General features: G+C 44.4%; 98 protein-coding genes (1 of these 98 cut by a window edge). 59 read left to right on the top strand and 39 right to left on the bottom strand.

Features of this window, described 5'->3' with window-relative positions:
* Both EJ063_RS01425 and lldD read right to left on the bottom strand, forming a co-directional pair.
* Positions 1 to 2,752: the 5' portion of an FAD-binding and (Fe-S)-binding domain-containing protein gene (locus EJ063_RS01425; protein ID WP_439333263.1), read on the bottom strand. Its footprint begins 86 nt before the window's first position; 2,752 of the gene's 2,838 nt are visible here — the first part of the coding sequence; its start codon is at positions 2,750 to 2,752; its stop codon lies beyond the left edge, outside the window.
* Between the two features lie 121 nt (positions 2,753 to 2,873).
* On the bottom strand, positions 2,874 to 4,010 hold the full coding sequence (gene lldD / locus EJ063_RS01420; RefSeq protein ID WP_126572227.1) for an FMN-dependent L-lactate dehydrogenase LldD: 1,137 nt from the start codon (positions 4,008 to 4,010) through the stop codon (positions 2,874 to 2,876).
* A gap of 150 nt (positions 4,011 to 4,160) precedes the next feature.
* Between lldD and EJ063_RS01415 the strand changes: the two genes are divergently transcribed.
* Positions 4,161 to 5,060 (top strand): LysR family transcriptional regulator, encoded by a 900-nt coding sequence (locus EJ063_RS01415; RefSeq protein WP_126572226.1) that lies wholly within the window; start codon positions 4,161 to 4,163, stop codon positions 5,058 to 5,060.
* 27 nt (positions 5,061 to 5,087) lie between these two features.
* Here the strand turns inward: EJ063_RS01415 and EJ063_RS01410 are convergent, their stop codons facing one another.
* A complete protein-coding gene (locus tag EJ063_RS01410) occupies positions 5,088 to 6,032 on the bottom strand; it encodes an endonuclease/exonuclease/phosphatase family protein (protein WP_126572225.1) in 945 nt (314 codons plus the stop codon).
* Positions 6,033 to 6,213: 181 nt separating this feature from the next.
* Between EJ063_RS01410 and EJ063_RS01405 the strand changes: the two genes are divergently transcribed.
* Positions 6,214 to 7,047 (top strand): LysR family transcriptional regulator, encoded by an 834-nt coding sequence (locus EJ063_RS01405; RefSeq protein WP_126572224.1) that lies wholly within the window; start codon positions 6,214 to 6,216, stop codon positions 7,045 to 7,047.
* A 35-nt stretch (positions 7,048 to 7,082) separates the two neighbouring features.
* Here the strand turns inward: EJ063_RS01405 and EJ063_RS01400 are convergent, their stop codons facing one another.
* The gene (locus EJ063_RS01400; RefSeq protein WP_126572223.1) at positions 7,083 to 8,114 is read right to left on the bottom strand and encodes an HlyD family secretion protein; all 1,032 of its coding nucleotides are present in this window, start codon (positions 8,112 to 8,114) and stop codon (positions 7,083 to 7,085) included.
* 3 nt (positions 8,115 to 8,117) lie between these two features.
* Positions 8,118 to 8,624, bottom strand: a complete 507-nt coding sequence (locus EJ063_RS01395) for a magnesium transporter (protein ID WP_126572222.1) — start codon at positions 8,622 to 8,624, stop codon at positions 8,118 to 8,120.
* Between the two features lie 188 nt (positions 8,625 to 8,812).
* On the opposite strand from EJ063_RS01395, the gene EJ063_RS01390 reads away from it, so the two are divergent.
* Positions 8,813 to 11,659: an HD-GYP domain-containing protein gene (locus tag EJ063_RS01390; protein ID WP_126572221.1), complete on the top strand. Its 2,847-nt coding sequence runs from the start codon at positions 8,813 to 8,815 to the stop codon at positions 11,657 to 11,659.
* Positions 11,660 to 11,763: 104 nt separating this feature from the next.
* Here the strand turns inward: EJ063_RS01390 and EJ063_RS01385 are convergent, their stop codons facing one another.
* From EJ063_RS01385 to EJ063_RS01375, 3 genes are all read right to left on the bottom strand, one after another.
* Positions 11,764 to 13,149, bottom strand: coding sequence for a TRAP transporter large permease (locus EJ063_RS01385; protein WP_126572220.1), 1,386 nt, complete (start codon positions 13,147 to 13,149; stop codon positions 11,764 to 11,766).
* On the bottom strand, positions 13,139 to 13,693 hold the full coding sequence (locus EJ063_RS01380; RefSeq protein ID WP_126572219.1) for a TRAP transporter small permease subunit: 555 nt from the start codon (positions 13,691 to 13,693) through the stop codon (positions 13,139 to 13,141). The genes EJ063_RS01385 and EJ063_RS01380 overlap by 11 nt, the downstream gene beginning before the upstream one ends.
* A 63-nt stretch (positions 13,694 to 13,756) precedes the next feature.
* Positions 13,757 to 14,830, bottom strand: coding sequence for a TRAP transporter substrate-binding protein (locus tag EJ063_RS01375; protein WP_126572218.1), 1,074 nt, complete (start codon positions 14,828 to 14,830; stop codon positions 13,757 to 13,759).
* A gap of 212 nt (positions 14,831 to 15,042) precedes the next feature.
* Here EJ063_RS01375 and EJ063_RS01370 point away from each other — a divergent pair, with 212 nt between their 5' ends.
* The 6 genes from EJ063_RS01370 to EJ063_RS01345 all read left to right on the top strand — a co-directional run bounded on the left by EJ063_RS01370 (position 15,043) and on the right by EJ063_RS01345 (position 21,688).
* Positions 15,043 to 16,428 carry a cache domain-containing protein gene (locus EJ063_RS01370; protein WP_126572217.1) on the top strand — a complete coding sequence of 462 codons (1,386 nt, stop codon included), beginning with the start codon at positions 15,043 to 15,045 and terminating at the stop codon, positions 16,426 to 16,428.
* Positions 16,425 to 17,054 (top strand): response regulator, encoded by a 630-nt coding sequence (locus EJ063_RS01365; protein WP_126572216.1) that lies wholly within the window; start codon positions 16,425 to 16,427, stop codon positions 17,052 to 17,054. Before EJ063_RS01370 ends, EJ063_RS01365 begins: the two co-directional genes overlap by 4 nt.
* Positions 17,054 to 17,986, top strand: coding sequence for a LysR family transcriptional regulator (locus EJ063_RS01360; protein WP_126572215.1), 933 nt, complete (start codon positions 17,054 to 17,056; stop codon positions 17,984 to 17,986). Before EJ063_RS01365 ends, EJ063_RS01360 begins: the two co-directional genes overlap by 1 nt.
* Positions 17,987 to 18,103: 117 nt before the next feature.
* Positions 18,104 to 19,678: an acyl CoA:acetate/3-ketoacid CoA transferase gene (locus tag EJ063_RS01355; RefSeq protein ID WP_126572214.1), complete on the top strand. Its 1,575-nt coding sequence runs from the start codon at positions 18,104 to 18,106 to the stop codon at positions 19,676 to 19,678.
* A 65-nt stretch (positions 19,679 to 19,743) separates the two neighbouring features.
* Positions 19,744 to 20,478 (top strand): beta-ketoacyl-ACP reductase, encoded by a 735-nt coding sequence (locus EJ063_RS01350; RefSeq protein WP_126572213.1) that lies wholly within the window; start codon positions 19,744 to 19,746, stop codon positions 20,476 to 20,478.
* Position 20,479: 1 nt separating this feature from the next.
* Positions 20,480 to 21,688, top strand: coding sequence for an acetyl-CoA C-acetyltransferase (locus EJ063_RS01345; RefSeq protein ID WP_126572212.1), 1,209 nt, complete (start codon positions 20,480 to 20,482; stop codon positions 21,686 to 21,688).
* A 255-nt stretch (positions 21,689 to 21,943) separates the two neighbouring features.
* On the opposite strand, the gene tkt is transcribed toward EJ063_RS01345, so the two are convergent.
* Positions 21,944 to 23,935, bottom strand: a complete 1,992-nt coding sequence (gene tkt, locus EJ063_RS01340) for a transketolase (protein ID WP_126572211.1) — start codon at positions 23,933 to 23,935, stop codon at positions 21,944 to 21,946.
* A 79-nt stretch (positions 23,936 to 24,014) separates the two neighbouring features.
* A complete protein-coding gene (tal, locus tag EJ063_RS01335) occupies positions 24,015 to 24,965 on the bottom strand; it encodes a transaldolase (RefSeq protein ID WP_126572210.1) in 951 nt (316 codons plus the stop codon).
* Between the two features lie 439 nt (positions 24,966 to 25,404).
* Between tal and EJ063_RS01330 the strand changes: the two genes are divergently transcribed.
* Complete coding sequence (locus EJ063_RS01330) at positions 25,405 to 26,385, top strand: sugar-binding transcriptional regulator (protein WP_126572209.1); 981 nt, start codon at positions 25,405 to 25,407, stop codon at positions 26,383 to 26,385.
* A 32-nt stretch (positions 26,386 to 26,417) separates the two neighbouring features.
* On the opposite strand, the gene EJ063_RS01325 is transcribed toward EJ063_RS01330, so the two are convergent.
* From EJ063_RS01325 to moeA, 5 genes are all read right to left on the bottom strand, one after another.
* Positions 26,418 to 28,655 (bottom strand): bifunctional diguanylate cyclase/phosphodiesterase, encoded by a 2,238-nt coding sequence (locus tag EJ063_RS01325; protein WP_126572208.1) that lies wholly within the window; start codon positions 28,653 to 28,655, stop codon positions 26,418 to 26,420.
* A gap of 80 nt (positions 28,656 to 28,735) precedes the next feature.
* The gene (locus tag EJ063_RS01320; RefSeq protein ID WP_126572207.1) at positions 28,736 to 29,581 is read right to left on the bottom strand and encodes a sulfurtransferase; all 846 of its coding nucleotides are present in this window, start codon (positions 29,579 to 29,581) and stop codon (positions 28,736 to 28,738) included.
* Positions 29,582 to 29,597: 16 nt separating this feature from the next.
* Positions 29,598 to 29,915, bottom strand: a complete 318-nt coding sequence (locus EJ063_RS01315) for a hypothetical protein (RefSeq protein WP_126572206.1) — start codon at positions 29,913 to 29,915, stop codon at positions 29,598 to 29,600.
* 30 nt (positions 29,916 to 29,945) lie between these two features.
* On the bottom strand, positions 29,946 to 30,695 hold the full coding sequence (gene moeB / locus EJ063_RS01310) for a molybdopterin-synthase adenylyltransferase MoeB (RefSeq protein ID WP_126572205.1): 750 nt from the start codon (positions 30,693 to 30,695) through the stop codon (positions 29,946 to 29,948).
* A 9-nt stretch (positions 30,696 to 30,704) separates the two neighbouring features.
* Positions 30,705 to 31,940 (bottom strand): molybdopterin molybdotransferase MoeA, encoded by a 1,236-nt coding sequence (gene moeA, locus EJ063_RS01305; RefSeq protein WP_126572204.1) that lies wholly within the window; start codon positions 31,938 to 31,940, stop codon positions 30,705 to 30,707.
* A gap of 157 nt (positions 31,941 to 32,097) precedes the next feature.
* Between moeA and folE the strand changes: the two genes are divergently transcribed.
* Together folE and dbpA are read left to right on the top strand one after the other, a co-directional pair.
* A complete protein-coding gene (folE, locus tag EJ063_RS01300) occupies positions 32,098 to 32,751 on the top strand; it encodes a GTP cyclohydrolase I FolE (RefSeq protein ID WP_126572203.1) in 654 nt (217 codons plus the stop codon).
* 106 nt (positions 32,752 to 32,857) lie between these two features.
* Positions 32,858 to 34,234 carry an ATP-dependent RNA helicase DbpA gene (gene dbpA, locus EJ063_RS01295; protein WP_126572202.1) on the top strand — a complete coding sequence of 459 codons (1,377 nt, stop codon included), beginning with the start codon at positions 32,858 to 32,860 and terminating at the stop codon, positions 34,232 to 34,234.
* A 63-nt stretch (positions 34,235 to 34,297) separates the two neighbouring features.
* Here dbpA and EJ063_RS01290 read toward each other — a convergent pair whose 3' ends face one another.
* Together EJ063_RS01290 and EJ063_RS01285 are read right to left on the bottom strand one after the other, a co-directional pair.
* Entirely contained in the window at positions 34,298 to 35,221 is a 924-nt protein-coding gene (locus EJ063_RS01290) for a hypothetical protein (RefSeq protein ID WP_126572201.1), read from the bottom strand.
* A 142-nt stretch (positions 35,222 to 35,363) separates the two neighbouring features.
* Positions 35,364 to 35,807: an exoribonuclease R gene (locus tag EJ063_RS01285; RefSeq protein ID WP_126572200.1), complete on the bottom strand. Its 444-nt coding sequence runs from the start codon at positions 35,805 to 35,807 to the stop codon at positions 35,364 to 35,366.
* Between the two features lie 518 nt (positions 35,808 to 36,325).
* Here EJ063_RS01285 and EJ063_RS01280 point away from each other — a divergent pair.
* Positions 36,326 to 37,534 (top strand): NupC/NupG family nucleoside CNT transporter, encoded by a 1,209-nt coding sequence (locus tag EJ063_RS01280; protein ID WP_126572199.1) that lies wholly within the window; start codon positions 36,326 to 36,328, stop codon positions 37,532 to 37,534.
* 57 nt (positions 37,535 to 37,591) lie between these two features.
* Here the strand turns inward: EJ063_RS01280 and EJ063_RS01275 are convergent, their stop codons facing one another.
* Positions 37,592 to 38,503: a LysR family transcriptional regulator gene (locus EJ063_RS01275; RefSeq protein ID WP_126572198.1), complete on the bottom strand. Its 912-nt coding sequence runs from the start codon at positions 38,501 to 38,503 to the stop codon at positions 37,592 to 37,594.
* Positions 38,504 to 38,621: 118 nt separating this feature from the next.
* On the opposite strand from EJ063_RS01275, the gene EJ063_RS21305 reads away from it, so the two are divergent.
* The 3 genes from EJ063_RS21305 (at position 38,622) to tdh (ending at position 41,385) form a co-directional block, all read left to right on the top strand.
* Positions 38,622 to 38,747 (top strand): hypothetical protein, encoded by a 126-nt coding sequence (locus EJ063_RS21305; RefSeq protein ID WP_279630358.1) that lies wholly within the window; start codon positions 38,622 to 38,624, stop codon positions 38,745 to 38,747.
* A gap of 332 nt (positions 38,748 to 39,079) precedes the next feature.
* Complete coding sequence (locus EJ063_RS01270) at positions 39,080 to 40,273, top strand: glycine C-acetyltransferase (RefSeq protein ID WP_126572197.1); 1,194 nt, start codon at positions 39,080 to 39,082, stop codon at positions 40,271 to 40,273.
* An 80-nt stretch (positions 40,274 to 40,353) separates the two neighbouring features.
* Positions 40,354 to 41,385 (top strand): L-threonine 3-dehydrogenase, encoded by a 1,032-nt coding sequence (gene tdh / locus EJ063_RS01265; RefSeq protein WP_126572196.1) that lies wholly within the window; start codon positions 40,354 to 40,356, stop codon positions 41,383 to 41,385.
* A 109-nt stretch (positions 41,386 to 41,494) separates the two neighbouring features.
* Here tdh and EJ063_RS01260 read toward each other — a convergent pair whose 3' ends face one another.
* Together EJ063_RS01260 and EJ063_RS01255 are read right to left on the bottom strand one after the other, a co-directional pair.
* The gene (locus tag EJ063_RS01260; protein WP_126572195.1) at positions 41,495 to 42,880 is read right to left on the bottom strand and encodes a hypothetical protein; all 1,386 of its coding nucleotides are present in this window, start codon (positions 42,878 to 42,880) and stop codon (positions 41,495 to 41,497) included.
* A 51-nt stretch (positions 42,881 to 42,931) separates the two neighbouring features.
* On the bottom strand, positions 42,932 to 44,494 hold the full coding sequence (locus EJ063_RS01255) for a bifunctional metallophosphatase/5'-nucleotidase (RefSeq protein WP_126572194.1): 1,563 nt from the start codon (positions 44,492 to 44,494) through the stop codon (positions 42,932 to 42,934).
* A gap of 465 nt (positions 44,495 to 44,959) precedes the next feature.
* On the opposite strand from EJ063_RS01255, the gene EJ063_RS01250 reads away from it, so the two are divergent.
* The 19 genes from EJ063_RS01250 (at position 44,960) to EJ063_RS01160 (ending at position 63,984) form a co-directional block, all read left to right on the top strand.
* A complete protein-coding gene (locus EJ063_RS01250) occupies positions 44,960 to 45,313 on the top strand; it encodes a hypothetical protein (RefSeq protein ID WP_126572193.1) in 354 nt (117 codons plus the stop codon).
* Positions 45,314 to 45,526: 213 nt separating this feature from the next.
* Positions 45,527 to 46,144, top strand: a complete 618-nt coding sequence (locus EJ063_RS01245) for a LysE family translocator (RefSeq protein WP_126572192.1) — start codon at positions 45,527 to 45,529, stop codon at positions 46,142 to 46,144.
* 65 nt (positions 46,145 to 46,209) lie between these two features.
* On the top strand, positions 46,210 to 46,770 hold the full coding sequence (locus tag EJ063_RS01240) for a pyridoxamine 5'-phosphate oxidase family protein (protein WP_126572191.1): 561 nt from the start codon (positions 46,210 to 46,212) through the stop codon (positions 46,768 to 46,770).
* Positions 46,771 to 47,322: 552 nt separating this feature from the next.
* Entirely contained in the window at positions 47,323 to 48,738 is a 1,416-nt protein-coding gene (locus EJ063_RS01235; RefSeq protein ID WP_126572190.1) for an undecaprenyl-phosphate glucose phosphotransferase, read from the top strand.
* 9 nt (positions 48,739 to 48,747) lie between these two features.
* Positions 48,748 to 49,983 (top strand): outer membrane beta-barrel protein, encoded by a 1,236-nt coding sequence (locus EJ063_RS01230; RefSeq protein WP_126572189.1) that lies wholly within the window; start codon positions 48,748 to 48,750, stop codon positions 49,981 to 49,983.
* 14 nt (positions 49,984 to 49,997) lie between these two features.
* Positions 49,998 to 50,525, top strand: a complete 528-nt coding sequence (locus EJ063_RS01225) for a polysaccharide biosynthesis/export family protein (protein WP_126572188.1) — start codon at positions 49,998 to 50,000, stop codon at positions 50,523 to 50,525.
* A gap of 29 nt (positions 50,526 to 50,554) precedes the next feature.
* The gene (locus tag EJ063_RS01220; protein WP_126572187.1) at positions 50,555 to 52,756 is read left to right on the top strand and encodes a GumC family protein; all 2,202 of its coding nucleotides are present in this window, start codon (positions 50,555 to 50,557) and stop codon (positions 52,754 to 52,756) included.
* Positions 52,757 to 54,043: an oligosaccharide flippase family protein gene (locus EJ063_RS01215; protein ID WP_126572186.1), complete on the top strand. Its 1,287-nt coding sequence runs from the start codon at positions 52,757 to 52,759 to the stop codon at positions 54,041 to 54,043.
* Complete coding sequence (locus EJ063_RS01210) at positions 54,036 to 54,950, top strand: ATP-grasp fold amidoligase family protein (protein ID WP_126572185.1); 915 nt, start codon at positions 54,036 to 54,038, stop codon at positions 54,948 to 54,950. The genes EJ063_RS01215 and EJ063_RS01210 overlap by 8 nt, the downstream gene beginning before the upstream one ends.
* Entirely contained in the window at positions 54,940 to 55,809 is an 870-nt protein-coding gene (locus EJ063_RS01205; RefSeq protein ID WP_126572184.1) for a glycosyltransferase, read from the top strand. The genes EJ063_RS01210 and EJ063_RS01205 overlap by 11 nt, the downstream gene beginning before the upstream one ends.
* A 58-nt stretch (positions 55,810 to 55,867) precedes the next feature.
* Entirely contained in the window at positions 55,868 to 57,025 is a 1,158-nt protein-coding gene (locus EJ063_RS01200; protein ID WP_158675982.1) for an O-antigen ligase family protein, read from the top strand.
* On the top strand, positions 57,018 to 57,521 hold the full coding sequence (locus EJ063_RS01195) for a serine acetyltransferase (protein WP_126572182.1): 504 nt from the start codon (positions 57,018 to 57,020) through the stop codon (positions 57,519 to 57,521). Before EJ063_RS01200 ends, EJ063_RS01195 begins: the two co-directional genes overlap by 8 nt.
* Before the next feature lie 55 nt (positions 57,522 to 57,576).
* Positions 57,577 to 58,803, top strand: coding sequence for a glycosyltransferase family 4 protein (locus EJ063_RS01190; protein ID WP_208640331.1), 1,227 nt, complete (start codon positions 57,577 to 57,579; stop codon positions 58,801 to 58,803).
* On the top strand, positions 58,803 to 59,984 hold the full coding sequence (locus EJ063_RS01185) for a glycosyltransferase family 2 protein (protein ID WP_126572181.1): 1,182 nt from the start codon (positions 58,803 to 58,805) through the stop codon (positions 59,982 to 59,984). Before EJ063_RS01190 ends, EJ063_RS01185 begins: the two co-directional genes overlap by 1 nt.
* On the top strand, positions 59,981 to 60,700 hold the full coding sequence (locus EJ063_RS01180; protein ID WP_126572180.1) for a WecB/TagA/CpsF family glycosyltransferase: 720 nt from the start codon (positions 59,981 to 59,983) through the stop codon (positions 60,698 to 60,700). The genes EJ063_RS01185 and EJ063_RS01180 overlap by 4 nt, the downstream gene beginning before the upstream one ends.
* 91 nt (positions 60,701 to 60,791) lie before the next feature.
* The gene (locus EJ063_RS01175; RefSeq protein ID WP_126572179.1) at positions 60,792 to 61,445 is read left to right on the top strand and encodes a hypothetical protein; all 654 of its coding nucleotides are present in this window, start codon (positions 60,792 to 60,794) and stop codon (positions 61,443 to 61,445) included.
* A 153-nt stretch (positions 61,446 to 61,598) separates the two neighbouring features.
* Positions 61,599 to 62,060 (top strand): hypothetical protein, encoded by a 462-nt coding sequence (locus tag EJ063_RS01170; RefSeq protein ID WP_126572178.1) that lies wholly within the window; start codon positions 61,599 to 61,601, stop codon positions 62,058 to 62,060.
* Between the two features lie 51 nt (positions 62,061 to 62,111).
* On the top strand, positions 62,112 to 63,536 hold the full coding sequence (locus EJ063_RS01165) for an O-antigen ligase family protein (protein ID WP_126572177.1): 1,425 nt from the start codon (positions 62,112 to 62,114) through the stop codon (positions 63,534 to 63,536).
* Positions 63,529 to 63,984 carry a low molecular weight protein-tyrosine-phosphatase gene (locus EJ063_RS01160; RefSeq protein ID WP_126572176.1) on the top strand — a complete coding sequence of 152 codons (456 nt, stop codon included), beginning with the start codon at positions 63,529 to 63,531 and terminating at the stop codon, positions 63,982 to 63,984. The genes EJ063_RS01165 and EJ063_RS01160 overlap by 8 nt, the downstream gene beginning before the upstream one ends.
* Positions 63,985 to 64,057: 73 nt before the next feature.
* Here EJ063_RS01160 and msrB read toward each other — a convergent pair whose 3' ends face one another.
* Together msrB and EJ063_RS01150 are read right to left on the bottom strand one after the other, a co-directional pair.
* Positions 64,058 to 65,194, bottom strand: a complete 1,137-nt coding sequence (msrB, locus tag EJ063_RS01155) for a peptide-methionine (R)-S-oxide reductase MsrB (RefSeq protein WP_126572175.1) — start codon at positions 65,192 to 65,194, stop codon at positions 64,058 to 64,060.
* A gap of 153 nt (positions 65,195 to 65,347) precedes the next feature.
* Positions 65,348 to 66,550: an aromatic amino acid transport family protein gene (locus EJ063_RS01150; RefSeq protein WP_126572174.1), complete on the bottom strand. Its 1,203-nt coding sequence runs from the start codon at positions 66,548 to 66,550 to the stop codon at positions 65,348 to 65,350.
* Positions 66,551 to 67,121: 571 nt separating this feature from the next.
* Here EJ063_RS01150 and EJ063_RS01145 point away from each other — a divergent pair.
* Genes EJ063_RS01145 through EJ063_RS01135 form a run of 3 tightly spaced genes read left to right on the top strand, consistent with a single transcriptional unit; the run spans position 67,122 to position 69,546 of the window.
* Positions 67,122 to 67,697 carry an acyl carrier protein phosphodiesterase gene (locus tag EJ063_RS01145; protein ID WP_126572173.1) on the top strand — a complete coding sequence of 192 codons (576 nt, stop codon included), beginning with the start codon at positions 67,122 to 67,124 and terminating at the stop codon, positions 67,695 to 67,697.
* A 35-nt stretch (positions 67,698 to 67,732) separates the two neighbouring features.
* A complete protein-coding gene (locus tag EJ063_RS01140) occupies positions 67,733 to 68,998 on the top strand; it encodes a DEAD/DEAH box helicase (protein ID WP_126572172.1) in 1,266 nt (421 codons plus the stop codon).
* Positions 68,999 to 69,006: 8 nt separating this feature from the next.
* A complete protein-coding gene (locus tag EJ063_RS01135; RefSeq protein WP_126572171.1) occupies positions 69,007 to 69,546 on the top strand; it encodes a GNAT family N-acetyltransferase in 540 nt (179 codons plus the stop codon).
* 69 nt (positions 69,547 to 69,615) lie between these two features.
* Here the strand turns inward: EJ063_RS01135 and EJ063_RS01130 are convergent, their stop codons facing one another.
* A complete protein-coding gene (locus EJ063_RS01130; RefSeq protein ID WP_126572170.1) occupies positions 69,616 to 70,743 on the bottom strand; it encodes an acyl-CoA desaturase in 1,128 nt (375 codons plus the stop codon).
* A gap of 236 nt (positions 70,744 to 70,979) precedes the next feature.
* On the opposite strand from EJ063_RS01130, the gene EJ063_RS01125 reads away from it, so the two are divergent.
* The 3 genes from EJ063_RS01125 (at position 70,980) to EJ063_RS01115 (ending at position 75,919) form a co-directional block, all read left to right on the top strand.
* Complete coding sequence (locus EJ063_RS01125) at positions 70,980 to 71,540, top strand: GNAT family N-acetyltransferase (RefSeq protein ID WP_126572169.1); 561 nt, start codon at positions 70,980 to 70,982, stop codon at positions 71,538 to 71,540.
* Between the two features lie 99 nt (positions 71,541 to 71,639).
* On the top strand, positions 71,640 to 72,758 hold the full coding sequence (locus EJ063_RS01120; RefSeq protein ID WP_126572168.1) for an efflux RND transporter periplasmic adaptor subunit: 1,119 nt from the start codon (positions 71,640 to 71,642) through the stop codon (positions 72,756 to 72,758).
* An 8-nt stretch (positions 72,759 to 72,766) separates the two neighbouring features.
* On the top strand, positions 72,767 to 75,919 hold the full coding sequence (locus EJ063_RS01115; RefSeq protein ID WP_126572167.1) for an efflux RND transporter permease subunit: 3,153 nt from the start codon (positions 72,767 to 72,769) through the stop codon (positions 75,917 to 75,919).
* A gap of 83 nt (positions 75,920 to 76,002) precedes the next feature.
* On the opposite strand, the gene EJ063_RS01110 is transcribed toward EJ063_RS01115, so the two are convergent.
* Positions 76,003 to 77,763, bottom strand: coding sequence for a methyl-accepting chemotaxis protein (locus tag EJ063_RS01110; protein WP_126572166.1), 1,761 nt, complete (start codon positions 77,761 to 77,763; stop codon positions 76,003 to 76,005).
* Between the two features lie 131 nt (positions 77,764 to 77,894).
* On the opposite strand from EJ063_RS01110, the gene EJ063_RS01105 reads away from it, so the two are divergent.
* Complete coding sequence (locus EJ063_RS01105) at positions 77,895 to 78,497, top strand: beta-phosphoglucomutase family hydrolase (RefSeq protein ID WP_126572165.1); 603 nt, start codon at positions 77,895 to 77,897, stop codon at positions 78,495 to 78,497.
* A gap of 44 nt (positions 78,498 to 78,541) precedes the next feature.
* Here EJ063_RS01105 and EJ063_RS01100 read toward each other — a convergent pair whose 3' ends face one another.
* Both EJ063_RS01100 and EJ063_RS01095 read right to left on the bottom strand, forming a co-directional pair.
* The gene (locus tag EJ063_RS01100; RefSeq protein WP_126572164.1) at positions 78,542 to 79,846 is read right to left on the bottom strand and encodes an inosine/guanosine kinase; all 1,305 of its coding nucleotides are present in this window, start codon (positions 79,844 to 79,846) and stop codon (positions 78,542 to 78,544) included.
* Between the two features lie 112 nt (positions 79,847 to 79,958).
* Positions 79,959 to 80,429: a CreA family protein gene (locus EJ063_RS01095; protein WP_126572163.1), complete on the bottom strand. Its 471-nt coding sequence runs from the start codon at positions 80,427 to 80,429 to the stop codon at positions 79,959 to 79,961.
* Positions 80,430 to 80,595: 166 nt separating this feature from the next.
* On the opposite strand from EJ063_RS01095, the gene EJ063_RS01090 reads away from it, so the two are divergent.
* Together EJ063_RS01090 and EJ063_RS01085 are read left to right on the top strand one after the other, a co-directional pair.
* Entirely contained in the window at positions 80,596 to 81,093 is a 498-nt protein-coding gene (locus EJ063_RS01090; RefSeq protein WP_126572162.1) for a flavodoxin, read from the top strand.
* A gap of 132 nt (positions 81,094 to 81,225) precedes the next feature.
* Positions 81,226 to 81,873, top strand: a complete 648-nt coding sequence (locus EJ063_RS01085; protein ID WP_126572161.1) for an HAD-IA family hydrolase — start codon at positions 81,226 to 81,228, stop codon at positions 81,871 to 81,873.
* Between the two features lie 15 nt (positions 81,874 to 81,888).
* Here the strand turns inward: EJ063_RS01085 and EJ063_RS01080 are convergent, their stop codons facing one another.
* Positions 81,889 to 82,098, bottom strand: a complete 210-nt coding sequence (locus EJ063_RS01080) for a hypothetical protein (protein ID WP_126572160.1) — start codon at positions 82,096 to 82,098, stop codon at positions 81,889 to 81,891.
* Positions 82,099 to 82,395: 297 nt separating this feature from the next.
* On the opposite strand from EJ063_RS01080, the gene EJ063_RS01075 reads away from it, so the two are divergent.
* The gene (locus EJ063_RS01075; protein WP_126572159.1) at positions 82,396 to 83,436 is read left to right on the top strand and encodes an efflux RND transporter periplasmic adaptor subunit; all 1,041 of its coding nucleotides are present in this window, start codon (positions 82,396 to 82,398) and stop codon (positions 83,434 to 83,436) included.
* Between the two features lie 11 nt (positions 83,437 to 83,447).
* Positions 83,448 to 86,498 (top strand): efflux RND transporter permease subunit, encoded by a 3,051-nt coding sequence (locus EJ063_RS01070; protein WP_126572158.1) that lies wholly within the window; start codon positions 83,448 to 83,450, stop codon positions 86,496 to 86,498.
* Between the two features lie 50 nt (positions 86,499 to 86,548).
* Here EJ063_RS01070 and EJ063_RS01065 read toward each other — a convergent pair whose 3' ends face one another.
* Positions 86,549 to 86,866: a DUF496 family protein gene (locus EJ063_RS01065; RefSeq protein WP_126572157.1), complete on the bottom strand. Its 318-nt coding sequence runs from the start codon at positions 86,864 to 86,866 to the stop codon at positions 86,549 to 86,551.
* Between the two features lie 187 nt (positions 86,867 to 87,053).
* Between EJ063_RS01065 and EJ063_RS01060 the strand changes: the two genes are divergently transcribed.
* The 6 genes from EJ063_RS01060 to luxQ all read left to right on the top strand — a co-directional run bounded on the left by EJ063_RS01060 (position 87,054) and on the right by luxQ (position 93,287).
* Complete coding sequence (locus EJ063_RS01060) at positions 87,054 to 87,245, top strand: hypothetical protein (RefSeq protein ID WP_126572156.1); 192 nt, start codon at positions 87,054 to 87,056, stop codon at positions 87,243 to 87,245.
* A gap of 37 nt (positions 87,246 to 87,282) precedes the next feature.
* Complete coding sequence (locus tag EJ063_RS01055) at positions 87,283 to 87,936, top strand: YceH family protein (protein WP_126572155.1); 654 nt, start codon at positions 87,283 to 87,285, stop codon at positions 87,934 to 87,936.
* Entirely contained in the window at positions 87,936 to 88,247 is a 312-nt protein-coding gene (locus EJ063_RS01050; RefSeq protein ID WP_126572154.1) for a GIY-YIG nuclease family protein, read from the top strand. The genes EJ063_RS01055 and EJ063_RS01050 overlap by 1 nt, the downstream gene beginning before the upstream one ends.
* A 75-nt stretch (positions 88,248 to 88,322) precedes the next feature.
* Complete coding sequence (locus EJ063_RS01045; RefSeq protein WP_126572153.1) at positions 88,323 to 89,483, top strand: conjugal transfer protein TraF; 1,161 nt, start codon at positions 88,323 to 88,325, stop codon at positions 89,481 to 89,483.
* A 148-nt stretch (positions 89,484 to 89,631) separates the two neighbouring features.
* Positions 89,632 to 90,729 (top strand): autoinducer 2-binding periplasmic protein LuxP, encoded by a 1,098-nt coding sequence (locus EJ063_RS01040; RefSeq protein WP_126572152.1) that lies wholly within the window; start codon positions 89,632 to 89,634, stop codon positions 90,727 to 90,729.
* Positions 90,729 to 93,287 (top strand): quorum-sensing autoinducer 2 sensor kinase/phosphatase LuxQ, encoded by a 2,559-nt coding sequence (gene luxQ / locus EJ063_RS01035; RefSeq protein ID WP_126572151.1) that lies wholly within the window; start codon positions 90,729 to 90,731, stop codon positions 93,285 to 93,287. The genes EJ063_RS01040 and luxQ overlap by 1 nt, the downstream gene beginning before the upstream one ends.
* A 53-nt stretch (positions 93,288 to 93,340) precedes the next feature.
* Here luxQ and EJ063_RS01030 read toward each other — a convergent pair whose 3' ends face one another.
* The 4 genes from EJ063_RS01030 to yccS all read right to left on the bottom strand — a co-directional run bounded on the left by EJ063_RS01030 (position 93,341) and on the right by yccS (position 97,594).
* A complete protein-coding gene (locus EJ063_RS01030) occupies positions 93,341 to 94,603 on the bottom strand; it encodes a hydroxymethylglutaryl-CoA reductase (RefSeq protein WP_126572150.1) in 1,263 nt (420 codons plus the stop codon).
* A 107-nt stretch (positions 94,604 to 94,710) separates the two neighbouring features.
* On the bottom strand, positions 94,711 to 94,992 hold the full coding sequence (locus tag EJ063_RS01025; RefSeq protein ID WP_126572149.1) for a hypothetical protein: 282 nt from the start codon (positions 94,990 to 94,992) through the stop codon (positions 94,711 to 94,713).
* A gap of 56 nt (positions 94,993 to 95,048) precedes the next feature.
* A complete protein-coding gene (locus EJ063_RS20960; protein ID WP_167469854.1) occupies positions 95,049 to 95,210 on the bottom strand; it encodes a hypothetical protein in 162 nt (53 codons plus the stop codon).
* Positions 95,211 to 95,428: 218 nt separating this feature from the next.
* Entirely contained in the window at positions 95,429 to 97,594 is a 2,166-nt protein-coding gene (gene yccS / locus EJ063_RS01020; RefSeq protein ID WP_126572148.1) for a YccS family putative transporter, read from the bottom strand.
* A 294-nt stretch (positions 97,595 to 97,888) separates the two neighbouring features.
* Between yccS and helD the strand changes: the two genes are divergently transcribed.
* The 4 genes from helD to EJ063_RS01000 all read left to right on the top strand — a co-directional run bounded on the left by helD (position 97,889) and on the right by EJ063_RS01000 (position 102,038).
* Positions 97,889 to 99,955 (top strand): DNA helicase IV, encoded by a 2,067-nt coding sequence (gene helD / locus EJ063_RS01015; protein WP_126572147.1) that lies wholly within the window; start codon positions 97,889 to 97,891, stop codon positions 99,953 to 99,955.
* A 13-nt stretch (positions 99,956 to 99,968) separates the two neighbouring features.
* On the top strand, positions 99,969 to 100,289 hold the full coding sequence (cutA, locus tag EJ063_RS01010) for a divalent-cation tolerance protein CutA (RefSeq protein WP_126572146.1): 321 nt from the start codon (positions 99,969 to 99,971) through the stop codon (positions 100,287 to 100,289).
* A gap of 165 nt (positions 100,290 to 100,454) precedes the next feature.
* A complete protein-coding gene (locus EJ063_RS01005) occupies positions 100,455 to 101,294 on the top strand; it encodes an isopenicillin N synthase family dioxygenase (protein ID WP_126572145.1) in 840 nt (279 codons plus the stop codon).
* A 126-nt stretch (positions 101,295 to 101,420) separates the two neighbouring features.
* Entirely contained in the window at positions 101,421 to 102,038 is a 618-nt protein-coding gene (locus EJ063_RS01000) for a DNA-J related domain-containing protein (protein WP_126572144.1), read from the top strand.
* 86 nt (positions 102,039 to 102,124) lie between these two features.
* On the opposite strand, the gene EJ063_RS00995 is transcribed toward EJ063_RS01000, so the two are convergent.
* The 4 genes from EJ063_RS00995 to EJ063_RS00980 form a co-directional block, all read right to left on the bottom strand.
* On the bottom strand, positions 102,125 to 103,780 hold the full coding sequence (locus tag EJ063_RS00995) for an ABC-ATPase domain-containing protein (protein WP_126572143.1): 1,656 nt from the start codon (positions 103,778 to 103,780) through the stop codon (positions 102,125 to 102,127).
* An 85-nt stretch (positions 103,781 to 103,865) separates the two neighbouring features.
* Positions 103,866 to 105,776, bottom strand: coding sequence for a bifunctional diguanylate cyclase/phosphodiesterase (locus EJ063_RS00990; RefSeq protein WP_126572142.1), 1,911 nt, complete (start codon positions 105,774 to 105,776; stop codon positions 103,866 to 103,868).
* A gap of 222 nt (positions 105,777 to 105,998) precedes the next feature.
* Positions 105,999 to 107,183, bottom strand: coding sequence for an enoyl-ACP reductase FabV (gene fabV / locus EJ063_RS00985; protein ID WP_126572141.1), 1,185 nt, complete (start codon positions 107,181 to 107,183; stop codon positions 105,999 to 106,001).
* Between the two features lie 90 nt (positions 107,184 to 107,273).
* Positions 107,274 to 107,873, bottom strand: a complete 600-nt coding sequence (locus tag EJ063_RS00980) for a GDSL-type esterase/lipase family protein (RefSeq protein ID WP_126572140.1) — start codon at positions 107,871 to 107,873, stop codon at positions 107,274 to 107,276.
* On the opposite strand from EJ063_RS00980, the gene EJ063_RS00975 reads away from it, so the two are divergent.
* The 3 genes from EJ063_RS00975 to EJ063_RS00965 all read left to right on the top strand — a co-directional run bounded on the left by EJ063_RS00975 (position 107,872) and on the right by EJ063_RS00965 (position 112,713).
* On the top strand, positions 107,872 to 108,546 hold the full coding sequence (locus EJ063_RS00975) for an ABC transporter ATP-binding protein (RefSeq protein WP_126572139.1): 675 nt from the start codon (positions 107,872 to 107,874) through the stop codon (positions 108,544 to 108,546). The genes EJ063_RS00980 and EJ063_RS00975 overlap by 2 nt on opposite strands.
* A complete protein-coding gene (locus EJ063_RS00970; RefSeq protein ID WP_126572138.1) occupies positions 108,546 to 110,987 on the top strand; it encodes an ABC transporter permease in 2,442 nt (813 codons plus the stop codon). The genes EJ063_RS00975 and EJ063_RS00970 overlap by 1 nt, the downstream gene beginning before the upstream one ends.
* Positions 110,988 to 111,252: 265 nt before the next feature.
* Positions 111,253 to 112,713: an FAD-dependent oxidoreductase gene (locus EJ063_RS00965; RefSeq protein WP_439333248.1), complete on the top strand. Its 1,461-nt coding sequence runs from the start codon at positions 111,253 to 111,255 to the stop codon at positions 112,711 to 112,713.
* Between the two features lie 93 nt (positions 112,714 to 112,806).
* Here the strand turns inward: EJ063_RS00965 and EJ063_RS00960 are convergent, their stop codons facing one another.
* The 3 genes from EJ063_RS00960 to EJ063_RS00950 are packed head-to-tail and all read right to left on the bottom strand — an operon-like array spanning position 112,807 to position 115,189.
* The gene (locus tag EJ063_RS00960; RefSeq protein ID WP_439333262.1) at positions 112,807 to 113,733 is read right to left on the bottom strand and encodes a 5-oxoprolinase subunit C family protein; all 927 of its coding nucleotides are present in this window, start codon (positions 113,731 to 113,733) and stop codon (positions 112,807 to 112,809) included.
* A gap of 2 nt (positions 113,734 to 113,735) precedes the next feature.
* Complete coding sequence (locus EJ063_RS00955; protein ID WP_126572136.1) at positions 113,736 to 114,434, bottom strand: 5-oxoprolinase subunit B family protein; 699 nt, start codon at positions 114,432 to 114,434, stop codon at positions 113,736 to 113,738.
* The gene (locus EJ063_RS00950; RefSeq protein ID WP_126572135.1) at positions 114,431 to 115,189 is read right to left on the bottom strand and encodes a 5-oxoprolinase subunit PxpA; all 759 of its coding nucleotides are present in this window, start codon (positions 115,187 to 115,189) and stop codon (positions 114,431 to 114,433) included. Before EJ063_RS00950 ends, EJ063_RS00955 begins: the two co-directional genes overlap by 4 nt.
* Positions 115,190 to 115,343 lie beyond the last annotated feature (154 nt).

Here is a 115,343-nt window from a genome sequence, read left to right as displayed (position 1 = left end):
TTCGGCTGTTACTGAATCCACGCTTGCAGTCAGCAGGGACTTGTTCTTTAAGTGGGTGAACGGCCGCAGCGTTGAGTTCTGGGGTCGTGAAGCCCTTATCGCCAGCCCAGCCACAACAGGCGATATGCTCAGGGACGATCACATTACTCGCACATTGGTTAGCTAAATCTAACATGGTGTTTTCAAGTCCCATCTTGCGAGAGCTACAGGTCACATGCAGCATGACGGTTTCATTGAGCTTGTTGATGGCGAGGTGTGGCAATAAGTATTTAGAGACAAAACCAGTCGGCTCTAGCACTTCTAGTGGTTTAGAAAATTGTTCAATACTGCGTTTAGCGCACGGGCTAGTATCCATGAGTATTGGATATTCGCCTTCAAAGCTGGCTAACCAAAGCGCAGTCTCCAGTTGTGTCGCTTTATTGCTTGCGATGTCATTCATGCCTTTGCTGTCATAGGGCATGCCACAACATTGATCGTTGATGTCCTCAGGGATGATTACTTCATATCCTGCTTTCTTAATTAGTGACAATGTCACCTCTGTTAAGCTGCGCTGGTCACTGGCACTCGTTTGTTGTCCCATGGTACGAGAGGCACAAGAGGGTACGTACACCACTTTTTTATCTGATTTCACCAATAACTCTAATGACTGTGCTAATTGGTGAGCGTTCGGTTGAGGGGTTTCTGGCAACCATACAGGCGTCTTATTGTTACTTAGCTTACGAACACCATTGGTTAGTTTGGAAACTCCGGCTGCGCCAATCACTTTTACCGCCAATTGGTTGGCTTTCAGGGAGGCACGAGTGACTGTTGTCGTGGTCGAGAAATGATCGGCTGTCCATCTTGCTATCGGTGTAAACTTTTTGTACTTGGCGGTACGAAGCTGCTTAACCAGATCTCCCGTGTTAATTCCTACGGGGCATCGGGCTGCACATAATCCCGTTGCTGCGCAGGTATCTATGCCCTGATATTCAAACACGCTTTCAAGTTCGGTGGCCTCGATATTTTCACCAGCAGCTTTACGGCGCTGTAGTTCACGATACAGAACAATACGTTGCCTAGGGGAGAGCGTAAGGGTTCGAGACGGACAAACAGGCTCACAAAATCCACACTCAATGCAGCGATCAACAAGCTCATCAGCGGCAGGCATGGGTTTTAGATTTTGGATGTGAGAATGAGGGTTATCGTTGATGATGACGCCTGGGTTAAGCAGTCCTTCTGGATCAAACAGCTTTTTGATCTTCTGCATTAACACATAGCCATCTTTGCCCCATTCAAGTTCGACATAAGGGGCCATATTTCGGCCAGTGCCGTGTTCTGCTTTGAGTGAGCCTTGATATTTAACCGCAACTAAATCAGCCACGTCATCCATGAATCCGCCATAACGGTTGATCTCATCTTGGGAGTCAAAACCTTGGGTAAAGACAAAGTGCAGGTTGCCTTCTAGTGCGTGGCCAAAAATGATCGCTTCGGTGTAATCATACTTATCGAATAAGGCTTGGAGGTCGCGCACGCCATTGGCGAGGTTTTCTACGGGGAATGCCACATCTTCAATGATTACCGTGGTGCCAACTTCTCGTACGGCACCCACGGCAGGGAACATCCCTTTACGAATCCCCCATAAAGTGGCGACAGTCGTCGCATCTAATGTGAAGGGAACCGATTCGATAATCGAATAGTTAGCGAGTGCGCTCATAATGGTGTCGCATTGCTCATTCAATACTTGCTCTGAACTTGCATGTGTCTCAACCAATAGAGCTGCGGCCTCTAGAGTTAAGCTCGGCATAAACTCTGGCATACCGGGTTTATTCGCAACAGAACGTAGCGCACGTCCATCCATCAGTTCAACCGCAGCAACTGGGGTCTTAGATAGCGTTGTCACTGCTTGGCTTGCTTCTTCGATATCGGCAAACACTAACAGGGAAGAGGCTTTAAACTCATGTTCAATGACGGTGTTATAGGTTATTTCAGCAATAAAGCCGAGTGTGCCTTCCGAACCGATCAACAGGTGCTCTAACACCTCAATCGGAGCACTGAAATCGACCAATGCGTTCAACGCATAGCCAGTGGTATTTTTGAGTCGGTATTTGTGACGAATACGTTCCGTCAGGGCTTGGTTCTGCTGCGTTTCAGTAACGAGAGCTTCTAAACCTTGATAGATATCTGGGCGAGTGACCTTAAATGCGTCAATGCTTTGTTTACTTGAAGTGTCTAGCACAGTGCCGTCGGCAAAGACGACTTTGATGCTATCAACGGTTCGGTAGGTATTCTGGGCCGTACCACAACACATACCACTGGCGTTGTTCGCTGCAATGCCGCCAATTTTACATGTATTGATTGAGGCTGGATCTGGGCCAATTTTGCGTTTAAATGGAGCGAGGTATTTATTGGCATCGGCACCAATGACACCAGGTTGAAGAAGGATCTTGTTGCCGCCTTCAACGATTTCATGGCCACGCCAATCGTCAGTGAGGGTAATCAATACTGAATCAGAGACAGCTTGGCCAGAAAGGCTAGTGCCAGCGGCTCTGAACGTGAAATGCACACCGAGATCTCGACAGCTTTGAATGGCGTAAATAACCTCGTCGAGGCTTTTGAGTCGTAAGACGATTTTTGGAACCAAGCGATAAAAACTCGCATCAGTGCCATAGGCGAGGCGCTTTGCCTCTTGAGTGATAATACGTTCGGGATCAATTTGTACAGTAAGCAAGGTTTCAAGCTGCTCATAGGTGACGTTAGAAATTGCGTTGGCCATCATTCTTCCTTGTGCTGATGTCACGGACATGAGTTGTTGTTCATTGTTTTATTGAATTGTCCGTGAGTAAAAGGTGTCACATCTGGTAAAGAAAAGCCGTGACACCCATTAAATTAATCCACTAGATGTTGACGAGTGAGTCTCGGTTTAGATCCTGAATGGTTTTTGCGCCGCATAACGTCATCGCAACACGCATTTCTTTTTCATATAGGTCGAGGAGGTGTTCGACACCCGTTTGACCTTGAGCTGCAAGTGCATAAATGAAAGAACGACCAAGCATGGCACAATCGGCCCCTAACGCGAGCATTCGAACCACATCTAAGCCTGAGCGGATACCGGAATCGACCAAGATTTTCATATCCCCTTTGACAGCATCAGCAATCGCAGGTAGTGCTTTGGCAGAAGACATGACGCCATCTAGTTGGCGGCCACCGTGATTAGATACCACGATGCCATCTGCACCAAATTTGACCGCATCTTTCGCATCTTCAACATCCAAAATACCTTTGATGACCATCGGGCCATCCCAAAAATCTCTAATCCACTCTAGATCTTTCCAACTGATTGAAGGGTCAAAGTTTTCCCCTAACCAGCCAATGTAATCTTCTAGCTTGGTTGGTTCACCACGGTAAGTCGAGATGTTGCCAAGGTCGTGAGGTTGACCAAATAGTCCAACATCAAATGCCCATTGTGGGTGACGCATCGCTTGTAACACACGGCGCGCCGCCGCATTAGGCCCACTCATACCAGAATGCCTATCGCGATAACGAGCACCCGGCACCGGCATATCGACGGTGAAAACCAGTGTGGTTACGCCAGCGGCTTTGGCACGTTCTAAAACGTTCTTCATAAAACCACGGTCTCTTAACACATAGAGCTGGAACCACATTGGACGTTTAATGGTTGGCGCCACTTCCTCAATAGGGCAGACAGAGACAGTAGACATCGTAAATGGCAAGCCTTTGTTATCGGCCGCTTTTGCTGCCTGAACTTCACCACGACGTGCGTACATACCAGTCAGCCCGACAGGAGAGAGTGCAATTGGCAGTGCCATGTGCTCGCCAAAGAGCTGAGTTTCTAGCGAGAGCGTTGACATGTCGTTCAACACACGTTGTTTGAGTGCGATTTCAGCTAAGTCTTGCGTGTTTCGTCGTAATGTATGCTCACTGTATGAACCACCGTCAATGTATTGGAATAGAAATGGAGGCAATTTTGATTTTGCTGCTTTGCGGTAGTCTGTTGGGGCAGAGATAATCATAAAGTCATTCCTATTAATAGCGTGATGGGTTCACCAGTGCGTCGAGCTTGCTTTGTGATGAATATGTTAACTTGAGGTTAATTTAACCCTTTCGTTTTTATTGATATAGGGAAATAATGAAAATGATTAATTCCAAAAATGACATAATCTATGCGTGCAGATGATTTAATCCTATTTTCTCAGGTCGTGGAAATGGGCAGCTTCAGTAAAGTGGCTGAGGCAAATAGCCTTACAAATTCGGTAGTTAGTAAGCGAATTGCTCGATTAGAAGAGGAGCTGGGTGTTCAGCTATTATATCGAACAACGCGTAAATTGACCTTGACTGAGGCAGGCAAGGCGCTGACCCACGGCGCTAAAAATGTGACACAAGCGGCACTCGAAGCGAGAGAGGCGGTTTCTGGCTTTGGCGAGAATATTAGCGGCCACATCAAAATGTCGGTTCCCACCATATCGGGTGATTTGATCTTGGCAGATGCAGTTGCGGAGTTCTGTAATACCCACCCTGGATTGAGCGTTGATATGTCGCTAGATAACCGCTTTGTCGATTTGGTGGAAGGGGGTTATGACTTGGTGATTCGAACCGGCTACCTTGAAGATTCGAGTCTTATTGCTCGGCATATCCTAGATTCACAGTGGGTGGTGTGCGCTTCTCCAGCTTATATAGCACGTCATGGAAAACCTCTCGTTCCCGAAGATCTCACCCAACATAACTGCTTGCAATATGCCTACCAAACCACCGGAGCCAGTGAATGGGAATTTAAAAGTAAGGATGGGAATGACATTGTGCGAGTGTCGGGATCTTTCTCAACAGACAACGCTACGGCCCTAAGAAAAGCGGCACTAGGTGGGCATGGCATAGCCTATGTACCGCGCTGTTTGGTTTACCATGATATTCGCAATGGGCAGCTGGTGGATCTGTTTCCTGAGCTAGTGGGCAAAAAGCTTGGCATCTACGCCGTTTATCCGTTTACTCGTCAGCCGCCGAACAAAGTAAAACTGTTGATAGAACATATACGTACACGTTACTTAGCTATCTCCCATTATTTTTAACGCATCCTTAAGCTGTATTGTTTTGGTCTATAAAACAAAGCGTGCCGTCACTGCTACAAAGGCATGATCGCTTGCGAACTTGTCTCGCTCATAAATGGGATTAATCAGGTGTGAATCTAAAGTTTGGTAGCGAACGATGTCAGCCATAGAGACATCGCTGTCCGTATGAAACTCTTGCGACATCAACACATAATCGAGTACGTTGCCGTTAGCAAAGTGATAATGGGTCGCTGGTCGAGATTGCTCAGATGCATCAAACAAGTCCCAACTGTCTTTTAATATCAGGCCAGATTCTTGCTGGCGTACCTGCTTAACCAAGTAGCCGGTCGTATCACTGGAAATCGCTTGGTTCATATCCCCAAGTAATACCGTGGGCTTTGGGGCCTTTTTGTATGCTGCTTCCATAAATAAGCGCAGCATCACCGCTTCCCAGCCCCTTTGTTGACTCGAAAGCCAACTGCCCAATATTGGGTTATCCAGATCTGGATGATCACCTTCTGTTGGACGCTGAGACTTCAAGTGGCAAACGTAGACAGAGAATTCACCGAGTTCGGGAACATCAATGATGACGTGAATAGGGTGACGACTAAACTCGGGAAGAGTGTTCGGGTAACCTTGGCACTGTTCGATAGGCGGTGTGACTTTTTGAACATGAGTAATTGGATATTTAGAGGCAATCGCCACCACCGGTTTTGAGTAAATGTAATCACTTTCTACGTGGGGCTGTTCAACCGTCACAAAATGGGGGTAACCTAATTGTTCACAGAGGCTTCTAGCCTGACCAATGCTGAACACTTCCTGCAAGCCAACAATGTCAGCATTTAAGGTTGATAGCTGATCCGCTGTCCATTGGCATTTACCAAGCCACGCTTCTTCTTCATAGATGTTATTGAACTCATAGAACGCATCAGGTGGCGCAATAAAGTTAAATAGATTGGCAGTTGCAAAGGTGAGCGTTTTATCTGTGAGCAAGGTGTTCTCGATATATCGGTGTTGTCTTGGCAAGTGTAACCAAATCTGAGCGACTGGCAACACATTGCCTTCTGCGCCTAGCCAATCTACATGAAAAACCTCAACAAATTATGGTCGTTCGGTTGGTTTCAAGCGGGTTCTTCGATAGATTAGCCTAATACTGACTTTTCTGGTGCTCACTATGCATGACTTAAACGCATTGCACGTTTTTATATCCTTGATGCAAACGAACTCGACTCAACGGGCCGCGCAAAAGTTGGGGCGTTCTCAATCTTACGTGTCGAAAGTGTTGTCTCAACTGCGTGAGGAGTTAGGTGATCCTCTGTTCGTGCGTGATGCATCGGGTTTAGTTCCAACCGACTACGCAAAATCGATTGAGCCAAAAATTAAAGGAGCGTTGGATCAGCTTGACCTTGCGCTAGTACCGGTTGAATTTAACCCTGCTGATCTAACCAAAATGACGCTTCATGTCGTTGAACCTTACCTGGTGGAAATTGGTAAATCACTCATCAAAGCGATTCGTGCTCAGACTGATGCCGTGATTGAACTCAGGCAGTGGAGTGAACACAGTGAAAGGCTGATTCTGGAAGAAGAGGTGGATTTGGGACTGCATGTTCTAACCGATAAGCCGCAAAGTTTCTATCAGCGAAAAATACACAGTGGTGGCGGCTATTTTGAAGGTAATCGCGATGGGGAGTATGTGAAGTTCATTATCTCGGGGATTAATGAACATCAAGATCATTTCAAAACGTTAGAGCCTGATTTGGAAGCCGGAGTGATTGTCGATAGTGTGCACCTGATTAATCAGTTAATGGATGACTTTTTTACCCTGCGGTACGAGCCTTACTACGATGAGAAACGCTTATCACCATTGAACTTAGACATGGCACTGATTTGCAAAGCGTCACTTAGGTTGGCAGAAAAGCAAAAGTGGTTGATGGGATTAATCACGCCAATTGTGGATGAGCATATTGCCCAAAGTAAGTTACAGAAAGAGACGCGAAACGAACCATAAAGTAAGCGCCCTTAATTGGGCGCTTAGTATTGGGTTTATAGGGCAGAGAGATAAGACTTATACGCTTTTAATCTCACCGTTGCTGCACCAATGATATCCATAAACCCGAGCGCGCTGTGTGGCTTCTTCGCTGAAACCCAACCAGAGCCCGTTGCGCCGATTGGCACGTTGTAACCTTCAGGCTCTTCAAACTCAATCACAATAGTTCGCCCGTGACTGCCTGTGTTATTCCCAACGTGCTGACGAACATGCTGAGACCCGTTGATGACAGAGACTCGTGCTTCACCGGTACCTGTCGTTAAGCTGTGAACGCGACCGCGGAAAATCTCGCCTGGATACGCATCAACATAGAACTCCGCAAACTGACCAATCTCGATGTTGCGATAGGTTTGATCGGCAATACGCATTTCAACGAACTTCTTATTGGTATCGTACAGGTGCATGTTACCTACACGAGTGCCTTGAACAATATTGGTGATAGAAAGCTGACCATCAAATGGCGCACGAACTTCACGTCTTTCATTTTGCCAAACAGCGGTGGCGATTTGTGCGTCAATACTGAGTATCTGAGCGTTTACAGCGGCAATCTTTGCATCGGTTGACTCGATTCGAGTACGTAAATCATCACGCTGTGACTCTTGCGCAAAATCGTTGAGCTTGGTTAATCGATCAAGTTGTTTCTTATCGTTATCCATTTGATGCGTTAACGCTAGGATCTCGGCGTGACCGGCTTTTTTCTGAGCATTTAAGCCTTCAATTTGTGATGCACTGTCTTCGCTTCTCAGGGTGTAAATTAGGTCGCCTTCTTGGACTATTTGGTTATGCTCAACGAAGACTTGTTCAACCTCTTGACCAAGCAGTGGGCTGAGAACCGCGTGAGGCGCTTTTACTGTGGTACTGTCGGTTAAATCAGCCGGTGACCAAAAACGGTGAGCCGTAAATAGGGCGAGGGCCAAGAGCACGCCTGTTCCAACAATGATGACGGCATTTTTAAGTGTCCAACGAACAACGCCAGTTTTTACCAACAACCAGCATAGGAAAACATAAGGGAGCATGATCTCTTTCATTGTTTAGTCCTCCTTCTGCGCTAAGGGTTGGCGGCCAGCTCGTATGATGTTTGAGATTTCATTTGCCAACACATCCCAACGTGCAAACGCAATGATGATGGCCAGAACCCACCAAGTTTTGTCGATAAACAGGCCACAAAGTGATAGAGCAAAAACGATTTGGGTATGAGCGCTCGACATTTTCGCCGCTTGATGAACCGCCACTTCGTGCAATTGCCACATTAAATAGACGACATAAATCAAAATGGCGACTGTGACAAAGAAGATAAAGCCCATGAACACTTCAGAATCGAGAAGAGTCAGAATGGCTGGGTAGCCGTTGGAAAAATACTCTTCAGGGAGATCTTTACCATGAACGGTTCCTAGAGTGGAAAGGAGAACAGATGCGCTGACCAGTACAACCGCAGCGATAGACCATTTCACTAGGTATGAGAATAGGGTGTAAGCAATCCTTCGCGATTTAGCCTGCGCACCTTGTTGCGGCAATGGGAGCGTGGGTTTCATCGACATTCATTCATCCTCGTTATTTTCTTTACCAACAGAATACAACTCGATGAATGTAAATTTGGAATAGTCGAAATTCCATATTGTTTAAGCCGTTTAGGTGGGGCATTTGAAACAAGTCTCATTAGTAGCGCAGCAACACATCACAAAACAGGCTAACCTTGAAGCATAAAGAAAAATCTCTAAGGAATTGAATGCAATACAAACGCTACGGCCTACCGATTCACGTTCACCTCACCACGATAATTATTGCTGTCGTCGTGCTCACATCGGGTATGCAGATTTGGCTGTCGAATAAAGGGTTGTCTGAATTGAGCTTTGAGGCAAACAGCAAGTTGTTTGATCGCATAGCAGCAGAGACTCAGTATCAATTGAAAGGGCACTATAACACTGCGCTTGCTGCTTTGGGCGTATTCGCTGAAAGTCACAACCTCAACAGTAATACCCAGCAGGAACGCGAAGAAAGCATGCCTCAAGTCGCTCACCTTTTGACGCAGTTCAAGCACATTAGCTCTTATGCTTTCTATTACCCTTCAGGGGATTTCTTCTCTGTGACAAGTGTCAGAGGGACGGCCACAGCGCAGCGGCTTGGGATTCCATCGAAAGCGCGTTTTATCGTCACTCATCACATTGCGGGGAAAGTGGAGATTGTGGCGCTCAATCAGGCGCTAGAAACCATTGCCGAGATAGACCCAAGCAAAGCGGTTCTTTTTAAAAGTTATGATTGGTTTACCAAAGCGACAAATAAAAGCAATGTCATTTCTACGCCGACTATTATTCCAGAAACCGAAGAGCTCGGTGTAAATATCTATAGAAAAAGCAAACATGGCATCATTATTAGCGCTACCGTCGCACTCAAAGATTTGAGTCTCTCGTTAGACAAAACCCTAACCAACAACACTTCACTGCGTGTTCTTTACAACGGTTTTGGTCAAGTGTATGCGAGCAGTGGCACCTCGGTAAAAATCGGTCATGAGAAACAGGCGTTTACGATCGACCTTTTAGATGAGTCCGTCATCTCTCATGCTGTCACCCATCACCAACAGGAGGGGACCCTTGGTTTATTCACATACAACGGTGAACGTTGGTTTGGTCGAATCGTAACGCTGGAGTCGCCTAATAAACAGAAAGTTCACTTGTTAATGGCGGCAAAAGCATCTGCGTTGTTTAACGATGGACAACTGATTCAGCAGCAAACCTTGTATAGCTCGTTATTGATATTGCTGCTTACTTTACCGGTCATCTATATGGTCTCGACGTATATATCGAAGCCAATTAAACGCGCAACACAAAAAGCGAAAGATATCGAGGGGTTCAATTTCGATTCTAGTTCGCTACCGAACAGTTATATCAGAGAGATTCATGAATTGAACCACGCTCAGGTAGCCACTCAGTCGACCATTAGCCGATTTATCTCATTAACTCACAATATTTCTCACAAAGAAAATCTTAATGACATTTTGGAACTGGTCTGCCGAGATACTGCCTCTGCCGTAGAGGCAAACGGTGTATTTCTCTATTTACTTGATATCCCATCTAAGTCTCTTGTCCCGGAGTTTGTGTGGTGGGAAGGAGCGAAAGAAGCGGAGACCATCGCAAGGCCGGTTCTTGCTTCTGAGGCAAAACGGGTTATGCATGAGCTGTTTATTGCCAAGAAGAGTGCGATTTTTGATGTCGGTGACTTGCATAAGTTGAATATTGAATGGGATGAGCAAAACGCAGGGCAAATTGTCTGCATTCCTCTAAAAGATCGTTCAGGTAGCGTTATTGGGTCATTTGGTCTTCTTTATGATGGTGATGTTGCTGCGTGTAAATACAAACAGTATGAGGAGTATCTAGATACATTACTTGGCTTCACTTCCGTCACGATTGAAACCCACAATATGATGGACGGACAAAAAGCATTACTTGATTCGTTTATTCAGGTGATTGCGGGCTCTCTTGATAAAAAATCCCCGTTCACTGGCCATCATTGTCAACGAGTCCCGATTATTACGCAGTGGTTAACTGAAGCGGCACAAACGTCTAGCGATGCACCGTTTCATAATTTCAGTTTAAACGAAAAGCAGTGGGAAGAGCTAAAAATGGCGAGTTGGTTGCACGATTGCGGGAAGATAACCACGCCTGATCACATCGTCGATAAATCAACCAAGCTGGAAACACTTTATGACCGTATTCATGAAGTGCGTATGCGATTTGAAGTGCTAAAACGTGATGCGGAATTAGAAGTTTACAAAAGTCAGTTTGGTCTATTGCCTGAACAAGAGACTGAGGCGCTCGCTTCACGTCTTAAACAGATTGATGAGGACTTTGCATTTATCGCTGAACTTAACCTCGGTGGGGAGTTTGTCAGTGACGAAGTACTTGAACGGCTGAACAATATCGCCCAACAAACGTGGACGAGAACGCTAAGTAAACGAATTGGGATCTCATGGCAAGAGGGTAATCGATATCATAGTGATGAAACACTACCAGTATTCGAAACCCTACTGCACGATGGGGAAGAGCATCTAATTGATTGGCAATCAGAGCCAAATGATGAGGAACGCTTTACATTAAAACCGACTAAGTACCAAGCCAATCTCGGTGAGCTGTATAACTTATCAATAAGACGTGGGACATTAACTGAAGAGGATCGGTTCATCATTAATGACCACATCATACAGACCATTAAGATTTTGGAGTCTTTACCATTTCCTCAGCACATGCGTAATGTCGCTAAAATCGCTGGTGGTCACCATGAGAAGATTACCGGGCAAGGGTATCCGCTAGGATTAAAGGGGAATGAAATGCCATTGACCGCTAGAGTCATTGCGATTGCTGATGTGTTTGAGGCGTTAACCGCTAATGATAGACCGTACAAAAAAGCGAAAACTTTGTCGGAGACGATTCAGATTATGAGCTTTATGGTCAAAGATGGTCATTTAGATGGGGATTTGTTTAAGTTACTTCTAAGCTCTGGTGTGTACAGAAAGTTCGCTCAAGAATACATGACTCAAGAGCAAATAGATGAGGTCGATATCAAGTCGTATTTGGCATAATGACTCTTTCAAAGATAGAAAAAATTAGCCCTAAGCTATATAGGCTTAGGGCAACATATCAAAGAATCGACACCTTATTAATAGCTATGTGTACTGGATAAGTTTTAACCATATGCGACACTTGGGAACCACAGCACTAGCTGAGGCCACATCACCAAACAGATAAGTGCGGTTAGCTGGATTAAGATAAACGGAATCACGCCGCGGTAAATATCTTTGAGTGCGACACCGTCTGGGCAGACGCCTTTTAAGTAGAACAAGGCAAAGCCAACAGGTGGAGTCAAAAAGCTAGTTTGTAGCGCCATGGCAACCAGCATCACAAACCACACCAAGCTTGGATTATCGACCACGCCATGACCATCAAGTTCAATGCCTAGACTAGAGATAACAGGTGCCAAAAGCGGTAGGGCGATAAGCGTAATCTCAATCCAATCTAAGAAGAAGCCGAGCAAAAACACAATCAGCAAGATAAAGGCGATGATGCCGTACGGGCCAAATGGCAAGCTGGTAAGGAATGATTCTATCAGCTCATCGCCGCCTAGCTCACGCAGTACCAAGGCAAAGCAAGATGCGCCAAGGAAGATCATAAAGATATATGCGGTTGTACCATACGAAGAGAGTAAGACCTCTTTAAGCACTTTAAGGTTGAGCTTTTTGTTGTAGGCCGCGAGTAGCGTTGCGCCCATCGCACCAATACCAGACGCTTCCGTTGGCGTTGCAACGCCTGCGAAGATAGAACCAAGCACGCAGAAAATCAGCATTACAGTCGGGGTAATGTCTTTGAATACTTGCAGGATCAAACCCCATTCAACAGGCTGAACATCTTCAGGAACTGGCGCTTTGCTTGGGTTCATTTTGCCGACAATCAAGATATACAGAATGTACAAGCTGCCTAGCAATAGTCCGGGCATAATCGCGCCCATAAACAAATCACCAACCGATAAGCCAAGCTGATCGGCCATGATAACCAGCATGATCGATGGCGGCAGAAGAATACCAAGTGTACCCGCAGAGGCGACCGTGCCGAGTGCAAGCGGTAAGTGGTAACCTTGACGCATCATACTCGGAAGAGACATCACGGTAAGGAGCACGACAGACGCGCCGATAATGCCAGTCGAAGCGGCGAGAATAATACCGATCGCCATAACGGTAATCGCTAAACCGCCATGAACCTTACCAAACAGTGCCTGCATTGATGACATCATCTTCTCAGCAATACCAGACTTATCGAGCATGTTACCCATAAAGATAAACATCGGCAGCGCGACCAAAATCCAGTTATCCATGATCTTATAGATACGGTTAACGACTAAGCCCAAGCTGGTGTAATCCAATCCGGTAAAGGTATCTAAGTAGATATCAGCAAAATAACCAACCGCCGCAAAGACAACCCCAATACCGCCTAAAACGTAGGCAACAGGAATACCAGTAAACAGCAGCAAAATAAAAGAGCCAAACATGGCAATCACGATCCACTCATTAGCTTCCATGATGCTCTCCTTGAGATGTGGCGCCTTTAAATAAGGTTTCGATGTTACGTAAGATTCTGGCCACCATCGACAGGAGCAATAGGCAGAAACTCAAAGGGATGACGCTCTTAATTAGCCAGCGATAAGGCAAGCCTGAAGGGGAAGCTGAGCTTTCATTCACGCGCCAAGATTCATACGCGAAGTCATAGGAATGGAGGATCACTACAACAACAAATGGAATCGCTAATAAAGACAAGCCGAATAGGTCGACGAGGGCTTTTTTACGCTCTGAAAACTTGTGATAGAAGATATCGACACGAACGTGCAAATTGTTCACTTGCGCATAAGCGGTACCAAACATGACCGCTGTGGCGTAAAGGTGCCATTGCAGCTCTTCTAGTGTGATTTGTCCGTTGGCAAAGACTTTGCGCAGCACGACTTGGATAATGATCACTAAGACTAAGGCTAGATTGGTCCACGCGAGAAAGCGGCTAGCACTGGTGATTGCTCGTTCTATATGAAAATAGAGAGGATAAGTGGGGGTAGAATAAAGTACCTTGCTCATTGGCAACTCCTTACAACCAATGGCCGACAACACTGCCGGCCAACAGGTCCAATTCACATAGGATTATTGATTTTGCGTTTCACGCGGTAAGAAACCGTTCGCAGACCAAAGCGCATAACCTTTACGGAACTGGCTTAAGTCATCCCACACCTTGTTGAAGAATGGGTCTTCGGTTTTCTTCTCTTCCACAACTTCAAGCCAGGTATTTTCGAACAGGCTTAGCATTTCTTCGTTCCAGTAACGGATCTCAACGCCGTTCTCTTTGGCTTTTTCCATTGCTGAGTATTGCAGCGCTTCACCTTCGGCAATCGAGTAAGTCATGGTTGCCATACAAGTGGTTTCTACTGCCGCTTGCTGAGCATCACTCATCTTGCCCCAAGTATCTTTGTTGATGAGCAGCTCAAACACGGTCGATTGTTGGTGCCAACCAGGGAAGTAGTTGTACTTCGCCACTTTGTGGAAGCCCAAACGCTGGTCGATAGCTGGTTGAGAGAACTCAGAAGCATCAATCGCGCCTTTCTCAAGTGCGCCAAAGATCTCGCCGCCCGGTAGCTGAACCGTACCTACGCCCAGTTTTTCCATAACCGATGCGCCAAGGCCAAAGAAGCGCATGTTGAGACCTTTAAGATCTTCAGGCTTTTCGATTGGTTTACGGAACCAACCAGAGGTTTCAGGCGAAATGATTGCACAAGGGACCACTTTTACGTTGTAGCCACCTTCGTCATACATTTGTTGGTACAGCTTCAGACCGTTACCAAAGAACAGCCACGCCATGTATTCACCCGCTTCTGGGCCAAAAGGAACCGCAGAGAATAGGGCAGATGCAGGTAACTTACCTTGCCAGTAGCCAGCCGTTGAATAACCGGAGTTCACCTTACCTGTCGATACTGCATCAAGGATCTCGGCAGGGCTAACCAGTTTACCCGGCTCGTAGATTTTCATTTTGATGGTGCCACCAGAAGTCTTGGTGATGTGGTCGGCGTACCATTGAATCGGTGTACCTAATGCAGGTAAGTGGCTACCGAAAGCGATAGGGGTCTTAAGCAATATCTTCTTGTCAGCGGCATGAGCCGAAACTGATAGACCCGTAGCAGCGATAGCAAGCGCAGAGGCAATGGCAGCTTTCTTAAGGTTCATGGTGTTCTCCTTGTTTGACTATGTTCCATGTCGATCTTGGTAAATGTGAACGCCGCGCATTTATTTATGTTAATGCGATGTTACATTTGACGCTAAGTGTAGATAGGAGATTTATTGCGCTCTATTGGCAAAATTGCGCAAATTTAATCCGTAGAAAAGGCAATTTTCCGCACGATCTTTCAGTAAAACTACGTACTCGTATGGATGGGAATATGGGATTTGTAAGCAACCGACGACTGACGGTAAATATAATATTGTTGTCGATCGTGCCACTTATTATTGTGGTCTCGATTGTTGCGAGCATTCTATTTAGTCAGGCAAAACAATTAGTTGAAGATCAGGTTTCGCTGACAAGAAACAATGTGCTGGCGGTGAAAAAGCAAGAATTAAAGCAGTACGTAGAAATGGCAGTCAAAAGTATCGAGCCTTACTACTCAGATGAATCCCTAACCCCCGAGCTTGCTAAGCAAATTGTTATCGAAAAATTGAGCCAGCTCACGTATGGCAGCGACGGGTATTTCTTTGCTTATACATGGGAAGGTGATGCGCTGGTGCTGCCATATCAAAAAGATCGCATAGGAAAGAATTGGTGGCATGTAGAAGATGTCCAAGGCAAAAAACTGCTCCAAGAATTGATTCAAGCAGGTAGAGAAGGCGGCGGCTTTGTTGACTATCTTTGGCATAAGCCCTCAAAAAAAGAACCGTTGCCGAAGCTGAGCTACGCAATCTCATTAGATAAATGGCAGTGGATGGTGGGTACCGGAGTCTACCTTGATGATATTGAGCGCCAAGTCGACCATATGGAGAGTGGCTTTGATCAGAATATTGGCAAAACCAGTACCGCATTGTTTGGGCTGATGTTTGTCGCAGTGACTGTTATTGCAGGGCTGGGCGCTTCGCTCAACCTGAATGTTAGGCGTTTAGCCAACCAACAACTGAGTGTATTGAATCAACAGATCATCGACTCGCAAGAGAACGAACGTCGCCGCGTATCCAGAGAGCTGCATGATGGCGTTAACCAACTATTGGTTGCGGCCAAGTATCGCTTAGACAATGTCACTAAAGAGCAAGATGAAGAGAAGAAACGATTTGAGCTTGATGCGAGTAAGAACGCGATGGAACACGCCATTGTCGAGGTTCGGCGGATTTCACGTGATTTACGACCACCACAACTGGATGATTTGGGGTTGGTCGCAGGTATTGAAACTTATATCAATGAATTGAGAGATCGAGTTCAAATGGAGCTGGTGTTTGAGCATGATATAGAAGGGCTTGAGTTTTTACCGCAAGTAGAAACGACACTTTATCGAGTAGTACAAGAAGCACTTCATAATGTGGAAAAGCACGCCAATGCTCAGGGTGTAGATGTGATTATGCAGCGTGAAGGACAAATGCTGATCTTAACCATTAGTGATGATGGTGTTGGTATTCCTGCCAAGCAATTGAAGTCGAAGAAAAACAGCAGCGCGCATTTAGATCATATGGGGCTGCAAAATATGAAAGAACGAATTCAAGCGATTGGCGGAACGTTTAGCGTCACCAGTGAGCAGGGTGAAGGAACGGAAGTACGCGTGAGCTTAAACATGGAGTTTGTATGATTAGATTGATATTGGCGGATGACCACCGCCTAATGCAAGACGGGCTAAAATCGCGATTAGAGCGTGAAGATAACTTAGATATTGTTACCTGTGTCGGTACGGGCACTGAAGCCTTAGAAGCGACACTGGAGCTAAAACCCGATGTACTGCTACTCGACATCAACATGCCCAACCTTAATGGGATTGAAGTGTTGGAACAGCTAGCGAAAACCAGCTCTGCCACGTCAGTCATTATGCTCTCGATGCATGATAGTCGCGACTATGTGGTTCGCTCGGTTAAAGCAGGCGCAAAAGGTTATGTGCTAAAAGATGTCGGCTCAGAAGAGCTGGTTATGGCGATTAACCAAGTCGCGCAAGGTCGATCTTATTTGTGTCCACAAGCCTCAGATCGACTGCTTGAGCAGATCAACGAAGCGCCAGAAGAAAAGGATGACACCTTATCTAAGCGTGAGTCGGATGTTCTTAAGGCGATTGCTAATGGTGCATGCAACAAAGAGATTGCTGATTCGCTGCATATCAGTGTTCGTACTGTTGAAACTCATCGCTTAAGAATCAAGAAGAAGCTCGGCGCAACGTCGACCGCAGCGCTGGTTAAGTTAGCGTTACAAAAGGGTTTGGTGACCTAATGTCTAAGAATCTGCTTTCTAGCCGACAACCCATTCTTGATAAGATCGTCTTCTTTTGCGCGGTGGTCCGAAGTGGTTCGTTTCGAGAAGCATCAATTCAACAAGGGCTATCACCCGCTGCCGGAAGCCGCTGGGTAAAAGAGCTAGAAGAGGCTTTGTCAGTCGAACTGATCAAACGTAGCACGCGTCAATTGGTGGCGACCCAAGCAGGCCAGTTACTCTATGATCGATTTGCGCCGCTTTTGCCAGACATCAATAGTCTGTGTGAAGAGGTACAAAACTTAGCTGAAGAGCAGCAAGGCGAAATCCGAATCTCATCCACGCCGCTGTTCGCACGTCAGTATCTGACCAAGATTGTCGCTGAATATATGCAAAAGCACCCTAAGGTTAATTTTCGTATCTTCATTGAAGCGGGAGAGTTTGATCCGCTGACCATCGACTTTGCTTTTCGAGCCAGTGCCAGTTATGAAGGTGAGCGTGACATCGACTCCTTATTAGTCAGAAAGCGCCTGTTGCGTGAAACGCTCTATTTATGTGCATCGCCAGAGTACATCAAACAATACGGTGAGCCAGTTAATCCGGAGCAGCTCAAACAGCACCGCTGTCTTTACGCGAAAACCTTACTCAGCGGTAATCGTTGGTGTTTTGAGCATCAAGGGGAGTCTGAGATCGTCACCATCCAAGACACGTTAGAGTGTGATAACAGTGAAATGTTGCTCGATTTGGCGCTAGAGCACGCAGGTGTCGCTTACTTACCCCATTCACTTGTCCATTCTGCACTGGAGTCTGGTGAGCTTTGCCAAATTATGGCCAACTATCAATGCGCCAGTTTCGATGTTGATATGTTCTACCGTCCTCGCTCGCCAATGCCTGAACGCTGCAGTGGTTTCAAGCAGTACCTAGTTGAACGTGTTGCAGCACTGAACGCCTGATTCATTACGATTATTCCTATTATGAAATTCACAATCTACATTTGTGCAATTAACATTCGGCGAATCTGCAACTAAGCTGCATTAAGAACGAATAACAAGCAATCAAGGAAGAGTGCAGTGGTAGCGAAGTTAACGCCGGAGCAGGCAGCAAATTGGATTAATGATGGCGATGCCGTTCTACTCGGTGGATTTATTGGCAGCGTGGTTCCCGAAGCGATAGAACGTGCGATTGGTGAGCGCTTTAGCCAAACTCAAACTCCCCGTGATTTAACGTTGATATTCGCCGCAGGCCAAGGAGATGGTAAAGGGCGAGCGATCAATCATTTGGCTCATCAAGGGTTAGTAAAGTGCACCATTGGTGGTCATTGGGGGCTCGTGCCTAAGCTGCAGCAACTGGCGAACGATAATCTCATCCAAGGCTATAATCTTCCTCAAGGCATTATCTCTCACCTTCTTAGAGACACCGCGGCTGGCAAGCTTGGGACGCTGAGCAAAGTTGGCTTAGGTACGTTTGTCGATCCGCGCATTGAGGGCGGAAAAATCAATGCTGTTACCGACAAAGAGTGGGTGGAAGTCGTAGAGCTGCTCGGTGAAGAACACCTGTTTTACCACAAGCTACCCGTCACTGTAGCGGTCTTGCGCGGTACAACCGCAGACCAAGACGGCAACATTACCATGGAAGATGAGTGCTTAACGGTGGAAAGCCTAGCTGCGGCACAGGCTGCGAAGAACAATGGCGGCCGAGTGATAGTGCAAGTTAAGCAGATTGTTGAAAGCGGCACGCTAGATCCACATGCAGTGAAGATACCGGGTATTTTCGTTGATGCAGTAGTCGAGTGTGAAGACATCCAAGAACATATGCAGACCTTTGCTACGGTGATGAACCCTGAGTTTGTTGGGATCACATCGAGTGACGCTGTCACTAAATCTATTGCACAAGAGCGTTCATCACTGAATGCCAAAACCATAATTGCGCGCAGAGCGGCGATGGAACTTAAAGCTGGGTCGATTCTTAATTTAGGTATTGGCGCGCCAGAGTACATTTCTGAAGTGGCTCGTGAAGCAGGGGTGTTAGACGAGTTTATTTTAACGGTTGAGCCCGGCGCGATTGGCGGCACGCCGCAAAGTGGCCTCGATTTCGGCGCTTCTCGCTTACCTCAAGCCATTATTGGTCAAGATCAGATGTTTGATTTCTATGATGGTGGCGGCGTCGATCAAGCATTTCTCGGTTTGGCTCAGTGTGACGCGAAAGGTGATATCAATGTCTCCCGTTTTGGTAGCAAAATTGCTGGCTGTGGCGGGTTTATCAACATCACCCAAAACGCCAAACAAGTGGTGTTCTGTGGCACGTTTACCGCGCAAGGATTGCAGATTGATGTACAAGGCGGTGAGCTAGAGATCGTCACTGAAGGGAAGCAGCACAAATTCATCAGCCACGTTGAACAAATAACCTTCAGCGCTAAGCAAGCGATGAGCAAAGGGACGCCAGTTCTCTACATTACCGAGCGAGCGGTGTTTCGCTTGACCAAGCAGGGCCTTGAGCTGATTGAAATTGCCCCTGGGATAGATCTACACAAAGACGTGCTGGATCAAATGGCCTTTGTGCCTGTCATCAGCCCGTCATTAAAGGTTATGGATAACGCCATATACCAGCCTAATTTTCAACTTACTATTAACAGAGACACAGACTAGGTGTCCGTCAATTACTCATAACTTGTCAGTTTAGTGAAGCAGTCATACACAAAAAGGATAGAGAAATGTTTGAGAATAAAGTGTGCATCGTCACTGGTGCAGCTCAAGGAATAGGTAAAGCGATTGTTGAACGATTTGCTAGCCAAGGTGCGCTGATGGTTTATGCCTTAGACATGAATGAGCAAGCATTGTGCGCTGCTTATGAAGGCGTTAATAATGTCACGCCAGTCGTGATGAACATTTGCGATCGCCAAGCGGTCTCTGAGCTGGTGGAGCAGGTTCAAGCAGACTATAGCCGTGTCGATGTCTTGGTAAATAATGCAGGCATTACCCGTGATGCCCTTATCGAGAAAATGACAGAAGATGAGTGGGATGCGGTGATCAACGTCAACCTAAAAGGGGTCTTTAACCTTACTCAAGCCATTGCGCCTATCATGATGGAAAACAACGCAGGCTCAATCGTAACCATGTCTTCGGTGGTAGGGACGGACGGCAATATCGGCCAAAGTAACTACGCTGCGACCAAAGGTGGTGTGATTGCGATGACCAAGGGCTGGGCTAAAGAGTTTGCCCGCAAAGGTGCTCAAGTGCGGGCAAACTGTGTAGCTCCGGGGTTTGTCGCAACGCCAATGACTGAGAATCTACCTGAAAAAGTGCTCGATTTAATGAGAGCCAAAACGCCACTAGGCCGAATGGGCACACCGGAAGATATTACCAATGGGGTTGAGTTTTTAGCCAGCGACAAGGCGAGTTTTATTACTGGCCAAGTGCTCAAGATAGACGGTGGACTGGTGCTTTAAGATGACTCAGAAAGTATATATTGTCGCGGCGAAACGAACCGCAATTGGCTCTTTTCTTGGCAGTTTAAGTTCTGTTTCTGCCGTCGAACTGGGCGCTGAATCAATCAAAGCTGCGCTTAAACAAGCCAATGTCGAACCAGATTGGGTTGATGAAGTTATCGCAGGTAATGTGCTGGGTGCAGGACAAGGTCAAGGGGTGGGCAGGCAAGCGTCTATTCATGCTGGTATACCGGCAACGGTGCCTGCTTATACGCTGAATATGATTTGTGGCAGCGGTATGAAAACTGTGCTCAATGGTATTAATGCGATTAAGTCTGGTGATGCGAATCTGGTGGTTGCAGCAGGTATGGAAAGCATGAGTAATGCGCCGTTTGTGGTGAGTGGGAAATCTCGCCAAGGCAACAAACTAGGCGATATGGCGATGGTTGACTCGCTGCTCAAAGACGGACTCACCGATGCGTTTGGTGATTTTCATATGGGGATCACCGCAGAGAACGTCGTCAAGCAATACCAGATTAGTCGCGAAGAACAAGATCAGTTTGCGCTAACAAGCCAACATAGAGCGCAAACGGCGATAGAGCAGCAGCGTTTTGAAGATGAAATCGTCCCGATCAGCATCAAGACTCGAAAAGGTGTGTCCGAGTTTGCGGTTGATGAGCATCCAAGGTTCGACGCATCACTGGAAGCATTGGCAAGTCTGAAATCTGCGTTTGAACGTTCTGGCAGTGTCACCGCGGGCAACGCGTCAGGCATCAATGATGGCGCGGTGGCGCTTGTCTTAGCTAGTGCGCAAGCGGTAGAACAATATCAATTAACACCGCTAATTGAGGTGCTGGCAACAGGGCAAGGTGGCGTAGAGCCTGATGTGATGGGCTTAGGTCCGATTCCAGCAGTTGGGCAAGCACTTGAACGTTCAGGGCTGACGTTGGGTGATATTGAACGCTTAGAGCTTAATGAAGCCTTTGCCGCACAAGCGTTAGGTGTCATAAAAGGCTTGGCTAAGCAGCATCAATTGTCAGAAAACTGGTTTGCTGACAGAACCAACGTTAATGGCGGAGCAATTGCGCTTGGTCATCCGATAGGGGCTTCCGGAGGGCGAATCCTCACCAGCTTGATTTACGAACTTATTCGCTCAAAGACTCAGCTAGGTTTAGCCTCTTTGTGTATTGGTGGCGGAATGGGTACGGCGATCATCGTCAGGCGAGTTTAAAAATAAAAAGGCGAGCTACTTGGCTAATGGCAATTGCTTTGTGGCTTAAACCAACGACAGAATTGATAGCTACACATCGAAATGCATCAAAGTTTTCGAGGAGGTTTACCTATCCTTTTTATAGACAAACGCCCTAAGCCTCATCGGCCTAGGGCGAAATATCAAATGTCTGATACCCTTTTAAACGCTACACAGCTCCTCATAAGTGACCTGTATTGTGCTCTGAGAGCAGGGTATTGTTAGTGCTGACATTGATTAAGCGAGAAGCTCTTTCGCTGTGTTTACTACGTTTTCAGTAGTGAAACCAAACATTTTGAATAGTTCACCTGCTGGTGCAGATTCACCGAATGTTGTCATACCGATGATCTTGCCACCGAAGCCAACGTACTTGTACCAGAAGTCAGCAATGCCAGCTTCAACTGCGATACGTGCCGTTACGTCAGATGGAAGTACAGACTCACGGTATTCAGCATCTTGCTTGTCGAACGCGTCAGTTGCAGGCATAGATACTACGCGTACTTTCTTGCCTTCAGCTGTTAGCTCAGCAGCAGCGTTAACCGCTAGCTCAACTTCAGAACCCGTTGCAATAAGGATTAGCTCTGGTTTGCCTTCACAATCTTTCAGGATGTAACCACCCTTCGCGATGTTCGCTACTTGCTCTTCGCTACGCTCTTGCTGTGCAAGGTTTTGACGAGAGAAGATTAGCGACGTTGGGCCATCTTTACGCTCGATTGCCAGTTTCCAAGCGACTGCAGATTCAACTTGGTCACATGGACGCCATGTGCTCATGTTTGGAGTTAGACGTAGAGAAGCGATTTGCTCAACTGGTTGGTGAGTTGGACCATCTTCGCCAAGACCGATAGAGTCGTGCGTGTAAACTTGGATGTTCTGAACTTTCATCAGAGCAGCCATGCGCATTGCGTTACGAGCGTATTCCATGAACATTAGGAACGTTGCGCCGTATGGTACGAAACCACCGTGCAGAGCGATACCGTTCATGATCGCAGTCATACCGAATTCACGTACACCGTAGTGGATGTAGTTACCAGACGCATCTTCAGCAGAAACAGACTTAGAGCCAGACCACATAGTTAGGTTAGAAGGTGCAAGGTCAGCAGAGCCGCCTAGGAATTCAGGTAGCATAGCACCGAACGCTTCTAGCGCGTTTTGAGACGCTTTACGTGATGCGATGTTTGCTGGATTAGCTTGAAGGTCAGCAATGATTGCGTTTGCCTTTTCTTCCCACTGTGCAGGAAGGTCACCGTTTACGCGGCGTTTGAATTCAGCTGCCAACTCAGGGTGTGCTGCTTCATAAGCTGCAAGTTTCTCGTTCCACGCTGCTTCCTTAGCTGCGCCTGCTTTTTTCGCATCCCACTCTGCGTAAACTTCCGACGGAATTTCAAAAGGACCGTGCTCCCAACCAAGTTCTTTACGTGTCGCTGCAATTTCTTCAGCGCCTAGTGGTGCACCGTGACAGTCGTGTGAACCAGATTTGTTTGGAGAACCAAAACCGATGATCGTCTTCGTACAGATTAGAGTCGGGCGTGGGTCTGCTTTCGCCGCAATAATTGCTGCGTTGATTGCTTCAGCATCGTGACCGTCTACTGCTGGGATTACGTGCCAGCCGTACGCTTCAAAACGTTTTGGCGTATCGTCAGAGAACCAACCTTCAACTTCACCATCGATAGAGATGCCGTTGTCGTCCCAGAAAGCGATCAGCTTACCAAGACCTAGCGTACCTGCTAGAGAACATGCTTCGTGAGAGATACCTTCCATCAGACAGCCGTCACCCATGAATGCATAAGTGAAGTGGTCAACGATGTCGTGGCCTTCTTTGTTGAACTGTGCTGCTAGAGTTTTCTCAGCAAGCGCCATACCAACAGCGTTAGTGATACCTTGGCCTAGTGGACCAGTTGTTGTTTCGATACCCGGTGCGTAACCGTACTCTGGGTGACCTGGAGTCTTAGAGTGCAGTTGACGGAAGTTCTTAAGGTCTTCGATTGATAGCTCGTAGCCTGCTAGGTGCAGCAGAGAGTAAATCAGCATAGAGCCGTGGCCGTTTGAAAGAACGAAACGGTCGCGGTCAGCCCACTCTGGGTTAGACGGGTTGTGGTTTAGGTGATCACGCCAAAGAACTTCAGCGATGTCAGCCATACCCATAGGTGCGCCTGGGTGGCCAGAGTTTGCTTGTTGTACGCCGTCCATGCTTAGAGCACGAATAGCATTAGCTAAATGTTTACGATCCATAATAACTACCAGTGTTTAAATATTGGAATTGGAAATTGAAAGGGGAACGCAAACGTTCCCCTTTTTTAATTCTGTGTGATTACAGCTTAGCTGCGATCATGTCTTCTAGTTTGCCTTGGTCAACGGCGAAGTTGCGGATACCTTCTGCAACTTTCTCAACTGCCATTGCGTCTAGGTTGTGCTCCCATAGGAACTCAGCGTGAGTCATTGGAGCAGGACGTTCTTTAGAGCCTTTAGAGTCAACTAGCTTCTCTACAACTTCACCTTCAGCAGCTTCTAGTTCAGCTAGAAGAGCAGGAGCGATAGTTAGACGGTCACAACCAGCAAGTTCTAGGATCTCGCCGATGTTACGGAAGCTTGCACCCATAACTACAGTCTTGTAGCCGTGCTCTTTGTAGTAGTTGTAGATGTCAGTTACTGAGATTACGCCTGGATCTTCAGATGCTTCGAAGTCGCGACCTTCTTTCGCTTTGTACCAGTCCATGATACGGCCAACGAATGGAGAGATTAGGAATACGCCAGCTTCAGCACATGCACGAGCTTGCGCGAAAGAGAATAGAAGTGTTAGGTTACAGTTGATGCCTTCTTTCTCTAGGATTTCAGCAGCACGGATACCTTCCCAAGTAGAAGCCAGTTTGATTAGAATGCGATCGTTAGTGATGCCAGCATCGTTGTACATTTTTACTAGCTGACGAGCTTTAGCTACGCTGCCTTCAGTGTCGTAAGAAAGACGAGCATCAACTTCTGTAGAGATACGGCCTGGGATTGTTTTCAGGATTTCTTTACCGATGTTTACTGCAAGCATGTCACAAGTGTCTTGTACTTGTTGTGCTTTGTCTGAGCTTTGTGCTTTTGCGTATTCGATTGAAGCATCGATTAGAGGAGCATACTCTTCGATTTGAGCTGCTTTAAGGATTAGAGAAGGGTTAGTTGTTGCGTCTTCTGGTTGGTACTTTTTGATAGCGTCAATTTCACCAGTGTCTGCTACTACTGTCGTTAGTTTACGAAGTTGCTCTAATTTGTTGCTCATTCCGATCATCCTATTTCTTGGGCCTCATACATATTTGGTGATGTATGACGGTGCATTTGCAAGCGAGTTAACCAATAGAGAGAAAATGACTCTGCCAGTTAACTTTAAACTTTTCATCGCTAGAACATTTGTAGTGAACATTTGCTCTAGCGTTGAGTAAATGATGGACTCATAATTATCTTATCTAGCGTAATTGTCAATTAGTCATGTGGGGTTATAGTGACATTCATCAACTATTTTTTCTCTCGATTACTTTGTCTCATTGAAATAAACGTTTGCCCAAGCGCTGCAGGGCTTCAGGTGACAAATCGGTGGTGAAAATTGAATCTGAGAAAATGTATTCATGATGAGCAATTGTTGCTATAGTTTGGCGGTATGACATCTGCTACACCTATGAACATATGTTCGGTGTGATGACCGGCGAGGTAATGTGACGATTATGAGCAAAAATCAAAATGATATTTCCGACGATAATGCGGATCTACTGACCGAAATTTCGGTTGCGTATTATCAGGATGGCGCAACCCAAGAAGAAATCTCTAAGAAGTTTTCAGTCTCACGAGCCAAAGTAGGCCGTATGCTAAAGCAAGCAAGAGACGAAGGGATCGTTGAAATTACCGTAAAATACCACCCAGTATTCAGTGCTAAGATTGAACAGCGTCTTATCGAAAGATTTAATGTAAAACGCGCTTTAGTGGCATTAGACCAGCCGAGTGAAGAAGAGCAGCGACTCCAAGTGGCAGGGCTTGTGTCCAAATATATGGCAAGCACGTTGCAAAACGGTACCGTCGTAACGGTTGGACAAGGGCGCAACGTATCGGCAGTGGCTCACCACACTGGTGTTATCCCACCTCGAGATGTGAAGTTTGTTTGTGGCATTGGTGGCATCCACCCAAGAGGCGGTATGTATAACGCAGACCACGTATGCCGTCAGTTTGCGAAAACCTATGGCGGTACATCAGAAACCCTTTATGCACCGGCTTATGCTGAAAACCGTGAGCAAAAGATGGCGTTTATGCAGAATGCCACGGTTAAGCAAACTCTCGATTTAGCGCGTAAAGCCGATGTGGCGTTAGTGGGTATCGGCGACATGAGTGAAAACAGTTACATGGTTGACCTTGGTTGGTTCACTGCTGGAGAAGTGGTGCAGTCTCGCATGTTGCAAGGTGTGGTTGGGGACTTTGCTGGTTATGACTTCTTTGATATTCACGGTGAAGCGGCGAAAACCGTAATGAGTGATCGTGTGATTGGCTTGGGGCTTGAAGAGTTTCGTCCCATCGCCGAGGTGATTGCCATTGCTGCTGAAAACAGCAAGCCACTCGCGTTACTTGGCGCTCTTCGTACGGGCGTAATTGATGTGATCGCCACAAGCGTAAGTAATGCCCTAACGGTATTAAACTTAGACGAGCAAATGAAGTAACTCTAGAACTCGAATATAAAGAAAAGGCAGCATCACGCTGCCTTTTCTTTTAGCTGTTTTATAAGGGAATCAACGCTTTGAGGTTTCGCGTAGTAGTAGCCTTGCATTACATGCGCGCCAAGCTGCGAGATACCCTCGACCTGTCTTTTCTCTTCAACACCTTCCGCGACGATCCTCATATTTAACCCATCACCAATACACGCAATGCTTTTGATCAGAGAGTAGCATCTTGGGTCCTCTAAAAAGTGGGAGATAAAACTACGATCGATCTTGAGCTCATCCACAGGAAGTTGATGCAATACATTAAGTGACGAATAACCTGTACCGAAATCATCCAAAGAAAGCTCGAAACCGAGTGCCTTGAGCGCCTGGCACTTCGATAAAACGGCAGGTAAATCTTCAATCAACACACTTTCAGTCAGTTCTAGAGTGATAGCAGACGGATCGAACAAATTGGACTCCATCAACTCAGTTAACTGGCTGATAAAGTCATCCTGCATAAATTGGATAATTGAGATGTTTATAGAGGTTTGTAGATTTACTCCAGAGCTCTTTTGTAATCGCAATGATTCATGTAGTGCTTGGCTAAGTAACTGTTTGCCGAGTTCTGGCATAATGCCGATGTATTCAGAAACCTTGATAAACTTTTCAGGTGACACAAACCCCAGTTCATCGTCAACCCAACGAGCCAGTGCTTCTATGCCCCATATCTGACCGTCTCGGTATTGGGGTTGAAATTCGATATGGAAGCTCTCGCTAGCCAAGGCAGCTCGTAAACGCTGCTCAAAACGCGCTTCTTGTTGCTGTTCTTTTTCCATGTCAGGACTGAACAGGCAATAAGTATTACGCTGCTCTTTTGCTTTCAGAACGGCAATGTCTGCTAAACGTTTAACACAATCAATCTGGTTCGTATGCTGAGGGTACAGTGCGACGCCAATGCTTGCCGAGATTAGGTACTCTGTCGTTTCTAACTGATAAGGAAGACTGATTTGGTCGAGTAGCGTACGACAAAACGTCTCGAGATCAGGGATTTTACTCTGCTCACAAACCAGCAAAAACTCGTCGCCAGCCTCTCGAGTAAAGAGACTATTTTCAGGCTTTAAGTTATTGACACGTTTAGCGAGTTCAACCAATAACTTATCACCATTTATATGGCCATAGGTATCATTGATTACCTTGAATTTATCAAGGTCAATATACATCAGCGCAAAGCGTTTATTGCGCCACGGCGTTTGCTGCTTAAGCGAATAATAGCGGTTAGGTAACCCGGTTAAGAAATCGTGGTTTGCTTGATAAAGCAGCTCTTGCCTTCGAGTTTTCTCTGAGTTGTAGATACGTTTAATCAATGCGTAAATGAACCATTGCAGAGCAAAGAACACCGTTATGATCACCATAAGTGACGGCATAAAATCAGCGATGATCGCATCTTGGGCAACTTGAGACACAACCCAAAGCTGCTGTTTAGGCAGGTATTTGGTTACGCCTAGATAGGTAGAGCCATCAAACTGAACATCAAATGACTGAATCGCACCATTTGCTCGTTCTGCTTTAAGAAATTTTAGGTTTTCAGTAAGAACGGAACTTTTTGTAAACTTAACCTTCTCCATATAGCCCTGTTTGGGCGTCGGTAGCTCAATTTGCGGGTAACCATCATTGCGTACAACTTTGAATACGTTATGTGGGCCGAGCAAGAGAGAGTCGGTGATTAATCCTGTGTTATCTAACGATACAGCACCGGTAATCACCGCGACAGGCTCACCTTGGATGTTGCGAATCGCTTTTCTAAATGGGATGAAGTCTGATTGTAGGTTTTGGCTATAGTAAGTTCGACCGATTACGAGATTGTGAGAGTCGAATGTTTCAAGGAAATTGTTCCACAACGGCGTGGTTTTAAAATTGGCGAGGTGTGCGTTTGAAGAGGGAAGGTTACTGCTTGCAACCAGCGAACGGCCTTCAAGGTCCATCAACCTAATCGCAGAAAGATCGCCAGACTCACTGATCAAACCATCGAATACTTTGATGGATTCTTCAATAGGCAGGCCGTTTTCAATGTTATTGATCGCTTGCTCACCCGCCACCTCTAACAATCTATCTTCGGTATCAATCAAAGCAGAAAGGGAGGTAGAAAATAGCTCTACTTGAGTGCTTTGCGTTTGGAGCGTGCTGTTTACCGTTGATTGCCAAAGGTTTTGTATGATGAAAGTTAACAACAAGACGCTTATAACAACAACGACTCTATGCAATGTCCATACTGTTTTTGGCTTGTTCATCGTGCTGCTCCTTAGCCATATATCAACGAATTATCGCTAGCATAAGGAGCAGTATACGGAATGTGTGGCTTACTTACAAGCTATCGTTCTGTTTGTTCTAGGGGAAGCTGAGACTCTGCTCCCCACTCAGTCCAAGACCCATCATAGATATGTAAACCTTCATACCCAACGACATGCGCGGCTAAAAGAACGATACATGCTGTCACACCAGAACCACAGCTAAATAGCGTTTCTTTTACATCCTGAGATAGAGCTTTGGATAAGATCGGTTCAAGCTGTTTAACCGGTTTGAGTTTATGCTTGTCCATTAGTCGTGCGAAAGGTAAACAGGTAGAGTGCGGTATATGACCACTTCTTAACCCTGCTCTTGGTTCAGGTACTTTACTGTCGAATCGCGCTTTAGAACGTGCGTCAACGGTTAAGCTTTCAGGGTTATCAATTTGGCTCAGGACATAATCGGCCGAAACAAAGTACTGGCTGTTTAATGTCCCATTAAAATTCCCTTGAGAAGCGACAGTGGCATATTTTTGCACAACGTTGAAGCCATGTGCTTTCCATTCTGTTAAGCCGCCATTGAGAATATGGACATTTTTGTGACCCATGGCTTTAAACATCCACCAAGCCCTTGGTGAAGCGAACGTGCCGCTGTTGTCATACACCACAATTGTTGATTCATTATTGATACCAAGCGTTTGAGCTAGCTCGTTGAATCGTTGCTCTGATGGCATCATGTGGGGAAGTGGGTTGTTTGGGTCGCAAAAGTCTTTGTCGTAATCGAATCTTAGCGTATTTGGGATCAGGTTTACTTTATCTTTCTCAACTTCCCCAGGGATCTGAAAGTCGATGCTTGAATCTAAAATGACTAAATTTGGATTAGAGATAATTTGTTCGTTAAGCCATTGAGGTGTGATGAGAGGATGAGGCATGAGATTTCCTTTCTTTTTATTGTGTAGGCAAACACTTTACTAATTGGTAAGAATCGATACCACCAATAAGCCCTGATTCTTGTTTAACGGTGACGTTTGAACCTTTCGGGCAATCGACTTTAGGGTCGGCTTGAATCAACAACTCTTCGTCATCAGAGGTGATGATGTTAATAAACCGGCGGTGGCCATCGAGAGATTGAGTGAGAGTTTGATTTAAAACCACTCCGTGAATCTGATTAGATTTTGGATTGGGTGTCAAAGAGAGTAGGGCGATGAGTATCAAAGAGACAAAACAAAAAGCGGCGATAAAGACTTTCGGACTGTTCATGGTCATGTTCTATCACCGCCTTGTTATTGATTGACTCTAGCTACACACAGAGCAGCTAGGCATTTTCATTAGGTTCATTTCACGCCAAGACATGCTCATGGCATCAAGCATTAAGATCTTGCCTTGTTTAGGCGTGCCGTAGTTGGCGATGACTTTGATCGCTTCCATTGCTTGCACCGCACCGATGATACCGACCACGGGTGCCATCACACCAGCTTCAACACAGCTTAAAGTCGCGTTACCAAATAGCGCACTTAGGCATTGGTAGCATGGTTGAGATTCATCTTGATAGGTGAACACGCTCACTTGGCCTTCCATACGAATAGCTGCACCAGACACCAATGGCATTTTTAGTTCAAAGCAAATCTTATTGAGTTGGTTACGTGTCTCAACATTGTCTGACGCATCCAATACTAATGTATGTTGTTTGATCAGCGCTGTTAACTCATCGTCGCTTAGGCGTTTGTCGATGGTGTCGACAACAAGATGCGGGTTAAGCTGTTTTAACGAGCTAGCCGCTGACTCGACTTTCTTCACCCCGATGTCGCTGTCGTGGTGAAGTACCTGACGTTGCAAGTTAGAAAGCTCGACCACATCATCATCAATTAAGGTTAGCTTACCCACACCAGCCGTGGCCAAATATTGGCTAGACGCACAGCCCAAGCCACCGGCACCCAAGATCAAAATAGAACTTTGCTTGAGCGCCTCTTGGCCGTCAAAATCAAACTGCTTAAGGATGATCTGGCGGTTGTAACGCAGCATCTCTTGGTCAGATAGAATCTCCAATGGATGCTCCTAGTATAACGTTGAGTTAAACAGCTGAATGTTGACTGTTTCACCGACTTCAACACGACCGCGTTCACGCTCAAGAACCACAAAACAGTTGGCAAGGCTCATAGAACGGAATGCACCAGAGCTTTGATTACCAGTAGTTTCGACCACGAACTGGCCATTTTCGATTGAGTAGATACCACGTTGGTAGTCAGTACGACCCGGGCCTTTCTTAAATGCACTTTTGGTAATAGCAGGAATCGACTCAGGTGCTATCCACTCAGTATGACCGGCAAGCTTCGCCAGTAACGGTTGAACAAGGACATACATGGTGAGAACCGCTGAAACAGGGTTACCCGGCAGGCCGCAGAACCAAGCGGTAGAAAGCTTACCAAAGGCAAAAGGTTTACCTGGTTTAATCGCAAGCTTCCAGAATCCAATCTCACCGAGTTCTTCCAGAATGTCTTTGGTGTAATCCGCTTCACCAACACTCACACCGCCAGAAGTGACAACCACATCGGCAAGCGTTTGTGCTTTTTCAAACGTAGCTTTCAGCGTTTCTGGGCAGTCAGGAATAATGCCTAGATCAATGGCTTCACAGCCGAAGTTCTCAATTAGCGGTTTAATACCGTAGCGGTTACTGTCGTAGATTTGACCATCTTGCAGAGTGTCACCAAGAGGCATTAGCTCATCGCCAGTAGAAAAGAATGCGACACGAGGCTTACGAACCACTGTGACACGGCTAATACCTAGAGTGGCAATCATCGGAATATCACGCGCAGTTAGACGTGCGCCTTTCGCGAGAACCGTTGCACCTTGAGTAATGTCATCACCCATAGGACGAATGTTATTTTGCGGCTTAACGTCAGTTTGATTGAACTGAATGCCTGCATCCGTCACTTCTGTGTTCTCTTGCATGATGACCGCATCACAGCCTGCAGGGATTTTTGCGCCAGTCATAATACGAACACAGTGACCTTGAGGCCATTCGCCTTCAAAAGGCTGACCTGCGAACGACTTGCCCGCTAATGGCATAACGTTGTTACTTGCAAGATCAGCAAGTCGGATTGCATAGCCGTCCATTGCCGAGTTATGGAAAGGAGGCACAAAAATTGGGGATAAAATATCTTCGGCTAAAACAAAGCCAATAGCATCAGCAAGGGGGAGTTGTAAGGTCGCCTGAATAGGTTTAATTGGCGATAGCATTTTTTCCATCGCATCTTCGATAGGCATTAAGCCCGGAGCGTCACAGCAGCCCATATCAAAATCCTAGGTTTTATTATTGTCAGGGAATCGAATCACTTTAGCACAGAAAGCCTTGCGCAATAATGACCTTCGATAAAATATGGGTGTAATTATTCAGAAATCCGAGTATCCTTGTCTGCCATCCTAAAGGGGTAAAGTAAGAGGAAGTCGAATGTCAGGTCTTAGCGAATCCGCAAAGTTGGTAAAAGATGCGCTAGAAAGCCGTGGTTTGGAAACACCAATGGTGCCTAATCAGTTCAGTCGAGATGAGAAAAAGGAAAAAATTCAGCATCATATGCGTGAAATTCTCTCTCTATTAGAGCTGGACCTTTCTGATGATAGCTTAGAAGAGACGCCGCATCGCATTGCGAAAATGTATGTCGATGAAATCTTCTCAGGTTTAGATTACTCAAACTTTCCTAAAATCACGGTCATTGAAAACAAGATGAACGTGAGCGAAATGGTTCGAGTAAAAGACATTACTGTAACCAGTACGTGTGAACACCACTTGGTGACCATTGATGGCCGTGCGGCGGTGGCGTACATTCCGCGTGGAAAGATCATTGGCTTATCAAAGATCAACCGTATTGTTCGATTCTTTGCTCAGCGCCCTCAGGTGCAAGAGCGTATGACTCAACAAATCTTAGTGGCACTGCAAACACTGCTTGAGTCTGATGACGTAGCCGTAACCATGGATGCAACGCATTACTGCGTGAAGTCTCGTGGTGTAATGGATGCAACCAGTGAGACTACAACGACCGCATTGGGTGGTATTTTTAAAACGAATCCAGCGACACGCCATGAATTTCTACACGGGATTCGCTAGGCTAAACTGACGATTCAACCGATTTTTTAAACCGCTTCGTTCATGAAGCGGTTTTTGTTTTTAGTGTTGGCTGCAATGTGGCCGACTCATCCTAAGGGATACGATAGTGACAACTTCATTCAAAACATTGGGCCTGCGCCCTGAGCTAATCGAAACGCTTGATAGCCTTGGCTACACTGAAATGACGCCAATTCAGCAACAAGCACTGCCTATGGTATTAGCAGGCAAGGACGTGATTGGCCAAGGTAAGACGGGCTCAGGTAAAACGGCGACGTTCTCGCTAGGTCTGCTGACTAACCTCAACGTTAAGCGCTTCCGTGTTCAGACGTTGGTGCTGTGCCCAACTCGTGAGCTTGCCGATCAGGTAGCAAAAGAGATCCGTACTTTGGCTCGCGGCATTCACAACATTAAAGTGTTAACGCTTTGCGGTGGTATGCCAATGGGGCCGCAAATTGGTTCACTAGAGCATGGCGCGCACATTCTAGTGGGTACGCCTGGTCGTATTTTGGATCACATGTCGAAAGGGCGCATTAGTTTAGATGAGCTAAACACTCTAGTGCTAGACGAAGCTGACCGCATGTTGGATATGGGCTTTGAAGATGCGATCGATACCATTATCGATGCGGCACCAAGTAAGCGTCAAACACTACTGTTCAGTGCAACCTTCCCTGACAACATAGATTCTTTGGCTGCCAAGGTAATGGTTAACCCAGAGATGGTGAAAGTGGAATCAACGCACCAAAAAAGCACCATCGAGCAGCGCTTCTTTAAGTTAAATACAACCGAAGAACGTGACGATGCATTAGAAGCATTGCTGCTTACTCACAAGCCAGAATCTTCAGTGGTGTTCTGTAACACCAAGAAAGAAGTTCAAAACGTGACGGATGAGCTAAGCCATCGTGGTTTCAGTGTTATCGAACTGCACGGTGATATGGAACAGCGTGAGCGTGAACAAGCGTTGACCATGTTTGCCAATAAGAGTATCTCGATTCTTGTTGCGACAGACGTTGCTGCGCGTGGTCTAGATGTTGATAACCTAGATGCCGTATTCAACTTTGAATTGTCTCGTGACCCAGAAGTACACGTGCACCGCATTGGCCGTACCGGTCGTGCTGGTTCAAAAGGTGTGGCATTTAGCTTTTTCAGCGAGAAGGAAGAGTACCGTGTTGCGCGTATTGATGAGTACATGGATATCGCGATTTCTTCATCTGAACTGCCAGAAAAGCCAGTAGAGCGTCCGTTCTATCCGAAGATGCAAACCATCCAAATTTTGGGTGGCAAAAAGCAGAAAGTTCGTGCCGGTGATATTTTGGGCGCACTAACGAAGCAAGCAGGCCTAGATGGTAAGAAGATCGGTAAGATCAATATTTTGGCGATGGTTTCTTACGTAGCGGTTGAGCATGACATTGTTAAGCCGGCTCTTAAGCAACTGCAAACCGGTAAAATGAAAGGGCGTAACTTTAAAGCCCGAGTGATGAAATAATCACTGCCTAGAATAAGCTAGAGCCCTGCCAATTAGGTGGGGCTCTTTTGTTTTAATCGGAGCTTAAATATTGTGGAATAGGATCTCTAATCGGATTGTTGCCTTAAACTCACCTTCTCGACTAGTCTCAGGCTCTCTTGACCAATTGTATTCAGGTGTGAACTCATAATAGAACCAAGGCCTGAGTATGTTCTCGCGGTATGTCATTGACGCATGGGTATTCGAAATATAGTGGAATGGGCGATTAGTACCTGTGGTGCTTAAACGATAGTTGATCGCTTGTTTTTCGGTAAGATGGTGGTAAAGCGTTACACCAGTGCCCAGCTCCCAGCCTTTAATATCATCTTCATAGGTCGCAAAGTTATTCCAACGCAATAAGAACTCCGGACTCAGAGAGTAATCGAGGTCAAGTTCTGTTGATTCACCCGTTAGTCGTTTTTTCTGATAGATCTTCTGCGTCGCTCGAAAGATGAGATCGTCGTTGATTGGATAGGTATAACGTAAACGCGCCTCAGCACCTGGGTGAGCCGTCAGTTTTATGTTGAAACTGGTGCGTTCATTATTGAGCCAGTCATAGCGAAGGGCGAGGGTGTTCTCTGCATCTTCGCCATTTTTAGGAAACAGATCGAGCAAGTCACTCTCATCATCCGACTCAAAGACCAGTTTGATGCGTTTATTAACTTTGGGTAAATGAAAGCGCGCTTTAAAACGTGTTTTGTATTGGTAACCTTTTCCTTCGACATACGAAAAGTCATTACGCCAGCGAACTAAACTACCCGCGTTGGCATCTTCATCAATACGTTCATCGACAAAGAAGTTATCAAACCAAATCGCAGGCTGACAAAAGCGGCTATTTACATAGTGATAAGCAGAATCGAGGATCTCTGCGCTGTCAGGCTGACTGTGGCAGGAAGAGTAATCGACCTCATTGTCTTCGGCGTACGCGGTAGAGCCTAAAAGGGCAATAGAAAGGATAAGGAAACGCAACGTAACTACAACATAATGTGACTGAGTGGTTCAGTATGACGCTGAATGATTACGTGGGTCAATAGGTAAGCGAGCCACTATGGGCCATTTACAATGCCAACCGCTGGAGTAGTTGGCATTGTGGTATTCAATAGCCGAGCAATTACGCCTGAGCGATTTGCGCGTATTGGCGCAGAAGGTCGGTCAGCGTTGTTACCCATTCTAATGCGTTCTGAGGGCTTTGCTTTACGATGATCTCGACGTGGTTGCAGTGTGTCTCTAGCGGGATGGCACGTTCTAAATGGAACGAAACTGTGTAGAAATGCCACAGAAGCAGACGTTGCATACGAGTGATGTTTTGCTCTTTGTTTTCTGATTCTTCGAAGAGAGCAGGCAGTTCGCTGAGCGCTATGGCATTCATGCGTAGCATTGCATCGAACTGGGCTTCTTGGAGCTTATCTTCATCTTCGGTTTCACTTTGCTCAAAGGTAAACAGCTCAGTCATTGACTCTTCAGGCACCAAGCGATGGATCATACGAAGGCTCAATTCTTCAAGTTCTTCACGTGGCATGGTGGACAGCGATTGATAAGTGTAATCAAGTTGCATCGGTTTTCTCAGAGTCAATAAGTTGGGCAGGTATTCTAACGACTTAAGCAAAGTTTGCCATATTCATCGTTAAAAAAATCCCCACCCATCGAAACGGGTGGGGAAACTTATAGTTATGGATGCTAGGTTAGCCATGACGTTGTTTAGAGAACTAGAGATTGCTTGTTCAACTTACTTACTAAAGTTAGATTCTATTGATGCTTTTGCCACTATCCGTGAGTGTTTTTTAGACTTAAGCAGCAAAAATGTGATTCTGCTCCAAACAACATTTGTCTTATATCAGGCCAAAACATCTTTTGGCTAATTAGGTGCAAACCTCAAGAAAACAGTGATATCGATTACATCGTGAGCGCTTGAACGTTTGCGTCGAAAAATGTGATGAATATCTCGTTTGTGGCGCTATACTTTCCGCCCGGTTGAGAGTGTTCGCTCTACCAATACAAGCCGTCACACGGAATGGTGAATGACCCCAAGGACAGGACCAGCTACCAATTCAATGCTTGTAGAGGTAAATTTTAATGAATGTATTATTTGGCTTGATCGGTGTCGCCACTTTATTGTTGTGTGCGGTATTGCTGTCTGAAAGTCGTAAATCAATCAACTGGAAGACGGTGTCACGCGCACTGCTACTTCAAGTTGGTTTCGCAGCGTTGGTGCTATATTTCCCATTGGGTCAAGCTGCACTAACATCACTCAGCGGTGGTGTTTCAAGTCTGTTGGGCTTTGCTGACGAAGGGATCAAATTCCTATTTGGTGATCTCGCTAGTACTGGCTTTATCTTTGCCGTTCGCGTTCTCCCTATCATCATCTTCTTTAGTGCTCTTATCTCGGCGCTTTACTACCTAGGCATCATGCAAAAAGTGATCGAGTTTATCGGTGGCGGCATCCAAAAATTCCTAGGCACAAGTAAAGCTGAATCGTTGGTTGCAACGGGTAATATCTTTCTTTCTCAAGGCGAGTCTCCACTTCTTGTTCGTCCTTTCCTTTCTCGAATGACTCGCTCTGAACTGTTCGCTGTTATGGCTGGAGGCATGGCCTCTGTTGCCGGTAGTGTCTTGGGTGGTTATGCCGGTCTTGGTGTAGAGCTTAAGTACCTTATTGCGGCGAGCTTCATGGCGGCACCAGGCAGCTTAATGATGGCGAAGATCATTGTTCCTGAACGTGAGACTCCTATTGACCAATCTGAAGTTGAAATGGACCAGGCGCAAGAAAGCAACGTGATTGACGCTTTAGCAAGTGGTGCTATGAACGGCATGAAAGTCGCGGTAGCTGTGGGCACTATGCTGATTGCTTTCGTGAGTGTTATCGCTATGGTGAACACTGGCCTAGAAAGCTTGGGCGAAGTGGTAGGCTTTAGCGGCATTACACTGCAAGCGCTATTTGGTTATCTGTTCTCACCACTGGCTTGGGTGATTGGTGTTCCTTCAAATGAAGTGTTGATGGCGGGTTCTTACATTGGCCAGAAAGTGGTAATGAATGAGTTTGTTGCCTTTATCGACTTTGTTGAACACAAAGCGTTGCTATCAGAGCACACTCAGGTAATCGTAACATTTGCACTATGTGGTTTTGCAAACATCGGGTCTATCGCGATTCAACTTGGTTCTATCGGTGTTATTGCACCAGAGCGCCGCTCAGAAGTTGCAAACCTAGGTATCAAAGCGGTCATCGCGGGTACACTTGCAAACTTGATGAGTGCATGTCTAGCGGGTATCTTCATCTTGCTGTAACGGCTCTTTAGAATGACTAAGCCCAGAGTGTTTGCTCTGGGCTTTTTTGATCCCGCTTTAAGAGGAAAACTGCTCCGTAATGTAATCAATAAACCCACGCAGTCTTGCAGGCATGTACTTAGTTTGAGGGTATTGCATCGCAATTGCGCCGTGGTAATTACTTTTAATCGTCCAATCTTCTAATACTGGTACTACTTGGTTTTGTTCAATGGCATCAGCGATAACAAAGTCATGGAAAATACCAATCCCTAAGCCATTTTTAACGCCATTCAATCGCATTTGCGAGTGGTTAACGGCGTAGCGACCAGTGACAGGTACTGAGTGGTATTCATCTTCTTTAAAGAAGTCCCAGATATGGTCACTGTCATTTTCAGCTAAGTATAAACAGTCGTGACCCTCAAGCTGAGTAGGGTGAGTCGGCATGCCTCGTTTGGCAATGTAATCTGGGCTTGCACACAACACTAGGTTGGTTTTGCTCACTTCTCTAAGTACTAAATTTTCATCGGGTTTGTCTGTCAGTTTAAAGGCGATATCAATGCCGTCACGAATCAGGTCAATCTCCCCATCTGCAACACGCAGTTTGAGCTGTATCTCTGGATACTTTTGCAAGAACGGGACAACGTGTGGCTGTAATACTGAGTTTAAAAAGGCTTCTGGGGCAGCAACTGTCAATGCTCCTGACATTTCTTGGTGGGCTGTGGTTGAAAGCTCGACAGCCTGTTTGGCTGCATTGACCATCACCATTGCTTGATCGTAAACCTGTTGACCAGCTCGAGTGATGATCAGTTTGCGGGTTGTACGTTCAAACAGTTTGACTGATAAGGAAGACTCTAAACGTGTGACGAGCTTACTCAAAGCAGATGGCGTGACGTTGAGTTGCTTAGCTGCTGCAGTAAAGCTTCCCTCATCGACGATCAAAATAAAGCTTGCTAGATCAGGCAGTAGCGCGATTAACTTGGTGTTTTTCATAACTGTTGTTTTATTGAAATATTTGTTAATAACAAGTTTATGGGACTAAGATCTCATTATATGAGTGTGGTGTACTGTATGTTTTGTTCTGTCAGCCGCAATCAACGAAGGAGCCCTTATGCAGCAAGCGACAATGTTACTCGATTTATGGTCTATGCTTGAACACATTCTGTATGCCGCACTGGGTGTATTTGCGTTCTCCGCTGTGACACTGATGGTCGATACAAACAATTCAAGCCACTAATACTATGAAGTTAAAAAGTTAAGCGGTGGCTCAGATCCTGTTGCCACCAAATTTGATACAGCAATCCTGCCTCCGACAAAATACGTTCTCTATTCTTTTACTATTTCATCCAACCAACGGTCATTCTACTGAGCTAATCGATAAAGATATGTGATATTGGTCATTAAATGTCATTATTTGTGCCTGTGAGTCATGAATGTTTTTCCGAGAGCGAGGATTATGGATTTGGTGCGCTTGAATTACACTTACGCCATCGTATAAATGCCTTCAGGTCTACACTGAAAACCATGTAGGCAAGTCGCCGGCAAATAATAACTAGGAAGGAATTTGAAATGTCTTCTGCATTCTACCAACAGATCCAAAACCAAATTGAAGAAGTAAAGTCTGAAGGTCTTTACAAATCAGAGCGTGTGATTACGTCTCAGCAGCAAGCGGCTGTAAAAATTTCAACAGGCGAAGAAGTACTGAACTTCTGTGCGAACAACTACCTTGGCCTAGCTAACCACCCAGAGCTTATTGAAGCGGGTAAAGCAGGTATGGATGAGCACGGCTTTGGTATGGCGTCTGTACGCTTTATCTGTGGTACTCAAGACATCCACAAAGAGCTAGAAGACAAGCTTTCAACATTCCTTGGTAAAGAAGACACGATTCTTTACACCTCATGTTTTGATGCAAACGCGGGCCTATTTGAAACAATCTTAGGTAAAGAAGATGCAATCATCTCTGACGCGCTAAACCACGCTTCAATCATTGATGGTGTTCGTCTTTGTAAAGCGATGCGCTTCCGTTATGCAAACAACAACATGGAAGAGCTAGAGCAGCAACTTATCGCAGCGAAAGAAGCAGGTGCTCGCCACATTCTTATCGTAACTGACGGTGTGTTCTCAATGGACGGTGTGGTTGCAAACCTTCCTGCTATCTGTGATTTAGCTGATAAGTACGGCGCATTGACTATGGTTGATGACTCGCACGCGGTTGGCTTTATGGGTAAAACTGGCGCTGGTACGCACGAGTTCCACAATGTTGTAGACCGTATCGACATCATCACAGGTACGCTAGGTAAAGCAATGGGCGGCGCATCAGGCGGTTACACGTCTGGTAAGAAAGAAGTGATCGACTGGCTACGTCAGCGTTCTCGCCCATACCTATTCTCTAACTCTGTTGCTCCTGCGATCGTTAACGCTTCAATCCGCGTTCTAGATCTTCTTAAAGAGAGCGGTGAGCTTCGTGATCGTCTATGGGAAAACTCTGCTCATTTCCGCACTCGTATGGAAGGTGCAGGTTTCACAATGGGCGGCGCAGACCACGCAATCATCCCAATCATGCTTGGTGATGCCAAAGTAGCCGCTGAGTTTGCTGAGCGCGCACTTGAGAAAGGCATCTATGTAGTAGGCTTCTCGTTCCCAGTTGTACCAAAAGGTCAAGCGCGTATCCGTACGCAGATGTCTGCTGCGCATTCACGTGAGCAACTAGACCGTGCTATCGATGCGTTCATCGCTGTTGGTAAAGACATGGGCATCATTTAATTTTCGCAATAGACGAAAACAGATAACACAGAATTTTTGATTCTCGCCCGAACGGTGGGCGAGATGAATTAGGTAACAATATGAAAATCAAAGCACTTTCGAAGCTAAAGCCTGAAGAAGGCATCTGGATGACTGAGGTTGAGAAACCGGAAGTTGGCCACAACGATCTTCTTATCAAGATCAAGAAAACCGCGATCTGTGGTACTGATGTACACATCTACAACTGGGACGAATGGTCACAAAAGACGATTCCAGTACCTATGGTTGTAGGTCACGAATACGTGGGTGAAGTGGTTGGTATGGGCCAAGAAGTTCGCGGTTTTGAGATTGGTGACCGCGTATCTGGTGAAGGTCACATCACTTGTGGTCACTGTCGTAACTGCCGTGGCGGCCGTACTCACCTTTGTCGTAACACAACAGGTGTTGGCGTAAACCGCACGGGTGCGTTCTCTGAGTATCTTGTTATCCCTGCGTTCAATGCGTTTAAGATCCCAGCAGAAATCTCTGACGATCTAGCGTCTATCTTTGACCCGTTTGGTAACGCTGTACACACAGCGCTTTCTTTCGACCTAGTAGGTGAAGACGTGCTAATCACAGGCGCTGGCCCAATCGGTATCATGGCGGCGGCTGTCGCTAAACACGTTGGCGCTCGTCACGTAGTCATCACAGACGTAAACGAATACCGTCTAGAGCTTGCTAAGAAGATGGGTGTTACACGAGCTGTAAACGTAATGGAAGAGAAGCTAGAAGACGTCATGTCTGATCTCGGCATGACAGAAGGCTTCGATGTCGGTCTTGAAATGTCAGGCGTACCTTCAGCGTTCAACAGCATGCTAACTAACATGAACCACGGCGGTAAGATCTCTCTACTCGGTATTCCGCCATCAGACATGGCGGTAGACTGGAACCAAGTAATCTTTAAAGGTTTGGTTATCAAAGGCATCTACGGCCGTGAGATGTTTGAGACGTGGTATAAGATGGCTAGCTTGATTCAATCAGGTCTAGATCTAACGCCAATTATCACTCACCACTTCAAGGTTGATGACTTCCAAAAAGGCTTCGACACCATGCGTGGCGGGATGTCAGGCAAAGTTATCCTTGATTGGGAATAGGGTTCGATTAGGTGAAGTAGAGCCTTCTTTACTCTATACCTAGAGACACCAATAAACTAAAAATGCCGCCTCGGCTTAAATCGAGGCGGTATTTCTTTTGTATTAAAGATCAAGTACGGGATCGTGCTGTTTGATTAATTAAGTCCACTATATTGCCGATAGAACGAAAATTAAAATCTCCATTTAGACTGGATTTCAGGAGCGCACCTCTTTTTCCCCCGTGATGTGTATTATAGAGATACTGACTAATCCCAAGCCATTGTTGGCAAATTTTGTGAGAAAGTGTCTGACGGTACTTGTTAGGCAATTTCGTTTCTAGGTATTCCTGATAATCACTCGCCCAATCTTGGGTAAGCTTGTCTACACATTGCAGTCCCCCTTTGGTAAGCGAACACAGCACCACATCCAGCTCTTGCTTCACCCCAATACTGGGGAATTTAACCCAAGTCTCATTCCACCATCCTATCTTTTTTTGCTCTGGGTAAGCTGGCTCTTGAGCTTTTGATTGGTAGAGATAATAGAGGTTGGTTTGCCCTTGCTTCACCGGTTCTGAGAACGCAAAAATAGAACTGCCGCGGATAAAGCTTTCATGTTCCAAAAGAAGGTCAGTCGGTTTGGAGGTAGGTAGCAAGTCATTCAGCAATTGGAAGTGAGTGTGAGCAGCTATCACTGGGCGAACCAAGGTTCCTTCATTGGAGTGTGCTTGACGCTGTAGGGTGTAGCCAAGGTTATCGAACTTATTGCGTGCAAAGATCTTATCGTAGGTCCACTGCACGTGTTCAAACATATCAGAACCAGGGAACTGTGGCTCAATATAGTCGAGTACATAAGGGCTTGAGGTCTCAGCATGGCCTTGCAATAGGTTGTCAGTCACCAGAATCTTAAATCCAAACTCGGCATCAACGGTGTGCAGTTGCCATGTAGTTAAGCATGCTTTTTGTTTCCCGGATCGAACGTCTAACCGACTGCTATAAGATTGCAATGAGAGTTTTGGCTGGGAGTTAAAGTAGGTTTGAAGCAATAGTCGATTAGCAAGGCGAATCAGGGCCTCTAGTTTGCTTAATCGTTGATAGAAAATTTTACTGTTGAGACCGGCTTGTCGATGCACCGCCTCCACGCTTTTACTATCAATGATCAAATCTAATAAAGGCTGAAGTTGTTCGCTGAGCTTGCCTTCATTGAGGAGCGAATAGACCGAACCACATCCTTCACATTGGCACCTTGACGTTCCGGCTTTGGTTCTACCGAAGCGGCGTGAAGGCGTGCGCTGATTGCACTTTATACAATGAGGTAACGCAAGAGGTGTTTGGGTACGAATGGCGTGTTCGATAAATTGATTGATCGCACTATCGTCCAGTACTGGGGTGAATGCCCCGCACTCGGGGCATTGGTAAGAGTCAAAGCCAAGTTGATCGGTTTTGCGATAGAGAGACAAATCAGGGTTAGCTAGATTAGGGCAACCAAAGGATTTACACCCATTAAACGCGGTTTTCATATCGCATAATGTTAGCCTAAATACTAACCCTCATTGTTAGTGCCGCAGTAATTAATTGCGGCTTACATCTACCTGACGACCAAGAGCAGGAACCTTGATGGCCTTATTCTTTTCGAAGCCTTTAATCAGAACCTGCGTTACCGACTCGCCTTTTGATAACGTCTCACCTTTGTTGAATACGGTGTAGCCGTCACCGCCACTTGCCGCGTATGAATACGTTGCTACCGTGTATTTTTGCGCATCTTTCACTGGTTTGCCATTAATAGATAGGCTGATCAGGCGATCTTGTTCAGCTTTTGTGCTGTCGTAGGTTGCCTTAATGCCAGAGAACTGTGCCAACCCGTATGGCAAGGTGTAGCTGTACTCTAGAAGCTCTTTGATGTTCTCACCCGTTAGTTCAACCACCGTCAGTTTGTCTGTGAACGGGAACAGGTTCATCACATTTTCACGCGTTACTGAGCCTTGGTTTAGGTCAACACGGATACTGCCTGAGCTCATCATCGCGATGTCTGAGTTTGCGGCTTCACGCATTAGGTCTGCCACTAGGTTACCGATGTTTGATTCACGGTAGTAACGACGCGATGCTGCATGATCAATCGTTGCCAGTTCTTCAGCAAGCTGTGGGTTGTCCGTACGAACTTTTTGGATCATCTGGTATGTTTTTTCATCACGCTTAAGCTTTGATGACTCAACAGGGATAAGCTTACCACCTAGGAATTCTACGTTATGCTTTTCCGTATCCACTTTGAACTTAGTGTAACCAAGGTGCATGCCCTGACCAAAGGTAAGGCCAACAACTGTGCCTGTCTCTGGGTGAACCACTGGCTCTACAAGGCCGTTGTCTGAGTGACCGCCGAAGATCACATCCACACCTTTTAGCTTGCCTGCCATCTCGTAGTCTTCTTCAAAGCCGCGCTGAACTTCAGGATCCGCTTCCTTGTCTGTCTGCATTGGAGCGGTTTTGTTTTGGTGAGTAAGAACCACGATCATATCGACATCTTCACGGATTTTATCAGCCCAGTATTGTGCAGTTTCGATAGGGTCTTTGATTGTAAGACCCTTACGGTTACCTTTCCACATGGTGTTGTAGAAGGCATCAATCCCCATGACACCTACCACACCAACGCGAACGCCATCACGTTCTAGAATGGTGTAAGGCTGTGCCATCATGGTATCTGAAGCTTCGTGGAAAATGTTTGCGTTCAAGACAGGGAAGTTTGCACGCGGCATTGTCTCTACTAGTGATTTCCAGCCGTATTCAAATTCGTGGTTACCAAGTGTGATAACGTCGTAACCCATCGAGTTGTATAGCTCGAACGGTAGCTTACCTTTGGTCTTTTTAGACAGCGCACCCGTGTAGATATCACCCGCATCCATAAGGAAGCTAGTGCCTTCTGTGGCACGTGTTTCTTTAATTAGAGTCGCTAAGTAAGGGATACCACCGATCATATCGATATCTTCATTCCAGAATGCTTCTACTGGGTCATACACACTCTCAATATCGTTAGTGTGGAGTAGAGTAACCTCTTTGATTTCAGCCCATGCAGGAAGACTAGCGGTCACGCCAGCCAGTGCCATAGTCAGGAATAGTGGTTTAAGTTTCGCAGCTTTCATTTTGTTCTCGATGTAGTGACGTAAACGATTGCGCAATGGTAGAAGGTGGGAGGACTGTTAAATGTGACATGAATCACAGTATTCCATTCCGGTTAGGTTGATAAGTTTATTATTTACCATTTGAGTTGATACGACACCAATTTGACAAAGTATCTACAGGGTAAATAGCTTCAAGACTGGAAATGAACGATGAAACACATCAACACTAATGACCAGTACATTACCGATGTTTTGGTCCCCCAAAGTGGCGAAGAAACTTGGTTGGAAAAATAATGGCGGCGATAATCAGTTTGAGTCAGGACACCTGTATCAAATCTGCAAATAACAGATAATTTAATCCACATTTATAATTCTCGGCATTTTTTGTTTGGGTGCACGATAGATGTTACGGCACAATAAATGAGTTAGTCGTAGCGTAGCCAACTCTCGTTGGGATTAAGTAGCGAAATCAAAAATGGAGTTTGAATGCTGGGTTTAGTTCGATTTGTATTGGTTGCAAATATCATAGTGGTCTCTATTGTTGTTGGTCTAGAGATGTCTATAGGCTTCTTTGGGCTTAAGTTCCTATCGGACTATGCATTTTTCGTCGTGATGTTCTTATGGGGAACGGCAGCCCTATTTTTCATGTATCCGCCTCTAGGTGGGCTTGGGCAATCTGATGACAAGGTCGATAGGGTGACAGATTCAATGGTTGACCGCACCATCGTGGACGAAATTGATAATGTCCGATTTTCAGAAAATACCGTTTTTTGTCTCAAGTTGTTCATCGCGGGTGTGCCAGCATTTATGATTTGCCTTCTTACCAGCATCGTCTCATAACAGGTGCCAAGAATGATTCACAACATTTGAAGTCATTCGCACTGTAACTTGCCGAATCTATATTTGGATTGTTTTGATACGAAAGTGGCGCGAGCTTACGCAAGGACAGCGATTGACCTAGTAAAATAAGCTCAGCAGCGAGTTCAAACAGATTTTAGACGAACCATTTTTACTTTTTAGCGCTGAATATTGTTTAATCATGGAGGATTAATTGTGGAAATCTGGAAACTCTTACTCTTTATTCCTGCGTGTTTTGCGCTAAACATGACTCCAGGTCCAAACAACCTGTTGTCGATGAACAATGCTCGTTGCTACGGTTTCAAGTCTGCCTTTATCGCTGGCCTCGGTCGAATTGCAGCATTTTCTGTGATGATTACTTTGGCTGCTTCAGGTTTAGCGGTTGTTCTCTACGCCTCCGAGGCACTGTTTCTAACCATCAAAGTTGCAGGTGCAGCATACTTGTTATGGATTGCGTTGAATCTGTGGCGTTCTGAGGCAAGCCCAATAACCGAGATGGAAAATACTCACAATCGATTGGGGCTAGCTAAACAAGAGTTCTTATTAGCGGCTGGTAACCCAAAAGCGATCCTAATCTTCACCGCATTTCTACCACAGTTCGTTGATGTTTCGACTCGCGTAAATGATCAGTTTTTCATCTTAGGGTTGACGTTCCTCATATTAGAACTGGGGGCAATATCGATTTATGCCATATTCGGAATATATCTAAGGCAGTGGTTCACGAAGCCGAAAATGGCAAAGTACTTCAACAGAGCTTGTGCAACCTTTCTATCGATGTCCGCTTCAAGTTTGCTAATAAGTCGTCAGCAATAAAATGCTAGGCGTTTGTGATGTAGAGGAATGCCTTTTATTCAACATGAACATGGAGGTTAAACGTTTTGGGTAAGCAGTTTTCAGAGTTATCAGATAAACATATCGAGTTCATCGAAAAGCAAAATATCTACTTTGTCGCTACAGCAGCAGAGAATGGCAGAGTGAATTTGTCACCCAAAGGTGGGGACTCCTTGAGGGTGAACAACGCTAAGCAAATCGCTTGGATGAACCTCACCGGAAGTGGTAATGAGTCGGCGTCACACGTCATTAAGAACCCACGAATGACGGTTATGTTTTGTGCATTTGAGGGTTCACCGCTAATCCTTCGAGCGTATGGCCATACAACAGTATTACACCCTAAAGATAAAAATTGGAATCACTTTGCACCACTATTTCCAGAAAGCGTAGCAGCAAGACAGATCTTTGTCCTCGATGTCGATCTGGTCCAATCTTCCTGTGGGATGTCAGTTCCTTACTTCACGTATGAAGGCGACCGCGATGATTTAGCGAACTGGTCTGCAAAACAAGGTAAAGAGGGAATGGAAAAATACTGGCTCAAAAAGAACCAAAAGAGTATTGATGGCTTCGAAACTGAAATCGCAAAAAGAATGGGTCTAGACGAATAAACCATTCGAGTTTGACCATTTTAATCGTTGTATTTTAAGTCAGGGGAAGATTTTCACTTAGGAGAAGTTAAGATTTGCTCGATTACTTGAAAACTACACCCTGATAAACAATCTGGCAATTACATTGATTGCGTGAAAAATAGCCAGATTACTAGGTTGTTATATTCATTTCTCTAAGTGTCTATCAGTCAGCGATTATTTTTGTTTTGTATACTGTGATGTGGATATTTAGATATATCTAATGCCTCAAAGGAATATCTTTAATTGCGACTAAATTATTGATATTGAGTGAATTGTAGATATGGCTCGCATAGTGGTTAATCAAAATTTAACCAATCCTTCGTGGCTTTTCTTAATACTGGAACTTTTTCAATCTTATTTATGAGATCTGTGTTGGTTGCTCATATTTACCTGTTTTTTTTTGTCGTTAAAAAATTCAGAATACAGCTCTTAGTCATTTGGTATGAATATCTGGTTTTCTAAATTTTTGTTGCGGGCAATAGCCCTGAAGAAAATCAGGTCATTTAACTTATTTAGCGGTGATAAACCAATATGGGATATGGAAATCCAATTAAGCACCATGGGGAAGAATCGGTGCTTATATATCGAGTTGTCGATATTTTTATTATTTGTTCTCTTCTATTTGTTACGACTTTTTCTTATGTTGGCACTTTCCCTGCTCTTTATCAGTTAATCTTATGTGTGGTTGTTATCGCCTACTTTTTTGCAGCTGAAATTTCTGGTGTTTATCATACTCACAAGCACACTTCGTTGAAACAGGTACTCCTTACGGTACTTGCTTCGTGGTTTATATGTATTGCCTTATCGTTAGTTTTGGGGTTTTTCTTCAAGATTTCAGAGTCTTACTCACGAGTTGTTCTCGGTGTATGGTTTGCGATTACTCCATTTGTTCTGATTAGCTGGCGCTGGTGTGCGTTTGTGCTTCCCAAGCGCTTACGCCCTAAAGATTGCTATAAAGATAAGTCCATTATTATTGGCGCGACACCAGCAGGTATTATCTTGGCGCAAGAACTCCGCAATAGTAAACATATTAATGAAAATCTATTGGGTTTCTACGATGATAGGACGCCGGAAAGAATAGAGAAAACCATGGGAGCAAGTGAACTTCCGCTTAATATGAAAGGAAATATTGATGATGCGCTACTTTTGGCTCAACATCATAGCGTTAAAAATGTCTATGTCGCTCTCCCAATGGAAGCTGCCAAACGCATCAAACAGATATTAAATGCATTTTCAAACTCTAATGCTCATGTTCATGTAGTACCCGATTTCTTTACCTTTGACTTAATGCATTCGCGTTGGAAAAATATCGGTAATATGATGACGTTGAGTGTCCATGATACGCCTTTCCGTGGTTTTACATCGATGATAAAACGATTTGAAGACGTTTTACTTTCTCTTGTAATTATCGCTTTAATTAGTCCGGTTCTGTTGGTTGTCGCCATTGGAGTGAAGCTGTCTTCACCTGGACCAGTCATATTTAAACAAGATCGTTATGGCTTAGATGGTCGACCAATTAAGGTCTGGAAGTTTCGTTCGATGAGCGCTACCGATAATGGCTCAGTTGTTAAGCAAGCAACAAAAAATGATCCGCGCATTACTAAGTTTGGAGCATTTATTCGAAGAACATCACTCGATGAATTACCACAGTTTTTCAATGTGCTTACTGGTCAAATGTCGATTGTAGGGCCCAGACCTCACGCTGTCGCACATAACGAAGAATACCGAGGCCTAATTGACAAATATATGTTGAGGCACCAAGTAAAACCAGGAATTACGGGTTGGGCCCAGATTAATGGATATCGCGGAGAAACAGACACGATTGATAAAATGGAAAAGCGTGTCGAGTATGATCTCACATATATCCAAAACTGGACCTTATGGCTAGATATTAAAATCGTATACCTAACAATTTTTAAAGGCTTTACAGGCAAAACAGCCTATTAAAGGATGAATATGAAAACGTCGATTAAATCAATTTCGGCAATGATTTTTGTAGCGTTATCAATGAATGTAAATGCTATGAAAGAAGGAAATGGCTACGTCACTGACTCAGGGCTCAAAATCCTACCAATCCTAGATTCTCGCTTAGAGCACAATGATAACATTGGTCGTTATTCTGACGCAGAGTCACCTGAGTCATCAACGGTTTTGGTTATTGAACCAGGGATAGCGCTTCAGTCTGATAGAGGTGGTAACCAATACCAAGTCGCGTATCAACTAGCGGCCGGATCGTATTTTGACAGCAGCGATGACAACTATGTGGATCATAGATTTACGACGAATAACAAGGTTACTCTAAATACCAGAAATGCGTTGAGAATCAATTACGCATTTCTATATTTGCATGAAGAACGTGGCTCTGGAATCTTAGCAGGTGATGGCTTGTCAACGATTGCCAACGAACCTGTTGAATATGTTATTCACAACGCTAGCCTAACTCATATCTTTGGCTCTCAAGAAGCTATGGGGCGTATTGAAACGGGCCTGCGCATTGAAGACAAGAAATACAAGAACTATCGAAATATCGAGAATCCTCAATATAGTTTGATAAGCACTAAGTATAAGGATTATACCGAGTTTGGGGGGAATGGGGCGTTTTACTACAGAGCTTTTCCAACGACAAGTTTACTGTTTGAAGTTGACATATCAGAGAGATCTTACGATCTGAATGATCCGGTCACGAGCAACTCACAAGATAGCCTAAATGTTTTTTACCTGACTGGAGCGACTTGGGACATTACGGGTAAAACAACCGGTAAACTTCGTTTTGGTCTACAAGACAAATCATATGATGACAGTACTAAGAAGGACTTTACTGGTTTCAGCTGGGACTTAGAACTCGAATGGAAACCGTTATCTTACTCTACTGTTACTGTGGCCGCAGCACAACGAGCAAGAGACCCGGAGCAGGGGTCTAATTACGTTGATGAAACAAGCTTTGACGGAAATTGGAAACACTATTGGTTGAATCACCTGTATACAAATGCCTCTCTTCAGTTCGTTCTTGATGATTATTCAGAGTCTACGAGAACAGATGATCTCTACAGAGTAGGTTTGTATTTCGGGTACGAACTTCGTGATTACGTTGAACTGAGTGCAGGATGGCGATTTGAAGATAATGAATCATCGATTGACGGAAATAGTTACGATCAAAACGTGTGGTATTTGTCTGCCGACATGTTGTTTTAGGTAAGGAATGACGGATGTTTAACTGTCTGAGAGTGATCGCTCTTTTATTAATTAGTGTTCCAGTGAACGCACAATCTTTTGATGATACATACAGAATTGGAGCTGGCGACAAGATTCAGGTTTCTGTCTATGGCGAACCAGATCTGTCAATTGACGAACTGTATATCAGTAATAGTGGTAACTTCGAATACCCGTATTTAGGGCAACTTAATGCACTGAATAAAACGCCAGAAAGGCTAAAAAAAGAAATCATTAATGGCTTAAAAGGCGATTACCTTATTTCCCCTAAAGTAAGGGTTAGTGTTGTGGGCTTCCGTAGTATCTACGTAAATGGCGAGGTCAAAAAACCTGGTGGCTATGAGTACCAACCTGGTCTCACTGTCGATAAAGCGATTGCTTTGGCTGGTGGATTTACCGATAGAGCGGCGAGAGAGAAAGTTTTTATCACGCAGTCAGGCTCTGACGACTTGAAAAACAAAGTCAAGCTTTCTAAGAAAGTAATGCCCGGTGATATTATTGTCATTGAGCAAAGCTTTTTCTAATTGAATCCTAGTATTTTTGGATGTTCGAAATGTCAAACTTTTCTACACACTCAAACCCAGAACAAGAACAACTCATTGATTTAGGGTATTACCTCCATCTGATCAAAAAGCGTTGGATAGCCATAGCCGTATTCACGGCTTTAACAACTGCGATATCGATTCTAGTGGCATTGTCCATTACACCGGTATATCGAGCGACAGCAACTTTACTAATTGAGTCATCGCAAAAAAATGCCATTTCTATTGAAGAAGTGGTTGGGATTGACACACGCGCTGCTGAATACTACCTAACACAATTTGAGATCCTAAAATCAAATCAAGTTGCCAAACGTGTAATAGACAAGCTGCAATTGACTCGCGTTGAAGAGTTCAACCCATCCTTAATAACTAAGGAGCCAGGCGTGTTAGATAGCCTGAAACTTCAGGTAAAATCGTATCCGTTGATACAGCCATACTTCTTAGAACATCAAGAGGTGGACGAATTAGCCATTGAAAAATCGTTGAACAGAGCAGTGTTGAAAAATTTCAAATCGAAATTGACAGTGTCGCCCATTCGCAAAACTCAATTAGTCAATATTTCCTTTGAGTCTGAAGACCCAGAGTTAGCTGCAACGATTGCGAATGCAATTGGACAAGCGTTCATTGAAAACAACATGGAGTCGAAAATTTTGGCCACCGAACAGGCAACTGGTTGGATTAACTTAAGGCTTGCAGAGCTAAAACAAAAATTAGATAACTCTGAAGAAGCACTGCTTAGCTTCTTACAACAACAAGAACTAATTGACGATAGTGGTATTTCTGCTTTAACAAGCTCAGAACTTTCGAATCTTACACTTCGTATCTCTAAAGCCGCAGAGAAACGTATCGAAACCCAAGCACTCTACAATGCGTTACAAATAAACTCTGACACTACGACATTGGCATCTATGTCCCTTGTCTCTAATCACCCTCAGGTCAGAGATATTCGTCTTGCAGAATCAAATGCTGAAAAACAAGTTAGTGAGTTAGCAAAGCGTTATGGTCCAAAGCACGACAAAATGATTCAAGCTCAAGCGCAGCTCTTAGCGATTCAAAAACGTGCCAATACAATCGTTCAAAAAATCACCAATGGTATAGAAAAGGAGCTAGTTAGTGCCAAGCAGCAAGAACAGTTACTTAAGGCTGAACTCCTAAACAAAAAAGATGAGTATCAAGCTTTGAGTGTGGTCAAGCGGGAATACGATGCTCTAAAAAGAGAAGTAGATACAAATGCTAAGCTTTATGACCTATTCTTGAACCGTCAAAAAGAGACATCTGCGACAAGTGACTTTACCTCAGCAAACGCTAGGTTTAGCGATTACGCGATGGAACCTGAGTCACCAAGTAAGCCAAATAGGAAGCTAATTGTTGTACTTGCATTAGTAGCTAGTGCAGGTTTTGCAGTTGTTCTGGTGATAGTTATCGATGCTCTAAATAACACATTCGAATCAGCAAGGGATTTTGAAAACAAACTTGGTTTGCTTCCTTCTGGAACCCTGCCGCTTGTTAAAGATCGCCGATACAAAAAGGCACCAATTGACGCAAAGACTTTTAACGATGAGAAGTTCAGAATTTATCAAGAGTCTATCGACTCAGTTAGAACATCTTTGAATATCAGTTTGTTCAATAAAGATCGCAAACTGATTGCTGTTTCGTCGGCTGTTTCGGGTGAAGGGAAAACGACAACGGCTTTAAATCTGGCTTACTCATTTGCCAAGTTAGAAAGAGTGCTTCTGATTGATTGTGACTTACGAAAACCATCAATATCAGAGCGTTTCGGTTTTCCACCAAATAGGCCTGGTTTAACCAATGTTTTGTTGATGAATATCCCTTTAGAAGAATGCATTACGAGTTTAGAGGGGACAACGTTGGACATTTTAGGTGCGGGCATGCTAGCACCTAACTCTCAAGAGTTATTGAGCAGTAAGTTATTTGAAAGTTTAGTGGAGAAACTGGCTATGAAATACGACCGCATTGTTTTTGATACCCCTCCAGTTCTACCAGTTAAAGATGCTTTTATTGTTGGGAAATTAACCCAGGGTATTTTACTCGTGCTCAAAGCAAATAGCACCAGCAAATCAGTATATAAACACACCATGACATTGTTTACTAAACATGAAATATTGATTGACGGTGTTGTTCTTAATCAGGTGGCAACAGCTAGAATAGGTGCGCACACATATAACGAGTACGCAGGGTACCAAAATAATTAGATGAAGTTAATTTTAGAGAAAATTAAAGCAAACGAAATTAGCGTTAACTTTTTTTGGATGAGCTTTGATAAATTCATAACGATGTTATCGGGTTTTGCGATTAGTGTCCTGACTGCTAGGCACATTGGGCCTGAGAATACCGGAATAATTCAGTATTGCATTTCTATCGGTTTGCTGCTTATCCCTCTGAGCCAGCTAGGGATTACTAACTTGGTATTTGATAGAGCTAGTAGCAATGCTGTTTCTGCCCGAATGCTAATTTTTCTTACTAGAAAATTAAGATCCGTAATATTTATCTTATTGTCTCTAGTCGTTATTATTATCCATCACGATGAAGGTATTGTATTTATTGCGATCTTGAGCTTAATTCTTATCTCTACTTTCTTTACCTGTATGGACACACTAGTAAATTATTATGATTCGACATTATCCTCCAAAGTTAACATGAAAGCCACATCAGTAGGAACACTTATGTCCCAGTCTTTCAGGTTAGTTTTGAATTTTGTCACGTCAAATCCGATACTGTTCGCTATACCTTACGTAATTAATACCTACATCCCATACAGAATAAGGGTTGCTAGTTTACGAAAAGAAATCGGGGCCAAAGCATACAGAAGTTCAAAAGAAAAACGTTACAATAAGTATCTCCTCATTAACGGCTTACCATTAGCTATTTCATCGTTCTCGGTGGTAGTATATTCAAAAATAAATTCGATAATGGTTGGTAGCACGATGAATATTGAGAATGTAGGCTACTTCAATATTGCACATTCATTGAGTACTATTTGGTTGTTTATCCCTTTGTCATTAGTAACTTCAATTCTGGCAAAGGCATTCTCATACAACAGTAAATCTAAGAAGATAAAACTGATTAAGATGTCATACTTACTAACTTTGTCTATTGGCATACCGCTCTATTTGATTGTGCATATTTTTTCTGACGAAATTGTCTTTTACACTTATGGTGTTCAATTTACTCCTTCAGCAGATATAATATCGGTGCTTTTCATTTCAACAATTTTCTCAGTAATAGGCACTGTTTCGAACAGAACCATTGTGAACTTTAAAGGTTACAAGTTCTTGCTCGGAAAAAGTGTGTTTATGGGAATACTTAGCGTACCACTTTCTTATATTTTAGTTAAAGAGTTTGGTCTATACGGGGCGGCTTATTCTCTGCTCATAATTGAAGTTATCTCTTCAACATTTCTAAACTATTTCTTTAAGCCTATAAATATAGCACGTGTACAACTTACTTGTTTCATTAATCTGAAAGACGAATATGCTTAAAACAGTGTTACTAAAATTCCCATCTGTATATAAACTGATTTTTTCTTTAGAGAAGGTTTTATTTAGAGTAAAATATATAATTAAAAGCCCAAAGTCGCTAAGGATACGTAAGTATAATGAAGTACATGGATACTATCCGAACCTTATCGAACCAAGAAGTTTTAGTGAATTAATCCAAGTTCGATCTCTTGATCTTGCACCTAACATATATTCCGAATTAACTGACAAATATAAAGTTAGAGATTGGGTTTTAAATAGAATAGGCGAAGAATACTTGGTTCCTCTATATGATGTATTCAAAAAACCTGAGGATATTGATTTCGAGGCACTTCCGAAGGAATTTGTTCTTAAATGCAACCATGATTCCCGGAGTGCTATAGTATGTAAAAATAGAGACGTGCTAGATAAAAGTGATATTTTATTCAAAATAACAAGATCATTTATTCGCAACTACTATCATCATTCTTTAGAGGCACACTATAGACATATTAAACCTGTTATACTTTGCGAGAAGTTACTATCTGACTCATCAGGGCAGTTAATTGATTACAAGTTTCATGTTTTTCATAAAAAAATCGAGTTAATACAAGTTGATGTTGATAGAAGTAATGGTATCAAAAGAAATGTATATGATGAAGACTGGAACTCCACTGATATAAGTTTAAACGGTGTGTCTAAAGGGCAATATTTTGAAAGGCCATCTAACTTTGAATTAATGAAATCAATTGCGATCAATCTATCTGATGATTTTGACTACGTGCGAGTAGATTTGTATAACGTAGATGGAAAGATTTATTTTGGTGAAATGACATTTACTCCTGGAAGTGGCTTGTCACTTATAGAACCTATAAGTGAAAATGAAAGGTTAGGACGACTCTGGAAGCAAGGAAGATCTGATGAAAAATGACAGGTACCCGCTAGTTACAGTATACATCACAACTTATAATAGAAAGGCATTACTTAAACGTGCTGTTGAATCTGTTTTAAATCAGACTTATGAGAAAATTGAAATCATAATTGCAGATGATGGTTCGAGTGATGGTACACATCAATACCTTAAAGAAATGTCAAGCTTAGGTGTATTTAAGACTACTGTTAATAATAGTGGAACTAGTAAAGGAGCTTGCTTTGGTAGAAATAATGCAATAAAACTCGCTAAAGGAGAGTTTATTACAGGTCTCGACGACGACGACTATTTTGAGCCATGGCGTATAGAAAAGTTCGTTGAACTTTGGCTTAAATTAAATTCTAATGATCAAATTAATGAAGTTGCTGGGTTATTTGATAGTGTGGTCGAGCTAAGAGAAGATGGGAACTATAAGTATTATGAGTCAACTTCTGTCGATCACGCGACTTTAAGAGCCTCGAACAAAATTGGAAACCAAGTGTTTACTAAAAAAGAGTACTTTTTGGGGATTAACGGTTTCGATGAGAAGATGCCAGCATTACAAGACTGGGATACCTGGATCCGTCTATCTAAAAAGTACGGAAGTTTCATTAATTGTAATACGCAGTCTTATATAATTGATCAAGTGCATGGTGAAGTCCGAATATCTGAGAAAAAGTCAAAAAAAATAAGGGATGCATTTGCGAGACTTTCCAGTAAACTAAAACCCATGTCTTATAATGAGAAAATTTCGCACCTAGATGCTATGTATAGTTACAAACAGCTGAATGCATATTTCCCAGACATTGTGACGCTACTCCTCTTTGGAAAAGCTAGAAGGGTAGCACAAGTGTTAAAGAGGAAGTTGGTAGGTGCGTAGCTCTACTCTTTATATATTTTCACCTTTACTGTTCTTCATGCTCTACTTTAGAGCATCTATGGATCCTATCTTAAATTTGACTAAGGTTGGTGGAATCGGATTTGGGGCATTACTCAACCTTTTAGTAGTTGTTTACTTTATGTTTGTTTGTTTGAAGAATAAGTTTGTTATACCAAAGTCATTTTTCTATGTTTGGGGAGCATTCATATTAATAGGGCTTTTTTCAATTTTTCAATCACCTGATAAGGTTACTTCTCTTAGATCATTTTTTGCCGTGTTGACATATTTTTCTATATTCAATATGTCGTACTACTTCTGCAGAACAAAAAAAGATGTAAGCTTTTTAGTCATGTTCATTGTACTTTCAGCAGTTGTTCCATTTGGTTTTAGCATCTTTGAAATTATTTTCCCAGACGGCAGTACGTCAAGGAATGGCTTTCGATTATCTGGAAGCTTTTCTCATCCTAATATTTATGCATTCTATCTTGTATTGGTTTCGAGTCTATGCTTCTTTAGCCTTAACCAAAGAGTATTAACTTTTCCTCCTAGGTTTATTCAGTTCGCTAAAGTAATCCTGCTACTATCATTGGTTTGTCTAGTTCTTACCAAGACTCGAAGTGCTTGGCTTGGGTTCATAGTGGTTATCGCTGTTTACGGAATGATTTATAATCGCAGGTATCTCCTTTATCTAACTGTATTTGGATTAATTGTCTTGGCGATACCATCGGTTCAAGAGAGAGTATTGGAGATCTTTTCTGGTAATTCAGTAGATGAGCTGACTTTAGGAGAGTCGTTAAACTCCTATGCATGGCGAAAAGTAGTTTGGACCGCATCTTGGGACTTTATTCTACAGAAACCTTTATTTGGTCACGGCTACGACACATTTTCATATTATTTTTTGGATTTCTTTCCTTTAGAAGAGAATAAAGGTTTTGATGCGCATAATACCTATGTGCAGATAGCTTTTGATATGGGCTTTCTAGGGGCACTATCTTATTTGTTAATTTTCCCCGTCATTTTTTATAGAGTTTTTGTTATTTATAGCCTCGATCGCTCTGGCGGTGCTGTCATTATTGGCTTAATGGTATCCTACTTAGTGGTAGGGTATTCAGATAATATGCTTTTTTACTTGTCCTATAATTGGTATTTTTGGCTTGTTTTAGGAGCATTTTTTTACGCTTCAAGGCATTATAAGGTTCAAAGAGAAAATGAGTAACTGGAAAAGTGATCTAAAAGTTTATGGTGGGTACAGGTCTTTTCTTAGAGAGCAATCAATAATTTGTGTAGCGCTCTATCGATTGGGAAGAAAAATTGAAAGAACTAGGCCTGAATCGTTGAAGAAATTAATTAGAATTCCTTACCTAATATTATTTCGTTTATTTGAAACTATTTTGGGAATTAGTCTGCCTGAAAAAGCGAAGATTGGCGGAGGTCTAAGAATATGGCATTTTGGTGGTATATTTATTAACGAAGGTGCAATTATTGGCGAAAACTGCACATTGAGGCAGGGAGTAACGATTGGTAGTAAAATTGCGGACGGACCTTCGCCAATAATTGGTGATAATGTGGATGTTGGTGCTAATTCCATGATCATTGGGGATATCAAAATAGGAAATAATGTGACGGTTGGAGCCATGACATTAGTACTTAAAGATGTTCCAGATAATGCGATCGTTAAGGGTGTACCCGGAGTTATCACGTTAAAGCAGTGATTTGTGAATTGTTACAGGTCAATATAAAGAATCAGGAGCTCGCAAGTTTCATTTTGTGAAAATCAAGGCAGATATGAAAATAACCTATTTTATTAATCAGTACCCGCATGTTAGTCATACATTTATTCGTCGTGAAATATTAGAACTAGAAGATCAAGGTTTCGATATTCAGCGAGTTGCATTGCGCGGGTGGGATTCCAATGTAGTCGATGAAACAGACAAGTCCGAGCGAGCTAAGACGCTCTACGTCTTACAATCGGGCTTAAAGGCGTTATTGCCTGTATTTTTTCGCCAGTTGATAAAACAACCCGGCAGAGTTTTTTTAGCTATCAAACTTGCCGCTCAGATGACGTATATGTCCGAAAGGAACTTTGCTTATCATCTTATCTACCTATTTGAAGCTTGCCAATTAGCGGAATTTTGTGCGCAGCATGAAAGTGAGCATGTGCATGCTCACTTTGGCACTAACTCTACCGAAGTAGTAATGTTGGCAAAACTATTATCAGGTATCGAGTATAGCTTTACCGTTCATGGCCCAGAAGAGTTTGACAAGCCACTAAGCTTACACTTAAGAGAAAAAGTTAACCTGTCAAAATTCGTTGCAGCAATCAGTAGCTTTGGTCGTTCACAATTATACCGTTGGACGGATCTTGAAGACTGGAATAAGGTCAAGATTGTTCATTGTGGTTTGGACGATAGCTTTTTACAAGGTCAGCCTGAACCAAAGTTAAACTCTGAAACAAAACAGCTTTTATGCATTGGGCGTCTGTGTGAGCAAAAAGGCCAGCTTCTGTTATTGCGGTCTGTGAAAGCTGCACTTGATGAAGGAGCTAATGTAAAATTGGTGCTTGCAGGTGACGGTGATATGAGACCTGATGTCGAAACCTATATAAGACAGCATCACTTAGAAGATAGGGTGACTATCACTGGTTGGATAAGCTCCGACAAAGTGAAGCAACTCCTGCTTGACTCTGATGCCATGATTCTACCAAGTTTCGCAGAAGGACTTCCCGTCGCTATTATGGAGGCGATGGCAATAGGCCGACCTGTGATAACGACTTATATTGCCGGGATCCCTGAGCTTCTGAGTAATCGAGAGAATGCATTGTTGTTTCCTGCCGGTGATATCAATGCCACAAAAAATGCAATTGTTGACTTTACCCAACTCACTGATAATGAGTTAAACCAAATGGTTCGAAAAGCCTATGATGCAGTCGAAGCGAAACATAATATTAAGACAGAAGCATCTAAATTAGCATCATTTATCAGAGGTGAAATTTGATGGATTGGTTTAACGATATATTAACCACGTTAGTATTCGTCATGGTGTTTTTGCCTTCTTTGTTTCTTTTTTTAGAGTTAACCTTTGGCTTAATACACTCAAATGTAAGGCGTGAGGAAGGAGAAGTTAAACCTTACCGAATAATTATTCCTGCTCACAACGAAGCTGAGATAATAAAGCCTACGTTAGCTAAACTTAAAGCTGAACTTGGCTGCTTATCGCATGTAGTAGTTATTGCCGACAATTGCACAGATGATACTGCTGATTTAGCAAGGGAGCAGGGAGCGTTTGTTGTTGAGCGGCATCATGCCACTTTAAAAGGTAAGGGATATGCTCTAGATGCGGGTATTCAAGCTGTATCAGATAGTGCCCCTGACACAGTTGTCGTGTTTGACGCTGATTGCGAATTTACTGAGGGTAGCTGTAAACAACTAATTTTAAAAAGCCAGAGGACAGACAGTGTTGTACAGTCACTTTATTTAATGAAGGCACCTATTCAGGCTCCGGTCAAAACTAGGATTGCTGAGTTTGCGTGGCTTGTGAAAAACCTAGTTCGACCTTTGGGATTATCAAAGTTCGGTATTAATTGCCAGTTGCAGGGCTCTGGAATGGCTTTCCCATGGCGGGTTTTTGAGAAAGTATCTTTCGCTTCGGGAAGTATTGTTGAAGATTTAGAGTTGGGCATAAAGCTGAACAACTTAGACGAAAATATTACTTTTGATGTTTCGAGTCAGGTTATTAGCTTTTTTCCCAGCTCCGGGCAAGGTAGCGAAACTCAACGAATGCGATGGGAGCATGGTCATATGGCTTCGATCGCTATCTTACCTAGTGCAATGCTGAGCGCGCTTAAACGTGGACGCTTAAAAAGCTGTTTTACTGCTTTAGATGCCATGATTCCGCCTACAGTGCTGTGGCTCATGCTTGTGGTTTTTACTAACCTGGTCACTGCATGTCTTTCTATCTTTCTCGAAATTGACTCATTCCTTGTTGCAGTTCTTTCTCTGACTCTTATCTTGTTGGGTTTGGCCTTAGCTTGGTTACGCTACGGTTTATCTATAATCACTCCCCAAGATATCGCGAGTGTTATTGTTTACATTTTTAGTAAGTTCGATATTTACAAAAAGTTCTTAGGCAATAGACAAAAAGATTGGGTAAGAACAGATCGGGGGAATAAGTCATGAGTACTACAATACTCTCTAAAGTGAATTACTTAGAGGATAGAGAAGTGGAAGCTTTTATCGATGGCTTAATTGCCACGAATGAGGTTATTAGTCTCGGTTTTATTAACCAGCACGGATACAATTTAACGGTTCAAAATGGTGACGTGTATAAGCATTTCATAGCTCTAGATTACTTATTGCGTGACGGTATTGGGATTGAATTAGCTTGTAAACTAAAAGGTTTAGATGCCAAAGCTAACCTTAACGGAACAGACTTGATCCCAAAAATTGCCTCTAAAGCGCTAGTTGCCAACAGAGATACTAGTTTTTTTGTGTACGGTACGGAGGAACCTTGGTTATCTAAGGGGTCTAAAGCCTTGTTCAAATCTCATTCTGTCCAAACACTTGATGGTTTCCATTCTGTTAAGTCCTATCAAGCTCATTTCAAAGAACATCACAATACAAATGCCTTGAATTTGGTTGTACTAGCGATGGGCATGCCCAAGCAAGAAGAAGTAGCGAGTTTGCTAAAGCAAACCAGCCAAGGACCTCTATTAGTTATTTGTGGCGGGGCAATTATCGATTTTCAGGGAGGCAAGACAGAAAGAGCGCCTAAAGTGTGGAGAAAGCTTAATCTTGAGTGGCTGTATCGATTGATTAAGGAACCTCGTAGAATGTTTCAACGCTACGTCATCGGTATTCCTAAGTTTTTATACTATGTGTTAATAGATAGGTGAAAAGTATGATACTGGCGAAATTAGTGAAAGATACTCATATAATAACTTACATTCGAAACTGGCGGAGTGAAAACTCTATACTTGAATTATTATGAACAGTATTAGGAAAGAAGTTTGTTTATTTACTTACACTATTTTTAGTTTAAGTCTTTTATTTTTTTCGGCGTTCCAACTCTATCAAAGCATATATCGAAGTGCGGCTGAGTTGCACGTGGAGAATCTCATCTACACCGTATCAAAAGCTGATGAAGTTAACTTGACGAAAGCGCTTTCTGTAAAGCTGTCTAGTTTCCCGCTTCCACTGGCTTACGATCTTAGTTTGGGTGCTACCCTGTATGAATGGGTGTATTATTTGTCTCAAGATAAAAGATATTTAGATTTACAGTTCAGATTGAGAGAGCAGAGCGTTCAGCTTCGTCCGACTTGGGCTCCTATCTATTTGCAGCGTGCGAAGCTATATCGCAGGTTAGACAATAGCAAAGAGAAAGATATGCTCGATTTAGCTCTGTACTTTGGCCCAAATGCTTTGAGTTCATTGATATACAACCTTGATTACACGTTTTCTCATTGGGATAACGTTTCTCGCGAATCACAGGTTAAGGCAGCAAATCAACTACTTGGTGTTTGGTCCCAATTCAATTATCGCTCTGAGTTGAATCAAATGATTGAATTTTCGCGAGGCAAGCAAAGGATATGTAATTTGATTACCTTCAATAATTTGTCGGTAGAATCTTGTAAAATGTAATCAACATAATGATTATGTTTACGCAAGCAGCTTCCCGTAAATAATATTCACTTTTTCCAAGAAAAGAGACAAGTTATTTGGTGATTCAAGTTTTTACGTTTTACTAAACTTGATAAGATTTTCATGTTTAAGGACAAACCCGAAAGGCTCCAAATGAGATTGAGAAAATTAAGCGTAACATTGTTGACCACTGTGATGTCATCTTCTTTAATGTCAGCGGAGATTTCTGACAGTGATCTTGTTCAGCGTTTAACCGATGAGCCCAATGCAGAAGCACTGCAGGCGGTGTTCGCAGAAACTCCAGATAACATATTAGAAGTATTGGCATTCTTGCTCAAAAGTGAAATGGTGGATCCTCAAGAAGCTATAACCGAAGCCCTATCGGTTGCACCCGAAAAAGTGAGCGAAATTGTAGAATTAGCGAGAGAAGCGGGTATAAGTAACGAAATCATTACTACCTCAGCACTATTAGCCGGGCTCGATCCTACGGTCGTTTCTGAAGCTACTGCAGCGGGTATTCAAACAGCAGCGACATCTCCAGCGATTGCTCCACCTACTGCACCTGCAATCGGCTCGAATGGCGGTGGTGGAACCGCAGTCGTATCGCCTAACTAATACTCTCACCTAAATTTAGATAGCCCGGCTAGTCCGGGCTTTTATTTGTTTATGAATCATATAGAGAAACTTGCTTTTTACACCTTTCTTGCGCTGATTATCTGGTTGCCTATACCTCTAGGTAGTAACCGAGATTGGGCCTGGGCAATCGCAGAGCTTTGGATTGCATTGCAGAGCTTGATGCTAATAGCTGCCTATAAGGGTTCTCTCCCTTTTCGAGTATTGAGTTCTTATAAAGTAGTGCTTTTAGGACTCTTGGTTTTTCAATTCTGGGTGCTGCTACAAACTATACCGTTACCGTTAACGTGGATAGCGACTGTGTCTGAGCAAACAGCGTATATTTATGACTTGGTTGGAGCACAGACAGGCTATTTATCGTTAGACTCACGAACGACCCAAATATCACTCTTCAAAGGACTTAGCTATTTGCTGTTTTTTATCAATGCGGCTTTCCTAGTGAATTCGAGTCATCGCCTTCGTTCAGTTGTCTTAGCTGTTGTGATTAGCGGTACTTTACAAGCTTTTTATGGGGCAGTGTCTGTCTTACTGAATGTACAAGAAAGTCTGGTTTTCGGTTTCCCAGAAAAGGATATCTCTACCGGTTCATTTGTTTACAAGAATCACCTTGCCAACTACCTGATGATGACATTATGTCTTGGTCTGGGGTTAATCATCGCGCAGCTTCACATTAGCCCTTCAGGCTCTTGGCATATTCGAATTAGAAGGGTTGTAGAGGGGATGCTCAGTCCCAAAATGCTCGTTCGTTTGTGCTTAATTATCATGGTGATAGCGCTAGTTATGACACGATCTCGTATGGGAAATATTGCTTTTTTTGCGGCAACGACAGTCGGTGGTCTCATCGCTTTAGTCTTTTATAAAAAGAAACCTAGAGCGCTAATAATACTTGTTGGGAGCGTGATAGCCATTGATACCATTGTTGTGGGTGCTTTATTTGGCTTAGAAAAAGTGAAGCAGAGGCTCGTTGAGACTTCTTTAGGAGCAGAGTCGAGAGATCAGGTTGTCGTATGGTCGATGGATATTATTCGAGACTTTCCGATTACCGGTACAGGAATGGGCAGTTTTTATACCGTGTTCCCAATGTACTCTAAATCTGATATTGGCTTTTATGACCATGCTCATAACGACTATGTTCAGTTTTTGGTCGAGGCCGGCATTCCAGCGACCTTACTACTCGGATGCGTGGTACTTTATTCTCTATTTCTTTGTTTTAACACAATTCGTACTCGCCAAAGTAAAACGATGAAGGGGCTCGCTTTAGGTTCTATGATGACGATTATCGGAATGCTTGTTCATATAAGTGTTGATTTTAATTTGCAGCCTATGGCCAATGCTATGACATTTATCTTAGTGTTATTCGTGGCCAACGCGACTGCAGTTTTGCCAGCGACCGGTCGCATTCTGAAAGACTCTTCAACGACTCAGCTTACGAATAAAAAGGTATTTTCAAATGATTAATAGAATTCTAATTGTCTGTTCAGGAAATATCTGTCGCTCTCCACTGGCTAAAGCGATTTTTGAGGCAGCTTTGCCTCAGGTGTCGTTCGATTCAGCAGGGTTATTGGTCGAAAATAGTCACTTATCGGGTAGCCCTGCAGCAGTTTACTCACAGGAACGCGCTAGCTTGTCGGATTTATGCTTATCTGAACATCGTGCTAAGCAGCTGACCCAAGAATTGGTCGACTGGAGTGATCTTATCCTCGTCATGAGTCATAGCCAGATGGATATGATTTCGCAAATTGCTGATGGTGCGCGAGGCAAAGCACACTTAATTGGACAGTGGATCGGCGTTGGTGATATTCCAGATCCAATAGGTAAAGAGTTTGTGGAGTTTGATAACTGCTACAGGCTTTTAGATAGAGCCGTTGGTTCATGGAAAGTTCGGTTACATGGACAAAAATCATAGCTCTTACCATTGGACTAAAACAAAGGCCCGCTTAGTTAAAAGTGGGCCTTTTTAGTGTCGAAGTCTGGATGGATCAACTATCGAATAGATATAGGTACTCGCCGTAACCTTGTTTTTCTAACTCATTCACAGGAATGAATCGCATCGCGGCAGAGTTCATGCAGTAGCGCAAGCCTGTCGGTGCAGGGCCATCTTTAAACACGTGACCAAGGTGAGAGTCAGCAAACCGGCTTCTTACTTCGGTACGCGGGTATAGCAAATGGTAATCAGTCTTTGTGACAATGTAACCTTCGTTGATTGGCTTCGTAAAGCTTGGCCAACCTGTCCCAGACTTATACTTGTCTGTGGAAGAAAATAGCGGCTCGCCAGTTACGACATCAACGTAGATACCATGTTCTTTGTTATCCCAATACTCATTATTGAATGCGCGCTCAGTGCCTTCTTCTTGCGTGACATAGTATTGAAGATCAGTCAGTGTCGATTTGATCGCTTTGTCCGATGGCTTGGTGTAAACCTTAATGTTTGAAACGGCTTTCTTTTCATCAATCAGCTGACGTAGTGTTACCGGATTCTCTTCACGGTCATCTCCGAAAATCTCATCTAGGTATTGGTCACGGCCAGATGCATAACGGTAGTAGTTATAACGAACTTTGTTACGCTTGTAGTAGTCTTGGTGATAACCCTCAGCAACCCAAAACTTATCAAACTTGATTAATTCGGTCTTTAGTGGCTTTTTGTAGATACCATGGTCGTCAATTTCTTTCATGAAGGTTTCCGCAATCTGCTTCTGCTCGGCATTGTGATAGAAGATAGCAGGGCGGTAATGTGGGCCTCGGTCGACAAATGAACCTTTATCATCCGTTGGGTCGATATGACGAAAGAACTGATCGAGGATCTGCTCATAGCTTACTGCTTTAGGGTCATATTTCACTTCAATGGCTTCAATATGTTCCGTTTTACCCGCAGAGACCTGCTTGTAGGTAGGGTTCTCTTCTTTACCACCGGAGTAGCCAGAGACCACATCAATCACACCTGGAAATTTTTCTAAGTCAGATTCCGTACACCAAAAGCAACCACCAGCAAGCGTTGCAACTTCATATCCGTTTAAAGCCGCAGTGTTTTTCATACTGCTATCAGCGTTTCCAACAAAAGAGGCCAGGGCAGCGATGGCGGCAATAGCAGTGAAGGCAAACTTAAACTTCGTTTTCATATCAACCTCATGGATTGTTTGTCTTTATTGATTAATAAGAACGAGCGGAATAGGAAAAAATTGCACGCCCAAGAAGTTTTATTGTTTTGGCGGATAGAAAGATCAAAAACGGCGTCACTAAGACGCCGCTAAAAAGAACAGAGTATTCGGTGCTTAACCAAGCGCAGGTAGAGCTCCGACCGTAATTAGGATTTGTGCCCCGACAATGAGCACTCCTACGACGCTACATAGAATTAGGCCGAGATTACCTCCCAACACTTGGTAATGGGATTCTTGGGCCGTCTGACGTGCTTTCTTCACCATCAGAATTGGCAAGAAGATAGCCAAAACAACTAAGGCAATAGCGGCATAACCTAACGCCATGATAAAGCCTTGTGGGTAGAACAGAGCGAATCCCATAGGCGGAGTGAAAGTCACCAAACCGACCAGTAGACGTGAGCCACCTTTACCTTTCTTCTTAAGGCTATCACCGAGAAATTCAAACAAACCGAGACTCACACCTAAGAAGGATGTTAAAAGCGCAAGGTCAGCAAAGACGCCTATCATTTGCCCGAGATTCGATGTATGAACCGTTGTCGCTAACGTTGAAATCAATGCACTAAGCCCCTGATTTTCAATGAGTGTCGATTGATTGACGACGCCTAATGTCACAAGTTGCCAGAATATGTACACAATCAAAGGAATTGCAGAACCAACTAGAATTGCTCTTCTTAAGGATGGAGTATGACCATCAAGGTAATTCACGATTGCAGGGATACTGCCGTGAAAACCGAATGAAGTGAAAATGACCGGAATTGCTGCAATCACTAACCCTCTCTCGACAGGTATACTAAGTAAGTAAGATTCAGTGACATTAGGCGCTAAAAAAGTGAGAACAATAGCCATGGTGACAATTTTCACTAAGAACAGTACACGATTCACTTTATCGACGGTTGAAGTACCAATGGTCACAACGCTTGCCACAATCAGAGTAAAAGTGAGTGTGGAGACGGCATTTGACACTTCTAGGCCAGTGAAGTCGGCGATACGATCCGAAAACTGCGCGCCACCACCCGCGATGTACGCTGCGCAAAGGGCATAAAACAGAAACATCATCGCAAAGCTTGCAACCCATTTTCCTTTTGTCCCTAAGAACTGCATTGCGAGCGTATGCAGTGTCGCGTCTTGTTCAGCGTGCTGGTGGATCTCGATCATTAACAGCGCGGTGTAGGCCATTAAACACCAGAGTGCGAGCATAATGATGAGAGAGGTGCTGAAGCCGATTCCGGCAGAAGCGAGTGGTAGCGCCAACATACCAGCACCAATCGTTGTGCCAGCGATGATCAAAGTACTACCCATTACCTTTGATTGATTCATTGTATATTATTCTTTACATTATTTGGTTTTGTCTAGTCATTCTATCTGCTTCTGCTAGTGAAATAGGATGTAATGACTGCGCTTTTGGCCATTATTTAAAATTATCGAATGACTTTCAAGAGCGATGTAAGGATTTTTTACCGATAGTGTATTGTTTTGTTTACAGATTAGGTTGGCTTGCCGACGAAAACGTTTACTTGAGATATGATTCAAACCATCGCCAGTTTTTACTTTCTCCTTTCAAAAAACTGTCATATAAGTGGTTTAAAAAGGAACACAAGTACCGCATATTGGTACTAAGGCCTTCGCCGGTCTTGTTATAATGTTAAAAAGGAGGTCAGAATGAGTGACCAAACAATCAACGAAGAATGCCTAGAGCTGTTAGATGCGATGGAGATTGGCTTCGAGCTTTCAGACTACGAACAGTCAATCGAAGAACTCGCAGAAGAGATCTTTAAATAATCTTTGTAAATTGAAAGGCTACCCTGAGTGAGTAGCGACCAGAAAGAGCCAGTGCAAATGCGCTGGCTTTGTGCTTTTATAAACAGATAGTTTTTATTCGGTACTGCTTTTGAACTATCTTGCTCATCTTCATATTGCTGATCATTGCCAATCAAGTCCGCTAGGAAACTTGTTGGGTGACTTTGTTAAAGGTGATCCGCAGCGTCAATTCCCCAAAGTGGTCGCCGATGGCATTCAATTACATCGGTTCGTGGATTCCTTTACGGACAGTCACCAAGCGGTACTGGACAGTAAATCGCTTTTCCCACAGGGAGTGAGGCGGTTCTCAGGCATTGCGTTAGATATGTTTTGGGACCACTGTCTATCTAAGCGGTGGGGAGAGTTCCATCATGATGAACTGCCTCTATTTTGCCTCAACGCGCAAAAACGTGTCATAGCGCAATCTCGCTTTCCACTACCAGATCGTTTTGTTCAGATGTCATTTGCTATGTGGCAAGGGCAATGGCTAGAATCCTACCAGCATTTAGACAATATTGAGTTCGCTCTCAATAGGATGTCGCAACGAAGAGCGACAATGGGAGTATTGGCCGAGTGTTTTCCCTATTTAGAGACAAACTACCACCAATTGAATGAAGTATTTAGTACCTTCTACCCCGAGATACTAACCGCAGCCAAAAGATTCTGATAGAATCGTCCGCCTTGCAATTATAGGTAACCTTGATGTCGACAGAATTTCAATCTCTAGGGCTGAACTCAGCACTGCTATCCACATTAGAAAAGTTAGGTTTTCAGCAGCCAACGGAAGTCCAAAAGCAAGCGATTCCGCATGTGCTTGAAGGCAAAGATGTCTTGGCCGGCGCTCAAACGGGGACGGGTAAAACTGCAGCCTTTGGCTTACCTATTTTGCACAAGCTGTTAGAGTCTGAATCGACTCGCGACCCTCAAAGTAACGATGTACGCGCGTTGGTGTTGGTACCCACTCGTGAGCTTGCCCAACAAGTCTTCGATAATATTACGTTATACGCTCAAGACACCGATATTAAAGTCGTGACCGCTTACGGTGGCACTAGCATGAATGTGCAAACGCGTAACCTGCACCAAGGTTGTGACATCCTTATCGCGACACCTGGCCGCCTAATCGATCATCTATTTTGCAAGAACATCAATCTTCTTAAAACAGATTACTTGGTTTTAGACGAAGCTGACCGTATGTTGGATATGGGCTTTATGCCTGATATCAAACGTATCCTTAGCAGATGCAGTGAAGAACGTCAGACGATGTTCTTCTCGGCGACGTTTGATAAACGCCTCAAAACCATTGCGTACAACATGCTAAACGAGCCTGTAGAAGTGCAGGTAACGCCATCAAACAGCACCGCTGAAACTGTGAAGCAGATGGTCTACCCAGTCGATAAAAAACGCAAAGCAGAGCTATTGGCCTACCTGATTGGGTCTCGTAACTGGCAACAAGTCTTGGTGTTTACCAAAACCAAGCAGGGCAGTGATGCATTAGCCAAAGAGCTGAAGCTGGACGGAATTAAAGCCGCGTCCATCAATGGTGATAAGAGCCAGGGCGCAAGACAAAAAGCGCTTGATGATTTTAAATCAGGTAAAATTCGCGCGTTGATTGCAACAGATGTGGCCGCACGTGGTTTAGATATTCAACAGTTAGAGCAAGTTGTGAACTTTGACATGCCGTATAAAGCAGAAGATTATGTACACCGAATCGGTCGTACGGGTCGTGCAGGCAAAGAAGGTTTTGCTGTATCACTCATGAGCCGTGATGAAGAGTATTTACTTGAGGCAATTGAACGGCTGCTAGACAGTAAACTCCCTCAGGAGTGGTTGGAAGGTTTTGAACCAAGCCTGATTGAAGAGATTGAACCAGATCGCTTACCAAAGCGCAAAGGTCGAAACTCTGACAAACGTAAAATGAAAGCTAAGCTTAAGATCCACGCCGGTCGAGGCAAGAGTAGTAAACGTTAGGATCATTAGTGAGCAGTAAAAAGGAATTTGCTGAAATTACATTAGAGCTGCTCAGTTTAGATGACGCTGAGCAGCTGCTTGCCTTTGAATCAGACAACAAAGGCTGGTTCGATCAATTTATCCCACCAAGAGAAGAAAACTTCTATTCTCTTCACGGCGTTCAAGCTCATATTCAAGAGTTTCTTCTTGATTACAAATGTCGTCAATTGCTCCCACTCCTCATCAAAGATCGCAACCATACTATTCTAGGGCGATTGAATTTTACCAATTTGGACTTTAAGAAGAACACGGCTCATGTTGGTTATAGAGTTGGGCAGAAGTATGTCTCTATGGGAGTCGCAACACAGGCCTTAGAAAGAGGGATAGCGATTCTAAAAACTCAAGGAATAGGCCGTCTGTTTGCGTATGTGGAAGTGAGTAATAAAGCGTCACAAAAAGTACTGCTTTCTAACGGTTTTCATCGAATACGAGTGGTAGAGAACTATGCAAAGCTTAATGGCAATGACATTGAGTGTATTGAGTACTCAATCAAGCTGAATGTTGTCTAGTCAACCGCAAGCTCACTTAAAACAAAAAGGCTCTCATAACGATATGGGAGCCTTTTTAATTGTTGAAGGTTAGGCATATTGTGCAATAAGCATTTCCCAGCTTTTACGTTGCGCCGCGAGATCATCTTTCATTTGTTGATAGCGGACTTTCAGTACCGAACGTTCATATTTCTGCGTGAGGTCAGCGCGCTTCGATTCCAGTACCTGTTTTTTAATATCGTAGTAGTCAGCTAACTTCACCATTAACTCTTCAAATTCTTTGTTTAATGCATCGTTAAGCAGCTTGCCATTGGGAAGCTTACTGACATTCCTAGATGCCGTGCTGAGCGCTTGTTTCGCTTTAGCTTTTTCAATTTTAAGCTTAGGCGTGACGCGTAATTTCTTAGTTAAACCTAGCCATGAACATGACTTGATTAACCATTTGGTTGGGTCGTATTGCCACCAATAAATACCATTGCGGTAGTCATTTTCAAAGATGTGATGGTAGTTATGATAGCCCTCACCAAAAGTGAACACGGCAAGAACAGCGTTATCGCGGGCAGTATTCTTATCTGTATAAGGTTGAGAGCCCCAAATGTGCGCCAATGAGTTAATAAAGAAGGTCGAGTGATGGCTGAACACCAGACGTAAGACACCGACGACTAGCAACATACCAATCACATCGCCATAGATAACGCCGAGTAGCAGAGGAAGACCAAAGTTAGTCGCTAGGGCAAGAGGGACATAGTATTTGTGCTGCCACATTACGATCTTATCTTTCTGTAGATCGCGACAGTTTGAATAGTCGTCGTATGTGTTGGTGTTGTATTCACGCAGCATCCAACCGATGTGAGAGAACCAAAATCCGCGTTTAGCCGAGTAAGGGTCTTTATCATTGTTGTCTACATGCTTGTGGTGAATGCGGTGGTCAGAACTCCAATGCAGGGCGCTGTTCTGGAGAGCGAAAGCGCCGCCAATAGCAAATATCAAACGTAGAGACCAATGCGCTTCAAAGGTTTTATGAGACCAAAGCCTGTGATAACCCGCCGTGATCGACAAATTACAAAAAGAAAACGCAGCGAGGAACCATAGCCCATGTTCTAACCCGTAACCATTCGTCATTCCGTACCAGGGCACGACAACAGCAGCAAGTAAGAATGAGGACAAAAAGATAAAGACGTTTAACCAAATCAGTGGTGGTTTGCTCAAACCAGACATTGGGATTTCCTTTCAGCTAACAATTGTTCGCTAGAATATCAGCGTACACGTGTAAGTCAAACGGCATGGTTCAAATTTATGAGGAGTCAACGGGATATTTGGTAACGATTTGTAGCTTTTATAGGAGTGACAATGCACTACGAATGGGGAATGTTTCAGAATGTTTGGCTTTTAGTTAAATGTTTTATAGTATGAAGGGGCAAACAATCCTTACAGGAAGTAATAAGGAACTACAAATGGAATTGAAAGTAGCTGAATATAGCGACTATGAACGCATTGCTACACTGCATGCACAGAGTTGGAAGCAATTTTACTCTGGTATCTTAGGCGCTGAGTTTCTTGAAGAAGAGGTTCATGATGAACGCTCTGCAATTTGGCAAACTCGCCTGATTAACCCACCGTTCAATCAACACGTAATCTTGCTCGAAGAGGGTGGTTTATTGTGTGGTTTCGTCTGTGCATTTGGCAATCATGATTTTGAGAAAGGCACCATTATTGATGCTCTGCACATTGACCCTAGTTACCGTGGCCGTGGTTTAGGAACTCAACTGCTGGCTGAAATTGCCCAGTGGATTGCGCAATATTTCCCTGACAATGGCGTCTATTTAGAAGTCATGAAAGATAACAAACAGGCCGTCGAGTTTTATCAGCATTTAGGTGGGCAGTGTGATCTAGAAAGGCTTTGGAACGCACCGTGTGGTAGCCAAGTTACCGAGCTGGTTTACACTTGGCCGTCAGGGCAAGCACTGTTAGAAAGTGTGCAAGATCACATTAAGTCAGAGCTTGTAACAGGTTGAAACACTTAACCTTTCCCTTTTGATAATTCTCGGACATAGCCTCACAGACTGTTAGATAGTTTTATAAAGCCCATTTTGTATTTATCTAACGGTCTATTCATGAAAAAAACGTTACTCTTTACGGCGCTTAGTAGTGCTATCTTTCTCGTAGGATGCGGCGACAATTCTCAAGGACAAAAACAAATGCCCGCACAGCTCGTAGTAGCAGAGCAGGCGCAATATTCCCCTCACCAACACAGCCAATCCTATATCGGTCGTATTGAAGCGGTCGAAGATACCAATATAACCGCTCAGGTTACGGGTTACCTCCAGACTCGCCATTTTAACGAAGGTCAAATGGTCGAGAAAGGTCAACTACTTTACTCAATTGAACCTTCCTCATTCGAGGCCCAACTCGCGAGTGCAAAAGCGACCTTAGCCCAGGCCAATGCGTCACTTAAAAAAGCGGAACTCGATTTCGAACGTGGTAAGAATCTGCTTCCTAAAGGCAGTATCTCTCAGTCTGAATTTGATAATTTGAACGCGGTACTTCTAGGTTCTCAAGCACAGGTTGAAGCCGCGAAAGCACACATTCATCTCGCCGAAGTGAACCTCTCTTACACACAAATTAGAGCTCCATTTGCTGGCCGTATTGCCCAAAGTAAAGTGAGTACCGGTGATTTAGTTTCACCTCAGTCGGGGATACTCACCACTCTCGTGAGCTTAGATCCTGTTCATACCAGTTTTAGTATTAGCGAACGAGAGCGTTTGCAGCTAGGAATGGATAAGGTGAAAGGAGAAGGGTCTGCAGAGTCCATCGAAGTACAAGTGGTACTAGAGAATGGTCAACCTTTTGAACATATCGGCAAGCTCGATTTCTTGGGTAACCGAATTGACCTCAATACCGGCACGATCGCGATGCGCGCGGAGGTTGATAACCCAGACTATCGCTTATTGCCCGGGCAGCATATCCGAGTCGAGTTACGAGAAAAGCAGACACAAGATGTGATCGTGATTCCTCGCCGCGCTGTTCAAACGGATCTTGAAGGCAATTTCGTTATGGTCGTTGCACAAGGAAATGTGGCCGAGCGACGAAACGTAGAGCTTGGCACTCAGCTTGAGCAAGGTGTTATCGTTAAAAACGGTTTGAAGGCTGAAGAACAAGTGATAACACAAGGGTTACAACGTATCCGAAACGGTGTGCCTGTTCGATTCGCTGATACAGCGGTCACTGAGTAGGAGGGGTCATGTTAAGTCGTTTTTTTATACAGCGCCCAAAATTCGCACTGGTTATCTCAATTATTCTTACCCTTGCTGGGGCGATTTCATTAACCCTCTTGCCAGTGGCTGAATATCCTAAAATTAGCCCACCTTCTGTGAGCGTTAATGCCTACTACACGGGGGCAAGTGCCGAAGTCGTCGAGCAGGCCATTGCTGATCCCATCGAAACCTCAGTGAATGGTGTAGAAGACATGATCTACATGTCTTCAAAAAGTGCCAATGATGGTTCATACAGCTTGAACGTGACGTTCGATGTTGGCACTGACCCAGATATGGCTCAAGTTAACGTTCAGAACCGAGTATCGCAAATAGAATCCAAGCTTCCTCAAGAAGTTCGTATGGTTGGCGTGACGGTGAAAAAACGCTCACCCGATCTACTTATGGTTCTAAACTTCTTTTCACCAGACGGTAAGTATGATGATCAGTTCTTGATTAACTACATCAACCTAAACGTGAAAGATCAACTGGCTCGAGTCAAGGGTATCAGTGAAGTGAACGTGATCGGTGGCGGCGAATATGCAATGCGTGTTTGGCTTGACCCAGAGAAGATGGCGAACTTAAACCTAACGACCAGTGACGTTTACTCAGCACTTGCCGAGCAAAACGTACAAGTTGCCGCAGGACGAGTGGGTGCTGCACCGTATAGCACGGCGCAAGAAGTCCAGTTCAACCTTGTGACCAAAGGTCGTTTGGAAAGCGTTGATGAGTTTGAGAATGTTGTGCTTCGTGCAAATCGTGATGGCTCTAGCGTCTATCTAAAAGATGTTGCCCGCGTAGAGCTCGGCAAGAAGTTCTATGACGGTAGCGGTAAATTCCGTGGACAAGATGCTTCAATCGTAGCGCTCTCACTTCAGTCTGACGCCAATGCATTAGAAAGCGGCCAAGCGGTGATGGAACTGCTCGACAACTTAAGTACGAACTTCCCTGAAGGGATGGCGTATGAAACCAGTTATGACACAACAGTCTTTGTTGCGGAATCGATTAAAGGCGTCGTTAAGACGCTGGTGGAAGCGATATTACTGGTTATTGCGGTGACCTATCTGTTTTTAGGCAGTGCACGAGCCACCTTAATTCCTGTGGTTGCAATCCCTGTTTCTCTGATTGGCACTTTTGCAATCATGCAGGCGACGGGCTTTACCATTAATACCGTGACCTTGTTCGGCTTGATTCTCGCTATTGGTATCGTGGTCGATGACGCGATCCTTGTTATCGAAAATGTCGACACTACTATGGCGCAAGACCCAACGCTTAGCCCACGTAAAGCGACCTTGATCGCGATGAAAGAGGTGACTGGACCGATCGTAACCTCGACGTTAGTTCTATTAGCCGTGTTCTTGCCAGTTGCGATGCTTCCGGGAATTACTGGCATCATGTATAGACAGTTTGCATTAACGATCTGTATCTCGGTTGTGATCTCTTCCATTAACGCGCTAACGCTTTCACCTGCGTTGTGTTCACTGGTACTGAAACAGGGCGGTGGTAATACGGCTCGTTGGTTTAAGGCCTTTAACGCTGGGCTAGAGCGAGTTACCAAGCGTTACGGCCAAGTGGCGGGCTTCCTGGTGAAAAAGGCGCTGTTACTGATCACCTTCTTTGTTGTTGCGGTTGCGGCGGTGAGTTTCTTTGCCAAAACAACGTCGACAGCATTCGTACCTCAAGAAGACAAAGGCATCTTACTCGTTAACGTGCAACTTCCAGATTCTGCATCGCTATCGCGCACTGAAGCGGTGTCTGAAAAGTTGATGAACATCGTTGAACAAGAGCCGGGTGTTGATGGCGTGACGGTTGCGAATGGCTTCGCATTTATGACCGGCGCTGCCGCGTCGAATGGTGCGTCACTGTTTATTAAACTGCATGACTGGGATACGCGTAACGGCCTAGACGGTGAGCATTCGGCTAATGCGATCGCTCAGCGCATCAATGGTAAAGCGGCAATGGCGATGCCAGAAGCGATCGTCTTTGCCATGGGGCCGCCAGCGGTACCGGGTATGGGCGCGGCATCAGGTTTTGAGTTTGTTCTTGAAGATACGCTAGGGCGAAGCCGAACTGATCTGGCGATGGTGATGGGGCAGGTGATTGAAGAAGCGAACAAACAACCTGAAATTGGTTTTACGTTCAGTACTTTCCGAGCCAACGTTCCGCATTACTATGTTGATATTGACCGAGAAAAGACCCAGCAGCTTGGTGTTCCCTTGTCGAACGTGTTCCAAACGCTACAGGGTAACTTAGGCTCGCTGTACGTCAATGACTTCACGATGTTTGGCAAAAACTTCCGCGTGACCATGCAGGCAGACGGCCAACATCGTCAGACAATGGAAGATTTAGAACGCTTCCACGTAAGGTCGGCCAGTGGTGAGATGATTCCACTCAGCACTCTAGTGAGCTACGAGCAAATCTTCGAACCGGATGTGGCATGGCGCTACAATATGTACCGTAGTGCTATCATCCAAGGTCAGCCAGCTCCGGGGTACTCAAGTGGTGATGCGATTGCTGCAATGGAACGTGTCGCAGAAGAAATCTTACCTCAAGGCTATCAATATGAATGGACAGGTATGGCTTACCAAGAGGTGTTAGCGGGTAATCAGGCAATTTTTGCTTTTGCTCTCGCGTTGATCTTTATCTATCTGTTCATGGTGGCACAATATGAGAGTTGGTCGATTCCATTGGCCATCATTCTTGTGGTGCCAGTAGCGACCTTAGGTTCTTTCTTGGCACTGAATCTAACGGGTACACCGCTCAACCTCTATGCCCAGATAGGCTTAGTTCTGCTCATAGCCTTAGCGGCAAAGAACGCAATCTTAATCGTTGAGTTTGCTAAGTTAGAAAGAGAAGAGAAAGATGTTCCAATTGACCAAGCGGCGGTGAAGGGCGGTAAGTTACGTTTCCGCGCAGTGAACATGACATCTTGGTCGTTCATCTTAGGTATCTTCCCATTGATCTTTGCTTCAGGCGCCGGTCACGTGAGTCAAAACTCGTTAGGTATTTCACTGATTGGTGGATTACTGTGCGTGCTTCTTGCCGGTACGTTCTTGATCCCAGGTTTCTATGCGATGGTGCAAAGAAGACGAGAGAAGATTTACGGAGGCAACACTAAACTGGTTCCGATCGATGATGAGTAATTTTGGATCGCTAAGGTAAATAAAAAATCCCCTCAGTGAATGCTGGGGGGATTTTTTCTTATTGGTGTCAGATAGCTGCGGAATTACGAAGTCTTAAACTCAGCAACCGCTTTATCCATTTCGCCCGCTTGTGTTGCGATGCCGTCGACCTCAATCAAACATTGCTGCGCTGAGTTCATGTTACCTTCTGATATCGAGTTAAGTTCAGTAATAGACTCACTGACTTGATTCATCACGATGCCTTGCTCTTCGATGGCTGACGCTATACGTTCTGAATTTGCCTGAATGTTGGTCATATCATCAATGATTTGCGTTAAGCTGCTGTCGAGAGTCTTCGATGCTTCAAGGGTTTGACCGCCTTGTTCATTACATTGATCAATATCTGTCACCACTTGCGACATTTGGCTTTGGATCGCCGTCACAACCTTAGTGATTTCTTCCGTTGATTGATGTGTACGGCTAGCTAGCGCACGAACTTCATCGGCAACCACAGCGAAACCTCGGCCTTGTTCACCCGCACGTGCAGCCTCAATAGCGGCGTTCAGTGCGAGAAGGTTAGTTTGCTCGGCGATTTCTTGAATGATGTTGACGGCATCACCAATCTTATCGACGTGATTGTTGAGTGAATTAATAGACTCTTGGCTATTGCCCAAAATAGAAGAAAGTTGGTCAATATTATTCACAGTGGTTTCGACCACTTTTCGACCGGTTTGTGCATTGACTGAAGCTTGCTGTACGCCTTCGACGGCGACAGAAGTGCTTTCAGAGATCTCATTGATAGTTGAAACCATTTCTTGCACAGAGGTGGCCATCATACTGGTGTGATTGGCTTGAACATGAAATTGTTCCATCACGTTTTGAAGTTCACTGTGCATGTTGCCGGTGCTGTTTGACAGGGTGGCTGACTTAGCTTGTGAACCGGCAATTAGCGACTCGAACTTGTCTAATAGTCGGTCAAAGTAGCTACCGATTTCAGACAGCTCATCATTGTTGGTGAGTTTTGCGCGAAGAGAAACATTATTGGTTTCAGCGATTTTTTGAATTGCGTGAAGCAGTGAAGAAACCTGTAGGTTAATTGAACGCGAGATTTGGAAAATAAAACCAAAGATCAGCAACACAACTAACGTAGTCACAACTAGCTTCAATGTTGCCAACTGACTACGAGTCGCTTCAGTTTGCTGTGCGAGTGCAGCAGAAAAAGATTTAAACTGCTTTTCTACATTGTGGGATAGGCCGCGAGTATCACCTAGAAGCCCTTGGTTATATTTCAGACCGATCTTCTTGCTTTGCTCAATCAGCGTGTTGGCGGCACTTACAAGGGATGATGCGTTACTTGGAAGCAAGTCGCCGTTAAATTCTCCCTTTAAAACCAGTTCATTGAACTTGAACAAATCCACAAGTTGGTCGCTACTAAGCGACGCTTTAATACTCGCAAGTTGAGTAAAGTATTGTCCGTAGAGCTTGTCCTCTGGCTTCAATCCGCGCTGTTCAAAGGCATTGACTAGAGCATTGAAGCCGTCTTGATATTTGAGAATATCTTGCTTGAGCTGCTGGCTAGAGGGAAGGTCGTTAGCGTTAAGTATTCCCGCTAATTCAGACTCTAGGCTCAAAAACGTGTCCATATTTTTGTTAAATTTATCGAGATACTTCATGTCTTTACGTAACAAGAAGTCCTTCTCGTTTCTGCGGAGGTTTAAGAGGCGAATTTCGAGTTTAGCAACCAATAAACTGGCTTGATTGAGTTGCGAGGTAGTCTGGGCAAAATGAGTGGTTGAAAAAAGAACAGTAACAACCCCTAAAATGGCTACAACACCTAATGAATACAGTTTATTCTTAATATTCATAAGATTACCTTAGTCCGTTTGGTAAATGATTTACTTTTTATTTATAAAGATGTTAGTTGCTATCGGCAGATATATCAATATCTTGAATCGCCACGATAAGTAATTGAATAAAAGATTAAAAAGAGTTGAAAATGTTCGAGTTGTTAGACGATTATCAAGGCCTTATCTTTGATATGGACGGCACATTGATTGATACCATGCCAGCGCACTTAGAAGCCTGGCACCAAACCGCTGCTCATTTTGAGTTTCCATTTTCAAATGATTGGCTACATAGCTTGGGTGGAATGCCGAGCTACAAAATTGCAGCTGAAGTGAATGCCAAATATGGTTTATCACTTGATCCTTACGAAGTATCTCGATTCAAAATGGCAACGTTTGCTGCGATAGAGCAACATGGTGAAGTGATCCCTTGCAGTGTTAATGTGTTGGAGCACTACTACAGCAAAAAGAAACTGGCCGTAGGTACGGGAAGTCAACGAGACAGTGCGATTAGGCTACTGACAAAGGCTGGGTTGATTGAAAAGTTAGACGCTATTGTTACGGCAACAGATGTGACTAACCACAAACCTCATCCAGAGACTTTCTTGCAAGCGGCAGATCAGGTTGGCTTGAAACCAGACCAATGCGTTGTATTTGAAGATACGAAATTGGGGATGCAGGCTGCGCACGCCGCTGAAATGGATTGTGTGATGGTGGAAAAAGGGAACTTAGTGTTTTATCCATGTGTCAGATAGTAAAAGAGCCGCAAAAAATGGCGGCTCTTTTTAATTGGGCTAGATTATCGATCCCAGTACGCTTCTTCTAAGCTGTCTTCACGTTCTGGCAGTGCTCGGCCAAGACGTGGAGAATGCTGTGTTAGCACTTCGTAGCTTACTCGGTTCGCATACTTACAAATTTGTGAAAGCGATGAGTAAGTTAGGTAAGGGTTGTCATGCTTAGATGAATTCGGCACATTCATTAAGTGGTGGCTGTTTGCCGCCATATCATGAAGCAGTGCTGAAAGAGCGGCATCACCTGCACCGTTGGTGTTCTTAATCTCTAGCGGACCACCTAAGTACGGACCGATGTGAGAATACACTTTCACTGGAGTTTTACAGTCTGAACGACGCATAGCACGGCTAAATTCGTACTTATTGAATTCAGGGATGTTACCCGGAAGAAGTGGTAATTCAGTTTCACGTTTCACTGATTCATCCGTGTAACCAGCCATATACAGACCCACTGGACCAGCCGTACAAAGTACCACGTCTACCCATTCAAGCGCTTTGTCAGCAGCAAGCAACGGATCTTTTTCACCCGTCAGAGCTTCACCTTCTTCTTCGTTCATTGCAACGATAGAGATGTTCTCTTTAATGTATTCTTGCCACCATTCTGCGTTACCTTCGATAACCCATTTAGTCCCAAGGGTAAGCACGACAGGTACGTTCTTCGTTTTTGCAATTTCAATCGCACGAGCAACTGCTTGTGGCATTGGATCTTCTGGTTTACCACGCATTAGGTAAGAAGAAACAATGAGTGCCGATGCTTTATCAAAGACCTCTTCTGGGATGCTATCTGGGCGCAGTTTATTCATGTGACCTTCATTGATCGCGAACGTACGTTCACCATTTTCTGAGATCAATGTGTAACAGCGACCAATAGAGCCTTCGACCATTTGTAGGTGATTCAGGTTCATGCGAGAAGAGGTGCGGCATAGGTAGCGGTAGGCGAATGAGCCCACTTCGATATTACGCGACATAACGCCTAGCAGCACAGATTTACTGTCTGCTAAAACAGAATAATTGTGCAGCGTGTTGCCGATCGTATCACCAGGGTATTGATGAGTGATCAATTCGCGTGCAACGAGTTCGTCGTAAAGTGCATCCGCCTGGCTTTCTTCTAAAACTAGAGAGTGTCCCTTACTCAAACCGTATTTTGTTAGAAACTCATCATCAACACGAGCTTCAATATCAACAATTGTTTGACCAACACCAACCACGATAGGTCGGTATAGCTTTGGCGTTTGTTTCATCTGGTTGATGAGTGGATCACGAGCGTGAGTTGGAAAATAGTGCTTAGATTTGCGCTGTCCGGGAAACTTCATGTTAAAAGTTGGGTTGGGAATTTTGGCCGCATAATATCACATAGTTGTAAGATTGCTTTCATATTTATTACATAAAAACGGGGCAAGCATTACTGATTGCCCCTTAAATGACCTATTTATCGCCTTGGTAAGCACCGTAAGCTTTTGTACCCCAAAGTGGAACAGTTGAAAGGCTGTGCTTAAAGCTACCAGAGGTCTCTTTAGTCGAGTAAGACAAGTACATTAACGTTTGGTTTTCAACGTCAATAATACGGCGAATCTTCATGCTCTTGAAAAAGATGCTCTTTGATTTCTTAAAGACCACCTCGCCATCGTTTGACTTATCAATGTTCGCGATCATTTCCGGAGTGATTTCACCCGTTTGACGGCATGAGATAGAGCTATCACTAGGATCGGCTAAGCTAAAGTCTGCTTCAATAGACGCAACATGACAGGTAACGCCAGTGACAACAGGATCTTGCATGTGGTTAAGTTTGATGTCTTTCATGGTGAACAGACCCAAACTGACATCACCCACTTCACCGCTGTCACACGCAGTAAGACTTAGAGTCATTAAGCCAATCGTTGCTATTTTCTTGATCATTGTACTGAGTCCCTTAGTGAAACAATTTGTAAACCATTAAAACAGCCTAAGCATATCAGCTTTCCAGTCTAGTTGCCGAATAAGTGGTTAAAAGACTTGTGACCTCAATGTGTTATCGAGTAAGCTTTCTTTTTAGTTAGAGCACAATATAGGTATAAGCTAAGCTATGTCGCACCCGAAGATTGCCGAATTAAAAAACGCTTGGCTTTACCAGCAAGTTGATGTTCAGTTTCCTACCAAAGAAAGTCTCGTTGGCTTAGAGCTCTATAAGCAAGCGGCTGCAGAATGCCAGTACCAGCTTTACCAGCCTAGTGAGGCTCACGAAACCGCTTTTTCTCCTGATGAGTTATTCCTCGTCGATTTTCATCGATTAACCGTTATGTTTGCGTTGCTCCAAGCCAATCGATGGTCAAAGCCGCAAGATCAAGAGATGATCGTTGAATTCTTAACCCAAATTATCTATTCAGAGCCTTGTTCACTTTATTTGGGCTTTAAAGAGGGCGAAGCAGTCGCCGCCGCGATCGTTACTCAAGTTGACTCGACCGCGTTAATTTCTGACGTTGTCTGTAAAGAAAGTACGAATCAAGCATTATTCGTTGACAGTTTAGTAGCGAAGTTAATGCCTAACGTTAAGCAGGAACTTGAACTGTTTATTGAAAAATAAGCAAGAAAAGAGTGATTCACACGATAAATCTGATCATGGCTTCGTCAGAATCAGACAAAGTGTTAAGCCCGTCATTTTAATTGTCTCCGTATTACCTATTATTTCTCAAAGAAAAATAAGAGGGTAATGTGAATGGTTCAGACAAAAGCTCAATGTGTCATATTTGATTGCGATGGAACGTTGGTTGATAGTGAGCGTTTATGCTGCCAAGCACTGTGCGACACTTTCCATCAGTTTGGCGCGAAGCTTACGGTGGAAGAAGCGGCCAGTCATTTTGAAGGTGGTAAGCTCGCTGACATTCTGAGTGCAACAAAGAAACGGCTAGGCGTGAATGTTTCTCTCGACAAGCTAGAGCCGATCTACCGTCAACATTTAGACCAATTATTCGAAGAGCAATTAGAGCCAATGGACGGTGTGTTCGAAACTCTCGACTTTTTAAAGCGAGCAGGTATCGAATATTGTGTGGCTTCGAATGGGCCGAGTGACAAAATTCAGAAAAGCCTCGAATTGACCGGTTTGTTACCTTTCTTTAACGGTAAAATATTCTCTGCATTTGATACCAACAGCTGGAAGCCAGAGCCTGACCTCATTCTTTATAGTGCGATGAACATGGGCTTTCGCTTAGAAGACTGTGTCTATGTCGACGATACCCCAAAAGGGTTGGAAGCTGGGGTCAGAGCTGGTGTCAAAACCATTCACTTGGTTGGGTTAAACGACAAAAGCCACGAGTTGGATTTACCCAAGATTCGTAGCTTAAGAGAGTTAGAAACCGTTTTTTAAAAGCGGGTTCATAAGTTAATGAGCAGGCAACGCTCGAAATGCCGCCTGCTGAAGACTCACTGAAACATGGGGAAGAGCAGGTTGTGTTGGCGTTATTTGGCTAACATCTTCAAAAAAAGAGCCACACTCTGCGCAGAGCATCTTATCACTTGCGGCCAATAAATATTCTTCACTACCGCACAGGGGGCAGCAAAGCACATCATCTTGCTTTGTATCGGTTGTCATAGGGTTTCTCCTAGCAGCAAAAATAAGATTAGTTGTACTGTCTTTTTATTATGTGTTTCAGGTTAATAGCATATTTGGCTATTTACAATTCTATTTTAGTCTAATCCGCACTCTAGACTCCCTCGTGGTTGAAATTACCAAAAGTTTGGGAAGCAGTTCATAGATTATTCCATAAGAAACTTCTAATGGAATGCCATTTCATATATGATGGTACGTCATTCCATATAGAGGTTTGATCCTGTGAAACGTTTCCTATTAATTCCACTTCTTACTTTACTCAGTGCATGCGGTGACCGTATGAAACCAAACGAGCAAGAGGTGGAGCAGCCAGTTAGAAGTGTCAAGTTCATCTCTGCTGAGTATCAAAATCATCAGCAAAATCGTAAGTTTGGTGGCGAAGTCAAAAGTGCCACAACATCCCCTCTGAGCTTTAAAGTTGGCGGTACGATTGAAGTTATCCACGTCAAAAAGGGCCAAAGAGTCAAGCAAGGCGACCTGATTGCAGAGCTAGACAAAGAAGAATTCAAACTCGCACTGGACAAAGCGAACGCTGCACTCGGCTCAGCCAATGCGGCGCATTTTCAAGCAAAAGACCAATTTGAACGTGCTAATAAGCTGAAGGAAAGGGGATTTGTTTCAGACTCTGAATTGCTGACTATCAAGGCTGATCTCGATGCTAAGGCACAACAAGTGAATGTTGCGTTGACTGATGTTGATAATGCGGCACTTAGCTTAGCTCGCACCAGCCTTTATGCGCCTTTCTCTGGTCAAATTAGTGCGGTCTTTCTCGATGAATTTACCAAGATCAGTTCCGGTACTTCAGTGACCGAACTGATTAACTCAAACGCATATCAAGTTGATTTCCTTGTGCCTGAGTCGCTTATCCAAGAGGTGAAGTTCGGTGAGCAACTTAGCGTATCGATCCCTGCGCTTAATGATCTTCCTCTTACGGGCATTGTCAGTGAGATTGGCGCTGTGGTTGAGAAAGGGAATGCCTACAGCGTGAGCCTGATGCTCGAAAATACCGGTGATCTACTGCGCAATGGTATGGGTGCGAATGTTAACTTTACGATTGGAAAAACACACGAAGAGGTGGTTCTATTGCCATTGACGGCGTTTAATTTCAGTGACAGTAAAGCTCGTAATGAAAAAGAGAACGCTGCAATTTTTGTCGTCAGCGAAGAGTTAGTGCTAGAAAAACGCTATGTACAAGTGCGACGCAATATCAACAGTGAGGTCGTCGTACTGAGCAACCTCAAAGAAGGTGAGAAGGTCGTGGTAGCAGGTATTCCTTACCTATTTGAAGGTCAGAAAGTGACACTTTGGAATGGTGTGTAGGGAGCCTTATCATGCATAAATTGACCCAGTTAGCGCTCAATTATCACCGCTTTACTCAAGTCTTTTTGGTGATGCTGCTTTTTATTGGCTATAAGACTTTTGTCGGAGCACCAAGCAAAGAAGACCCAGAAATTTTGATACGAAATGCCATTGTGGTGGCTCAGTTTCCTGGGATGTCACCCGAGCGTATCGAAAATTTTATCACGAAACCTCTTGAGCGCGAGATCAAGCAGATTCCAGAAGTGACGGATATAAAGTCTTTCTCACGTACTGGGGTTACACAAATCAATGTCACCGTTGATGATCAGTATTTTGATTTACAACCGATTTGGGACAACCTGCGCAACCGAATGGAAGCGATGAAATCTGAGTTACCTGATGGGACACAAGGCCCGTTTGTTAATGATGAGTTTGGTCAGGTTTATTCGGCGACAATGGCGCTTTATGGCGACGGTTACTCGCAAGGTGAACTGAATAAGATTGCTGAAAAGATACAAGATCGGCTCAACAGTACACCGACTGTGTCTCAAGTTGAACTTTATGGCGTCAATGAAGAGCGTATCTGGATTAAAGCTAAGCCAGATGCAATTGAAAATGAGAAGTTTCAGTTTAAGCAGGTAGTACAAACGCTTCAGGCTCGTAATGTCGTGCTGCCAGGTGGTGTGATTGAAACTGGCACGTTAGAAGTTGAGATAGAACCGACGGGTAACTTCCAATCCGTCGAAGATATTCTCAACCTTGATCTGTATGTTCGCGAACTTGATAACACGGTTTTCTTACGTGACTTAGCACACGTGTATCGAGGCTATGAAGAGCCGTTCAATACACCGGTTTACTTTAATAATCAGCGTTCAATCATCATTGCAGCTGCAATGGTCGGTGGCGCTCAGAGTGATCAATTCGGTGCCGACATTCAATCATTTCTAACAGAGGAACGACTTCGTTTACCTGTAGGCGTTGAACTCGAACTTGCCACATTCCAACCAGAAAAAGTGGACGTTGCGGTTTCCTCTGCCACGAACAACCTTTTGCAAACCATTGCTGTTGTGCTTGCGGTCGTGATGGTCTTCTTGGGTATGAGAATGGGCCTGATTGTGGGTAGCATCGTTCCATTGACCATCCTTATGAGCGTGATTGGTATGAGTCTGTGGGGTGTTGAACTGCAGCGAATGTCGATCGCGGCCATCATCATTTCATTGGGGCTTCTGGTCGATAACGGCATTGTGATTGCTGAATACATTAAAACCCAGATCTCTGAAGGGGTAGAGCGAAAAGAAGCGGCAATCGGTGCTTCAAAAACGATGGCGCTACCGCTACTGACGTCATCGCTAACCACCATCCTTGCCTTTATGCCGTTGTTGCTCGCGCAGGATGTAACGGGCGAATACCTGCGCTCTCTATCTCAAGTCATTACGATCGCACTACTGTGCTCTTGGTTCTTATGCTTGTTCGCGACACCAGTAATGTGTGTTTGGTTTATGAGTGATGAGAAACCGAAACAAAGTGCGGCCAATGAACGCGTAAAAAACGTTTATCGTAAGATAATCTCAACCGTACTGAGTTTTAGAATCAGTTTCATCGTTTCGATTCTGCTGGTGTTTGCGCTGGCGATTTATGGGTTCAAGTTTGTAACCGTGCAGTTTATGCCTGGTTCAGAACGAAATCAGTACTTGGTGTTTGTTGATCTTCCTGCTGGCACCAAAGTGTCTGAGACTGAGCGAGTTACCGGTCGACTCAATAGCTGGCTGATGGATAAGTCACAAAACCCTGATGTCATGAGCACGGTCGCTTACGTTGGCGACGGTGGACCACGATTCTTCCTTGCATTATCACCGATTGACCGCCAACCAAACCGAGCATTTATTGTTGTAAATACCAAAGATGCAGACAGCGCGTTGACCATGGTTGAGCGAACAAACGCATTTTTTGTGAGCAATATGCCAGAAGCTAGCGGGCAGGCGAAACAGATGTGGCTTGGTGGTACTGAACTTGGTTTGGTTGAATATCAGGTTGTGGGCGAAGACATTGAGACGCTACAAAATATCGCGGTGAAAATAGAGCAGCAACTACGTAAGGTGCCGGGGGCTGTTGGTGTTCGTAATGATTGGGAAAACAATGTTCCTAAACTGGTTGTTAACATTGATCAAGCTGCGGCGCTACGAGCGGGTGTGTCGAGTCGTGATATTGCACAGAGCTTAGACAGCTACTTGAGAGGTACGCAGATCACCAGTTATCGTGACGACTCTGATGTTATTCCGGTTGTGGTGAGTGGTAGTGACTCAGATAAGAAGATTGAAGAGCTGTTTTCTGCGCAGATCGTTTCAAGTGCGACAGGCTCTGCGTTGCCACTGATTCAATTCGCTAAGATTGAAGCCCACAGTGAGCCGTCAGTCATTCGCCGCTTTAATCTTGAGCGTACGATTACCATCAGTGTGAAACATAGTGAGTTACAAGCGAGTGAACTGAACAAGCTCGTTCAGCCAACATTATCAGAGTTAGATCTTCCGCCGGGTTACAAAATTTTACTTGGCGGTGAGCTAAAAGGTGCGAGTAAAGCTAACGGGGCTTTATTTGGCTACCTGCCACAGTGCTTTGCGGTGATGGTATTGCTACTTCTTCTTCAGTTTAACTCGTTGAGAAGACCTGCAATCATCCTAATGACGATTCCTCTGTCATTGATTGGTGCGTCGTTTGGTCTATTGATAATGGATGCCTACTTCACATTCCCAGCAATGCTTGGCATTTTCAGTTTAGCGGGCATCATTATTAATAACGGTATCGTATTGATTGACTGTATTGAACAGCAAAGAGAGAGCGGGTTAGGAGTAAAAGAATCTGTTATTGAAGCGTGTGTGGCTCGCTTTAGGCCGATTGTGATGACAACCCTAACGACCATTCTTGGCTTGATCCCATTGGCGATTTCAGGAGGGGAGTTCTGGTACTCGATGGCGATCGTGATGATCTTTGGTATGGCCGTTGGAACCGTGCTGACATTGGGTGTGGTGCCGGTGTTATACAGTTTGTTCTTTAGAGACAAACAACCAGTCGCTCAACCAGCGTAAACAAAAAAAAGCCTGCGAACATCGCAGGCTTTTCTTATTTTAGATAAGAATTACTTCTTCTTACCTTGAATAACTTTGTCTTCTTCCGTTAGTTCACGGATGCGGCGGCTGATATCACGGCGCTCTTTCGAGATTTCTGCGCTTTTGATGATGTGATCATCAACACGGTCTTCGTAGTCCGCTTTCATGTTCTTGATGATGCCAACGATTTCGTCAGTGCTCATGTCTGAATTAATGTAGTCTAGTAGGTTGTCTAGAAGGTCAACACGTTTGCGGTTATCCCGAACTTTCTTTTCGTTGTCGATAAGTTCACGCTTTAGTTTGTTCTTACGGCGTGCTTCTGCAACGATCTCAAATACACCACTCATAGGTCTCTTTCCCTAACTTTTGATTAACTACCGATGATTAAATCACAACATCTAGTGTTATAACAGTCTTTAGATCAATCATTACAACGCGTTGACGCTTTTATCACCGATCTCTCAATCGGCAATTGAGCACACATCAGTAACCATATATGATTTGAGCCATGTTAGTTAATTTGAAGCGCGACTCATGCGTGAATCAACAATCATTTTTCCTCGCTCTCCTGAAGTGAAAGAGCACCCAGCAAGTAAACTGGTCAACGCGTACAAGAAAGAGCGAACACATCAAGAAATAACCGAAGTCGAGCTTAACCGTGCAAAGATCGCAGTTGTGGATGAGCACGGTAACGTAAAACGAATTACAATTTTGGCTGAGCATTAATTGCCTGACTAAAACAATAAAAAGATGAGGAAACGGTATGAACATTGAGCTAACCCCTGTTGAAGCGCGAGTGATTGGCTGCTTAATTGAAAAAGAAGTAACTACGCCAGATTACTACCCACTGACGTTAAATAGCTTAACGACAGCATGTAACCAAAAGAGTAATCGTGAGCCGGTAATGGCATTGACGGATTCTGATGTTCAACAGGCGGTTGATGCGCTTATCTCTCGCCGTTTGGTTAGTGATGAAAGTGGCTTCAATAGCCGAGCAAACAAATTTCAGCACCGTTTTTGTAATACTGAGTTCGGTGACCTTAAGCTAACTAAGCAAGAAAAAGGCATCGTTTGTTGTATGTTGCTTCGTGGCGCACAAACGCCGGGTGAGCTAAGAACTCGAACCAACCGTCTCGCGGATTTTACGGATGTAAAAGAGGTGGAGATGGTCTTGGACAAAATGGCTTCACGCGAAGAAGGTGCGCTGGTCGTCAAATTGCCGAGAGAAGCGGGCAAGCGAGAATCACGATACATGCACCTATTCAGTGGTGAAGTCGACATTGAAGCGTTAGCGACTGCATCAACGCCCGTAACTTCTGCTGGAACGGATCGCATTGCACAGTTAGAGCAAGAAGTTGAAGAACTAAAAGCTGAACTTGCTGAACTACGTTCAATGGTTGAACAATTACAACACTAATGGAAAAGAATCCGTCACCAAAAACGGATTGGTTCGTCTATTTGATTAGAATGCCAAATAACGCGCTTTACTGCGGAATTACAACCGACGTAGAGCGCCGCTTTAATCAGCATTCAACCGGGAAAGGGGCAAAGGCCTTACGAGGTAAAGCCCCTTTGACCTTAGTCTGGAGCCATGGTGCGGGCCATTCTCGTAGCACTGCCTCGAAAATTGAATATCAGGTTAAGCAACTCAAAAAGGCACAAAAAGAGCGTCTTATTGGTGGCGTAGCCTCCTTGGCTCAATCCATAGATTTAACTAATATCGAATAATTAACCACCAGCTTTTGAAATATGTATTAACCTTGATAATGAAGGGATAAATCTCTACGGAAGGTTAATAACATTATGAATAAAATAACTAAATTGTCAGTAGTGGCTGGCTTGATAGGCTTTTCATCGACTTGTCTTGGTGCAAGCGTGATTGCGGATGGCCGCGGTAATGGTATGGGTAACACTGGCGTCACTAGTGCAGACTACTTACTTGCTCCTTTTTATAATCCAGCGCTAACGGCGGTCCATCGCGACAGTGACTCGTTTGGCATTCTCGTACCTGCAATAGGTTTGACGGCAAGAGACACAGACGAGTCACTCCAAACCATTGATGATCTTCAAGATACCATCACTGCGTTCGAAAACAGCGGCAGTAATGATCCAGCCATTGCCACCGAACTCAACAATTACCTAACTCAACTTTCAGATGACAAACCCTTAGCCGTTACTGGCGGGGTGGGTATTGCAGTTGCCTTTCCGATTAATACACTCTCCGTTAATGTCTTCACCAGAGGCTACGCCGAAGTGGTCGCAACGACAGCAATAGCGCCAAACAATGGTAATGCCGTAGGCGATGTGCAAACCCGATATGAGAACTCAGAAGTCGACATGATTGCGTTTGGATACTCAGAGTTTGGTGTCGCCTTGGCAAAACGCATGGATATAAAAGGGCACGATGTGTCATTTGGTGTGACGCCTAAGTATCAACAACTGAGAACCTACAAGCAGAACCTTTCTGTCGAAGATTTCGATATTAGTGATTACGATGAAAGTGAAACCAACAAGAACGCGTTCAACATGGACTTGGGGGCCGCGTGGTTACATGAATTTTATCGTGTTGGCATTGTGGTGAAAGACCTATTCTCAAAAGAGATTGAAACCTTGGATGTCGGCAGCGGTAAAAGCACGTATAAACTGGATACACAAGTTGTGATTTCTGGCTCTTATGCGATGGAGTATTTCGTCGCAACCGTTGATTTTGATTTGACCAAGCAAGAACGTTTTACGGACCTCAATGATGATACTCAGTATTTAAGGCTCGGGGTTGAGGGAAATGCGTTTGGTTGGGCGCAGTTGAGAGCGGGTTATGAGATGGATCTCGAAGATACGTTAGATGACTCGTTTACTGCCGGTATTGGTATCAGCCCTGGCGATTTGGTCAGCCTAGATTTTGCCGGCAGTTATGCTGGAGACAATCAATTTGGACTTTCAGGCAATTTGGCTTTTACGTTCTAGATAGGTTTCGGCATAATAGAAAAGCTGAGGTAAATGAATGGCTTGAGGCTCAAAAGCCTTACCTCAGCTTTGTATTTATAAATCAAATTATACAAGGCTTAAATATAATAAATACAAGTTGGTATGGTTGATCAAAAGAGAATGCTGCATGTCTAAATTGTTACCTTTATCTATCTTCGCTTTATATTCAGCAACGTCAATGGCACACACGACCCAAGTGCTCAATGGTTATTGGCAATACGATGAATATTTAGAAGCTCACCCTAAGCAAAAACAGCTTACCCAAGAGTTGACTGAGGTAGTACGTGGTTATCCGACCCCACTGGCTATTGGTCAAAAGGAGCCAGTGACGATTTCCGTTGTGTACCCCGGACAACAAATCTCTGACTATTGGATTCGAAACATTAAAGCGTTTGAGTATCGCCTAGAAAAGCTCGGCATCAATTATGAAATCAACCAAGTATTTACTCGCCCTAATGTCGATGTACGCCAGCAAAGCTTGTCGTTGCTTGAAGCGGTACAAAATAACTCCGATTATTTAATTTTCACGCTCGACACGACACGCCATAGAAAATTCATTGAGCATGTATTGAGCTCAACGGATACCAAGCTGATTTTACAAAATATCACCACACCTGTAAGAGCGTGGGCTCAACAGCAGCCATTCATGTATGTTGGCTTTGATCATATCAAGGGCACGCGTATCATCGAATCCTACTACAAAGAGAAATTAGAGTCAGACAGCCGCTATTCGGTGCTCTATTTTTCTGAAGGCTATGTGAGTGATGCTCGTGGTGATACGTTCATCGAAGAAATGAGTCATCATGACAATTACAAGCTCTCTTCTTCGTTCTATACAAAGGCAACACGCGAATCGGGATACAACGCAGCGAAAACCGCCATCAAGAAAGACCCTGACCTGAAATTTATTTATGCCTGCTCGACGGACGTTGCCCTTGGTGCGGCCGATGCGTTGAACGAACTTGAGCGTGGAGACATTATGCTCAATGGTTGGGGCGGGGGAACAGCCGAGCTTGAAGCTATTGCCAACAAAAAGCTAGATCTGACGGCAATGAGAATGAATGATGATACGGGCATAGCGATGGCGGAAGCGATTAAATGGGATATCGAAGGGCGCGATGTGCCGAATGTTTATTCCGGTGACTTTGAACTCGTGACCAGTGAAGATAGTGCAGAGAAGCTTGAAAAGCTGAAACAGCGTGCGTTTAGGTATTCTGATCTGTAATGCGGTATTGGTTCTCACAAGGCACTAAGAGCCGGCTAGCAACAATATTGACCAACTCTATTTTCTTGGTAATCGGAGTACTGATCATTGTGATGGTACTGCAAAACTATCAAGTGAATAGAGAGGTGGTGTCACAAGAAGTGGCCCGAACAAAACAACAAACCCAAAGCTTGGTTCAGGAAATCTTCAACCTCAGAGTAAAATCGTTAGAGATTCAACAAGACAGCTATAGTCGAAATAGGGTACTGCTTGAAGGATTGATGAGTAGCGATAGCTCAGCGTTAGACCGTTTCTTTAACGGTATCGACCAGGTTTCCCCTGACTTTGCACCCGATTTTCGTTTTATCTACCGAGATGGCAGGATCGCATGGGATGATGCGAATTTTCCTTTCTATGGTATCTCTGACAAACAGATCCTCCACCTTAGCGGAGATATGGTTAGCGGTAATGATTGGCATATCGCGCAAACCCCATCAAGCATGGGCATGCGTTATCTAATGATGCGCCGTACCGCGATCATCAACCTCTATACCGGTGAAGTTGTGGGCTTTCTTTTCATTGGTGTAGTACTGAATAATAACTTCTCTTTGGTCAACGCTATAACACAAGGAGGTAACGCAGATGAGATACTCTTGGCGGTTGGCTCTCAAGTGATTGCGGCCAGCACTAAAGATGAAGGGATTCAACATATCGAATGGTTAGAGCAATCATCGAAGTCATTGAATGCCAGTCGCTATATGGTGTCTCGGACCGATCTAGTGATCAACAGTATTCCTACTTTCTTATCGGTTTATACCATTCAAGATAACCAGCATGTGGTTCGCTTTGTACAGAGCCACTATGTATGGATTGCGGTCGCAAGTTTACTCATCCTCTGTATTGCACTGTACACCCGTATTTGGCTTGGAAAACGTGTATCAAAAGAGCTTAGGAGCTTAATGAGCTATACGGACACGTCAATTCAAGAACAAAAGGTCCGTGATTTTTCGGGCTCGACCATCGAAGAATTTCATCAAATTGGTAATTCGTTCCAACGTTCCTTTAAGCGACTAAATGAACAAGAGAAACAATTTGCTGACCTGTTTAACTTCTCGCTCTCACCAATCACGTTATGGGACATTAACGGCCGTCTATCGCGCTTTAACCCTTCAGCTGAGCGAAGTTTTAAAAGTTCAGATTCGCAACAAGCGTTAATCGAAAGTTTGCAGCCGCATATTAAGATGTGTGCCAAAGGGGCCACACTGACTGGTATTAACACGACCATTGCCAATAAGACGTTTCGCTGGAATCTGTCGCCGATCATTAATGATGGAGAAGCCGTGCAAATTATGGCCCAAGGCCAGGATATTACGAGTTTTATCGAGGCAGAGAAGCAGAGTGAAGCGGCGCGTGAAGAAGCGGAAGAGTCCGCGCGTTTACGTGCCGATTTCTTAGCCAAAATGAGCCACGAGTTACGAACGCCGTTGAACGGTATCTTGGGTGTGTCTCAGCTATTAAAAGATAAGATGGAAAGCCCGCAAGATATTGAACATATGGAAGTGCTTTGTCACAGTGGCGAACATTTGTTGGCGGTACTCAACGATATCTTGGATTTTTCGAAGATCGAACACGGAAAATTCCATATCGAGAAATCCGCCTTTAGAGTGGTGGAGCTCGCCAATGCAGTAGAGAAGATCTTTACACCACTTGGTGAAAGTAAGCACGTTGGCTTGCAAGTCACCAACCGAGTGGGTATTGACGCGTGGGTGTTCAGTGACCAAGTGCGTTTGAATCAGATCTTATTTAACTTAGTGAGCAATGCGGTCAAGTTCACTCATCATGGTTCGGTAGAAATGTTGATTGATTCTTTCACTCGAGAAGAGATGAGTTATCTTAGCATTGAAGTACGAGACACTGGTATTGGTATAGCGGAAGAAAAACTGAAAGACATTTTCGAACCGTTTGTACAGGCTGAATCAACCACCACGCGCGAATATGGAGGCAGTGGTTTAGGGTTAGCGATTGTCCGCAGCTTAGTCTCCATAATGGATGGTGATATCGAGCTTGAAAGCCACGTAGGTCAAGGAACCTGTTTTAAGGTGATATTGCCGATTCAAATCCGACTCGACAAAGCCTTTAAGCCTGAAAAGCAGGGGCTGATTGAAGAGCCTTCAAAACTGTTTGATAGTCAGATCCACGTATTGCTAGTCGAAGACAACCATACCAATGCATTTATCGCAAAAGCGTTTTGTGAAAAATATGGGATGAAAGTTACTTGGGTCAAAGATGGCATCAATGCGATTGAGTTTCTGAAAAAAGACAATGATATCGCGTTGATTTTAATGGATAACCAACTGCCAAGTTTAGGCGGTATCGAAACCACCAGTATCATTCGTAAAGATCTTTGTCTACAAACGCCTATCTATGCGTGTACGGCAGATGGTATGCAAGAAACAAAACACTCGTTCCTAAGGGCAGGGGCGAACTATGTGATTGTGAAGCCAATCAGAGAGATTGCACTCAATAAGGCGTTTATTCATTACAAGAAGAATTACTACCACTTATTTGAGCTTGGTTAGAATAAGAAAGGGCTGTCATGAGACAGCCCTTTGTGTTTCAGATTAACGTACATTTAGTCACGTGCGAGCTTTTGATGCGCTCGAGAAAAGTGTCCTGCACAGAAAGCGCCAACAATTGAAAGCTCACCCGCTAAACACAGTACCGCAGCGACTTCAGCTAACGCCTTTGCTTTGCCATTGCCATAAAGATTCATGAGCTCTAAACATGCTTTCTGAGAAGGCAAACCAGTCCCACCACCAACGGTGCCAACCATTAAATTGGGCAGTGTGACACTGGCGTATAGACCACCTGATGGATTAACTTCCATACGGGTAATACCAATAGCAGACTCAGACACACATGCTGCATCTTGACCGCACGCAATATACAGAGCTGCGAGCGCATTGGCGTAATGAGCGTTAACACCAATACTGCCACTCAATGCCGCGCCAGTGGTGGTCACTTGACCAAAACGCGCCATCTTTTCAGGTGTAGTGTGAAGGTACTTTTCAACGAGTTCACGGCTAATGTGTACTTCTGCCGTGACTTTTTTACCACGTACATGACGGAGCGTATGGCTATTGGCTTTTTTATCGCCTGACAAGTTGCCATCAAGAAACGCTTCGACTGGCGTATAAGGGGAGTTATCCAAAATAAAATGGAACACTTCATTAGTGGCGATCGTGACCATGTTTTGGCCTGATGCGTCACCTGTCTGATACTCAAAAACGAGATAGACGTGGTTGCCTTCAATGTTGACATTGATATCGTTGAGCTTTCCGTGAGAAGTGGTCGACTCAGCGATGCGTTTGAAGTGTTCAAACTGTGTGACGATCCAAGCAACGAATTGCCCCGCATCAATCAGAGAATCAAACAAAAAGACCGGAGTACGAGTGACGCCTTCGTTGAGCAGCATAGCACTGGCTCCACCGGCGGCGGTAATCAACTGTGAACCACGATTGTAAGAGGCAACCAAAGCTGCTTCTGTTGTTGCCAGAGGCACTAAATAGTCATCATTGGCGTGTATGCCGTTCACTCGCATAGGGCCAGCGACACCAACAGGAAGTTTGACCGTGCCAATAAAATGCTCGATGTTTTTATTATAAAGTTCGGCATTGTCTTGAGTCTGAGGGTCTAGCAAGACCGATTTATCGGTGAGCGTTGATAGTTTATCCCAACGTTTCGCTAATGCTTTATCTGAGATATAAGGACTCGGCGTCAATCTAACTTGTGGACGCTGGTGCTGAGAGCTGAGCTTTTGTTCTAATTGGGAAGGGCAGTCGTCTGGTTCTAGAAATGGTGTTGTATTTCGATGAGAAAGATTAAGTTTCGGCATTAGGACTTAAAGCGATAAATTTGTCTGCATTCTAACGTATAGCGGTTGGAACACAACGACTGTTTAATGGATTGCTACAATTTAGATAGGGAAAGCTTGAATACACGCTAAACATGAATGTCTAGTAACGACCCGATCATCTCTTGATCGCGCTGCATAACGTTGGTTCCAATACGCGAGTATTGATTAGAAGTATTGAGCTTGGTCAGGGATTCGATTTGAGAAGGTGAGGGTTCAAAGTTGAATTCAACTTTGTTGAAGTCGTAACTGTTGTCTTTCGGGATAGAAAGTTCACGTTGACTCTGTTGGATTTCAAGCGCAGCTTCTTCGGCCATCTTCGATGACATATCAATAATCTGATAGCCTGGCTGAACTGATGAGACTGACATATACACCTCCGCTTACTTATAGCTTAATCGTAGGAAAGCGGTTGAGCAAGTTTCGACTATGCAAACAGACTTGAGATAAGCTGTAACTCTTCATTAGTCACTAGAGATTGGTTCTCACCCTCTAATTCATTATTGATTGCGCCTTTTAGCATGCGCAGTTGCTGTGGTGTGAGCTTTTTGATCTGAGCTCTCATTGCTTCAAACTGTTGCTGACTCATAGGACCCCCTACATGAAACTGGCCTGACTGACGTCGAAGGTAAACATTCGCACATCGGTAAGATTTATCTGACTTAAATTTTATGGAATACAGTACAAATTTTGTCCGAGTAATGTCAGGCAATGTAAAGAGTCGGTGAAGGCGTAATAAGTGGCGACAGGTGAAATTGAGCAGCCAAATATGATTTATCTGGCTGCTACTTAGGAGAAACAATGGAGTTATTGAGGGGAGTGATCCACTCGCACAGCGAATTTACTGGCAAGAGAGTGGAGTTCTGGCAGCATCCGATAAATAAGGTGGAGCTGCTGTAGAACCATGCGAACTGAACTATCGTCTTCATCACGCCACTCTGATAGGCGTTGTTCTAGCGCTTCATCATTAATATGGCTGGTATCACAGCTGTCACTGTGTTGGTTCAATTGAGCGAATAGAATATCAAGGTGCTGGTGGATCACTCTATGCGCATCAAGAATCAGCTTGTGTGTGGCCTCATCGGCGATTTGCGTACGGTGAGCACCAAGCGCAGAGATATAACTGAGCAGTGCATGATTTAATGTTAAGAAGCGGTAGCTTTCATCCACCGCAGATTGATAGCGACCTGGTTCGGCTAACATGGTGCTGATTGCATTAGTCAGAGTGGCATCTTGGTTGTGAGCGCTGCGGCGTGAAATACGGTAGCTGAGGCTGTCTTTCTTACCGATTCGATACTGACCGATAATTTGAGCAAGGTAGTTCTTGTTTGACTCAATCGCATCCGCCATGACTTTGTGCAGGCGTTTGGATTGCCAATCAGGCAGAATCAATGCAACAGCAGCGACCGCCAACGCACAACCCACTAGCGTATCGGCTAATCTTGGCAACACAACGGCATAGCCTTCGCCGAGCTGATTAAAGCAGAACAGGACTAACACAGTGATAAAACCCGTCGCGTAACCATAATTCGCAAGCCGGAATGCAAAGAAGGCCACCCCAGACACAACAATAAAGACTAACTGGCTTTCCTGTGAAGGAAAGAAGGTTAACAACGGGACACCAATTAATAAGCCAGCAAAGGTGCCTACGACACGCGCGACCAGTTTTTGACGAGTCGCGCTGTAGTTGGGCTGGCAGACAAACAGGGTCGTCAGTAGAATCCAATAGCCTCGTTCGATTTCAAATAGTTGGATAAAGCCGTAACCAAGGGTCAAGGCGATAGACATTCTCACCGCATGACGAAACAGCATTGAGTCCTTAGAAAAGTTAGAACGCACGCGTAGCCACATGGCCTTTATGGAGTGCGCGTCAGTGTCATCTAATACACCTTCTTCAAGCTTATTCGTGTCTGGGTTATTGACGTTATTAAGCTGCTTTTCTACCGTTGCAAGATTATTAAACAGATAGCCTAATTGACTCAGAAGCAGACGCCAATGAGGTTGTTTTTGCGACTCTAGATAGTTAAGAGAGTTTTGCAGTTCATCCAATGCAATGATCGAGTCATCGTTATGTTGATACTCTTTACCCAGTAAGATGGCTTGAGCAATATCGCGACAAGACCGGGCTTGTGTCTCCATCAAGTATTTAAAGCGGAACATCACATCTGAACGTTCAAAGTGATCCGCTAGCTCTTGGTATCGATAGTGGGTCGAACTGATACGTTCATGGATATCTTGCGCTAAGAAATAAAGGTTAAGAAAACGGTCACTGGCGCCGTCAACGTGACCACGCTTAGAGCGGCTTAAAAACGTTGCTTTGCACGAGTTTAAGGCGTTAACCGTCGAGGCGTTGAGTTTGGCTTCTGCAATTCGGTAGGGTTGAGGCTGCATACCGGTCACAGGATGAAAAAGCTGACTCTTAGAATCAAAGTAGTTGGCAAGTTGCAAAAAGACATTAGCCAAACTTTGCTGAACAGGTTGCATCGGCCAGAAGGCGTGCCAAATCATCGAGACGAGGTAGTACCATGCGGCACCGGTAAGCAACATTAAAGGTTGGAACCAGATATTAGTACTTTCATGGGCGCCTAACATCGCGTATATCGCAATAAGCAATGAACCAAATGCAATGCTGGCGTAACGTGGGCCAATCGCCCCTAGCATGATGAAACCGAAGGTAGAAGTAAATAAGCCTAAGGCAAATAGCCAAGGCGTATTGAAGAGTAACTCGATAGAAAATGACGCAATCGCAAAACAGACCAGTGTCAGTAGCTGAGCTTTTAACCGCCCCGTGAAGCTGTCGTCACTTTCAGCCAATGCCGCGGCTATGACACCAAGGATTAAAGGAATGATCAGCGAGTTAAGCTGTAAATACCATGCAGGAATCACGACCCCTAAAAGGGTCACTAAGATAAGCAGGCTGTAGTTGATGGTTTTATTCGCCCAATAGTGGCGGAGCTGACTGTAAAAATTCACTTCAAATTACTTTTAACCCAAGAGTGACAGCAATGTACCGTTATGCTTATCGTAACGCGCTGATCCAAATAAAGATATAGGTCTGTTTGTTTATATTTCACTCATTCCTACCCTTGACTCCGATAAAAAATGCGAAGCGAGACAAGAGTCGCTGCTCATTCAATAAATTCACCGTTTGAGTGCCTGAAAAATAGTCGTCTATGCGATATCAAGCAATGGTTTTTGCTTTAATATGTCAAAAGTAAAATCAATTGGGTTATTATGCCGACAAGGGAACATTAAGGCTTATCAATCATGCAGCTAACAGCAAACAAGACTGCACAGTTTTTCATTCAACGTGAATACAACCAAATAGAGATCGCTCAAGACTCACTGATCTTAAATTCAGAAACCAGCCAAGAAACCATTCCTTTTAACGTTTGGAGTGGTCGAGTTCAGGTAAAAAATGGCTTGTTTTGGGGAAGCTTGCTCTTTTACGCTCACGCGGATCAAGATTCAGAGCAAGCATGGCTTGTGCAAGGCCTGCCTCAAGAAAAGTGCCGAGAGTTTGCTCGATATGCTGTTGCCACGTATCAACAGTGGCATAAAAAGCAATGCGTGCAGCTTTTAGAATACCTGCCTAAATGGGAAGAGAGCTTACATCGCATTCAACTGCAACCTTCATTTTTGACTCATTCGGTAACCGAACAGTGGCGAGACTCCTTATTGAACGATATTCAAGTGATGGAAATGAGCCTTGAAGATGCCACGCTTCGCATGCCTAAGCGAATGGAAGTCATTGAGCCCTGGATCACGGAAACTGGCACTCAACTTAAAGAGCGCAATGAAGAATGGATGGCCAATGAGTTAGAGAATTGGCAAGTGCTGTTCTCGCAAATTGAATCGTCTCCTCTTAATCTCAGCCAGAAACGCGCGGTCTTACTCAATGATGATCATAACTTGGTATTAGCAGGGGCTGGCTCAGGAAAAACCAGCGTACTGACGGCTCGTGTTGCGTATTTACTGCAGAGTCATATCGCTCAAGCCAATGACATTCTGATGCTGGCGTTTGGTAAAGATGCCGCTGCAGAAATGAAACAACGCCTCAGTGATAAAATTGGCAGTGCAACTGATGATGTGCGTGTGAATACCTTCCATCAGCTCGGCCTTTATATCCTCAATCAAGTCGAAGGGCAAAGAGCGACTATCTCTCCTTTAGTGTCGGATGATAATCAGCGTCATCATTGGTGCATCGATTGGTTAAAGAAACACTGGATGACCCCAACTAACTTTAAACGTTGGCAGAAACACTTGTCTAAATGGCCAATCGCTTATCTTAAAGGGGATGAAGAGCTCGGTAGCCATGTCGAAGATCCTAAATTGATCGCCTGGCTTGAAAAACAAGTGTCGCAACTCGCGACCATGGGGCTAAGCAAAAAAGATTTACAGCAAAATTTGGTTGAGAGCCCGGATTATACCCGTTTAAACAGCGAATTAGCGTTAGTGTGGCCATGCTACCAAGCGTGGCAACAACAGCTGAAAGAGCAAGGGCATATTGATTTCAACTTGATGATTTCCAAGGCAACTCAATATGTGAAAAGCGGAAAGTTCACCGCGCCTTGGCGATTTATTATGATTGATGAATACCAAGATATTTCGCCACAGCGCTTAGAGTTAATTGAGGCGCTGTGTCATCAAAGTAAGCAGGACAGCTGTGTGTTGTTTGCTGTCGGTGATGATTGGCAGTCTATTTATCAATTTGCCGGTTCAGATGTGGATCTAACCACAGGCTTTGCTGAACGCTTCCCACATTCGACGGTTCACTACTTGGATACCACGTATCGCTTCAACAATATGATTGGTGAAGTAGCAAACCGATTTGTTCAACAGAATCCGGCTCAGCTTCCAAAAGCACTAAATAGTCATAAAGAACAAAAATCGAAAGCAGTGACTCTTATCCCGAGTGCTAATGTAGAGAAGGTACTTGATCAGCTCAACCGCGCGGCGAAATCTCTTCAAACGGTGCTGTTGTTAGGCCGTAATCATTACCACAAGCCGGAACTGCTTAGTGATTGGAAAAACAGCTATCGCTCACTCAATATAGAGTTTATGACGTGCCATTCAAGCAAAGGCAAAGAGGCCGATTTCGTGATTTTGTTATCGGTTGATGAAGGTCAGTTCCCAGCCAGAGTAAAAGCGCTCCACCTTAGCGATGCGCTAACGAAATCGAGTGACGACTTTGCTTACGCTGAAGAACGCAGACTGTTCTATGTCGCTTTAACTAGAGCCAAGCGAAAAGTCTGGATCGCACATACCGGAGCAGGGTCGAGCTTTGTCCACGAGCTTGTTAACGAATCGTACCCAGTAGCCGTACAAAAATAACGAAGAGGATGCCATGAGCGGACAATATTGCATTGTACTTACTACAACGGATAACAACGAAAATCGCCAAGCTATCATCGAGCAGGTCCTAACGAAAGGGTTAGCCGCTTGTGTTCAAACCATGCCTATCGAAAGTCATTACGTATGGAAAGGGCAAGTTTGCCAAGAGCAAGAAACCTTGTTGATCATGAAAACCAAAAAAGCCTGTTATGCAGAGCTTGAACAGGTCATTGTTGAGAGCCACAGCTATGAAACGCCTCAAGTGGTCCAAGTTCCTTTTGTCGAGGGCTTCAACCCCTACTTAGCTTGGATAGAACAGAACACCCGTTGCTGAAACCTCAGTATCACTAAGCTAAGTTAGTTACCAAAACTGTTGAAACTTAGCCAGCTTGCACACTCTTCATGCAAACGATACACCGCCGAAGCGTATCGTTTGCTTTACCAAATTGTCACAATTAGAATCGCATGTTCACATACATAACTATTAGAAAGTAAAGTCATGAAATTAGAGACTGTCGATTATTTAGCGGATAATGCTGCAGAGCAATTTGTCACTTCTTTAAGAGAAACCGGTTTCGGTGTGTTAAAGAACCACCCAATCCCGAAAGAGCTTGTTGAATCAATTTACGACAATTGGTACAAATTCTTCACGTCTGAACGAAAAGAAGAGTTCCACTTTAACGTTGAAACTCAAGACGGTTACTTTCCGCCGAACGTGTCAGAAGTCGCGAAAGGCCACACAGTAAAAGACATCAAAGAATACTTTCATGTTTACCCTTGGGGTCAGATCCCAGAGGAGCTGAAAGAGCAGATCCTAGATTACTACGACCGTGCAAACGCGTTTGCAGAAGAGCTGCTAGGTTGGGTTGAAGCTCATGCTCCAGTAGAAGTACAAGAAAAGTTCTCTATTGCATTGTCAGAGATGATCAATGGCAGCCAAAAAACGTTACTTCGTATTCTTCACTACCCACCAATGACGGGTGACGAAGAACCTGGCGCTATTCGTGCGGCAGCTCATGAAGACATTAACCTATTAACTGTGCTTCCTGCAGCGAATGAGCCTGGCCTTCAAGTACTAAGCAAAGAAGGTGAGTGGCTAGACGTTCCATGTGACTTTGGTAACCTGATTATCAACATCGGTGACATGCTTCAAGAAGCGTCTGGTGGTTACTTCCCATCAACGACTCACCGTGTGATTAACCCAACGGGCGAACGCCAAGAGCAATCACGTATTTCACTACCACTTTTCTTACACCCTAAGCCTGAAGTGGTGCTTTCTGAGCGTCACACTGCTGACAGTTACCTAATGGAACGTCTGCGTGAGCTGGGCGTAATCTAAGCCTCGAACAGTGAGAAAAGAGTCGGTTAATCCGGCTCTTTTTTTGTGCGACTCTACATTTGGTTCATTCCGCACTCGACAAAAGCCCAAATATGGCATTAATTAAAAAGAAAAAGAGTAAGGCTTATGAACGAGCAACATGAACTCACGGCGCAGTTTCAGCAGTATATAGAAAACCCGCTACTTTGGCCGATTCTAGAAGTGTTAAAGAAGAAACCGAGTGGTTGGAAGGTGCATACCCTGGCATCTCACCTGACTGAACTTGGGTTTATGCCTGTGCTTGATGCCTCTCCAGAGAAAGACCTTTTCAAACGCAACTTCCTTATGATGAACGCGTTGTATCAGCTTCAAGAAACCCTCTACCCAGACAACTGGCTTCAAGTGGAAGCGATGGATATTATCTTAATGCCGTCTCATCAAGTGGCCGGGCATGAGGTCGATCATCAAGATCCTTTAAGAGATTACTATACCCAGTGGCATAATTACGAAGCCGAAGAAGGGGAAGTGAAGCGTCTACTTAACGAGTTTTGGACACGCTATCGTGAGTTTGTTGGCAGCACAAATGGCAAAGATATGGACCGGGCTAAAGCCCTTAGCCTGTTTAAGCTTTCACCGGATGCAACGCCAGCAGAGATTCGAAAAACTTGGCGTAAGTTAGCACTTAAATGGCACCCAGATAGAGAGTCTGGTAACAGTGAACAATTCCGCGTGCTGTGTGAAGCGTGGCATGTACTCAGACACTAATTTGCCAGACTTATACGAAGATAGATAAAACAAAAGCGCTGATATTAGCGCTTTTGTTGTGTTAGAGACCTTGTCTTGCTAGTTGATCAGTTTGATGACTTAAACTGAGACTTGCGCATTCTATTTAGAGCAGCCATAACATCTAGCGTTCGAGGCTTCGCTAAGTCACCGTGAGCTGGCATCATGCTTGACCAATCACTTGCAAGCTGAGTAGCAACCTGTTTTGCAGGGTTGTTACACCAGTTTGGCAGCTGCGCCAGTTGGAACCATAGCCAACCAATGGCATGAAGTTCACTGCTAGACTCGATCTGTTCAAGTGCTGACAAGTCTGCGAATTCCTTGCCGAAACGCAGTGAATCTTTGCCTTTTGCCGAGATGCGGAATTTACCTTCAGCGAGGATCTTTTGTAACGAGCTGCAGTTCAGTGGACGAGGGCGGAACGTTTCAAGTGCACTCTCGCTTTCATTGCAACGTTGGCTAGGATGCTGCGCAATCACCTGTTTTGCTTTTTCTGTTACATCAACCGCCTGGTAATCGTGCATCTGAATAACAGTGTCTGCGACATCTAGGTAGTCACCCGAACCACCCATAACAATGAGAGTCGAAATACCCATTTCATCTCTTAATTGACCGATACGATCAACCAGTGGAGTGATTGGTTCATCACCTTTAGCGACAAGAGCTTGCATACGCTCGTCACGGATCATGAAGTTAGTCGCTGAGGTATCCTCATCAATTAAGATACTTTGCGCACCAGCCTCAATAGATTCTTGTAACCAAGCCGCTTGTGACGTTGAACCTGAAGCATCTTGTGTCGAGAAATCTCCGGTGTTTTTACCCATAGGTAAATGGTTGATGTAGTTAGACAGATTCAAGTTGTGCACACAACGGCCGTCTTCTGCTCGGATCTTCATCGCTTCTTCCTGGCTGACAATCCACTCTCGGCCATCTCCAGGAATATGGTTATAGATCGAACGTTCAATAGCATTAAGAAGCGTCGATTTACCGTGGAAGCCACCACCAACAATGAGAGTGATCCCTTTTGGAATCCCTAAGCCTTCGATGTCGCCTTGGTTGGGCGTTGATAGGGTTACTTTCAAAGAGTCTGGGGCGTTAAATTCAACGGCGTCTTTCATTGGCAAGTCACAGTTACCAGCGATTCGAGGAAGAATCGAGCCGTTGCCGACAAACGCAAGTAAGCCTTTTTCTTCCAGTTGCTCTCGCATGGCAGCTTGGTCTTCAACCACTTGGCAGTGCTTAATTAAAGCATCAATATCTAATTCACGTTCTAATGTCGCTTTGCGGATAAATTTCGGCATATGGAACGTAAGAATATTATCTGCTTTTTTGCCCAGCACAGAGCGACCATCGGCAGGTAAGTTCATTCGAAAACGCAGTTCAATACCTTGCTCTGTGAACAACACGGCAGTGCTGTCTAAAATAGTCTGTCCTGTCAGAGCGATATCGATGCTTTGTTCCTGTTTCGCAAACGCTGAAAAGCTACGCGCAATAAAATCGCGGGCAGCAACTTGATAAGCGGGAGATGTGTCACGAAGCCAAGCAAGACCAGTCACAGACCAAGGTCGCACCGCGCGAAGGCGAGAGGCTGACGCGTAAGGATCACCTTGAACATAATCGATATAGAGGGTGTAGTCACTAAAGTCATACTCGCCTTTAATTTGCTGGTATGCGCGGTAGTTCTGCTTTTCGATTTTTTTGAGAGTTGCGGTAAGCTGATCCATATTGAATCCGTTGTTTAGAGACAGGAAAGGCGAGGATTATAGGAATCACTCGCCTGAGAGTAAAGGCATAACTGATGTTGCGCCGTTAGGAATATAAATATTTCGCTTGCGTGTAGTTTTGATTGATCAAACTGGTTTCAAATTCATCACAAGGCATGGGTTTGCCATACAAATAGCCTTGGCCAACATCGCATTCTTCATGCAGGATAAAGGCTTCATGTTGTTCGTTCTCAATCCCTTCAATGGTCACTTCTAAATCAAGCTTTTTGGCGATACTGATAATAGAGCGAACGATCTCTTTGTCTTCATCACTATGGTTAAGGTTTTGTACAAAACTTTTATCGACCTTAATCGCGTCAAATGGAAACTTCTTGAGGTAATCAAACGAGGCATAGCCAGTACCGAAATCATCAAGTGACAATGTCACGCCTAGATTGCTCAATGCATTTAATGTGCTACGCGCGATGACCTCATCAGCAATCAAGCCACTCTCAGTGATCTCCAACTCAATGTATGAACCAGGCAACTGGTAAGACTCAAGCAGATCTTGAACTTGTGAACTGAACTGCGGACTTTGCAATTGCACCGCCGATACGTTGATGCTGACCTTAAAGTCATCAACTTTATGCTTCCATTCCGCTGCTTTTTGAATCGCCGAGCGCAGAACGAAGCTACCCACTTCAAAGATAAGACCATTTTGCTCTGCTAAGTGGATCAGCGTTTCGTTGGATATATCACCTAAAATTGGGTGACGCCAACGGATTAGAGCTTCAGCCCCCACCCATTTGTGAGTGATAGGAGAGACCTTAGGTTGAAAGTAGAGTAGAAGATCATCATTTCGAACGGCTTGCAGTAGATAACTTTCAAGTTGGTTAATGTTCTTTTGCGTATCTGAAATATCTTGGCTATGAAAACTGAATTTATGACCAGAATCTTTACATGCTTGCATCGCCTCTGCCGCGAACTTAATCAGTGTGTTCGGGCATTGGGTATCGTCGGAACTCGCGATACCAATGTAACTGTGTAAATGAAGATGCTCACCATCAACATAGAACTCAGACTGGCTCACTTCGACCAATTCACGGCAAAGTAGGTTGATGTCTTCATCCAATTGATGACTTTCGAAAACAAACACTAAATCGCTTGATCTCGGCCGTGCAGTAATCAGTTCAAAATTCGCATGAGAGAGTAACCGCTGCTTAAATTCAACCAGGATGTTTTCCCACATCGAGTATCCATGTTTGGCTTGAATGCGGCGCCCGTTGGTAAAGCCAATATGCAGTACACCCACTTTGTGATTTTTGTGTTCGGATAAGTTGTTCAGTAAAGCGCTCGTATGGTGCTCTAGTGCTGAACGATTCAAAAAGCCAGTACCAAGATCATGAAGCTGTTGATAGCGAATGGTTCGCTCGGCAGCGCGGCGTTTGTCAATCTCTTGGTTGAGCGAATAGTTAAGGTCAACCAGATCTTGAGTACGCGTGTTGACGCGGGACTCTAACTCCAAATTAAGCTGCTGTAAGTGATAGTTTTGATAGATGGTTTTCAACTGCGCTTCAATCGAATCCTTGAACGTTGCAAGCAGTCGTTGGTACGTGGTTTGAAATTCATTTTTCTGATCATCAAGTACGCAGATAGTCCCAAAGGGTGCACCGTTTGGCCAACATAATGGCAGTCCACAATAAGCGACTAAACCAAACTTCATATCAGGGTTGTTACACCACTTCTCATCTTCTTCCGCATTCGGGACAAGAAGTTGGCGATTTTCATTAATCACGGTTTCGCAGTAGAGACCTTGGCCAAGCTTCTCACTGTCACCAATGTGATAGGGGTGAGAGCAATTATTATTGGCAGAAAAAACCTCAATATGGTCTTTGTGGACTCGCATGATCAGAGCAGCAGGGACGGAAATAATCTCCGCCAAAAGGTTCACAATTTCTTGCCAGCCGGAAGCTAATTCTTCAGGTATCAGCATATTGTTTGTATTCAATTTAGACATACAAATTCCCTGTAGGCATTAGGATAGTCAAGAGCATTCCGTGCTCCTATTATCTTAATAGTAGTCGGTAGTATTGCCTTTAGGCAGGCAACGGCCGAACATCGTTGTAATATCTATAAGAATGCATGAGCAAAATGATAAAAAAAACCCCTAATAGTGACTTAGGGGCTAAGGATTGGCTGGGTGTTTCAATATTGAGACATTCTTTTAAATCAATTATCTTTATTTTATAAACATGTCAATATCGATGGGGGATTGATAATTTACGCTATCGAAACCGAACCCATTCAGCGCGAGAAACTCTTGTTTGAAGCCTTGATAATCAGAAAATTCTGAAAAGTTATTTGAGTTGAGTTGCGCGAGCAATTCGGTGACTTGTTGCTGTGTGTCAGCATCGAGCTCTAAGTCATCGATACGGATAAGCCGTTCATTGTCGACAGGAACATGTTCAACGTTGTAGAGCTTAGTGGTAAATAGGCGTTGCATCTGCTCAATACACCCTTCATGAGTGCCTTTCTGCTTCATCACTTTATACAGCGCTGTTAGGTAAGGACTAAAGCCGGGAATGTAGGCGCTGGCTTTTGTTACCAGTGCTTTACAGACCGTTGTGTAAGCGCCACCGTCAAAGTTGGCAAGTTTTAAGTTAAGTGCGTGACTGGTTTGATGAAGGTCTGCTTTGGCAACTCCGAGTGTTCCTTCTAGATAGATTGGGTGAGTGACCTCTGGCCCAATATATGAAAAGGCAATGGTTTGGCAGCCGTTGGCTATGGATTCGGAGTTGATCAAGGCATCAATCCAGGATTCCCAATCATCACCGCCCATGATTTTGACCGTAGCCTCGATCTCTTCATCAGAGGCGGGCGTGAGTTCAGTGTCTTGCCATTGATCATTGTCGAGCATCAAGGTTGCCCCAGAAACCGACTGACCTATAGGTTTGATGACAGAGCGCCAGATTTTATCGTCTTGCCTTCTTAGACCGCTCGCAACACTGTAAATAATAAAGTCGACTTCGCCCTCAAAGTAAGTCTCGATCGCTTCAACAACGTCATTCTTTACTTCTGGACTGAATGCATCACCTTGGATGTTGATGGCAGTACGTCCTGCTTGGTGAGCGTACTCTTTAAAGTAATGATTGTTATAGAAGCCAGCCGTACCAACCCCTTTCTCTGAAGGTCCTTTTTCATAAGAGACACTAATGGTGTCTGCGTTTGCACCGCCGAAGGTTAACGCAATGCGAGAGGCAAGACCAAAGCCTGATGAACCTCCAATAATTAACACGCGTTTCGGGCCGTTAATGATCGGAGATGACGATTGAACGTATTCAATCTGTTGACGTACCGCTTCTTTACAACCTAATGGATGAGCGGTGCGAGCAACGACACCATCAATGACGGGTTCAATAATCATACTTAATCCTTTAATCAATCGCTTAATAAGCATATTCGAATAGGATCAAAGGTAGCGTAAAGCTATGTAAAGTTTATTGAGCTAGGGCAATTAGAGATGATTAATTAGTTGCTCTGCAACGAAGTTAGCAATCCACGGCTGAGCATCTGGCTTAGGATGGAGTCCATCGTCCATCATCCAACCGGGCGTTGTGATTACCCCTTCGAGGAAAAACGGCAGCAGCGGTGTTTGTTGTGCCGATGAAACCGAGGGGTAAATGGATGAGAAGGCTTCGGTGTAGCGCTTACCATAATTAGGCAGTACGTGGATCTGCATTAATAACGGAGTTGCACCAGATTCTCTAATAAGCGCAATCATTTGTGTTAAATTGTTCTCTATGAGTGCGGGCGGAAAACCACGCAGGCCATCATTTGCACCTAACTCGATCATGACATAATTTGGATTGTGTTGCGTAAGAAGGTTAGGCAAGCGGGCTAACCCATTGCCAGTGGTATCACCCGAGATACTGGCATTGATAACATTCAGCGAATGGCCTTTATCATTAAGTTGCTCCGGTAGCAGAGTCGGCCATGCGTCTTCAATAGACATTTGATAACCGGCACTTAAACTGTCGCCCAATATCATCAAGCTTTTACTATAAGCCGGGTGAAAAACAAAAATTAAAACTAGCAAGGAAAGTTGTCGAAACATGCAAACATCCGTAATCAAAGCAGATTCATTATCTAAAGTAGTCTCTACTAAACAAGAACAATTAACAATCCTTGAAGGGGTAAACCTAGAGATTAAATCGGGCGAAAGTGTCGCTATTGTAGGAACCTCTGGGGCAGGTAAATCGACTTTAATGACGCTGTTAGCTGGGTTAGATACGCCAACGCAAGGTGAAGTTCACCTGCTTGGAAAGCCTTTACACACATTAGACGACGAGGCGAGGGCGGCGATTCGAAGTGAGTCAGTGGGTTTTGTCTTTCAAAGCTTTCTATTGATCCCTAGCTTGAGCGCATTAGACAACGTGACATTGCCATGTTTACTGAAAGGTGAACCTGAGAACAAAGCGCGAGCAATCGAATTGCTTACGTCTGTCGGGCTTGAAAAGCGCATTGACCATTCTCCATCTCAGCTATCCGGTGGGGAACAACAGCGTGTTGCACTGGCGCGAGCTTTTATGATCGAGCCTCAAATTCTCTTTGCCGATGAGCCGACCGGCAATCTCGATGAGCAGACTGCTTCCACTGTCATTGAACTGCTCTTTGAATTGAATAAAAAGCACGGGACCACCTTAGTGTTAGTCACACACGATCAAAAATTGGCTCAGCGTTGTGATCGTATCTTCACGATGAAAGCAGGCATGTTGGAGGGAGCATAATGTCTGTTCAGTCAAATACTCATATAAACAAGCGTTTAATTCGATGGAGCTTGAGTGAAATTAGACAGGGTCAACTTTGGCCTGTCACGGTAGCTCTGGTGTTGATTGTTGCTTGTATCTTTGCGCTTACTGCGTTGGCCGAACGCATGGAGCAGGTTGTGGTTAAGCAAGGCAAAGAAGCGCTAACTGCAGACACTGTATTTATCTCCGCAAATCCAGTAGCGGATGATTTTTATCAATTACTCGATGGTAACGCGCTCATTAGTACAACCCAGACTCGTTTTGCGACCATGGCGTTTAGCGATAACGGCATGAAGCTTATTACGGTCAAATCGGTGGATGAAACCTACCCGCTGCAAGGAGAGATGGTACTTGCCAACGACACAGAAACGTTTGAACGCGTGAACCCTGGTGAGCTTTGGCTCGATGAACGCTTATTCAATCAGCTCGATGTTACTATTGGTGACAGTGTCACTGTTGGTGATGCGGATTTTCTTGTCTCAGGTAGGATTGTTGAAGAACCCGGGCTGAGTTTTAATCCTTTCCAGCAAATGCCGTCTGCGTTTATTCATAATAGCGATCTCGATAAGACTGGAGCGGTACAACTGGGTAGCCGAGTGCGTTACAGCGTGTTTATTAACGGCGATCTTGATGTGATTGAAAACGTGAAATCACAGGTTGAATTGACGCCAAGTGAGCGATGGCGCGATCAGAATAGCGCGAGCCGCACCAACGAAGTGTTTCAGCGAACCGAACAGTACCTTTCATTAACGGTTGCGATTGTCGTGATTATGGCGGCAACTACTTTGGTTCTGACTTGTCATCATTACGTGGCAACACGCAGAAAAACCATCGCAATGCTTAAGAGCCTTGGCGCGAGCAAAATGTGGGTCACGAGATGGTTATTAACCCAAGTCGCTATCCTAATGACCACTGCAGCGGTGTTCGGCATTCTGTTGGGCATTGGTCTTGAATTTCTCCTGCGAATTCCGCTCGTTGATCTACTACCAAACCCACTGCCAAGCTACGGCATTAAACCGGCCTTAATAGCGTTAAGCACCAGCTTTCTCATTGCGGTCCCAGCACTGGGGATTCCCTTAATTAACCTTACCAATGTGAGCGCTGTAAACGTTATGCAGCCGACATCTGAAGGGCAAGGATCATGGGCTCGGTATGCACTTATTCTTGTTCCTATCGTTCCGATGCTTGTTGCGTACCGTGACAACCAATTAGTTTGGATTGTATTAGGCGGTATCATTAGCCTGTTTTTGGTGTTGGGTGGACTCAGCGTACTAATCACTCGCGCTTTGAGCAAAATTCCCCTTAGTACGGCGTTTAAGTTAGCGTTAAGTCGTATCAATCGCTCGATGACCGCGACTGGCGTTCAATTTGGTGCGCTGGCTCTTTCTCTAATGCTGCTCTCGACTATGTGGTTAGTCAGAACCGACTTACTCACCGATTGGCAAACAACACTTCCCGCAGATGCGCCTAACGCCTTTGCTCTTAATATTGCGCCGTATGAAAAGGACGCCTATCTAAACGTATTGGACAAAAATGAGATCGACCGCTCTGAGGCTTACCCAATCATTCGTGGCCGATTGCAGAACATCAATGGACAAGACGCGAAAGAATTAGCGAAAGGAGAAGAAGGGACGGACGCATTAAGACGTGAAATAAACTTCACTTTCGCGGACAAGGTTCCTGCCCACAATACGTTTATTGATGGTGAATGGAGCCGTGAACGTGGCGTCTCTGTTGAGTCAGATGTCGCCCGTGATCTTGGCCTAAAGCTTGGTGATGAGCTTTCCTTTGTGATTAATAGTCAACAAGTGACGGCGACCGTTAACTCGATCCGCGCCGTTGAATGGCGAGACATGAAGCCTAACTTCTACTTTATTTTTACACCAGATGTACTGAAGGACATTCCTGCGACCTATTTGGTCAGTTTTCGAGTGGAAGAGCGAAACGATCAGGTCTTGAATGCGTTGTCGCGACAGCATCCAACGGTCAGCCTGATGGATATCCGTACCATGGGCGCAAAAATTCAAGCGCTTCTGTCTCAGATTGTCTGGTCAATTACGCTGTTGGCTGCCATTGGTGTTCTCTCTGGGCTGCTTTTGATCTTTACGCTGTTGCGTTTGAGCCTTGGTCAACGTCAGGAAGAGATCCAACTCTACCGAACGTTAGGAGCAAGCAAGAAGCGCGTTCAACAAACGATTTGGGCAGAATATGGTTTGATGGCGTTAGTCGCGAGTTTTATCGCGATTGTTGGCTCTGAACTTGTCGTTGGAGCGATTATGGTACTCGGCTTTGAGCTTGAACCAACCCTACATACCTTGCTTTGGATAACATTGCCTACTGGCACGTTTTTCACACTTGCTTTAGTTGTGAACAGTCTAATAAAACGGCTTCTAACCCCTATAAATAAAGCGTTTAGCTAATAATCAACAGGCCGAGGAGTTCAGTTATCCACAAAAACAGTGGATAAAGTTTTGGATAACTTGGCCTGTAGATAACTTCAAAATGCGTCAAAGCAAGATAACCAAAGCGCTTGGCGAGATTTGTTATTCACAGTGGTTATTTTTTCGAACTTATCGAATTATCAGTCAAGCAATATTTTAAATTTTTTATGGCACAAGGGGACAAATTCCCCTTGCAAAAAATGTGATTTTAATCGTCACTGAATATCAGTAAAATGTGCTGAGAATGAATGAATTAGCCACATTAATGCAAACTCAGAGTACAACATTGACTCATCCTAAACTTGCCGTTATCGGTGGTGGTATTGGCGGTGCGACTGCAGCACTGCATATTGCTGAATTGGGCCTAGAGGTCACTCTTATTGAAAAGGGGACGGGGCTCGTTAGTGGTCCTCCTATCTGTCACTTACATGCTGGTGGTAACCTTTATCGTGAAATCGATACGGATCAATGCATCGAGTTACTTAAACAGTCTATTGATACGGTTCGACTCTATCCAAGTACCATCAACAGAAGACCGACGGTGATCACCGTACCTTATACCGATGGTGGCAGCCCAGAAGAGCTTTACGAGCGTTTGATTACCATTCAAAAATGTTACTCACAGCTGGTTGAACAAGATCCAGCTAACAAAGTGCTCGGTGAGCCTAACGATTACTACCGGTTCTATAGCCGTGAAGAGTTAGAGCAATTAGCTGTTAAAACTCAACCAAACCAGCCAAAGTGTGTTGATGAATGGATGATCCCATTTGCTAAACACACGGACTTAGATGCATTGAAATTTCCTGTTGTAGCAGTGGAAGAGCATGGTTGGAGTGTGTTTCGCATTGCGGCGTCAGCGACATTGGCATTAGAACAAATCCCAAACTGTAATCTACTGCTTAACACAGAGGTTGTTGGCGTTGAAGAAACCCAAAACGGCTGGAAAATCGAGTATTCAAATCAGTATGGTGCAAACCAGATTATTGACGTCGATTACCTGATCAACGCATGTGGCTATGAGACGGGCTCCATTGATGATCTGGCTAAAAAGCCCCGTGAAAGACTCGTAGAGTTCAAAGCCGCTTATGTGACCAAATGGGACCAGTGCAACGAACTTTGGCCTGAAGTTATCTTCCACGGGCCTAGAGGAACGCCGAATGGCATGGCGCAGCTTACGCCATATCCCGGAGGGATCTTCCAACTACACGGCATGACCAAAGACATCACTTTGTTTGACGATGGCTTGGTCGCGTCCGCTGCGGATTCTTCACAACCTATCTTGCCGCTACGTTTGAAAAAGAAAATTCGAGCCGGGTGGGATGAAGAGGTGGTGGTTGAACGCAGTCGTCGCGCGATTTCGCACATGGCTCGTTTTATCCCATCTTATGGTCAAGCTCACGAGTTCGGACAACCTCTCTTTGGGGCTCAACAAATCCCTGGCAGTGATGATTCACTTAGAGCAGCGGATGTCACCTTTGAAGGCGCACATTATGCTCGTATTGAAGTGGTAAAAGGGTCTTCTGCACTCGAAGCGGCGATCAAAGTGGTGTCTACTTGGTCTTTGTTTGACTACCAACAGCGCAGCATTGAAGAGTTACACCCAGTTATCATGTCTCTTAGTGACCATGAAGTGGAACTCAAGGCGAGCGAATTGGCTGAGCAACGAGGCTATCCGAATCAACTCGCTTGTTACTATGGGCAATAAACACTGAAATAAAAACAGTAAGGCCAGCACCAGTAGAACGCTGGCCTAGTCACTCGCATTCGTTGTCGTTAACGAGTGATTAAACAGTCCTAACTAATAACCGAAGAAACGTGCCCACTGAGCCCAAACATCTTGTAACCCAAGTAAGTCACCTCTAACGAACCGGACACTTTGCCCTGGCTTCGCTTGCGCCAGTCTTGGTAAGTCAATACGGGCCACACATCCCACTTTTGGGTATCCACCAATAGTTTGCCTATCATTCAACAAAATAATCGGCTCTCCATTAGGAGGAACTTGAATCGCACCGAGCGCAATGCCTTCACTAAGGTATTCGTGTTCTGGGGCTTTTATGCTCGCTCCTGTCAGTCTATACCCCATACGATTGATCAACTGGCTAACCGTAAATTCTTGCTGATAGAGCTGTTGCAGCGCACCTTCGCTAAAGTCATCCACTTGATACCCTTCAATGACCCTTAACTCTAAAGGCAAGTTGTAGTCGGGTTTATAACGAAAAGTCATTTGTCGGGTTTGAGCGTTAATCGTGTGGTCATGAAAAGGAATAATGTCGCCAAGCGCGAGAGGATAACCGTTGCTCAAACCCCCAAGTGAATCACGTGTGACCGTTGCGGCACTGCCAAGTTGAGTTGGGATATCAAATCCCCCTTTGATGGCGAGATAAGCTCTTAAGCCATTCTTCGGCAACCCAAATGTGAGTCTTTGACCTTTAAGTGCCTTGAATGTCGACCAGTTTTCGACAGGATTCCCATCCAATTGAGCGTTAAGGTCACCTCCGGTAATCGCCATTTCGCAGCTATTGTGAACGAGGAACTCGGCCTGACCGAGAGTAATTTCAATGGTTGGGCAGTTAGTGGAGTTATCGAGTAAGTGATTCGCCCAGCTGTATGCGTAGTCATCGACTGGACCGCCTTGTGCGATTCCGAAGTGGGCGAACCCAAAACGACCAAAGTCTTGAATGAGCGTGTGCTGACCCGGTTTGATCACTTCAATACAAGAGTTCATGCTCATTGCCATCCCTCCGAAATTTTCCCACCTAGTTCGGTAAATTCCTGATGAGAAATCGGCGTAAATTTTACGCGCGTTCCAATCGAAAAAGGCAATAGGGTCTGGTTGTTAGGTTGGTACAGATCGACAGGGCAATTACCAATAATATTCCAACCGCCAGGGCTCTCACATGGATAGACTGCCGTTTGATGGTTTGCGATCCCGACACTGCCTTTCGGAACGATCGTTCGTGGGCTGGTTTTCCTTGGCATCTGAATTGAAGGCTCTACATCGGTTAAAAATGCAAAGCCTGCGGTAAAGCCAATTGCACCCACAGTATACGTCTGTTCATGATGAGCCTGAATAACCGCGCTTGCGTCTAAGTCATACAGTGCTAAATCTGGTCCAACCGACAAATCGTAATACACCGGTAGCTCTAAGACATCAGCTTGATGGGACTCTGGCATATTGGTGAGCGCCTGTGTGACAAGGTGCTCTAAGTAGGGAACAAACTCAAATACCGATAGTCGATGAGGAAGATAATCGATCAGAATGGTTTGGAACGAGGGAGTCACATTCATTACCCAAACCCCCAATTGGTTCCTCAAATATTGGCTGATCTCGCCAATGACCCAAGAAAGATGATCGCTGGGCTCGGTATGAAAGCGTATTAAAATAGAGCACTCGGCAACGGGGTCTATTGATGTTTCTATATTCATCGGCAAACCTCCTCTTGTTGCTCTATCACTTTTCTTATATCTTGAATCAATCTAATGCTTTGGTCGTTGTCACCATGAACACAGAGCGTGTCCGCTTCGATTGGGATCAAAAAACCATCTAAAGTTCGCACTTTTCCGTATTTCACTATCTGTTGAACTTGGTCTAACAGCGCATCACGATTCGATATGACGGAATTTTCCATCGAACGGGGGGCAAGTAAACCATTTGCTTGATAGCGTCTGTCAGCAAACGCTTCAAACAATAACGGCACATCGTAACGATCTGCAATATCGAGTAGTGGTTGATTGTCAGTAATTGCCAGTGTCATCAATGGAAGTGAATAGCTTGATACCGCAGACACGACAGCTTCAAAAATGGAAAGGTTAGACTGCATATCGTTATAAAGTGCACCGTGAGGCTTTACGTAATGAAGCTCGGTGTTATGACTTGCGCATAATCCTTGTAGAGCCCCAATTTGATAGATCAGCATGGCGGTAATTTCTTCAGGCTCCATTGGAATACTGCGTCTACCAAACCCATTCAGGTCGGGATAACTAGGATGAGCACCAATTTGAACGTTGTGAGCGATGGCGAGCTTAATCGTATTGCTCATGATCAAAGGATCAGAAGCGTGAAATCCGCAGGCAATATTCGCCATATCAATATGGGGCATTACCTGCTCGTCACACCCCATCTTCCATGAACCATAGCTTTCGCCCATGTCACAATTGAGATAAGTAGACTGCTTTTTCATCAATGAGGGCCTTAAATATAATTTAGATTGGTAACATGTTTCAAAACAGCAAAACAAACAGTGATCGGATTCATTTTTTCGTTAACAAACACTAAAAATATGCCGTGCTGTATGTTAATTGGAATTGATAAATGAAATAATAGCGGTTCCTAAT

The sequence above is a fragment of the Vibrio aquaticus genome (genome assembly GCF_003970385.1).
Taxonomy (GTDB): domain Bacteria; phylum Pseudomonadota; class Gammaproteobacteria; order Enterobacterales; family Vibrionaceae; genus Vibrio; species Vibrio aquaticus.
The sequence above is the reverse complement of the archived record's forward strand: the minus strand, read 5'-3'. Positions and strand labels throughout refer to the sequence as shown.

Coding starts and splice junctions, on each gene's coding strand:
- lldD (WP_126572227.1), bottom strand. CDS start 4,010: ATGATTATCTCTGCCCCAACAGACTACCGCAAAGCAGCAAAATCAAAA.
- EJ063_RS01415 (WP_126572226.1), top strand. CDS start 4,161: ATGCGTGCAGATGATTTAATCCTATTTTCTCAGGTCGTGGAAATGGGC.
- EJ063_RS01405 (WP_126572224.1), top strand. CDS start 6,214: ATGCATGACTTAAACGCATTGCACGTTTTTATATCCTTGATGCAAACG.
- EJ063_RS01400 (WP_126572223.1), bottom strand. CDS start 8,114: ATGAAAGAGATCATGCTCCCTTATGTTTTCCTATGCTGGTTGTTGGTA.
- EJ063_RS01395 (WP_126572222.1), bottom strand. CDS start 8,624: ATGTCGATGAAACCCACGCTCCCATTGCCGCAACAAGGTGCGCAGGCT.
- EJ063_RS01390 (WP_126572221.1), top strand. CDS start 8,813: ATGCAATACAAACGCTACGGCCTACCGATTCACGTTCACCTCACCACG.
- EJ063_RS01385 (WP_126572220.1), bottom strand. CDS start 13,149: ATGGAAGCTAATGAGTGGATCGTGATTGCCATGTTTGGCTCTTTTATT.
- EJ063_RS01380 (WP_126572219.1), bottom strand. CDS start 13,693: ATGAGCAAGGTACTTTATTCTACCCCCACTTATCCTCTCTATTTTCAT.
- EJ063_RS01375 (WP_126572218.1), bottom strand. CDS start 14,830: ATGAACCTTAAGAAAGCTGCCATTGCCTCTGCGCTTGCTATCGCTGCT.
- EJ063_RS01370 (WP_126572217.1), top strand. CDS start 15,043: ATGGGATTTGTAAGCAACCGACGACTGACGGTAAATATAATATTGTTG.
- EJ063_RS01365 (WP_126572216.1), top strand. CDS start 16,425: ATGATTAGATTGATATTGGCGGATGACCACCGCCTAATGCAAGACGGG.
- EJ063_RS01360 (WP_126572215.1), top strand. CDS start 17,054: ATGTCTAAGAATCTGCTTTCTAGCCGACAACCCATTCTTGATAAGATC.
- EJ063_RS01350 (WP_126572213.1), top strand. CDS start 19,744: ATGTTTGAGAATAAAGTGTGCATCGTCACTGGTGCAGCTCAAGGAATA.
- EJ063_RS01345 (WP_126572212.1), top strand. CDS start 20,480: ATGACTCAGAAAGTATATATTGTCGCGGCGAAACGAACCGCAATTGGC.
- tkt (WP_126572211.1), bottom strand. CDS start 23,935: ATGGATCGTAAACATTTAGCTAATGCTATTCGTGCTCTAAGCATGGAC.
- tal (WP_126572210.1), bottom strand. CDS start 24,965: ATGAGCAACAAATTAGAGCAACTTCGTAAACTAACGACAGTAGTAGCA.
- EJ063_RS01330 (WP_126572209.1), top strand. CDS start 25,405: ATGAGCAAAAATCAAAATGATATTTCCGACGATAATGCGGATCTACTG.
- EJ063_RS01325 (WP_126572208.1), bottom strand. CDS start 28,655: ATGAACAAGCCAAAAACAGTATGGACATTGCATAGAGTCGTTGTTGTT.
- EJ063_RS01320 (WP_126572207.1), bottom strand. CDS start 29,581: ATGCCTCATCCTCTCATCACACCTCAATGGCTTAACGAACAAATTATC.
- EJ063_RS01315 (WP_126572206.1), bottom strand. CDS start 29,915: ATGACCATGAACAGTCCGAAAGTCTTTATCGCCGCTTTTTGTTTTGTC.
- moeA (WP_126572204.1), bottom strand. CDS start 31,940: ATGGGCTGCTGTGACGCTCCGGGCTTAATGCCTATCGAAGATGCGATG.
- folE (WP_126572203.1), top strand. CDS start 32,098: ATGTCAGGTCTTAGCGAATCCGCAAAGTTGGTAAAAGATGCGCTAGAA.
- EJ063_RS01285 (WP_126572200.1), bottom strand. CDS start 35,807: ATGCAACTTGATTACACTTATCAATCGCTGTCCACCATGCCACGTGAA.
- EJ063_RS01280 (WP_126572199.1), top strand. CDS start 36,326: ATGAATGTATTATTTGGCTTGATCGGTGTCGCCACTTTATTGTTGTGT.
- EJ063_RS01275 (WP_126572198.1), bottom strand. CDS start 38,503: ATGAAAAACACCAAGTTAATCGCGCTACTGCCTGATCTAGCAAGCTTT.
- EJ063_RS21305 (WP_279630358.1), top strand. CDS start 38,622: ATGCAGCAAGCGACAATGTTACTCGATTTATGGTCTATGCTTGAACAC.
- EJ063_RS01270 (WP_126572197.1), top strand. CDS start 39,080: ATGTCTTCTGCATTCTACCAACAGATCCAAAACCAAATTGAAGAAGTA.
- tdh (WP_126572196.1), top strand. CDS start 40,354: ATGAAAATCAAAGCACTTTCGAAGCTAAAGCCTGAAGAAGGCATCTGG.
- EJ063_RS01260 (WP_126572195.1), bottom strand. CDS start 42,880: ATGAAAACCGCGTTTAATGGGTGTAAATCCTTTGGTTGCCCTAATCTA.
- EJ063_RS01255 (WP_126572194.1), bottom strand. CDS start 44,494: ATGAAAGCTGCGAAACTTAAACCACTATTCCTGACTATGGCACTGGCT.
- EJ063_RS01250 (WP_126572193.1), top strand. CDS start 44,960: ATGCTGGGTTTAGTTCGATTTGTATTGGTTGCAAATATCATAGTGGTC.
- EJ063_RS01235 (WP_126572190.1), top strand. CDS start 47,323: ATGGGATATGGAAATCCAATTAAGCACCATGGGGAAGAATCGGTGCTT.
- EJ063_RS01230 (WP_126572189.1), top strand. CDS start 48,748: ATGAAAACGTCGATTAAATCAATTTCGGCAATGATTTTTGTAGCGTTA.
- EJ063_RS01225 (WP_126572188.1), top strand. CDS start 49,998: ATGTTTAACTGTCTGAGAGTGATCGCTCTTTTATTAATTAGTGTTCCA.
- EJ063_RS01220 (WP_126572187.1), top strand. CDS start 50,555: ATGTCAAACTTTTCTACACACTCAAACCCAGAACAAGAACAACTCATT.
- EJ063_RS01215 (WP_126572186.1), top strand. CDS start 52,757: ATGAAGTTAATTTTAGAGAAAATTAAAGCAAACGAAATTAGCGTTAAC.
- EJ063_RS01210 (WP_126572185.1), top strand. CDS start 54,036: ATGCTTAAAACAGTGTTACTAAAATTCCCATCTGTATATAAACTGATT.
- EJ063_RS01205 (WP_126572184.1), top strand. CDS start 54,940: ATGAAAAATGACAGGTACCCGCTAGTTACAGTATACATCACAACTTAT.
- EJ063_RS01200 (WP_158675982.1), top strand. CDS start 55,868: ATGGATCCTATCTTAAATTTGACTAAGGTTGGTGGAATCGGATTTGGG.
- EJ063_RS01195 (WP_126572182.1), top strand. CDS start 57,018: ATGAGTAACTGGAAAAGTGATCTAAAAGTTTATGGTGGGTACAGGTCT.
- EJ063_RS01185 (WP_126572181.1), top strand. CDS start 58,803: ATGGATTGGTTTAACGATATATTAACCACGTTAGTATTCGTCATGGTG.
- EJ063_RS01180 (WP_126572180.1), top strand. CDS start 59,981: ATGAGTACTACAATACTCTCTAAAGTGAATTACTTAGAGGATAGAGAA.
- EJ063_RS01175 (WP_126572179.1), top strand. CDS start 60,792: ATGAACAGTATTAGGAAAGAAGTTTGTTTATTTACTTACACTATTTTT.
- EJ063_RS01170 (WP_126572178.1), top strand. CDS start 61,599: ATGAGATTGAGAAAATTAAGCGTAACATTGTTGACCACTGTGATGTCA.
- EJ063_RS01165 (WP_126572177.1), top strand. CDS start 62,112: ATGAATCATATAGAGAAACTTGCTTTTTACACCTTTCTTGCGCTGATT.
- EJ063_RS01160 (WP_126572176.1), top strand. CDS start 63,529: ATGATTAATAGAATTCTAATTGTCTGTTCAGGAAATATCTGTCGCTCT.
- msrB (WP_126572175.1), bottom strand. CDS start 65,194: ATGAAAACGAAGTTTAAGTTTGCCTTCACTGCTATTGCCGCCATCGCT.
- EJ063_RS01150 (WP_126572174.1), bottom strand. CDS start 66,550: ATGAATCAATCAAAGGTAATGGGTAGTACTTTGATCATCGCTGGCACA.
- EJ063_RS01140 (WP_126572172.1), top strand. CDS start 67,733: ATGTCGACAGAATTTCAATCTCTAGGGCTGAACTCAGCACTGCTATCC.
- EJ063_RS01130 (WP_126572170.1), bottom strand. CDS start 70,743: ATGTCTGGTTTGAGCAAACCACCACTGATTTGGTTAAACGTCTTTATC.
- EJ063_RS01125 (WP_126572169.1), top strand. CDS start 70,980: ATGGAATTGAAAGTAGCTGAATATAGCGACTATGAACGCATTGCTACA.
- EJ063_RS01120 (WP_126572168.1), top strand. CDS start 71,640: ATGAAAAAAACGTTACTCTTTACGGCGCTTAGTAGTGCTATCTTTCTC.
- EJ063_RS01115 (WP_126572167.1), top strand. CDS start 72,767: ATGTTAAGTCGTTTTTTTATACAGCGCCCAAAATTCGCACTGGTTATC.
- EJ063_RS01110 (WP_126572166.1), bottom strand. CDS start 77,763: ATGAATATTAAGAATAAACTGTATTCATTAGGTGTTGTAGCCATTTTA.
- EJ063_RS01105 (WP_126572165.1), top strand. CDS start 77,895: ATGTTCGAGTTGTTAGACGATTATCAAGGCCTTATCTTTGATATGGAC.
- EJ063_RS01100 (WP_126572164.1), bottom strand. CDS start 79,846: ATGAAGTTTCCCGGACAGCGCAAATCTAAGCACTATTTTCCAACTCAC.
- EJ063_RS01095 (WP_126572163.1), bottom strand. CDS start 80,429: ATGATCAAGAAAATAGCAACGATTGGCTTAATGACTCTAAGTCTTACT.
- EJ063_RS01090 (WP_126572162.1), top strand. CDS start 80,596: ATGTCGCACCCGAAGATTGCCGAATTAAAAAACGCTTGGCTTTACCAG.
- EJ063_RS01085 (WP_126572161.1), top strand. CDS start 81,226: ATGGTTCAGACAAAAGCTCAATGTGTCATATTTGATTGCGATGGAACG.
- EJ063_RS01080 (WP_126572160.1), bottom strand. CDS start 82,098: ATGACAACCGATACAAAGCAAGATGATGTGCTTTGCTGCCCCCTGTGC.
- EJ063_RS01075 (WP_126572159.1), top strand. CDS start 82,396: ATGAAACCAAACGAGCAAGAGGTGGAGCAGCCAGTTAGAAGTGTCAAG.
- EJ063_RS01070 (WP_126572158.1), top strand. CDS start 83,448: ATGCATAAATTGACCCAGTTAGCGCTCAATTATCACCGCTTTACTCAA.
- EJ063_RS01065 (WP_126572157.1), bottom strand. CDS start 86,866: ATGAGTGGTGTATTTGAGATCGTTGCAGAAGCACGCCGTAAGAACAAA.
- EJ063_RS01060 (WP_126572156.1), top strand. CDS start 87,054: ATGCGTGAATCAACAATCATTTTTCCTCGCTCTCCTGAAGTGAAAGAG.
- EJ063_RS01055 (WP_126572155.1), top strand. CDS start 87,283: ATGAACATTGAGCTAACCCCTGTTGAAGCGCGAGTGATTGGCTGCTTA.
- EJ063_RS01050 (WP_126572154.1), top strand. CDS start 87,936: ATGGAAAAGAATCCGTCACCAAAAACGGATTGGTTCGTCTATTTGATT.
- EJ063_RS01045 (WP_126572153.1), top strand. CDS start 88,323: ATGAATAAAATAACTAAATTGTCAGTAGTGGCTGGCTTGATAGGCTTT.
- EJ063_RS01040 (WP_126572152.1), top strand. CDS start 89,632: ATGTCTAAATTGTTACCTTTATCTATCTTCGCTTTATATTCAGCAACG.
- luxQ (WP_126572151.1), top strand. CDS start 90,729: ATGCGGTATTGGTTCTCACAAGGCACTAAGAGCCGGCTAGCAACAATA.
- EJ063_RS01030 (WP_126572150.1), bottom strand. CDS start 94,603: ATGCCGAAACTTAATCTTTCTCATCGAAATACAACACCATTTCTAGAA.
- EJ063_RS01025 (WP_126572149.1), bottom strand. CDS start 94,992: ATGTCAGTCTCATCAGTTCAGCCAGGCTATCAGATTATTGATATGTCA.
- EJ063_RS20960 (WP_167469854.1), bottom strand. CDS start 95,210: ATGAGTCAGCAACAGTTTGAAGCAATGAGAGCTCAGATCAAAAAGCTC.
- helD (WP_126572147.1), top strand. CDS start 97,889: ATGCAGCTAACAGCAAACAAGACTGCACAGTTTTTCATTCAACGTGAA.
- cutA (WP_126572146.1), top strand. CDS start 99,969: ATGAGCGGACAATATTGCATTGTACTTACTACAACGGATAACAACGAA.
- EJ063_RS01005 (WP_126572145.1), top strand. CDS start 100,455: ATGAAATTAGAGACTGTCGATTATTTAGCGGATAATGCTGCAGAGCAA.
- EJ063_RS01000 (WP_126572144.1), top strand. CDS start 101,421: ATGAACGAGCAACATGAACTCACGGCGCAGTTTCAGCAGTATATAGAA.
- EJ063_RS00995 (WP_126572143.1), bottom strand. CDS start 103,780: ATGGATCAGCTTACCGCAACTCTCAAAAAAATCGAAAAGCAGAACTAC.
- EJ063_RS00990 (WP_126572142.1), bottom strand. CDS start 105,776: ATGTCTAAATTGAATACAAACAATATGCTGATACCTGAAGAATTAGCT.
- fabV (WP_126572141.1), bottom strand. CDS start 107,183: ATGATTATTGAACCCGTCATTGATGGTGTCGTTGCTCGCACCGCTCAT.
- EJ063_RS00975 (WP_126572139.1), top strand. CDS start 107,872: ATGCAAACATCCGTAATCAAAGCAGATTCATTATCTAAAGTAGTCTCT.
- EJ063_RS00980 (WP_126572140.1), bottom strand. CDS start 107,873: ATGTTTCGACAACTTTCCTTGCTAGTTTTAATTTTTGTTTTTCACCCG.
- EJ063_RS00970 (WP_126572138.1), top strand. CDS start 108,546: ATGTCTGTTCAGTCAAATACTCATATAAACAAGCGTTTAATTCGATGG.
- EJ063_RS00965 (WP_439333248.1), top strand. CDS start 111,253: ATGAATGAATTAGCCACATTAATGCAAACTCAGAGTACAACATTGACT.
- EJ063_RS00960 (WP_439333262.1), bottom strand. CDS start 113,733: ATGAACTCTTGTATTGAAGTGATCAAACCGGGTCAGCACACGCTCATT.
- EJ063_RS00955 (WP_126572136.1), bottom strand. CDS start 114,434: ATGAATATAGAAACATCAATAGACCCCGTTGCCGAGTGCTCTATTTTA.
- EJ063_RS00950 (WP_126572135.1), bottom strand. CDS start 115,189: ATGAAAAAGCAGTCTACTTATCTCAATTGTGACATGGGCGAAAGCTAT.